General features: G+C 43.0%; 97 protein-coding genes, 1 tRNA gene and 1 rRNA gene. 43 read left to right on the top strand and 56 right to left on the bottom strand.

Annotated elements, in window-relative coordinates; translation table 11 throughout:
• Nucleotides 1-1,170, top strand: a 1,170-nt coding sequence (locus QW087_05855) for an SdrD B-like domain-containing protein (protein ID MEM2944244.1), incomplete at its 5' end; no start/stop codon positions are given.
• 311 nt (nucleotides 1,171-1,481) lie between these two features.
• Here the strand turns inward: QW087_05855 and rrf are convergent.
• The 3 genes from rrf to QW087_05840 form a co-directional block, all read right to left on the bottom strand.
• Nucleotides 1,482-1,602 (bottom strand): 5S ribosomal RNA (rrf, locus tag QW087_05850).
• A gap of 143 nt (nucleotides 1,603-1,745) precedes the next feature.
• Nucleotides 1,746-2,237: a DUF835 domain-containing protein gene (locus tag QW087_05845; protein ID MEM2944243.1), complete on the bottom strand. Its 492-nt coding sequence runs from the start codon at nucleotides 2,235-2,237 to the stop codon at nucleotides 1,746-1,748.
• A 194-nt stretch (nucleotides 2,238-2,431) separates the two neighbouring features.
• The gene (locus tag QW087_05840; protein MEM2944242.1) at nucleotides 2,432-3,166 is read right to left on the bottom strand and encodes a DUF92 domain-containing protein; all 735 of its coding nucleotides are present in this window, start codon (nucleotides 3,164-3,166) and stop codon (nucleotides 2,432-2,434) included.
• 732 nt (nucleotides 3,167-3,898) lie between these two features.
• Between QW087_05840 and QW087_05835 the strand changes: the two genes are divergently transcribed.
• A complete protein-coding gene (locus tag QW087_05835) occupies nucleotides 3,899-4,285 on the top strand; it encodes a hypothetical protein (protein MEM2944241.1) in 387 nt (128 codons plus the stop codon).
• 272 nt (nucleotides 4,286-4,557) lie between these two features.
• On the opposite strand, the gene QW087_05830 is transcribed toward QW087_05835, so the two are convergent.
• From QW087_05830 to QW087_05820, 3 genes are all read right to left on the bottom strand, one after another.
• Nucleotides 4,558-9,465 carry a PKD domain-containing protein gene (locus tag QW087_05830; protein ID MEM2944240.1) on the bottom strand — a complete coding sequence of 1,636 codons (4,908 nt, stop codon included), beginning with the start codon at nucleotides 9,463-9,465 and terminating at the stop codon, nucleotides 4,558-4,560.
• Between the two features lie 509 nt (nucleotides 9,466-9,974).
• Complete coding sequence (locus tag QW087_05825; GenBank protein MEM2944239.1) at nucleotides 9,975-10,262, bottom strand: hypothetical protein; 288 nt, start codon at nucleotides 10,260-10,262, stop codon at nucleotides 9,975-9,977.
• The gene (locus QW087_05820; GenBank protein MEM2944238.1) at nucleotides 10,243-10,812 is read right to left on the bottom strand and encodes an AAA family ATPase; all 570 of its coding nucleotides are present in this window, start codon (nucleotides 10,810-10,812) and stop codon (nucleotides 10,243-10,245) included. The genes QW087_05825 and QW087_05820 overlap by 20 nt, the downstream gene beginning before the upstream one ends.
• A gap of 471 nt (nucleotides 10,813-11,283) precedes the next feature.
• Between QW087_05820 and QW087_05815 the strand changes: the two genes are divergently transcribed.
• Nucleotides 11,284-11,682: a roadblock/LC7 domain-containing protein gene (locus QW087_05815; GenBank protein ID MEM2944237.1), complete on the top strand. Its 399-nt coding sequence runs from the start codon at nucleotides 11,284-11,286 to the stop codon at nucleotides 11,680-11,682.
• A 1-nt stretch (nucleotide 11,683) separates the two neighbouring features.
• Here QW087_05815 and pyrI read toward each other — a convergent pair whose 3' ends face one another.
• The 3 genes from pyrI to QW087_05800 form a co-directional block, all read right to left on the bottom strand.
• Nucleotides 11,684-12,142, bottom strand: a complete 459-nt coding sequence (gene pyrI, locus QW087_05810) for an aspartate carbamoyltransferase regulatory subunit (protein ID MEM2944236.1) — start codon at nucleotides 12,140-12,142, stop codon at nucleotides 11,684-11,686.
• Nucleotides 12,129-13,073, bottom strand: coding sequence for an aspartate carbamoyltransferase (pyrB, locus tag QW087_05805; protein ID MEM2944235.1), 945 nt, complete (start codon nucleotides 13,071-13,073; stop codon nucleotides 12,129-12,131). The genes pyrI and pyrB overlap by 14 nt, the downstream gene beginning before the upstream one ends.
• Nucleotides 13,074-13,173: 100 nt before the next feature.
• A complete protein-coding gene (locus tag QW087_05800) occupies nucleotides 13,174-13,524 on the bottom strand; it encodes a helix-turn-helix domain-containing protein (protein MEM2944234.1) in 351 nt (116 codons plus the stop codon).
• Between the two features lie 100 nt (nucleotides 13,525-13,624).
• Here QW087_05800 and QW087_05795 point away from each other — a divergent pair, with 100 nt between their 5' ends.
• The 7 genes from QW087_05795 (at nucleotide 13,625) to arcS (ending at nucleotide 17,604) form a co-directional block, all read left to right on the top strand.
• The gene (locus QW087_05795) at nucleotides 13,625-13,849 is read left to right on the top strand and encodes a sulfurtransferase TusA family protein (protein ID MEM2944233.1); all 225 of its coding nucleotides are present in this window, start codon (nucleotides 13,625-13,627) and stop codon (nucleotides 13,847-13,849) included.
• Between the two features lie 10 nt (nucleotides 13,850-13,859).
• Nucleotides 13,860-14,219 carry a DsrE family protein gene (locus tag QW087_05790; GenBank protein MEM2944232.1) on the top strand — a complete coding sequence of 120 codons (360 nt, stop codon included), beginning with the start codon at nucleotides 13,860-13,862 and terminating at the stop codon, nucleotides 14,217-14,219.
• A 5-nt stretch (nucleotides 14,220-14,224) separates the two neighbouring features.
• Nucleotides 14,225-14,665 carry a DsrE/DsrF/DrsH-like family protein gene (locus QW087_05785; protein MEM2944231.1) on the top strand — a complete coding sequence of 147 codons (441 nt, stop codon included), beginning with the start codon at nucleotides 14,225-14,227 and terminating at the stop codon, nucleotides 14,663-14,665.
• Between the two features lie 28 nt (nucleotides 14,666-14,693).
• Nucleotides 14,694-14,975 (top strand): sulfurtransferase complex subunit TusB, encoded by a 282-nt coding sequence (gene tusB / locus QW087_05780; protein MEM2944230.1) that lies wholly within the window; start codon nucleotides 14,694-14,696, stop codon nucleotides 14,973-14,975.
• A 15-nt stretch (nucleotides 14,976-14,990) separates the two neighbouring features.
• Nucleotides 14,991-15,350, top strand: a complete 360-nt coding sequence (locus QW087_05775; GenBank protein MEM2944229.1) for a DsrE family protein — start codon at nucleotides 14,991-14,993, stop codon at nucleotides 15,348-15,350.
• A 5-nt stretch (nucleotides 15,351-15,355) separates the two neighbouring features.
• A complete protein-coding gene (locus QW087_05770; GenBank protein ID MEM2944228.1) occupies nucleotides 15,356-15,715 on the top strand; it encodes a DsrE family protein in 360 nt (119 codons plus the stop codon).
• Between the two features lie 119 nt (nucleotides 15,716-15,834).
• On the top strand, nucleotides 15,835-17,604 hold the full coding sequence (gene arcS / locus QW087_05765; GenBank protein ID MEM2944227.1) for an archaeosine synthase subunit alpha: 1,770 nt from the start codon (nucleotides 15,835-15,837) through the stop codon (nucleotides 17,602-17,604).
• Nucleotides 17,605-18,026: 422 nt separating this feature from the next.
• On the opposite strand, the gene QW087_05760 is transcribed toward arcS, so the two are convergent.
• Both QW087_05760 and QW087_05755 read right to left on the bottom strand, forming a co-directional pair.
• Nucleotides 18,027-18,124, bottom strand: a tRNA-Gly gene (locus tag QW087_05760).
• Nucleotides 18,125-18,344: 220 nt separating this feature from the next.
• Complete coding sequence (locus QW087_05755; protein ID MEM2944226.1) at nucleotides 18,345-18,602, bottom strand: hypothetical protein; 258 nt, start codon at nucleotides 18,600-18,602, stop codon at nucleotides 18,345-18,347.
• A 258-nt stretch (nucleotides 18,603-18,860) separates the two neighbouring features.
• Here QW087_05755 and QW087_05750 point away from each other — a divergent pair, with 258 nt between their 5' ends.
• Complete coding sequence (locus QW087_05750; GenBank protein MEM2944225.1) at nucleotides 18,861-23,150, top strand: tetratricopeptide repeat protein; 4,290 nt, start codon at nucleotides 18,861-18,863, stop codon at nucleotides 23,148-23,150.
• 18 nt (nucleotides 23,151-23,168) lie between these two features.
• Here QW087_05750 and truD read toward each other — a convergent pair whose 3' ends face one another.
• From truD to QW087_05725, 5 genes are all read right to left on the bottom strand, one after another.
• A complete protein-coding gene (gene truD, locus QW087_05745) occupies nucleotides 23,169-24,473 on the bottom strand; it encodes a tRNA pseudouridine(13) synthase TruD (GenBank protein MEM2944224.1) in 1,305 nt (434 codons plus the stop codon).
• Nucleotides 24,474-24,477: 4 nt separating this feature from the next.
• The gene (locus QW087_05740; GenBank protein ID MEM2944223.1) at nucleotides 24,478-24,753 is read right to left on the bottom strand and encodes an RpoL/Rpb11 RNA polymerase subunit family protein; all 276 of its coding nucleotides are present in this window, start codon (nucleotides 24,751-24,753) and stop codon (nucleotides 24,478-24,480) included.
• 46 nt (nucleotides 24,754-24,799) lie between these two features.
• Entirely contained in the window at nucleotides 24,800-26,563 is a 1,764-nt protein-coding gene (locus tag QW087_05735; protein MEM2944222.1) for an ATP-dependent DNA ligase, read from the bottom strand.
• 111 nt (nucleotides 26,564-26,674) lie between these two features.
• The gene (locus QW087_05730; GenBank protein MEM2944221.1) at nucleotides 26,675-28,297 is read right to left on the bottom strand and encodes a helicase-related protein; all 1,623 of its coding nucleotides are present in this window, start codon (nucleotides 28,295-28,297) and stop codon (nucleotides 26,675-26,677) included.
• 81 nt (nucleotides 28,298-28,378) lie between these two features.
• Nucleotides 28,379-28,699: an iron-sulfur cluster assembly accessory protein gene (locus tag QW087_05725; GenBank protein ID MEM2944220.1), complete on the bottom strand. Its 321-nt coding sequence runs from the start codon at nucleotides 28,697-28,699 to the stop codon at nucleotides 28,379-28,381.
• Nucleotides 28,700-28,870: 171 nt separating this feature from the next.
• On the opposite strand from QW087_05725, the gene QW087_05720 reads away from it, so the two are divergent.
• The 13 genes from QW087_05720 to QW087_05660 all read left to right on the top strand — a co-directional run bounded on the left by QW087_05720 (nucleotide 28,871) and on the right by QW087_05660 (nucleotide 43,900).
• Nucleotides 28,871-29,407: a GNAT family N-acetyltransferase gene (locus QW087_05720; protein MEM2944219.1), complete on the top strand. Its 537-nt coding sequence runs from the start codon at nucleotides 28,871-28,873 to the stop codon at nucleotides 29,405-29,407.
• The gene (locus QW087_05715; GenBank protein ID MEM2944218.1) at nucleotides 29,388-30,245 is read left to right on the top strand and encodes a DUF2099 family protein; all 858 of its coding nucleotides are present in this window, start codon (nucleotides 29,388-29,390) and stop codon (nucleotides 30,243-30,245) included. The genes QW087_05720 and QW087_05715 overlap by 20 nt, the downstream gene beginning before the upstream one ends.
• 129 nt (nucleotides 30,246-30,374) lie before the next feature.
• On the top strand, nucleotides 30,375-31,661 hold the full coding sequence (gene larA / locus QW087_05710) for a nickel-dependent lactate racemase (GenBank protein ID MEM2944217.1): 1,287 nt from the start codon (nucleotides 30,375-30,377) through the stop codon (nucleotides 31,659-31,661).
• Nucleotides 31,658-31,963 (top strand): UxaA family hydrolase, encoded by a 306-nt coding sequence (locus QW087_05705; GenBank protein MEM2944216.1) that lies wholly within the window; start codon nucleotides 31,658-31,660, stop codon nucleotides 31,961-31,963. Before larA ends, QW087_05705 begins: the two co-directional genes overlap by 4 nt.
• A gap of 6 nt (nucleotides 31,964-31,969) precedes the next feature.
• Nucleotides 31,970-33,133 (top strand): UxaA family hydrolase, encoded by a 1,164-nt coding sequence (locus QW087_05700; protein MEM2944215.1) that lies wholly within the window; start codon nucleotides 31,970-31,972, stop codon nucleotides 33,131-33,133.
• Between the two features lie 378 nt (nucleotides 33,134-33,511).
• A complete protein-coding gene (locus QW087_05695) occupies nucleotides 33,512-35,827 on the top strand; it encodes an amino acid permease (protein MEM2944214.1) in 2,316 nt (771 codons plus the stop codon).
• 379 nt (nucleotides 35,828-36,206) lie between these two features.
• Nucleotides 36,207-36,911: a DUF429 domain-containing protein gene (locus QW087_05690; GenBank protein MEM2944213.1), complete on the top strand. Its 705-nt coding sequence runs from the start codon at nucleotides 36,207-36,209 to the stop codon at nucleotides 36,909-36,911.
• Nucleotides 36,908-37,657, top strand: a complete 750-nt coding sequence (locus tag QW087_05685; protein MEM2944212.1) for a hypothetical protein — start codon at nucleotides 36,908-36,910, stop codon at nucleotides 37,655-37,657. The genes QW087_05690 and QW087_05685 overlap by 4 nt, the downstream gene beginning before the upstream one ends.
• Nucleotides 37,654-38,634, top strand: a complete 981-nt coding sequence (locus tag QW087_05680; protein MEM2944211.1) for an HD domain-containing protein — start codon at nucleotides 37,654-37,656, stop codon at nucleotides 38,632-38,634. The genes QW087_05685 and QW087_05680 overlap by 4 nt, the downstream gene beginning before the upstream one ends.
• A gap of 632 nt (nucleotides 38,635-39,266) precedes the next feature.
• Complete coding sequence (locus QW087_05675; GenBank protein ID MEM2944210.1) at nucleotides 39,267-39,812, top strand: NTPase; 546 nt, start codon at nucleotides 39,267-39,269, stop codon at nucleotides 39,810-39,812.
• Nucleotides 39,813-39,819: 7 nt separating this feature from the next.
• Nucleotides 39,820-40,758 carry a DUF72 domain-containing protein gene (locus QW087_05670; protein MEM2944209.1) on the top strand — a complete coding sequence of 313 codons (939 nt, stop codon included), beginning with the start codon at nucleotides 39,820-39,822 and terminating at the stop codon, nucleotides 40,756-40,758.
• 44 nt (nucleotides 40,759-40,802) lie between these two features.
• The gene (locus QW087_05665) at nucleotides 40,803-42,902 is read left to right on the top strand and encodes an acetate--CoA ligase family protein (GenBank protein ID MEM2944208.1); all 2,100 of its coding nucleotides are present in this window, start codon (nucleotides 40,803-40,805) and stop codon (nucleotides 42,900-42,902) included.
• Entirely contained in the window at nucleotides 42,899-43,900 is a 1,002-nt protein-coding gene (locus QW087_05660) for a DRTGG domain-containing protein (GenBank protein MEM2944207.1), read from the top strand. Before QW087_05665 ends, QW087_05660 begins: the two co-directional genes overlap by 4 nt.
• 35 nt (nucleotides 43,901-43,935) lie before the next feature.
• Here the strand turns inward: QW087_05660 and QW087_05655 are convergent, their stop codons facing one another.
• From QW087_05655 to QW087_05635, 5 genes are all read right to left on the bottom strand, one after another.
• Complete coding sequence (locus QW087_05655; GenBank protein MEM2944206.1) at nucleotides 43,936-46,332, bottom strand: SMC family ATPase; 2,397 nt, start codon at nucleotides 46,330-46,332, stop codon at nucleotides 43,936-43,938.
• Nucleotides 46,333-46,346: 14 nt separating this feature from the next.
• Entirely contained in the window at nucleotides 46,347-47,468 is a 1,122-nt protein-coding gene (locus tag QW087_05650; protein MEM2944205.1) for a metallophosphoesterase, read from the bottom strand.
• Between the two features lie 58 nt (nucleotides 47,469-47,526).
• On the bottom strand, nucleotides 47,527-49,308 hold the full coding sequence (locus tag QW087_05645; GenBank protein ID MEM2944204.1) for a cation:proton antiporter: 1,782 nt from the start codon (nucleotides 49,306-49,308) through the stop codon (nucleotides 47,527-47,529).
• Nucleotides 49,309-49,341: 33 nt separating this feature from the next.
• Nucleotides 49,342-50,898 (bottom strand): ATP-binding protein, encoded by a 1,557-nt coding sequence (locus QW087_05640; protein ID MEM2944203.1) that lies wholly within the window; start codon nucleotides 50,896-50,898, stop codon nucleotides 49,342-49,344.
• 109 nt (nucleotides 50,899-51,007) lie between these two features.
• A complete protein-coding gene (locus QW087_05635) occupies nucleotides 51,008-51,223 on the bottom strand; it encodes a hypothetical protein (protein ID MEM2944202.1) in 216 nt (71 codons plus the stop codon).
• A 126-nt stretch (nucleotides 51,224-51,349) separates the two neighbouring features.
• On the opposite strand from QW087_05635, the gene QW087_05630 reads away from it, so the two are divergent.
• On the top strand, nucleotides 51,350-52,282 hold the full coding sequence (locus tag QW087_05630; GenBank protein ID MEM2944201.1) for a hypothetical protein: 933 nt from the start codon (nucleotides 51,350-51,352) through the stop codon (nucleotides 52,280-52,282).
• A gap of 34 nt (nucleotides 52,283-52,316) precedes the next feature.
• Here the strand turns inward: QW087_05630 and dph5 are convergent, their stop codons facing one another.
• Nucleotides 52,317-53,120: a diphthine synthase gene (gene dph5, locus QW087_05625; protein ID MEM2944200.1), complete on the bottom strand. Its 804-nt coding sequence runs from the start codon at nucleotides 53,118-53,120 to the stop codon at nucleotides 52,317-52,319.
• A 9-nt stretch (nucleotides 53,121-53,129) separates the two neighbouring features.
• On the opposite strand from dph5, the gene QW087_05620 reads away from it, so the two are divergent.
• The gene (locus QW087_05620; GenBank protein ID MEM2944199.1) at nucleotides 53,130-54,161 is read left to right on the top strand and encodes a class I SAM-dependent methyltransferase family protein; all 1,032 of its coding nucleotides are present in this window, start codon (nucleotides 53,130-53,132) and stop codon (nucleotides 54,159-54,161) included.
• Here QW087_05620 and dcd read toward each other — a convergent pair.
• Together dcd and hypF are read right to left on the bottom strand one after the other, a co-directional pair.
• Nucleotides 54,129-54,629, bottom strand: a complete 501-nt coding sequence (gene dcd, locus QW087_05615; GenBank protein MEM2944198.1) for a dCTP deaminase — start codon at nucleotides 54,627-54,629, stop codon at nucleotides 54,129-54,131. The genes QW087_05620 and dcd overlap by 33 nt on opposite strands.
• A gap of 312 nt (nucleotides 54,630-54,941) precedes the next feature.
• Entirely contained in the window at nucleotides 54,942-57,131 is a 2,190-nt protein-coding gene (gene hypF / locus QW087_05610; GenBank protein ID MEM2944197.1) for a carbamoyltransferase HypF, read from the bottom strand.
• A gap of 921 nt (nucleotides 57,132-58,052) precedes the next feature.
• Between hypF and QW087_05605 the strand changes: the two genes are divergently transcribed.
• On the top strand, nucleotides 58,053-58,586 hold the full coding sequence (locus tag QW087_05605; protein MEM2944196.1) for a flavin reductase family protein: 534 nt from the start codon (nucleotides 58,053-58,055) through the stop codon (nucleotides 58,584-58,586).
• Between the two features lie 81 nt (nucleotides 58,587-58,667).
• Here the strand turns inward: QW087_05605 and QW087_05600 are convergent, their stop codons facing one another.
• Nucleotides 58,668-59,456 carry an S-methyl-5'-thioadenosine phosphorylase gene (locus QW087_05600; GenBank protein MEM2944195.1) on the bottom strand — a complete coding sequence of 263 codons (789 nt, stop codon included), beginning with the start codon at nucleotides 59,454-59,456 and terminating at the stop codon, nucleotides 58,668-58,670.
• A gap of 299 nt (nucleotides 59,457-59,755) precedes the next feature.
• Here QW087_05600 and QW087_05595 point away from each other — a divergent pair, with 299 nt between their 5' ends.
• Complete coding sequence (locus tag QW087_05595; GenBank protein ID MEM2944194.1) at nucleotides 59,756-60,277, top strand: flavin reductase family protein; 522 nt, start codon at nucleotides 59,756-59,758, stop codon at nucleotides 60,275-60,277.
• 1 nt (nucleotide 60,278) lies between these two features.
• A complete protein-coding gene (locus tag QW087_05590) occupies nucleotides 60,279-61,352 on the top strand; it encodes a pyridoxal phosphate-dependent aminotransferase (protein ID MEM2944193.1) in 1,074 nt (357 codons plus the stop codon).
• Here QW087_05590 and pheA read toward each other — a convergent pair whose 3' ends face one another.
• The 11 genes from pheA to QW087_05535 form a co-directional block, all read right to left on the bottom strand.
• The gene (pheA, locus tag QW087_05585) at nucleotides 61,353-62,201 is read right to left on the bottom strand and encodes a prephenate dehydratase (GenBank protein MEM2944192.1); all 849 of its coding nucleotides are present in this window, start codon (nucleotides 62,199-62,201) and stop codon (nucleotides 61,353-61,355) included.
• Nucleotides 62,194-63,570: an aspartate kinase gene (locus QW087_05580; GenBank protein ID MEM2944191.1), complete on the bottom strand. Its 1,377-nt coding sequence runs from the start codon at nucleotides 63,568-63,570 to the stop codon at nucleotides 62,194-62,196. The genes pheA and QW087_05580 overlap by 8 nt, the downstream gene beginning before the upstream one ends.
• A complete protein-coding gene (locus QW087_05575; protein ID MEM2944190.1) occupies nucleotides 63,567-64,226 on the bottom strand; it encodes a histidinol phosphate phosphatase domain-containing protein in 660 nt (219 codons plus the stop codon). Before QW087_05575 ends, QW087_05580 begins: the two co-directional genes overlap by 4 nt.
• Nucleotides 64,223-64,828, bottom strand: coding sequence for a bifunctional phosphoribosyl-AMP cyclohydrolase/phosphoribosyl-ATP diphosphatase HisIE (gene hisIE / locus QW087_05570; protein MEM2944189.1), 606 nt, complete (start codon nucleotides 64,826-64,828; stop codon nucleotides 64,223-64,225). Before hisIE ends, QW087_05575 begins: the two co-directional genes overlap by 4 nt.
• Nucleotides 64,825-65,583, bottom strand: coding sequence for an imidazole glycerol phosphate synthase subunit HisF (gene hisF / locus QW087_05565; protein MEM2944188.1), 759 nt, complete (start codon nucleotides 65,581-65,583; stop codon nucleotides 64,825-64,827). Before hisF ends, hisIE begins: the two co-directional genes overlap by 4 nt.
• A complete protein-coding gene (locus tag QW087_05560; GenBank protein MEM2944187.1) occupies nucleotides 65,580-66,134 on the bottom strand; it encodes an imidazoleglycerol-phosphate dehydratase in 555 nt (184 codons plus the stop codon). Before QW087_05560 ends, hisF begins: the two co-directional genes overlap by 4 nt.
• The gene (locus QW087_05555; protein ID MEM2944186.1) at nucleotides 66,106-66,840 is read right to left on the bottom strand and encodes a 1-(5-phosphoribosyl)-5-[(5-phosphoribosylamino)methylideneamino] imidazole-4-carboxamide isomerase; all 735 of its coding nucleotides are present in this window, start codon (nucleotides 66,838-66,840) and stop codon (nucleotides 66,106-66,108) included. Before QW087_05555 ends, QW087_05560 begins: the two co-directional genes overlap by 29 nt.
• A complete protein-coding gene (hisH, locus tag QW087_05550) occupies nucleotides 66,818-67,435 on the bottom strand; it encodes an imidazole glycerol phosphate synthase subunit HisH (protein MEM2944185.1) in 618 nt (205 codons plus the stop codon). The genes QW087_05555 and hisH overlap by 23 nt, the downstream gene beginning before the upstream one ends.
• Nucleotides 67,426-68,475, bottom strand: a complete 1,050-nt coding sequence (hisC, locus tag QW087_05545; protein ID MEM2944184.1) for a histidinol-phosphate transaminase — start codon at nucleotides 68,473-68,475, stop codon at nucleotides 67,426-67,428. The genes hisH and hisC overlap by 10 nt, the downstream gene beginning before the upstream one ends.
• A 9-nt stretch (nucleotides 68,476-68,484) precedes the next feature.
• A complete protein-coding gene (hisG, locus tag QW087_05540) occupies nucleotides 68,485-69,348 on the bottom strand; it encodes an ATP phosphoribosyltransferase (protein ID MEM2944183.1) in 864 nt (287 codons plus the stop codon).
• Nucleotides 69,349-69,527: 179 nt separating this feature from the next.
• Nucleotides 69,528-70,352 carry a winged helix-turn-helix domain-containing protein gene (locus QW087_05535; GenBank protein ID MEM2944182.1) on the bottom strand — a complete coding sequence of 275 codons (825 nt, stop codon included), beginning with the start codon at nucleotides 70,350-70,352 and terminating at the stop codon, nucleotides 69,528-69,530.
• A 68-nt stretch (nucleotides 70,353-70,420) separates the two neighbouring features.
• Here QW087_05535 and QW087_05530 point away from each other — a divergent pair, with 68 nt between their 5' ends.
• Entirely contained in the window at nucleotides 70,421-70,831 is a 411-nt protein-coding gene (locus QW087_05530) for a hypothetical protein (GenBank protein ID MEM2944181.1), read from the top strand.
• Between the two features lie 123 nt (nucleotides 70,832-70,954).
• On the opposite strand, the gene QW087_05525 is transcribed toward QW087_05530, so the two are convergent.
• The 12 genes from QW087_05525 to QW087_05470 all read right to left on the bottom strand — a co-directional run bounded on the left by QW087_05525 (nucleotide 70,955) and on the right by QW087_05470 (nucleotide 82,767).
• Nucleotides 70,955-71,698: a UPF0280 family protein gene (locus tag QW087_05525; protein ID MEM2944180.1), complete on the bottom strand. Its 744-nt coding sequence runs from the start codon at nucleotides 71,696-71,698 to the stop codon at nucleotides 70,955-70,957.
• Entirely contained in the window at nucleotides 71,692-72,105 is a 414-nt protein-coding gene (locus QW087_05520) for a 4Fe-4S binding protein (protein ID MEM2944179.1), read from the bottom strand. Before QW087_05520 ends, QW087_05525 begins: the two co-directional genes overlap by 7 nt.
• Nucleotides 72,102-73,262: a homocysteine biosynthesis protein gene (locus QW087_05515; GenBank protein ID MEM2944178.1), complete on the bottom strand. Its 1,161-nt coding sequence runs from the start codon at nucleotides 73,260-73,262 to the stop codon at nucleotides 72,102-72,104. The genes QW087_05520 and QW087_05515 overlap by 4 nt, the downstream gene beginning before the upstream one ends.
• 67 nt (nucleotides 73,263-73,329) lie before the next feature.
• Nucleotides 73,330-74,397: an aspartate-semialdehyde dehydrogenase gene (asd, locus tag QW087_05510; GenBank protein MEM2944177.1), complete on the bottom strand. Its 1,068-nt coding sequence runs from the start codon at nucleotides 74,395-74,397 to the stop codon at nucleotides 73,330-73,332.
• Complete coding sequence (locus QW087_05505) at nucleotides 74,398-75,477, bottom strand: bifunctional chorismate mutase/prephenate dehydrogenase (protein MEM2944176.1); 1,080 nt, start codon at nucleotides 75,475-75,477, stop codon at nucleotides 74,398-74,400.
• Complete coding sequence (gene aroC / locus QW087_05500) at nucleotides 75,470-76,546, bottom strand: chorismate synthase (GenBank protein ID MEM2944175.1); 1,077 nt, start codon at nucleotides 76,544-76,546, stop codon at nucleotides 75,470-75,472. The genes QW087_05505 and aroC overlap by 8 nt, the downstream gene beginning before the upstream one ends.
• Nucleotides 76,543-77,811, bottom strand: a complete 1,269-nt coding sequence (gene aroA / locus QW087_05495; GenBank protein ID MEM2944174.1) for a 3-phosphoshikimate 1-carboxyvinyltransferase — start codon at nucleotides 77,809-77,811, stop codon at nucleotides 76,543-76,545. The genes aroC and aroA overlap by 4 nt, the downstream gene beginning before the upstream one ends.
• Nucleotides 77,812-77,826: 15 nt before the next feature.
• The gene (locus tag QW087_05490) at nucleotides 77,827-78,738 is read right to left on the bottom strand and encodes a shikimate kinase (GenBank protein MEM2944173.1); all 912 of its coding nucleotides are present in this window, start codon (nucleotides 78,736-78,738) and stop codon (nucleotides 77,827-77,829) included.
• A complete protein-coding gene (aroE, locus tag QW087_05485) occupies nucleotides 78,675-80,141 on the bottom strand; it encodes a shikimate dehydrogenase (GenBank protein ID MEM2944172.1) in 1,467 nt (488 codons plus the stop codon). Before aroE ends, QW087_05490 begins: the two co-directional genes overlap by 64 nt.
• Nucleotides 80,141-81,184, bottom strand: a complete 1,044-nt coding sequence (locus QW087_05480) for a 3-dehydroquinate synthase II (protein MEM2944171.1) — start codon at nucleotides 81,182-81,184, stop codon at nucleotides 80,141-80,143. The genes aroE and QW087_05480 overlap by 1 nt, the downstream gene beginning before the upstream one ends.
• A gap of 4 nt (nucleotides 81,185-81,188) precedes the next feature.
• Complete coding sequence (locus QW087_05475) at nucleotides 81,189-81,980, bottom strand: 2-amino-3,7-dideoxy-D-threo-hept-6-ulosonate synthase (GenBank protein MEM2944170.1); 792 nt, start codon at nucleotides 81,978-81,980, stop codon at nucleotides 81,189-81,191.
• A 475-nt stretch (nucleotides 81,981-82,455) separates the two neighbouring features.
• On the bottom strand, nucleotides 82,456-82,767 hold the full coding sequence (locus QW087_05470) for a hypothetical protein (GenBank protein ID MEM2944169.1): 312 nt from the start codon (nucleotides 82,765-82,767) through the stop codon (nucleotides 82,456-82,458).
• A 347-nt stretch (nucleotides 82,768-83,114) separates the two neighbouring features.
• Between QW087_05470 and QW087_05465 the strand changes: the two genes are divergently transcribed.
• A complete protein-coding gene (locus QW087_05465; protein MEM2944168.1) occupies nucleotides 83,115-83,615 on the top strand; it encodes a regulator of amino acid metabolism, contains ACT domain protein in 501 nt (166 codons plus the stop codon).
• A gap of 56 nt (nucleotides 83,616-83,671) precedes the next feature.
• Nucleotides 83,672-84,508, top strand: coding sequence for a DMT family transporter (locus QW087_05460; GenBank protein ID MEM2944167.1), 837 nt, complete (start codon nucleotides 83,672-83,674; stop codon nucleotides 84,506-84,508).
• Here QW087_05460 and carB read toward each other — a convergent pair.
• Nucleotides 84,468-87,707: a carbamoyl-phosphate synthase large subunit gene (gene carB, locus QW087_05455; protein MEM2944166.1), complete on the bottom strand. Its 3,240-nt coding sequence runs from the start codon at nucleotides 87,705-87,707 to the stop codon at nucleotides 84,468-84,470. The two genes, QW087_05460 and carB, sit on opposite strands and share 41 nt — an antisense overlap.
• Nucleotides 87,704-88,789, bottom strand: coding sequence for a glutamine-hydrolyzing carbamoyl-phosphate synthase small subunit (carA, locus tag QW087_05450; protein MEM2944165.1), 1,086 nt, complete (start codon nucleotides 88,787-88,789; stop codon nucleotides 87,704-87,706). The genes carB and carA overlap by 4 nt, the downstream gene beginning before the upstream one ends.
• A 423-nt stretch (nucleotides 88,790-89,212) precedes the next feature.
• Here carA and QW087_05445 point away from each other — a divergent pair, with 423 nt between their 5' ends.
• From QW087_05445 to QW087_05425, 5 genes are all read left to right on the top strand, one after another.
• Nucleotides 89,213-90,250 (top strand): mRNA surveillance protein pelota, encoded by a 1,038-nt coding sequence (locus QW087_05445; GenBank protein ID MEM2944164.1) that lies wholly within the window; start codon nucleotides 89,213-89,215, stop codon nucleotides 90,248-90,250.
• A gap of 423 nt (nucleotides 90,251-90,673) precedes the next feature.
• A complete protein-coding gene (gene nifV, locus QW087_05440; GenBank protein MEM2944163.1) occupies nucleotides 90,674-91,855 on the top strand; it encodes a homocitrate synthase in 1,182 nt (393 codons plus the stop codon).
• A 4-nt stretch (nucleotides 91,856-91,859) separates the two neighbouring features.
• Nucleotides 91,860-93,113 carry a 3-isopropylmalate dehydratase large subunit gene (locus tag QW087_05435; GenBank protein ID MEM2944162.1) on the top strand — a complete coding sequence of 418 codons (1,254 nt, stop codon included), beginning with the start codon at nucleotides 91,860-91,862 and terminating at the stop codon, nucleotides 93,111-93,113.
• The gene (locus tag QW087_05430) at nucleotides 93,110-93,622 is read left to right on the top strand and encodes a 3-isopropylmalate dehydratase small subunit (protein ID MEM2944161.1); all 513 of its coding nucleotides are present in this window, start codon (nucleotides 93,110-93,112) and stop codon (nucleotides 93,620-93,622) included. The genes QW087_05435 and QW087_05430 overlap by 4 nt, the downstream gene beginning before the upstream one ends.
• Nucleotides 93,609-94,622: an isocitrate/isopropylmalate dehydrogenase family protein gene (locus QW087_05425; protein MEM2944160.1), complete on the top strand. Its 1,014-nt coding sequence runs from the start codon at nucleotides 93,609-93,611 to the stop codon at nucleotides 94,620-94,622. The genes QW087_05430 and QW087_05425 overlap by 14 nt, the downstream gene beginning before the upstream one ends.
• Before the next feature lie 328 nt (nucleotides 94,623-94,950).
• Here QW087_05425 and QW087_05420 read toward each other — a convergent pair whose 3' ends face one another.
• Together QW087_05420 and QW087_05415 are read right to left on the bottom strand one after the other, a co-directional pair.
• Nucleotides 94,951-95,454, bottom strand: coding sequence for a rubrerythrin family protein (locus QW087_05420; protein ID MEM2944159.1), 504 nt, complete (start codon nucleotides 95,452-95,454; stop codon nucleotides 94,951-94,953).
• A gap of 519 nt (nucleotides 95,455-95,973) precedes the next feature.
• Nucleotides 95,974-96,978: a phosphate uptake regulator PhoU gene (locus tag QW087_05415; protein ID MEM2944158.1), complete on the bottom strand. Its 1,005-nt coding sequence runs from the start codon at nucleotides 96,976-96,978 to the stop codon at nucleotides 95,974-95,976.
• A gap of 321 nt (nucleotides 96,979-97,299) precedes the next feature.
• On the opposite strand from QW087_05415, the gene QW087_05410 reads away from it, so the two are divergent.
• The 5 genes from QW087_05410 (at nucleotide 97,300) to phoU (ending at nucleotide 101,500) form a co-directional block, all read left to right on the top strand.
• On the top strand, nucleotides 97,300-98,199 hold the full coding sequence (locus tag QW087_05410; protein ID MEM2944157.1) for a PstS family phosphate ABC transporter substrate-binding protein: 900 nt from the start codon (nucleotides 97,300-97,302) through the stop codon (nucleotides 98,197-98,199).
• 77 nt (nucleotides 98,200-98,276) lie between these two features.
• Nucleotides 98,277-99,203: a phosphate ABC transporter permease subunit PstC gene (gene pstC, locus QW087_05405; protein ID MEM2944156.1), complete on the top strand. Its 927-nt coding sequence runs from the start codon at nucleotides 98,277-98,279 to the stop codon at nucleotides 99,201-99,203.
• Nucleotides 99,200-100,051: a phosphate ABC transporter permease PstA gene (gene pstA, locus QW087_05400; protein MEM2944155.1), complete on the top strand. Its 852-nt coding sequence runs from the start codon at nucleotides 99,200-99,202 to the stop codon at nucleotides 100,049-100,051. Before pstC ends, pstA begins: the two co-directional genes overlap by 4 nt.
• A 2-nt stretch (nucleotides 100,052-100,053) precedes the next feature.
• Complete coding sequence (pstB, locus tag QW087_05395) at nucleotides 100,054-100,809, top strand: phosphate ABC transporter ATP-binding protein PstB (GenBank protein ID MEM2944154.1); 756 nt, start codon at nucleotides 100,054-100,056, stop codon at nucleotides 100,807-100,809.
• 1 nt (nucleotide 100,810) lies between these two features.
• Nucleotides 100,811-101,500 (top strand): phosphate signaling complex protein PhoU, encoded by a 690-nt coding sequence (phoU, locus tag QW087_05390; protein ID MEM2944153.1) that lies wholly within the window; start codon nucleotides 100,811-100,813, stop codon nucleotides 101,498-101,500.
• Between the two features lie 85 nt (nucleotides 101,501-101,585).
• Here the strand turns inward: phoU and QW087_05385 are convergent, their stop codons facing one another.
• The 4 genes from QW087_05385 to QW087_05370 form a co-directional block, all read right to left on the bottom strand.
• Complete coding sequence (locus QW087_05385; GenBank protein MEM2944152.1) at nucleotides 101,586-101,768, bottom strand: hypothetical protein; 183 nt, start codon at nucleotides 101,766-101,768, stop codon at nucleotides 101,586-101,588.
• 537 nt (nucleotides 101,769-102,305) lie between these two features.
• Nucleotides 102,306-102,797: an AmiS/UreI family transporter gene (locus tag QW087_05380; GenBank protein ID MEM2944151.1), complete on the bottom strand. Its 492-nt coding sequence runs from the start codon at nucleotides 102,795-102,797 to the stop codon at nucleotides 102,306-102,308.
• A 146-nt stretch (nucleotides 102,798-102,943) separates the two neighbouring features.
• Nucleotides 102,944-103,087, bottom strand: coding sequence for a hypothetical protein (locus QW087_05375; protein ID MEM2944150.1), 144 nt, complete (start codon nucleotides 103,085-103,087; stop codon nucleotides 102,944-102,946).
• A gap of 609 nt (nucleotides 103,088-103,696) precedes the next feature.
• On the bottom strand, nucleotides 103,697-104,125 hold the full coding sequence (locus QW087_05370; protein ID MEM2944149.1) for a hypothetical protein: 429 nt from the start codon (nucleotides 104,123-104,125) through the stop codon (nucleotides 103,697-103,699).
• 905 nt (nucleotides 104,126-105,030) lie between these two features.
• On the opposite strand from QW087_05370, the gene QW087_05365 reads away from it, so the two are divergent.
• A partial coding sequence (locus QW087_05365; GenBank protein MEM2944148.1) for a hypothetical protein occupies nucleotides 105,031-105,393 on the top strand: 363 nt, incomplete at its 3' end.

The following is a 105,393-nucleotide window of genomic DNA, read 5'->3' as shown; positions in this document are numbered from 1 at the left end:
ACCGTCAAGGAAGTCCTGCCTGCTGGCTGGTACAGCGATGAACCGATGCAGCAGACTGTCGTCCTCGACGAGTCTGGTGAGTGCGTGAAGATCAGCTTCACGAACATCCAGTACGGTAAGATCTGCGTGCAGAAACTCGAGTACGAAGTCGGACCTGTTCCTGGCATCACCATCGAACTCTACAACGAGAGTATGGTGAAGATCGCGTGGGCTGTGACGAACGAGACGGGTTGGGTGTGCTTCGAGAATCTTAAGCTGGGCACATACACCGTCAAGGAAGTCCTGCCTGCTGGCTGGTACAGCGATGAACCGATGCAGCAGACTGTCGTCCTCGACGAGTCTGGTGAGTGCGTGAAGATCAGCTTCACGAACATCCAGTACGGTAAGATCTGCGGATACAAATTCTTCGATGCGAACATAAATGGCATATTTGATGTAGAAAATGAGACCGGCATACCGAATTGGCGTATTGAATTGCGAGACGTCAATGGAAGTCTAATAGCGTGGACCTATACAGATGAAACGGGATACTATTGCTTCTGCAATTTGACGCTTGGCATTTACAATGTTACAGAAATAATGGAATGCGGGTGGATCAACATCACATCCACGTTCTATGTGGTTATCGGTAACGTCTCTGGATTTGAGTTGGCAGTGAACTTTGGAAACGTCGTTTGCGGACCACCAGGGCATACTATTGGCTTCTGGAAGAATAACATAATCAAGAATGTTAACGGATGGACTAAAGGAATTCAAGTATCGATGGATCAGCTAAAGCAGTTCATCTTTAACATAGATGCAAAATACGGTGGCGACTTCGACTTCTTGAATCTAACAGATGCAGACATTTGGGAGAATATCACCAATGCAGATCTATTGAAGGCATACAATATATTGAGCATTCCAGATGCATCCAACCCGATGCTTAAAGCGCAAGCTCAAATACTATCTTTGCTACTCACAGAACAGCTTTACGGCGAAGACTATTCAAACGCATGGGTCTACCTACCAGATCTAGGTGTAGGAACAGATCCCTGGTTTGGCCACATGTCCGATGCGATAGCATTTATATTGGATCTATACAGCGATGGTTACTACACAGCAGCCCAGAAACTTGCAGACTATCTGAACAATTTGCCTGAAAGTTGCGTATGGAAAGAATATCTCTAAAACTGAACCACAAAACCGCAAAAATCTTTAAAGGGGGAAATCCCCCTAATTTTAAATATTTTTTATTTTTTTATTTAGAAACGATTCCTATTAACTTTCTCTTCTCCTAGAGGAAATCGTATCCCTAAGGTTCTTCCAATCCTTCCTTGAAAATTCTTTCGAAATAGCTATTCCGCTTGAGATATGCCCAATGCACTTGTGGCGACTCAAGCTGCTATATTCGGGAAACACGTCCAAGATGGATTTAAGATCAAAATCATTAAAAATTTGCATCAAAATCCTTAATTAGCAACTGCCAGATGTTTGCGAATGGCTGACAGCGATCCCTGCTTCCCGTGGGCTCGCGCACCACAGTACAACAGGGAACGCTGGCGGGCTTAACTTCCGGGTTCGGATGAGACCGGGTGTATCCCCGCCGCTATGGCCGTCATACCATTCGCGTTGTTTCGCTTAAACAAGGATGCTCTATATATAATTTATTAGAATAAGTACTTGTGATTCAATTCTCAAACCATAATCTATGTTTTAAGTCTAATCGATTCATAGCTTCTCATGAGTTTATAATCTGGTAAAGATCATTTGAGAAGGACCATATCATCTCTTTCTAGCGATACGGCACATTTTTCCATAAGTGCAATTTCTCTTGCGGAGAACGCACGTGGATCGATCTGGAAAATGACAATTCCCTTGTTAATTGCTACAATCTCGTATAATTGATTGAGGAATCTGAGTATTTTTTGAAAATCGTTCTGCATTATGAGGTATTCTATCCCTTCAAGAAACACTAATGCATTTTTGCTATTCGATATAAATTTGCCAATCTTATCATAAAGAATGGTTAGATTCTGAGGATTTATGCTTCTTGTTCCAACCATTTGGGAAACCCAAATTATATTCTCCCCTTCCTCTTCAATCCCAAAGTCGTGTTTGAGTATGTCGGGATGGGTCCTAGCGATACATAAAATATCAAACCCGCATGTCCGCGCATTTCTGCAGAGATCGAAGAGTCTGCTCGCAGTTTCGCACTTCAGCATGTAAATATTTCCTCTTGAAATCCTAATCTGCATCGTACCTCCCCACCGTGATCAATTAATTCAATTCATTTTATACAATTAATTAGCGAAAAGAGAAGATGTTGTGTATAATTTTTTCGAAATAATTCTACTCTTCGATCATTTGAGAGCAAGCAATTATCAATCCCGCTTTTTCTAGTATATCTTAATTTTTGATAAGTATCGAGAAATTTTAACATTGAACAATCTCAGTAAAATAATGTTGTAATAATAGCGCCAATCGCGGCCCCAACGAACATCGAAATGATATTTGTGGTCAGTTTCGACACATAGCCGCGATCTTCTAAGGTTGCCCCTATTAGGCTATCAACCATGCACCCAATAATCCCTGAAAAAAAAGGGACGAGAATTAGCCAATTTGCTGACTCGTAGGATATGATTGAAATCCATCCGATAACTGATGAAAGTACAGCAGCGAGAATTGCACAAAGAGTGCCAAAAAGCGATATTCCACCGTTCGTTCCTGGTCTAACCTTTTTGAAATTTGTGATCAGGTATGTTTTATCGCTTAAAACCCCGAGCTCGCTTGCCGTCGTATCCGCAGCTGCGACACTCACAGCAGAGATGTACGCAATTTCTCCTACGAACTCATCCTGCGTGCCTGTAAAATAAGCAAGGAGTGCGACCACGGTTGGAACCAGTCCGTTCGCAAGAACATTTCGATAAGTTCTTTCTCCCTTTTCCCCTTCCTGTAATCCCCTTTCGATTTTGACTCGCAGTTTGAATCGTGTAACTATGAATCCAGCGAACACAAAAAAAATCAGCGTAAGTAACCAAGAAAGTGATCCAAACCATCCGATAAGAATTCCAATGATCATGGATGCCGCGCTGCCACTTGCCGACAACAATTGGAATTTGTATGCTAATAGAGATAGAACGCAACAAAGCAGTAAGATTACTGCGAAAGTCTCAATAGGAGACACACTGGTAGATAAGTGTTGCATGTTATCAACCTTATGGGATCATGAGCTAATCGCGTAATTCGATGGTCGTTAAACAAGAGGACGCAGTGAGGGTAAAGCAGCGATGAGATATTAAATAAACAATCGATTTTGTCTTCTTGCAATAACGTAAGATAAAATTAATTCTGTTAGAATGCAAAGATCCACTACACATAAATTCGGACAAGCAGGAATTGCAGGGGATGAAGCTGGGTGACTTTTGTCAGGCATAACCAGCAAGGACATGATTAGCAATAGAAATACGCCTTTTGTTGATGCAATTTAATTGATCAATAGACGGAGTCTTCGAAAATCTTCCTATAAATGGTATTTCAATCCCGCAAAATCTCGATGTGAACTAGTATTTCCCAAGATCCACCAATTTTATGCGATCGGGAGTGTAGAATCGAGGCTGCTTTAAAATCGAGAGGCTTAAAGTGCACTGACGTCTGATGCTAAAAAAAGAATGTTCAAATCGTTCAGAATATATATCTAAGTGGTGCGCGTATGCATCGTACATCTAGACATCGTCTAGCGGAGTTCGAAAAACTCGCCGCACCAAAAGACAAAATGTCTTAACACTTTCAATTTTGAAGCATATTCTCTGACCAAGCCATGGATGCATTCAATTAAATCGATGTTCAACGAAGAAAGGTACTTATAGAGTTTGCACTTGTAGCCTGCCAAAAAATTCTCGAGAAGGAAGTGTGCAAATTGCAGAATAGCGGGATCGCAAAAGCTAGTATTTTAATAGGAATTCTTTGGATTCTCCAATCCGCTGCTAGGTTGATGTTTGGAGTTCTTGGTATAACTGATGGCATGAACCAGTTTCTGGATAATCCCATCTCAGAAGCATTTTCTATTTTTCTCCTTGTGATATTTATGTTTCTCGGTATTGTCGGTATGATTGCGGCTGTCGGTTTACTAATGAGACGAAAATGGGGATTTTGGGGAATACTTAGTGTTTGTCTTTTGACAATCGCTTTCGATTTATGGGGGTTAACAATCCAGTTTACAGCTGCCATAGGACTCATTGTCCCGATAGTATCAATATTATTCTTTATGATCTGGAAATCTCGATTAAGCACCATCCTGAAATGATGTTTTACGTAGACTAAACAGAAGAATCACAAAAATGCTCCTTTAAATCTTGCAGGTACGTATAATTCGATTAATGATCATGCGATTTCAATATTTGCTGCAATCCAATTTTTTGAAAATCTTTTTACAGGTAGTCACGAAAAGTGGAACCTATTTGTCCAAAGCATTGGGAATTGTGAATTAACTGGATCATTAGGACTATTCCTGTCAATAGTTCAAAAGATCATTTATTCACCAATTCAATCAAAAATACCTCTCGGTCATCAATGACTTCAATGATTCTGATTTTCTGCTCCCTTATCAGAGTTTTCAACCTCCATATGATTTGTATGGTTAGATTCGAGAATATCTCTAACAACTTTTTCGAGGTCCGATATCTCCGCGGGTTTCAACTCCGATCCGCATCCAGGACATCGCTCAAGACCGACAGGGATTTCTTTACCGCAAATCGGACAATCGATGAGATCGACATTTTCTAGTTTCTTGATTTTTTTTAGAATTCTCAGCTTGTTAATAGGCACGCGGAACTCTTTCTCAAAGATAGGTCTCGCCTTTTCTTTTATCCCTCTAACCTTCTCGAGATCTCCATCCCATCGCTCTAAGACTTTGCCGTAATCTTTCTCTATTTCTTCAAGAACTCCCAGCATTCTTTGAATGATTCTTGGATTATACTTTCCATGCAGTACTGCAGCGAGATAAATATTCTTGCCTTTCTCAACGATAATTTTCTTTTCTCCAAAATCGAGACGTTTCAATGCCGTTTCTTTCTCGTCTTTGAAGGAAGTCTTAACGAAATCCTGGATTGCAACGAGCATGCTGCTCAGCACGTCATCATCCATTCCTGGCTTCAGTCGCCTCGTATCATGGGCGATGAGGCACCCATCTTCATATATGATGAAAATCTCCTCAACGAGAGTGGAGAAACGTCTCATGTATACATAAATACCACCAATTACAAACCCTGAAACACTTAGAGCTGCAATCCAGAGCTCGCTCTGGAACCTATTTTCAAGTACCTCCAGTTCCAATTCGTCTGTTGAAAATCTATTGCCACTTGTATCTGTAGCCTCAATCCAGAAGACGATAGTCACACTACTGTTCTGAGATCTAATTTGTCCTTCCCAGACATTTTCCGTATCGCTCTTTTTTAGCATAGCAACTGAATATGTAATGTTGTTGATTTTGTAAACCAGAGTCGCGTTCGCAACGCCAACATTGTCGGATATCGTTGCTAAAATAACTATTGGCTTTCCAATAATGGCACTACGAACATTGATATTTCCAATTGTCGGCATCGTCCTATCAATAATGACCAACTGGGTGATACTATCTATCGCGCCATCATCATCTTTGACCTGCAGTGTGACACTAAAATTACCATCTTCAGCAAAGTTGTGATACACAATAGGCGTGGCGCTCCACTCTGTCCAATTGCTTCCGTCATCGAAGTTCCATCTGTACATCAGTAATGGCATATCGCTTGGTGTATCTTCGCATAGGCTTGCATCGAAACAAAGCTCTCCGCTCTGCACCAATCGATAGGAAAATCTGGCGACAGGTTTCATGTTTTCAACAATAATTGTGATACTTTCTTCAGAAAATGAATCTGAATCCCAGACTCTTGCCGCAATGACATAGGTTCCTTTCTTGGAAAAGGCATGAGATGTCACGTTGGCTACTGTGATCTCATCCGCCTTAAAATCGCCTGTAAAGTCATAGTTCCAATGATATCTAAGATTCTTTGCCCCTTCCCATCCTGGTACAACAATTACTTCGAATGCTACCTGACTATCTTCAATCGTCTTGCCCCCTGACACATCTGCGCGCAATGCAATAATTGTGGGTTTGGTGTCTAACACAATTATTTGCTTTACTGACGAATTGAGTGATCCATCACCGTCTGTAACTGTCAACCTCACTGAAAAAGTGCCGTTATTGGCATAATAGTGTTGAGGGTTTCTTTCGGAGGAAAAGGTACCATCGCCAAAATCCCAAAGCCACGCAATGACCCCATCGTGGGCGGTGGAGTAGTCGGTGAAACTAATGACATCTCCTTCTAGTGGCGTAATAGGTTCAAAGGAGAATGATACTATTGGCATAGAATCCTGAACTTCGATATCGATTGAAAATGAAGATTGGCTTCCATCAGAATCTTGAACAGTCAGTTTGACGGTAAAAGTTCCATTTTGAACAAACACGTGTACTGGATTCTTATCATTGCTTGTTGTACCATCTCCAAACTCCCAGAACCATTGGACAATCGCATCAGGATATGAGGTTGAAAGATCCGTGAAGGTGACAGAAGTTTTTTCCAGAGGTTTCAAAGAACTTACCATAAACATTGCCGAGGGAGCGAGGTCATGTACGACGATCTCTTGGGAGTATGTGCTCTTTGAACCATCGATATCAGTGACTGTAAGATTGATTTTGTACAATCCATCTTTAATAAAAACATGCGATACTGAAGTTTCGTTGTTCTTCAAAATCGTTCCATCACCAAATTCCCACACTCTAGAAACGATCGCATCAGGGTATGAAATTGAGGAGTCGTTGAATAAAACGTCCTGCCCTTCATAGATTATTATAGGGGAAACTGTAAAGTGAGCGGTTGGTTCTGCATCATCTATTTCTATTGTTAAATTGTGATAATCCGTAAGACCCCCTCTATCAGTTACCCTCAATGTAACTATATAAGACCCATTTTTCACGTAAATGTGACTTGAGAATACTCCATATGAATGATGGCCATCTCCAAAAAACCATGTGTAATTGAGTGATGCAACGTCTGAGAACGAATCAGAAGTTCCAATACCCTCAAACTGAACCTCTTTCCCCTCTACCAAAGGTAGTGGTGTAATGCAATTTGCCACCGCTCTTGGCGGCAGATTCTTTTGATAATAGATTGAAATTGCAGCAGATACTGGGTTGGATACGATAAGATCTTTTCTTTGATCTTGATTGAGATCCGCTGCTATTACATCACCGAGACCTGAACCCACTGAAAATGACCAAATTCTCGTAATTTTATAACTTGCGTCAAAAGTGAATAATTCTATAGTTCCGATTCTGCTTGAAATAGTTGCAATTTCATCTTTTCCATCATCATTGAGATCGCCGTTCGTTGCCGCCAATATTCCATTTTCGATGAGTTTCGTATACTTTGATCCCGGCCCATCGGAGAATCCTTTAGGTATTCCAGCCTTCTGGACATACACTATCAAATTAGAATCAGATAGTGCAACAAAAATATCAATCAACGCGTCTCCATTAATATTGCCTGTACCAAGTGAAACAGCATTGGAAGAACCCGGTGCGAGAACATTACGATCTTTACCAGAGAATGGTGTCAATCCAATATCCTGATAGAATATCTCAATGCTCTTGCCACTCATATTGTAAAATGCCACATCTATCAAGGTAGATCCTGGATTAAAGTGCCCCGTCGCAACAAATTCAAAATCGGCATTTTGAATTTCAATTGTAATTGAGTTGGTTATGTTGAAATATGGATAGGTACCAGAATTATAGAAGATCTGAAATCCACCTTCACATGCAACGACGATGTCAAGGGTCATGTCGTTTGAAATATAATCTATTGACAATCCTCTTGGCCGACTAAGGTTGGATTGCAAAGTTACAGACGCAATCTGATTTTCAAAGAAATTCTCCCCTCCAAAGAAAACAGTTATAATATTCGCTTCTTGATCAGAAATTACCAAATCATCACAGTGATCTCCGTTAAAATCTGCTGATCCAAAATATGCTGGCGTTGGTCCCACATCTATTGATCCGATTATCCCACTACCAATCTTTCTAAACAAGATTCGATTGTCTGAAGAAAGTGTGCCTACTTCAACCTCGCCATCGCCATCAAAATCTCCAAAAACCATTTTGGTTGGCAAAATTTCTTGATCAAAGAATAGATGATCATCGGCATTGCTCAAAATTTTTTCTTGCTTGCCAAAGTAAATTGTCACCGATCCATTCAACGCTGAAGCATTTGCTGAGACGACTAAGTCTGCTAGACCGTCCGCATCAATGTCTTGCGCGACCAATCTCAACGGTTGGTTATTAACTGGAAAAGATCGATCTGGCATCAGTCCAAATGAAGGCCCGATCCTCGTGACATAAACCTCCACTCGTCCGCTGATTGTGGAAATGACTAAGTCTGGAACTCCATCACCGTTGAGATCGGCCATAGCGAAAGATGTCGGGTCTTGAAGAGAATCCTTTATCACGTATTCGACAAATTTTTGAGTTTTAGTGTCATAATCAAAGATCGTAATTTTTCCAGATCCTTGAGAAAGTACCGCCAATTCCTTTGGAGCATCAGCATCTAATTGTACGAACTGAATTTTGACTGGTTTGTTTATCGATTCTGTTCCTATTGTTTGCATATGATCCCATTTTGGTACACCGACACTCTCATTTCCATTGAACAAAACCAGTATGCTAGACGACGTGTCTGCTACTGCAATTTCTTGATATCCGTCATTATTCAAGTCTGCGCAATCCACGAGAGTTGGTTTGTAAGCTCCATAAATATCGAGCCTAACATAGTTCTCCATTATGAAATCCTCACCACTTCTTAAATGGGGAACAAAAGTGGAATTAGGGATCAGAGTTTGATTAAAGCTTACATAAATGAAATCATTTTTATTGTTCCGGTCGAAATCAGCAATCACCACGTGGTATGGATCAGGTCGCGCGTCTTTTAAAATTGCTGGGTAAAAATTTGTCTTTTGATATAATATGTATGCCTTTTTTGTTGTTGCAGAAGTCAACAATATATCATCCTTCAAATCTCCGTCGAGATCTCCAACGTCCATTCCAGTTGGAATGAAATCGAGTTGAATCGTAACGTTTGGACTCATTGAAAATTGTCTATTTGGCAACTGGTAGAAAATTTCGAGAACTCGATAATCTCTGCTTACTACCACCAAGTCCATGTAACTATCATTGTTAAAATCACCACACTCAACGAAGGCAGGGTCGCTCTTCGATCTCAAGGTAATCGCGGATTTTTCGAATATTATTGCTTCAGCTGGCTCATCTATATTATCGCATAATTGCTTATTTCCCGTAGGAATCCCTATATGTCCTAAAAAAATGGTTGATGTGACCAGCGGGGCTGCAATCATTAATATAACTATGATTACAGTCCACCGGAAAATGCCCATTTGACCCCCTGGTGTTGTGATAAAGTTATATTGGTTCCTATATATTTCTTTTCATATGGAGGAAGATTTTGTGAGATCGCAAATAAGGTTACAATTATGTGTTTGAATAATTCAAGACATCTGTGAATCTTAAGCAATAACTCTAGAAGGAAAAATAGCATGAGGTTTTTTGTTGATCAAAGCCATTGAAATGAGGTATTTCGAGTCAATATGGATGCAAGAAGCTTCTTAATAAAATCAAACTAGACAATGGTTTTTAACTGCCTCAATTGAAAGAATTGATCTAATGGAATTACGCCATCGATAGGCCACACAATATGTATAAGACATTGAAACAATCCTACGTTAATTGGGGGTTATCCTTGTTGAATAATTATGCAAACATGAAAACCATATATCAGGGTGCGCCAACAGATACTAACAATGAATTGATGAGTTCTAATCTGCACAATATATCATAATGTAATATATTATTTACCATAATATATTTTACTCGTAGTCGCTCTTGATCAATCATTCTCTTCTCTAATTTTACCATCAATCAATGAGAAAACCATATTCGCGATGCTCTCGGCCATGTGTTTGTCAAATGAAGGATGAACTAGCAAACGACCATTCGTGTAAATTGTGACCTCAGTTTTCAAAATGTGTGCGATAAGCATAACACCTTGATTCTCGGTTTCAATCCCATGTTCTTCTAGAATATGGGCTACTTTGCCGAGATCTAGTCTGCACTTCTCTTGGGGTATTATCGAATAAGCGTTGCCTGCGCATAATTTAACAGCCTTGATTTTCATATCCATTGATCTCTTTTAACAGCTTTCGAACCTGCTCTTTAAACTCTTCTAAGGAACCCTCGTTAACGATCATGTAATCGGCAAGAGCAATGAGGTTCCCGAGTCCCCACCCCAATTCTCTTGAATCTCTCTCTTTGAACTCTTCAAAGTTTGTTGGCGCATCTGAACGGTTCCGTCTTCTCAAACGCTCGTACCGTGTTTTTGCCGAAGAATGTATAGCTACCACTACAGCGTCATCATCGAATGCATTTTTGAATACCATCAGCTCCTTTTCGCCGCGGCATCCATCTATAACGGTCCTCTTGCTCTTTATCAGCGGAATTGTGCGCTTTGCCCATATATCATAACCCAACCTCACTCTTTCTGAATGGGCAAACCCTCCAATGCCCTGATCATCGAGAGGTATTTGTTTCTTTACAGCCTCAATCCTAACCACATCCCCCATTCTCACCACATCATACCCAAGCTCTCTTGAGACTTTTACGAATTCTTCTTTACCCGCACCTGGCATTCCTGTTACGATGATTATTTTCACATTTTCACCGCTCACTTTTAGGTTTCCTTCATACTTTACCTTTTATATTTGTTAGTTGCGATGGAACATGAAAAGACTAAGTACGGAAAGCAGGAGATCAGAACAAGATGCAGTCGAGAAAGACTGTCGAATAAACAATATCTGATTAATTGGATACTTATCCCATTGATCATGTTTATGAAAAATCTATCCAGGACTGAGATTACGAATAGCTATATGTTGACTTTAAATCAATATCGAAAGTTCAAACGGAAAATTCTCTACTTCCAGATGCTGCATCGAGTACCGAGTATAATATAATAATCGATAACTTCCAAATTTGCAGCGAGAATCAATGAACACACATATCTCGCTATCCCATTTGACAGCGAAGTAGTGTTTCATCCGAGCTTGAATCGTAATCACAAATAATTAAATGAATAATCCGCCATTCTTATATTGTTTGAAGTCTGGAATCTATGATTGAACGATCAAAAGTTCGTCCAGGTGGTTTCCTTGACTACTGGTGGATCATTGGAAGAGGTATTTGATAATATTGTGCGGGAGGAAATCGCAGAATCGCCTTATATTGAGAATGTTTTCCTCATATCCAAAACCGGCTTGATGATAGCGGGTAAGAGCCGCGCTTCAAGTTATTCAGAAACCTTCTCTGCTATGGCCGCGGTTATGTATTCCTCAGCTGAATCAGCGAGATCGGTCAACTCTAAAGAAAAACTCGATTATCTCAAAGTAGTTTTTGAGAATACAAAGATCTTCATAAAAGAGCTCAATGCAGCTTTACTCCTCGTAGCTATTGTTAATCGTGAGGTAGATGATCTGAAAGCAATTAATGATATGCAAAAGATCATGATACGTATTAAGGAAAATTTCGTCTGGTTGAGATAGTTCAAATAATGTGATCCGAAATGTTCTCGAGAATTCTATCACAGTAAATGCAGCGGAGTATCGGTGGATCTTTACATTCCACAGCGAATTCTGGCTCAACAGGTTCAGAGAGATTTGTTATACAATTGGGATTACCACATCTCACGATCCCCCTTACAACATCTGGGAGTTTAACCTTGTATTTCTCTGCTACATTGAAATCCCTTATTATGTTGATCGTGGCCCTCGGAGAAATAAGTGCAATCTTGTCTACTTCACTTGGATCGAGCTCTCTGTCCTCAACCTTCACAACGTCTTTCCAGCCTGCCTTTTTTGAGGGCACGTGCATGAGCACACTCACAGTCGAATGTATTTTCTCACCGTCAACACCGATGATCCTCAGTACCTTCAGCGCCATTCCACATTCTATATGATCGATTACAGTTCCATTTCTTATTGGAGTCACCCTAAAGTCCTTCATCTAAATTACCTCCCAGTAGCAGAATAAGAATTGCCATCCTTATGGGGACGCCATTGAATGCTTGATGGAAATATCTTGCATGGGCAGTGTTGTCGACCTCAGGAGCTATCTCATCAACGCGCGGCAAAGGATGCATGATGATAAGATCCTTTTTTGCTTCTCTTAAAACCGATTTATCAATTCTGTAAGAACCAGCAACTTTGAGATACTCGCTAGGATCTGGAAAACGTTCGCGCTGAATTCTTGTAACGTAGAGGACATCTGCTACAGGGATAACCTCCTCTAGTTTTGACGTGACCTTTGGCCTCTGGCCAAGGCGCTCTACTTCTTTGAGCGTCTCCTTTGGCATCTGAAGATTGTGAGGGGCTACAAAGTAGAGGTTTGCGCCAAAAAGTGCAAGTGCCTCTGCAAGAGAATGAGCAGTCCTTCCATATTTCAGATCGCCCACAAGTACAACATTCATGCCCTCGATTCTACCCTTTTCTCTCCTGATCGTGAAAAGGTCAAGAATGGTCTGTGTGGGATGTTGCCCAGCTCCGTCTCCGCCGTTGATAACAGGTTTCGATGAAAAGTGCGCTGCCAATCTCGCGGCACCCTCATGCGGATGCCGTAATACAATGATATCCGCATAGGACTCTACCATGCGGATTGTATCAGCAAGGGTCTCTCCCTTCGCCACAGAGGTCATCATCGGAAATGAGACATCGAGTACACTTCCTCCCAACCTTACCATGGCGCTCTCAAATGAGAGTCTCGTTCGCGTGGAAGGCTCAAAGAACAAATTGGCAAGAATGCGTCCTTCCAGAGCTCTTGTTCTCTTCTCACCTTTTGCATATGGAATTAATTTTTCTGCAAGGTTCATAATCTCTTCAATGCCTTCTTTTGACAGATCCCTTATCGAAACAATGTCAGAATTCCTAAAGGAACTCATATTCTCATTTCAGAATAATCAGGATTCCTATATTACAGCTTCGCCATAGCTCCGATTTGGTGGAGATTGCGTAAGGGAATCGCAGAGAATTCCAGCGTTCTCAATCAAATTTTGAAATCGCGTCTAGTATCTGAGAGTACCAACTATTGACACACTCTTCCAGTTTCCTTTTTAATTCCTTACGGTCGATTGCTGTGTACAGATGATAATACCCACCTCTTTCAATCGCCTTGGTCTCTCTATAGCACATTCCACATGCGACGAGTTTTTGCAAAGCTCTATAAACCGTGCTTCTTTCCTTTCCAAGGGCGGCCGCTAAGCTGTTGGCATTCGAGGCACCTTGTTCTGATAATTTCTTATAAACTAATAATTCAAAGTCGTTGAGGTTGAAGGCACACTTAATGACATCCTGGCAACTTGATGCTTTTGTCAGAATTTTTTCTGGGATCATATCCATTCTCGACCTTTGTTGGAAAAGTTTATAAGCAATGGGTTATATATACTTGTTGCACAACCGTGCAAAACCGGTGATCTATTATGGAGGACCACATATGAAAACCGAGGTATTAGACTGTAGGGGACTCATGTGCCCGATGCCGATTGTTAAGCTGGCGAAGAAAATAAAAGAAGTAGAGTCTGGAACAATCATTGAATTGGTTGCCGATGACGTCGGGTCAAAGGAAGATGTGCCTGCTTGGTGTAAGAGAACTGGTAACGAGCTTATCGATATGAAAGAGGAGAATGGAGTTTACAAATATTTAATCAAGAAGAAATGAGGTGATTTGGTTGGAAAAATTGTTGATTATTGCGACACACGCCGAGGACAACCCTGAGAAGGCGACACTTGCCTTCGTTGTTGCCGTCACGGCCGTTGCCTCGGAAATGCAGCCAGTTGTTGCATTGCAGTCAATGGGAGTTTATCTTGCAAAGAAGGGATACGCAAAGATGGTCTGCGAGTCTAGCTTTCCGCCAATCGATGAACTGATCGATTCCTACTTAAGCAGCGGTGGCAGACTCTTAGTATGTTCTCCGTGCATGAAAAAACGTGGAATAGCACCAGAGGATTTAATTGAAGGAGCTGTCGTCGTAAATGCACCGACTTTAGTTAAGGAAATCAGCGAAGCTAAGGCAGTATTGGTGTATTGATTTGAGTGGAAAAATTTGTAGTGGAGGTGATTAATTTGGCAGATACAAAGAAATTAACGATGGTTGTCTCTGAAAATACATTTGACAAAGCAATGATGTCTGTGATTTTGGCAAGTACGGCGGCAAGTATGGGCATGGAAGTTCATGTTTTTTATACGTTCTTTGGTTTGAATTTGCTGAAGAAGAATGCAGATCCGAAGCTCCCTGGTATCTTCAGACTCTTTACTGGCGTCTTCAAGAAGCGCATGGCAAAAGTGGGTTTACAGGGATTTTCAGATCAACTTAAAATGGCGATTGAGCTAGGTGCAAATATATACGCTTGTAGCACAACAATGGAACTCATGCAAGTAAAACAGGAAGACCTCATAGGCGGAGTTAAGATCCTCGGAGCTGCGGCATTCTTGAACATCGCTGCTGACTCGGACATACAGCTTTTCATAGGATAGTGATGCAATGCGCTCCATTTTGTTTATTATGCTGAAATCACCAGGCGAATATCACTCGCTGGATCATATGAAGAAAATAGCCAGTAATTCAAAGAAAGCCGCGATTCTTTTCGAAGATTCCGTGTATTTTGCAATTGATAAACGACGCAGAGAAGAGCTCCGAGAAATTGTCGATAAGGTCTTCGTTATGCGGGATGATCTCCTTGCTAGAGGAATTGATTTGGGATCTGATCAAGCATACGAAATAATTGACTATCCGAGAGCAGTAGACCTCATAATGGAGGAGTACGACCAGACAATCACAGTGTAGATGGGGGATCATCAGATGTCCAAGGTATTAACAATTCAAATAAGATCTGGAACAATGATGAACATGGATGCAAATGTCATGGTCAAGATCGCTAGAGTGGCGGTTGAAAAAGGTTATCGTGTAAATATTTTCGGATACGGCGAAGGTATAATGACTATCAAGGAAGGTCAGGATCCTAAAAGATTCCCTAATATCGGAAATATTCTCAAAGATCTGGCAAAGAAGGGTGTGACTATTGCCGTTTGCGAAACGTGCTCGGCTGCTCGCGGTGTCAAACGAGGCGAGGAAATCGTGGGCTCGAAGATAGGAAGTCTGACAAATGATCTCTCCAAATTCGTTGCTGAAAGTGACAGAATGATCACACTGGCCAGGTGATAACGATGGCGGATAGCATTCTTGTGTTGGTTACTAAGCCACCTTATGGGACTGAAGACGCATTTGCAGGTCTACGTCTCGCGCTTGCCATGCTCGCGAGCGGTACGGTTGGCAAGACTACCGTGCTGCTGATCGGAGATGGAACTCTGAATGCGGTTGCGTCACAAAAAGCTGAAGCAATCGAAATGCCATCTAACGTCGAGGCTATACAAGATATATTGGATTTTGATGCGCCTGTGTATTGCGTGCATGAGGATCTCGCTGAACGCGTAGGCGAAGTGGCAACGATTGAGGGAGTCAAAATGGTTAATTGGGAGGAGGCGCGCTCGATCCTATCGGAGCACCAGCTTGTTACGACATTCTAGATTTTCGCATGCGTATTAATGCCTCTTCGTGATTTTCTAATTTTTTATAAAATATAGTCTGATAATAATTCTTAACCGGAACAGATTCCTTAAATTGTCATCATGACCATCCCGTCACTATGATTGAAACTATCGAGAGGAGTGGACCAGCAAGGATCGTCAATTGGTCAAGTGATAATCTTTCTTGCGAGTTACCGGAGGTTTTATTTTATGAGTCGAAGGAAGTTGCTGTCCCTGAATATTTTCATCTTATCATAAAATTGGAAGAAGGGAGACGCAAGATCATTGATAATAAATCGGGGACTATTCTTGAACTGCCTCCGCTAGGAAAAATCCAGCCTCCTCTTTCGTGGTTAATGAATCAATTCAATTTTTTCATGGAAATGAATGAAGACGCCGTATCCATACGTGCCCCTCCAGAGAGCTTCAGAAATCTTTGCGGGAAAATCGAAGAATGTGATCAAGAGATCGTCATTTTGGACGGTGCATTCGAAATCAGGAGAAATCCAAGGCAACTCATTAGGTCTCTTTCTCTCTTGAAGGAAATGGCCGGTCCAAACAAGTTGATATATTTGCCAGCCATTATGGAACCAAGCAATTTGGCGCTATTGGTTTATCTTGGTGCCGACCTGTTTGACACTTCTTTTGTAACTTACATGAGTCGGATGGAAATGATATGCCTTCCTGAAGGTAATATACATGCATCGAAAGCTAAGTCATTCATTGGCGAGAGGAATTTCAAATCAATCCTGGAATTCAACTTAAAGTCCATTTGGAGAGAGTTGCAACTCGTCAAGCTTATGATCATGGAGGGAAGAATGAGAGAATTCGTTGAATTTCGAGCGGCTGCCAATGCATCTACAATGTCTGCACTGAGAATTCTTGATCATGAATACTATGAGTACCAAGAAAAATACATGCCAATTTCAGGCTCTAAACTTTCATGCATCACTAAGGAATCGCTTTTCAGACCTGATGTAGTAAGGTATCGACGGCGGCTCACTCAACGATATGAAAAACCATCAACCAAGAAATTTTTACTCTTGCTTCCTTGTTCAGCAAGGAAACCATATTCCCGCTCTAAGACTCATAGAATTCTTGAGAGCGTAATAACAAGCGTTGAGAATTGGAGGGCAATTCATCAGGTAATTGTGACGTCGCCACTCGGTCTTGTGCCAAGAGAACTAGAGTTGTTCTATCCAGCTGCACACTACGACGTGCCTGTAACAGGAAGATGGGATCTGGATGAAAGATCGATTGTCATCGAATTGCTTGATTCGTTGTCATTAGGTAAGTATGAGGTGATTATCTGCCATCTTGATCGCAATATGGATTTCATCACAAAACACGTCGATTGTATTTCAACTTCAAATGGAGAACCGCTTTCCCATGAGTCACTTAGCAATCTGAGAAAGGAACTGCAGAATCTATGCTCATCAGTATCGCATATCACCAAGGAGGAAGACGAGATGGCAGAGATGGAATCAATAGCGAGATTTCAATTCGGAAAGGGAGCTGAGATTCTTCTTCAGGGATGCAGGGTTTTTGGAAAATATCCTTATTTGAAAATTCTCGAGGGGGATGAGCAGGTTGCAATGCTTACCCCTGAACGCGGAATGTATTCTTTGACATTGCACGGTGCGAGAAAAATCATGGCTTTGCGAACCAATTGGGTAGAAATTGAGGAATTTCAATTGCGAGGAAATCTTTTTGCAGCAGGGGTTCGAGACGCAGACAAAACTCTTCGAATTGGGGACGAAGCAATTGTCGTGAGAGGGGAGGACGTTATCGCAGTAGGAACCGCATCAATGAGCGGCGAAGAAATGATCCGCAGCAAGCGAGGGGAAGCCGTAAGGGTTAGGCACATAGCGCAAGAACGCGATGATTGATATCAGCATAGTGAAGACATCTTTTATAACAAGATTCATTAACCTTCTAGAGATGGTCACAGATTATTTTCTCCGAAGCACTTTCGGATAACCCTCTCCGATGCGTACTTAAAACCCCATCCCCTTACAATTTATCGGAGACTTCGGTAGGCTTGTGATGGACACGGAAGTGAAGAACCTTAGCTGGCAGAGAAGTCTGTGAGAGATGTTGAAAGTCTCGCAATCTTTTGTTCTTGATCACGATGAAATCGAACCATCCCTCAGTGGGGGAGAAAGGCCTCCTTCCCCCACTGCTCATATTTATCAATGAATTCTTTACGGATAGAATAATATTAGCTGTTAATTGTAAAATCACACTGCCATTCTTCTTGGAAAGCCTATCAGAAAATTCCCCGATTTCTTGAGATTCAAGACTTTATGAGTGCAGGTGCCGGGATTTGAACCCGGGCCGTTGGCTTTCTACAGCCAGAAATTCTGGCTATGGAAGGCCAAAATCCTAACCAGACTAGATCACACCTGCAACTGCTCCGCGTGGTTATATGCATTTCTCCTTAACAACGATCGATTTTAAATCTTTAACGGTTTCCTTCTGGCCAGCCAGTGAATACAATCTATGGGAGTCTTCTGTACGTTTTCAAATCATTGAGAATTAGATTTCAACAATCTTCTTCAAAAAGGGTACATTATTGATGGTGATGCATTGATTTGAAGGGGTGATGTTATCACCCCTTCGCAGGAGATCATGGCGTGGCGAGGATGGCATCTTCAAAGTTAAGTTCTTCGATTGAGCGGTTTTCTATAGCATGTTCCTTTGTGAAGATCGCCTCTGCGAAAGGAAGTAATTCATCGATGAATTTCCAGATGTCATCTGCATCTTCACCCGCTTCCTCGATTCCTCTTGCAATCCTTTTGAGGTCTCCTATCGTATGTTTTTGCATCCAGTCAACGACGAACGGATCAAATTCCAGCGCCAAATTCTTCTCACGATCTTCATTCAAGTGCGCATCCCATCCCTTAAGTTATTTGTTTGCTGTCTGACGATAGTCAGACAAATTATAACATATTGTCTCACATATTTAAAGATTATCCTAGAAAGATGATACACTTCGATCATGGATGCATGCGCTAAAAATTCTGCGAAATCTTTCGCCTATGATACCGGAATTGATTTCTTGCAAATTTTTGCATTTAGTTGCTTTTCACTGGTAAAAAGCTTTTTGAAGTCAGATAGTTATTAATGTAACGCTGGTGATGGGATGGGATACTTTCAGTCTTTCTTCGACCCTGAATTGAAAGTGTTGAAAAGAGCAAAGAAGTTTATCGAAGATGCTGACCTTCAAATCACGAATAACAATATAGAAATAGCCAAATCAAACTTGCACAGGGCAAGAGACTTACTCGTCGATCAACTGCCAAATGTGAAAAAAAACACAAAGGAATTCTCGTTAACTTTGGTGTTATTAGCTGATCACTACAATCAACTCGGCATTCCTGATGAGGCTGTGAAAATTGCTGATAGAGCATCTTCGCTGTCACCTGGGCTTGCAGAACCACATATTGCCAAAGCTGAATCGCTTGCCGCCATAGGATCTACGGAAGAAGCCATTGCAGTTCTCGATAAATTCCTGCTCGCATATCCTGAAAATGAAGCAGTATTGATCGAAAAAGCCAAGCTTCTTGAGAAAGCTGGTCTGATGTCTGACGCGATCCAGTGCTACAAAAGGGTTGTTGAGAACAATCCAAATGATGTTCAACAATACGATGTCCTCATCGAGAAAGATGCCAATAAAACCCTATGGATAAGGAAAAAAGGAGAAGCGCTTATTAGAACTGGCAAGACGGAAGACGCACTGAAGCTTTTCGAAGACGCGCTTGCACTTTCACCTGGTGAATTGGATACCCTCATTGCGAAAGGAAATGCTCTTGTAATTCTTAAGCGGCACGAGGAGGCCGTTAAGGTTTATGAAGAAGCTTTACTCAAGGATCCCAGAAATTTCACGGCGCATCTGAACAAAGCAAGAGCACACAGAGAAAGGGGCGAAATGGAAGATTCATTGAAGCATTATAGAGAAGCGCTCAGATCAAATCCAACTCATAAGGGTACCTGGTTCGAAGTTGGGGCAATGCTAGCACAACTGGATAAATATGAGGAGGCACTAAAATCATATGACCGGGTCTTAGAAATCGATGCAAATGATATTACAGCACTGGAAGAGAAGTGTAACATTCTGAAGAAGCTAGGCAGACATTCTGAAATTATAGCTTGTTGCGATAAATTGATCGAGGCAAAACCAGATGAAATTCGATGGCTTGCTGCCAAGGCCGACGCTCAAATGGGATTGGGAAAAGTCGAAGAGGCGCTCACAACGATTGAAACGTCGCTAGGACACTTTCCAAAAAACCTGGAGCTTATGGCTCGTAAAAGAATCGCATTCTATGCACTAAATAAGTATGATGAACTTACGGTTGTTTGCAACGAAATTCTAAGACTCGATCCTGATAATGTCGAAGCTCTGCACGATCTGGGGTTCGCACTCTATAAAACGGGGCGTTTCGCTGAAGCAGTGAAAGTTCTTGAAAAGGCAGGAAAACTCCAGCCAGACAAGGAAAGTACCTTCGTTATTTTGAAGGAATGCTATAAGAGGTTAGGAAGAGACAAGGAAGTTCTTGAAGCGTCTTCTAATATAATCAAAATCAATCCAAAAAATAAGGCCGCTCTTATCGACAAGGCTATTGCCCTCGATAGGCTTAATAAGAAAATCGATGCCATTGAAATATATAAGAAAGTTCTGGAGATAGATCCATCCGATGAGGAAGCGCTTAAGAATATTTCAATCGATTTTCTTGCACTGAAGAGGTTTGAAGATGCGCTCGAATGGTCGTCTTCCGCACTCGCCTATTATCCGAAAAATGCAATCCTTTGGCGTGTCAGAGGAGACAGTCTTTTTGCACTTAAGAGATTTGAAGATGCGACGGAGGCATTTGCAAAAGGTGTAGAAATCGAGCCAGATAATAGCAAGCTTTGGTATTCGAGAGGACTTTCGCTCGAAAGTGCCAGGAGATTCGAAGAAGCACTTGCTTGTTATGAAAAGGCGCTTTCTCTCGATCCGAACGACAAGAATACATGGATAAGCAAGGGCGTAACTCTTGAATGGCTCGAGAGGTATTCAGAAGCGCTTGCATCGTACGATGTTGCCGTTGAGATGGACAAGGATAATAGATTTGTGCATATCAGGAGGGGTTATGTGCTTTCGAAGCTCGGCAGACACGACGAAGCCGTGGCAGCCTTCGATCGAGCGCTTGACATCATGCCAAAGGATGTCGAAACACTGGATGCAAAAAAACACTCTTTGAAGGCACTGGGCAATTTCAGGGAGATTATTGATACATGCGATCTGATTATCAAATTGGATTCAAAGAATAGGAATGCCTGGCTTGATAGGGGCATTGCTGCGCACAAAATTGGAAATCTCGATGAAGCGATTAGGTCATTCGATAGGGCACTTGAGATTGATCCTTACGATTCAGTGGTGCTCGAACATAAGAAGGCTGCAGTGGTAGAGACAGGCGACGCAAATGAAATCATAAAAGTTACAAACAGAATACTTCAGGTTAATCCTAAAAACAAGCTCGCATGGATTGACAGGGGGAACGCGCTTGAGAAAATTGGTCGCCTAGAAGAAGCGGCAGAAAGTTATGACAGAGCAATTCAAATCGACCGCACTGATAAGATCCCCTTTTACCACAAAGGTCTTGTGCTCACCGAACTCGGTCGATATAGAGAAGCAGTAGAGGCTTTTGATCACGCCTATAGGCTTGATCCAAGCGATCCATATGCACTTGACAATAAGGGCAGGGCGCTGCTCTTAATGCACAATTTTGTGGACGCTTTGAAGGCATTTGAACAATGCACGAAGATTTCACCGACGATATCCCAGTTTCATACAGATAGAGGCCGGGCGCTTGCATCTCTTGATAGAATAGGAGAAGCTGTTGAGGCATTTGACCGTGCTATTCAGCTCGATCCGTCGGATGCACAGGCTTGGAAGTACAAGGCAGGTGTCTTATTCAAAATGGGGGAGTATGAGGAAGCCGCTGCCTGCTATGGCAAAGCGATAGAGCTCGGCGTTGAAGATGCGGCAGTTTATAGATTCAGAGGTAAGGCTTTGGAGAAATTGGGGCGGTTTGAGGAGGCGCTTGAGAGTTATAAGAAATCAATAGCGATCGATGCTGGTGAACCTTCTGTGTGGCTGAATCTTGCAAATATACAATTCAAACTAGGGGATCTCGAAAGCACAGTGGCAAGTATTGAGCGATCACTTGAGCTCGACTCAAATAACAAGGACGCATGGCTAATAAGAGCTGAGGCCATGCGAAAATCTGACAATTTCGACGAAGCTGTTCGATCGTACGATAAAGTTATCGGTCTCGATCCAAAGGAGAAGGCGGCTTGGGCCGGAAAGGGAATGGTCTTGCTACGCCTCAATCGTTACGAGCAAGCGAAGCGTGCGTTCGAAAAGGCGCTCGAGATCGACCGGGATTATTCGCCTGCAATTGATGGCCTGAAATCGGCTGAGGAAATGCTCAAAGAGCAGGAGGTTGCCGCATACGCGGGGAGACTCTTGGAATATGAATATCATGTCGGGAAGAGGGTGACCAGAGAAGACGCTTTTCGTGAAGCTGGAATTCCATTTTCGTATCTTGATGATGTTGTGAAATACCTAGATCGGAAGGAAACGGTCAATGTGAACGCACTCACCGATCAGGAATTTGATGAGTACGAGAGGCTTTCGCGGCTTGTGATTCTTGCCGCTTACCGCAATCCAAATATCGGGCGATACGGAATGCGACTTTGCGACGTATACATGCATCTGCCAGAAAAGAATATTCAAAAGGCAAAGAAGATCATGGCGTATATTGAATCAGTCAACAATATGGACTTTTCATCTGCTAGAGCAGACGAGCGCGCTGAACGGTTCTTAAAGGCTGCTTTGAACTTGCCAGAAGACCAACGATCAGCTTTAGGTCTAATGGAGAATCTCGGGCTCGGGATTTACAATGCGAGAAAGCTCGTGGCGATCATGCGTTCGTTGAGATCGGAAACATATAAGGCGCCAGCTGTAAAAGTCAAGGAATTCCCCGAGGAGCCGCATCTCGTGGACATTGAGAGAAAGGAAAAGCAGAAGTCGCTCGAAACGAAGAGTGAAGTTGCTTATAAGCCCCCAACTCGTGAAGAATATGAAATTCACCGCCGCCCAGGAAAGCAGCAGAAAGAAACTGAAACGGAAGAACTAGAAGACCTCAGGGGTCGCCGATGCCTCTTCCATGGAAATGTCGCGGCCAGCAGATGCTTATCCTGTGGCACCTTGCTCTGTACTGATTGCTTAAGTAAATCGAATTACTGTCCGCGCTGTGGCTCTCCGATTTCGAAAAAGAGCTCGAAGATTGAGGAACCAAGGGAACCTGGTAAACCATCCGATTCCACCAGCGCTGCAAAAGGCAGCAGTGAGGAGGACAAGAGCTCCAGGGACTGGTCAAGACTGTGACGGGCTGCTTATTATATCTCAATAGGCCATCACATCAGTCTTCATGATTTCCCTTAGAAGTGCAGTTGCATAGCAGCCGCGGTGGAGTGCAAACGATATGAAGACTTCGTTATCTTTGACATTATACTCCAGATTCTTGATCGATGCAAGTATCTCTCTTCTACTACCTTTTGAGCTACACTGTGGAGCCTCGGGAACGATAAAATCTTCTTTGCTCACGCCTTCGCTCAGGATTATCTCCTTCTCTATTTCTCCCATTTCACCTTCGGCAAACTCGCTTTCAGATCCGAAAAGCACACCACTAATGAACGCTTTCTTTTCACGGACTTTCCTCTCGACAAGATCTATGTTTTCCCTAGTGACAAGGATATGGCGTTCATGATCCGGCAATCCTCTTTCATCAGCTGGCAGAATGATGTCTCCGATGACTGGTTTGTTAAGGTCCAAACCCCTTTTTATGCGCTCACTAAGGATCCTGTTAAAAAGATACGACTGGTACGCGTGCACAAACATCATCTGAAGATTTGCCGGTAAAGAACGTATTGCTCCAACATAGTCATTTGGATGTTTAACAAGGTGTGCAATTACCGTCCTTTCAAACATGAGTTTTTTTGGAAAGGTCTTCAAAGCTCTTTCAAAATCCCAAGTTTCGTTGAGTTCCCTGCGAACTTCTTTTGTCTGTTCACTTTCATATTCTGTCGGGGATGCCGTGTACGTCAAAACGGCACTTTTGAAATCTCCTTTTATGATATATCTGCCCACGTAATGTGTGACGGGTCGCACTGCACCGAATCGCTGGACACCAAAAAAATTTGGAAAACCGCCTGCCTCGTTGAGAATTGAAATCGTATTATCGAGTAAACGCAGGAGTTCTTCATCGGTGTGTAGGCACTCTCTTATTCTTATTCTGAAAGTGTTCCCGATGAGATCCCCTATCAAAATCGGTTTTCTTGAACGATAGGCATCCGAAATGATTACCTGATGAAGATTGATTGATAACACTGCCTCCAATGGCGCTTCAAATGACATGAGCTGAGTTGTAATAGCCCTTTTATCTTTGGTTCCTGCGAATCCGATTTTATTTCTGCTTATTCTTAACGCTCTTGATAACTGTCTAACGAGCCTATTCATTTCCCAATTCGTTGACGTAACCTTAGCAATTGTATACGCTCCACGATCATCTCTTTCAGGAAAAATAGGAATTTCTTCAACAACGAAATCTTCTGGAAATTTTCTCAGTCGCCCCCCAATTCCTGGGGTTTTCGTAAGAAAAACCTCTATCCCGAGCTCCTTTTCCCTCGGGCCACTTGGGGTGTAGTCCATAATTTCATTTCATTTCCTTTTCGAGTTTTTCCCTGGCTTCTTTAAATTGATTTGCAAGTGATTTCGAAACGCGTTTAAGAGCTGTCTGAGGCTTACCATTCTTGACCTTCACATAAAGGACAGGAAAATCAAGTTCGGGGTGCCCTGCTGTAAATTTGACCTCAGCAACTCCCTCATCCATAAGAAGTTCGCTGACAAGCGGAGAAATTAACGTCATATCAGCGTCCTTGACGCGAACCTTAATGGAATCTTTGTCTTTTTCAATAAGTTCAAGTTCCATGCACCGACCTATCCTCCACGTTTTTATAAATTTTTTGATAGTAACCTCATTCTTCTATCTTCTTCAACTGGCGTTTGTACATATTCAAGAGTTCATCGCTTGTAGTTGCTTCTCTTGCGTTCTTGTCAAACCTCATTCTGCCTGTAAATCTTGGAAATCTGATCGCTAGACCAGCATCCCTTTTAATTTTCGAGTAAGAGCATGTGTGCGTAGGACTCAGCGTAATCTCCGATCCCAGAACTTCAAGTACTACGGCGGGCTCGAACCAGTAATCAGCCTCGAGATTGGACCAGACCCTAGGGTGAATTCCCTGTAATTTATACGGTGCGAGCATCGATGGCAAACCTGCAAGCATATCATCGTCAAATCCGCTTCCAAGTTTGCAGACAGTCTCAAATCGGTCCTCCTTATCATTATAAGTCGCCATGAGTAGTGCCCCGTACGTCCCCTTTCTCCTCCCCCTTCCTGCAAAAGCTCCAACAACGACAAGATCAACAGTGTCTGACATTTCGGATCTGTATTCCTTCTTATATTTGATCCACAAAAAACCACGAGCGCCTGCTCTATATACAGAATCCTCCCCTATCGATTTCGCCATTAGTCCTTCACAACCGTCCTTGAGAGCCTCCTCAAAAAACCGCTCAATCTCATCTACTTTGCTTAGGATTTTTATTTCTGAAAGTTGAACGTTCTCAGACGGCCTTATGCATCTCTCGAGCGCTTTTCGTCTTTCAAGAAAGTTCTTTTCAGTTAGATCAATTCCATCCAAATACAGGCAGTCGAAAAGGAATGTCCTCACAGGGTAATCTTCAATGGCTATAGACAAATCGTATTTTCTTCCCCTCCTGTGCGACACTTCCTGGAAGGGAAGCATCTCTCCCGTATTTATGTCTACTGGAACGCACTCGCCCTCGAGAATTGCATCTTTGGAAACAAACGCCTCCCGAAGAGCGCTCACTACATCTGGAAACTGTTCAGTTAGGTCCTCAAGGCGACGTGAAAAAAGTCTGATCTTTTTTTCGCAATCGATATGTGCCTGAACGCGAACGCCGTCGTATTTGTATTCAAAGGCACACAGGCCACCCATTTTTTCAAGGATTTCTTGCGGCGAGGACAACCGTTCTGCTAGCATAGCTCTTATTGGATTGCCAACAGATACGCTGATTCTCTTCACAGCTTCGATACCTTCTTTACACAACACCTCCCCAACAAGCCCCAGATCAGATGTTATATTGAAAGCCCTTTCGATGGTTTCTCTATCTTCTTTTCTGGCAAAAGCTTGAGAAAGTGCATCCAAAACCGTCATGTCCGCCACGCCGAGCCTCATTTTTCCTGTGACGGTTCTAGCTATGTACTTTGCTTCGACTGGACTTGCATCATGAAGAATATCGGCAAGCATTCTGATTTTCAGATCTTGAGAACCGCTTCCTTGGGCTTCGGCGATTTTTCTGAGATTCTCATACACCCTTTCAAGTGTGAGGGGCTCAGAAAAGAGAGTTTTCTGCTTTTTGCCTTCAAATATCTTGAGGGCAACCACACCAGGATCGCCTTCTTTGATGTAAAGATCCTGGATTGTCTGCTCCTTGATACCTGATGTAAACGCAATTGACTTCAGCAAAAGCTTATCTGCCATACCTAATTTCAATGGATAGAAATCTGGAAATATCTGCCCCTGGGTAAGATAAATTATTCTTTTAAGCAGTCTGCAGTCGGCCTTTGCAAAGAATTCGCTCAAAATGTCAGTCATCTCAAGTCTACTGGTCGTTGCCTCCAGTGCTCCGTAGACCTTGACGAGTTCACTGTATAGCACAATTTCTCAATAAGAATCGAAGTATATTAAGTTATGAATTTTCGCATCTACCCGATCCATTTCCTTAAATTGTGAATAAGCAGATCATCTAAAATTACCAGATTTTTTTAGTCATTTGAAATCTAAAAGCGTTCTTTGCTCTTTGTTTTCCTGACTTTTTTTACGCGTCACAGAATCCTTATCAAGACTTTTTCCCACTTTTTCATCTTGTGTAGTGTTTTCCAGTTCCCTGCTCAACTGAAATAGCCTTCGCCTCATCACCTTCTCTTTTCTCTGGCTTGCAAAGAAATAAGCATCATCTTTAGTGCCGCGGGTTTTCAGAATGACAACTCTTCCAGGTCTTCTACGCCCCGTTCTACCTCTCCGCTGGATGCTCCTGATTTCAGAAGGAACAGGCTCATAGAATACCACCAAGTCTGTTGAGGCAACATCTAATCCCTCTTCTCCAACCGATGTAGCTACAATGACATTAATCTCTCCATTTCTGAATTTCTCCAGAACTTCGACTTGTTCCTTTTGTTTAAGTCCCCTTTCGTCTCCCCTCTCTGCCTGTCCGATGAGCTTTGCCACCCTAGCCCCCTCAATCGAAGAAATCTTGCTAGCGACGAGATCGCATGTGTCTCGGTAATGTGTAAACACTATAACCCGCGACTCCGGATGTGCTATAATCTGATTTGATACGATGCTCATGACCCTTGAGAGTTTTGGATGTTCCATTTTTATTTTTCTTAGGTATTCTTCGATTCTCTCAAATAGTTCCGATTTGACCAATGATTTAGAAGACTTCGAGGCACCTTCGGACATCGCTTCATTCTTCATTCGCTCAAGATAATTTGCAAGCGCTGACATTCCCTGCGTTTCTGCAAGCTCAAGCGCATAATTTATCTTGAGAGCCATCGCCTGCAAACTTAAACCCTTATAAAGTTGGCTTCGTTTTTCCCCTGAATTGAGTCGGCTCTGGATATCATTACCAATCTCCAAGAGGTACTTTTTCGTTACTGGCCTCTTTGGATCGATCAATCCCAGAGATACGAGATCTTGAACGCACGAATCGAACTTTGATCGCAGCAGATCAGCCAACCTCTTCATTTCTTGGGGAATTTCGACTTCTACGATTTGGAGATCGACTTCTTGTACATAAGGCGCTACGTCAGAATCACTTTCAGAACGCACCTCGACCTTCTGTATTCCTAGATTTCGGCATACTTGTTCGATCTTACTCGTACTGCTACCAGGTGAGGCAGTCATCCCCATGACAAGCCGGCCTAGTTCTTTGAATTCCTCCGCAATTTTAACATAAGGATAATTTCCAACGGCTCTGTGAGCTTCGTCAAAGATTATAAGAGATACGTTCTTCAGGCTGATTCTTTCGTATTTCAGATCGTTCGCTATGACCTGAGGGGTTGAAACGACGACGTCGTTTTCAATCCATTGTACCTCACGTTCTGACGGATCGACTTCACCGGTGAGGCACGTGATTTTCTTTTGCAAAAGATTTTCACGGAGGAAAGATGCGTGCTGCTCCACTAAAGGTTTCGTGGGGGCAAGAAATAGAACTTTTCCACCCTTCATTAGTAAAATGTCTGCGATAACTCGTAGTGCTATAACTGTTTTGCCCATTCCAGTAGGAAGAACGATGAGGGTCGAACCACTTAAGCATGCCTTTGATAACTTTGCCTGGTATATTCTATCCTCGATGGCATTCGGTCTAATCAGGGGGTGCTGTACAAACACGCAATCAAATCGGTCAAATAATTAAAGAAAGTTTTGGAAGGGATAATAAAACTGTTAACTTCTTGGTTATCCTGAAACAAATTAGTGGCAACCGCCACCGCAGGAATCGCATCCGTTAATATTTGGGTTGTGAATAATCAAACCGGAACCCTGGGGTGTTTCTATGTAATCGATCTTGCAGCCCTCGAGTAATTCCTGCGTTTCTTCATCGTAATAGAAAGAAAATCCTTCCTGCTTGTCCTCGACATCTCCTTCTTCTTTCTTTTCTTGAAAGGCCATGCCAAATTGGGGTCCTGAGCATCCGATACCAGCAATGTAAATTCTGATGCCATATCCCTTTTTGTCATTCTTCTCGATAAGATCATTTATGAACTTGTTCGCTTCTTCAGTGATGTATACCATATATATTGCACCTTTCAACTTTGACAAACATGCGACTATTTAATACCTTTCCCTTATGGATGATCGATAGTGCTATCGTTGAGACAAGAAGATAAGTGATCAACTGTTCTCCGACATCGATTCGATCAAGGAGAAAGGGTTAAGTTCCTCGATTTATGTTCCGAATTACGCATGATATTTGGGAGATTTCCTCAATTTTCATTTCGAATATGCAAAAACCAGGATCTACCTATTCTTGCAAAAATTAGCAGGGAAAACATGGCACACATTGTCCGATCAGCATGGGGGATCGAGTGGAAGGATGAATTTTTGCTGGACACTCTGCTTGATCACGATGCCTATACTGAAATTTTAGAAATAGATGGAGAAATCGTCGGTTATTTTTGTATCTTCATAGATAAATCAAGAGTCTTTATTGCGTCAATCCAGGTCGCTCGGCATTATCGTCACTGTGGGTGCGGCTCGGCTATGATAAAAAGGATTGAAACCATTGCATCGTGTTCAGGATGTGAGAGAATCGAACTCTGGGTTCAGGTGAATAATGAAAATGCCATTGGTTTCTATGAACACATGGGATTCAAAATTGTGGCCAGGCAAAGGAATAACCTATTGATGAGGAAATATGTCAAACAGCACGGAAGGAGTAAGCTCTTCAAGGGTTCGCTGCAGAATAATGGAAGGATGTTAGATGGGAGAACATTGGCTTGAAATGGCAAAAGCTCTCGTACTCATCAAAGACGGTAATATTACCGTGTTGAGCGACCCATTGATCAAGAAGTGTCCTTTAAGAAAAGAGCTCTATGGATGCGAGATTGAAACTAGAGAATCTGTAGAAATGGTTCTGCGGAAACATATGGAAGAATATGGGATGTACGGTCCTTCTAGAATTCTCGAGTCGAAAGAAAAGCCTGTTTCATTTGGTGCCTCAGAAATTTTAATGGATGGCATGGCTGAAGGTCTCATCGATTCTGCTGTTGTAGTATGTGAAGGTGCTGGCACGGTCATCGTGACAAAACCAGAGATTCTTCAAGCCTTAGGCGCTCATATGACGGGCCTTCTCAAGACTGATCCAATTCCTGAGATAATGACTCAATTGAAGAAAAAGGGCTGCATTGTCGATGAGCGCTGCAGAATTGATCAAGTCCAGGGTTTTATTAAAGCCGTTGAACTCGGATTTCGAAAGATCGCTGTGACGATCACGGGGCAAAAGGCAGAAGATGCGAGAAGGCTAAGAGAGATCGGAGAGACTTCTGGAACCCAGCCAATAATTCTTGCAGTTCACAATACGGGGATAACAGAGGAGCAAGCTTCTTTACTTGGGCATTTTGCAGATATCGTATGGGGGTGTGCCTCAAAAAATGTAAGGGAAATCGTTGGAAGAGAGGCTAAGTTGCAGATTGGTGTCGCCATACCCGTCTTTGCTGTGACATCTATAGGTAAGAAGCTCGTACTTAATCGTGCTTACCATTTTGAAGACAAACTCGTTATTCATCGAGCTAAGTTGCCCTATGAGATTGAAGATCGTAAGCCGGAACCGCTTTTGTGATTATTTGTGATTAATAAAATGGAATAGTATTCCTTGCATTATCTGGATATATTCTTATTTTAGGTAGGACAAACCGAAGCATATTGAGCAAGTTCTAATATTTCCTTCGTCCATTGATGAGCGAGCGTAATGAATATTGGCTTCAGATACGGCAATAATAAAATTTTTGCAGAAGTGCCTGAGGAAAATATTCTATGGGAAATATTTCCAAGTGATCTTCCACCATTAGCTGATGAGCGACAAGCCATTAGAAATTCAATTGCGAATCCGATAGGCACTATGACATTATCTTCACTTGTCAAGCCAGGAATGAAGGTTGTTATCATCTCTGACGACTTTACTCGCTCCACACCAAGGAAGAAAATTCTGCCAGCATTACTCTCAGAATTAAACGAAGCAGGTGTGCGAGATGAAGAAATTACGGTACTTATTGGATTGGGTACTCACCGCTACATGACGCAGGCAGAAATCAAGAGAGATTTCGGAGAAGATGTTGTATCAAGAGTGAAGGTTTTTAATCATGAATGGATGAATCCTGAGAATCTTGTTTTCATCGGTACGACGGAAAATGGCACGCCTGTGACGATCAACAAAATTGCGTATAAGGCCGATTTCTTGATAGGGATTGGTAGCATAGTTCCTCATTGCTGGGCTGGATACTCAGGAGGCTCAAAGATCGTCCAACCTGGAATATGCGGACCTGAGACCACTGCCGCAACACACCATTTGATTTTTGACGATGATAAAAAGGTCCTCGAATATGCAGGCCAGCGGGGGAATAAAGTGATGCAAGAGATGAGGGCAGTTGCCAAGAAGGCAAAGTTGCGGTTCATTGTAAATTCTGTTTTTAATAGCAAGGGTCAAGTTGTGAGAGTTGTCGCTGGTGATCCTGTTGATGCTCACGAGGCCGGAATCGGGGATTCCGAGCATATCTTTGTGCGAGAGGTAAACAATAAAGTCGATATAGCGATCGTCGAAGCATTTCCAGCAGATCTCGATATGTGGCAGGCAACCAAACCCCTTTCGTATGTCAGAAGGGTGGTTAATGACGGAGGAACGGTCATTTTTATCACCGCAGCACCTGATGGAATTTCGCCGACTCATCCGTTTCTTGCTGAGAAAGGACGATACTCCTACGAGGAGCTTAAAGAAATGGCGGCTATGGGTCTTGTAAATGACAGAGTGGCGTGCTCTCTACTTATGCTTATAAAAAAGGGCGTTGAAGGGATCGATGTAATCGTCGTCTCGGACGGGCTTACAGAGGAAATGGCGTCGAAAATGGCAATGCATCATGCAAAGTCAATAAGCGATGCCCTCAATAGCGCTCTTGAGAAACATGGAAGAAACGCTACTATAGGCGTTATACATCATGGCGGAGATGTCTTGCCGGTTCTGAAGCGGAGTGTGGGAAAATGAATGCGAAGGCGATAAAGATTGATGAGAAAGATAACGTGGCCACTGCAATTGCTGAGATTAAAAAAGGGGAGATAGTTATAGTCAAAGGTAAGGTTGAGGAACAGATTAAGGTAATCCAGGATATTCCTTTTGGCCACAAGTTTGCGACGTCATTGATTGAAAAGGGAGCGAATGTTGTCAAATACGGCGAAGTCATCGGAAAAGCAACCTCTATGATACAGGTAGGGGAGCATGTTCATGTCCACAACATAGAAAGTCTGAGAGGGCGAGGAGACCTTGTTCGCGGAGTTCTCGAGGGTTGAGAGCGCATGAGAGATGACTTTTTTCTGGGCTTTGAGAGAAACAAATGCGCCGGCACTAGGAATTACGTCGCTATTCTACCATCAGTGGTATGTGCCAATGAGGTTGCGAGGATAATTGAAGAAAGAGTTGATGGGACCAGAGCGTTCCTCCATCATCAGGGCTGCATACAGATGGGAAGGGATCTGGAACAAACATTTAGGTCACTTCTTGGTTTTGGGCTAAATCCGAATTGTCATTCAGTACTCGTTATTGGTTTGGGATGCGAGGCGATTGATGCCGAGAAACTTGCCAATGAGATAGCGAAGAGCGGCAAACCTGTTGACCTGATTAAAATTCAGGATATGGGAGGGACTCTTAGGAGCGTGGACAAAGGCATAAAGATTGCAAGAGAATTCGTAGAAATCGCATCACAACAGCATCGGAAGCAAATCCCAGTTTCAGAGTTGACGATTGGAGTAAAGTGTGGAGCCTCAGATACGACCTCGGGTATAGCATCAAATCCCGCAACGGGAGTTGCAGCTGATATGATCATAGAAAGAGGCGGACGTGTAATTTTCGGGGAGACAACAGAAGTAATTGGGGCAGAGCACGTTTTGGCAAGAAGAGCTTTGACAAGTGACGTTGCTGAGAGACTTTACAAAGCCGTTGAGCGTATCGAAATGGAAGGCAAAAAAATGGGGGTTGATTTGAGAGGTTCTCAGCCAACGCCTGGAAATATAAAGGGCGGACTTTCTAGCATCGAGGAAAAGTCGCTAGGCGCAATTCGTAAAGCAGGTACTTCTCCCCTGGTAAGCGTAATTGAGTATGCTGGACGACCGAATGATAAGGGACTTATTTTTATGGACTCACCTGGGCGTGAGGTAGAAGTTGTCTCGGGATTTATGGCTTCTGGTGCACAGGTGATCGTTTTTTCAACAGGACTCGGCGCTCCGTTCGGTCTTCCTGTCGTGCCAGTGATCAAGGTGACGGGCAATCCCAAAACAGCAAAATTTCGACAGGATGATATTGACTTGGACGTGTCAAACATAATCAATGGCGAAGAAACGATCGAAAATGCAGGCAAAAGAATATATGATGAAATTATCGCCGTGGCGTCAGGCAAACTCGTGAAGTCTGAAATTCTTGGATATCGTTTCGTGGATATCTGGAGGATTGGGCCAACTTTGTGATATCTATCTGGTAATTTTCTCGAGTCCTAGGTTGATCTTTTGAAAAGAAACACCAGTGCAACGATCCTTATGAAATCATCAGCTGGATTTTGTTTCATATCTAGCCGCTCCACACAGTTCCCATCGGGTTCAATTGATTATGATTTCTCCATTCTGGTCGTCGATCTGGTTAGTGTTAAAACAAACATCTTAAAGGTTCTAGGCAAACCTTTCCGATCAGCCGATGGGGGGGCGGGCTACTTACGTCAAAGGATTCGGTTGACAATTGCATCATCAAGTTAATATTTGAATGTTAAAATGAGAAAAATATTCCTAGCATTGGTTCAATTCATGTAAGGAAATGCTTATTTTCATTTATCTCATAACTGTGCGCCAAGCATGGATGAATTTTCTGGTAATAGTCTGCAAAGTGTTGAAATAACTTTGCGGAGAGACCTCGGACTACTAGAGGTGTTAATGATCGGCATAGGGCCGAATATAGGCTCCACAATCTTCGTATTAGTCGGTATTGCCATCGGTATTGCAGGACCTGCCATCATTTTGGCGCTGGTGCTCAACTTTATTATTACATTGTTAACAGCAATGTCGTACGCTGAGTTATCAAGCGCCTTCCCAGAAACGGGTGGGGGATATCTTTGGATCAAGGAAGCCTTGTTCCCTCCCTTTGGATTTCTCGGAGGATGGATGTCCTGGGTGGGTCATTGCATTGCATGTGCGGTTTACGCCTTAGGTTTCGGTCTGGGAGTAGGCGCACTTTTTTCTCAGTACAATATCCATTTTGGCATTTCACAAGAAATGGTTTCTAAGTTGTTCGCCGTTGGCATCTCAATTTTCTTTATTCTCTTAAATTACCGTGGGGTCAAAGGAGCTGGCAGGTCTGAGGTGATCATTTCAGTAATGCTTATTGGAATTATCCTGGTTTACATTCTTTTCTGCTTTATTGCGCTAGCAAATGGTAATGGTGCGATAAATGCATTTGAGCCATTTGTTCCTATGGGATACATGAGTATTGCCACATCAATGGGATTTACTTTTATGATATTCGAGGGTTACGAGATTGTGGCCCAGACTGGGGAGGAAACAAAAAACCCTGAAAAGACTGTTCCTCGGGCCATGTTTCTTTGCATTTCAATCAGCACCGCCCTTTTCCTTATAATAACTGCTCTAACCCTGGCTGTCATAGGATGGGAGCCTGTAGCTGAGATGGCTGCGGCAGGTAGAGGCCAAGATGCCCTCGTTGTTGCTGCTCAGAGGGTGGTTCCATTTGTCGGTGGTGCTATCATATCCGTTGGCATTGTGATCGGCTCGATTGCTGCAGTCAACTCGGTGATTTTTTCGGCTTCAAGGGTTTCATTTGCAATGGGACGTGATGGAAACCTACCAACTATCTTTGGTAAACTTAGCGCAAAGAATCATACCCCTTCCATTGCAATCTTCTTTAGCGGGAGCATCATCATCTTCGCCTCAGCTCTGTTACCAATTGAGCGAGTTGCGGCAGTCGCGGATATACTGATTCTCTTGCTTTTCATTCTCGTAAATATATCGGCATTAGTTCTGAGATGGAAAAGACCAGATGCTAAGCGACATTTTCTCATTCCGCTCTTTCCAGTAATTCCATTGATCGCAATTGGTGCAAAAGTGTTTCTTGCCGCCTCCTTATTTAGATTTGAACCCCTTGCATGGTATATTGCGCTCGCCATAATTTATGCAGGTCTCTTCATCCATTACTTTGCCAAGGGAAGAAAGGAAATCGAGAAAATAGAGTTGCCAGAAAGAATACCACTAACACCTGATGAATTAAGGAAATTTAGAATACTCATACCTCTTGAAGATCCAAAAAATATTGGTTTGATAGATTTGGGATGCATAGTGGCGTCGAAGAACCAGGGAGAAATTCTTCTAATGAATATCGTAGAAATACCCACAACTGTTCCGCTGGACGCAATCGATAAGAAGCTCATAGATGGAAGAAGAAAAATGCTCGAAAAGGTCAAAGTTTATTCAGAGCTCAGAGGCGTGCCCACAAGAGCGGTTGTCTCAGTATCCCACGACGTTGTAACAGCCATTATCGATACTGCCCAAGAAGAAGCCGCCGATATGATAATACTTGGATGGAAGGGTTATTCGCGAACAAAGAAAAGAATATTCGGCAGGAAGATGGATGATATACTCAGACGTACCCCGTGTGATGTAATTATAATGAGAGACGAAGAAAAACTGAGACCAGAAAATATCCTTATTCTTTCTGGAGGGCTCTGGCATGTGAGTAAGGCGACAGAAATTGCTGCCGAGATTGCAAGAATAGAAGGTGCCAGGATAACGATTCTTAATGTTATCGTCGATGAAAAATATCGATTAAAGGCTCTTGATTACTCAAGGCGACTGATGAAGATTGTGGAACGTGCTGGTGTTCCCGTGATCACTAAAGAAATCAGACCCGAGACCATTGTTGGGGGCGTCGTAGCTGAATCGATGGATTATGATCTTCTAGTAATAGGGGTTACTGCTGGCAAACGGTGGAAGAAGTTCATCTTTGGTCCTACACATGACAAGATTGTGCAAAATGTCAAATGTCCTGCGATCATATACGAGCGTGTTGCGAGGAAGCAGGAACCTGGGATCGGTGGACAAGTTTCTGACAGGATCGACTCCGATCAATTGAAGTCTAGTGCTACCGATAATGAAGATATCTGAAGGACTATATTATCTGGAATCTGCAATTTCCTGGAGATAATTTTTCATGAGATCTCTGTTGTAGCTTATTGGGAATGTTTTTTGATTCGGAAAATTGAGGGATTTCTCATAATACAGTCTCGCAAATTTTGCCGATTTAACCAATACTTAAGCATGCAAATATAGATACTGTCTGCAAGACCAGGATCAGGGAAATTAAAATGTTTTATTGAGAAATGTTCAGGGATGTAAAAATAAGTAGTCATTAATCCCATGGCCATACTTATACGGTTTTTTAGAATACACTTTGCTTTTCTCGCCAGATTAAAGGCTTTAATGGTATGCGAAAACAGGGAGAAAATTACATTAATGGTATAGCTGGTCCGATATAGGTATTGCAATGAAGTTTATCGGCATCGATTTAGGGTGGAAGATGAATCCTCCTCGAACCAATGGAACGGCTGTTTGCATGATGAATTTGAATGGGGAAGTTGAAGATATCGAATTGCTGACAACGGACGAGGATATTCTTGAAAGGCTGATTTTGAACGAGGATGCTTGGGTTGGAATTGACGCCCCATTGATGATGCCTGATGAGGGGCGACTACGAAAATGTGAAAGAATCCTCTTTTCAAGAGGTATTCGTCTACTTCCAACAAATCGTCAATTTTCAATCAAGCGATTCGGAGGATGCCGTGGTGAGCGGCTCGTTGCGAAATTGAACTTACTTGGTTTTGAATTAAGAAATTGTCATCATCCAAAAGGAAAGGCGATTTTTGAAGTATACCCATATGGGATTCTTTACGCAATTACAAACGGCAACGTCCCTCGATACAAAAAAGGCCGGAAGGAAGTACGTCGCAAGGGCATTTTGGAAGTATTAGATGGTATAATAAGCTGGGAACATTCGATTAGAATACCAAAAGGACTGAAAGAATCTATTTTATCGGATCAGAATCTCGCGGCCGCGGGAGATATGATCGATGCACTCCTTTGTGCAGTATGCGTGTATTCGCACTGGATTTATATTGGAATGCGAACTGAATGTTTAGGTGAAGAATCGGATGGTCTTATCTTGTTGCCAATCATGGAGGGAAATCGTTGAATGAAGAACATGATAGCAAGCTGAAATCTATTTCCGAATCAGTTGCAGAGAATTACGGGGTAAAGCTGATCCATGCTGAGTTTTCTCCTTTCAAAGAACTAAAAGCTAAATGGAAAAGGAATGGAACAGCGATTGAATTGTGCATATCGGACTACTTGCAGTGGGCAGATGAAGAGGTCCTTACTGAGTTTATTCATGCAGTAATGAGAAGGATCATCTATGGTAGAGACTCCAACCTATATGGAGATGCTCTCAAGAAATGGATCACTACAGAAGAATTTGCAAAAAGGAATAGACCAATTTACCTGTCACGGAGCAAAAATCTGAAACTTTCTCCGAGCGGTTCGGTATATAATCTTGAAGATATTCGTGACCAACTGATATCTAAAGGTCTCATCCAAGATTCTTCAAATGCATTTATTACATGGACCATCAATGGAAACAGAAGTCGTGTAGGGTACTGCAGCCTAATCATGAAGGTGATAGCGATAAGTTCGACTCTTGACTCGCACGCAATTCCCGTAACAGTGCCATCATATGTGTTGTATCATGAGCTCTTACATCTCGAGCTTGGCAAGCACAATCTCACATCGGGACATGATAACGAATTCAGAATGCTCGAGAGAAAGTTTCCCAACTGGATAGAGGCTAAAGAATTGTTGAAAAAGTTATCAAAGCGAAACTCTGGACAAGCAGAAAGATCTTTTCGAAAGGATTTTAGACGCGTGAGAGATGATGAATCATGAATTCTACCTCTTCAAAGAAACGCTTTATCAAGAATCTTGTCGCTGGAGAAGAAATTGACGAACTTTTTTCTATAAAGTACAAAAAGCCACCCCGAAAATACGCGCGTGGTTATATGTTTGAGTTGCGCATTTGCGATAAGACCGGTCAGATTAATGCAAAGTACTGGGGAGGAGCGGACGAAGAGTCAGTTCAAAGACTTTACGAGAGTCTGAAAGAGGGCGATGTAATTAGAATTAAGGGAACAGTTGCAGAGTACAACAACGTTCTTGAAATTGGGGTTAGTGCTGATAAAGGACATTCTATCAATTTGATCCCAGATGGAGAATACAATGTCCGAGATTTCGTTGCAGTTAGCGATAAAGATCTTGATCAGATGATTTCTAGTCTAAATGCGATGATAAGAAAAGTGGATAATGTTCACCTCCGATCGCTTCTTGTTCACTTCTTTTCCGACGAATCGTTTGTTGAGAAATTTAAGCATTCACCAGCATCGATGTCTATTCACGGATTTTGGATAGGCGGACTGCTCGAGCACACGCTTCGCGTAACACAGCTCTGCGAGTTCCTATCAAGGTTATTTCCAACCCTAGATCGTGATTTGCTCATTGCCGGTGCAATTCTACATGATGTGGGAAAAATTGAAGAATATACCATCTCAACGAGTATCGAAGAAACGGATGACGGAATGTTCAGGGGACATTTGGTAATAGGAGAAGAAATGATCTCAAGGGCATGTGATTCAATCACCGAGTTTCCCCGCTCTCTGAAACTCAAGATTTGCCATATTATTTTGAGCCATCACGGAAAGCCTGAATTTGGATCTCCAAAGATTCCCGTTTTTCCTGAAGCAGTTGCTGTCAGTTTAGCAGATGACGTGGAGTGCAAAATAGAGCAGTATCTCAGAGCAAGGGAAGAAGCATCAACAGATAACGATTGGTTCTGGAGTAAGAGGTTGGGATCAGTCTATCTGCGCTAATCCTTCTCTAATTCGAAATAATAAGAACACTTTGGCAGTCCCTTGAGTTGATCTGGGTGCCATGGGAATGCTTCACAAAACGAAGGTCTCTTTGAATAAATTGTGCATGTCCACACGTTATCAATTAGTGCCAGAAACTGGCATTGTCCGTTCTCTGGTAATCCATTATTTAAATAGAAATTTCTGGCCTCTTCATCAATTTCGAAGCGCGGTTTGCAGCAATCTCCACACCGATTGCATTCACCCTTTCTAATAAACCTGACCAACGTTAAATGAATGGAATTCTTCGATGATTAACATTTCGAGGATCATTTAGGCATCTCAATCGATTATCATAAATTCCAAAATCTTTGTTCCCCAGCCTTAACAAATTGGGTCATCGCAGGGAATCACCCAACTCACCACATTGACCCAGGCTGGGGATTGTAGAGTACCGGGGTTGGTCCCCAGTCATGACCCGATGTCACATCGGAGTTCCTGGAGCGACCCATTATTATCGGTACCCGTATGCCTGAGAATATCAGAGACATCTCAGGCAATTGATATTAATCTGTGTTCACTATATAAACTTAGATGTCTTCTTCCAAAAATGCGCACAACAACCGGTTTCTCTCCAAAGTAGGAGGCAAAAAATGGGTCTTGCAAAGAATATCCTGATCACTGGCATACCAGGAGTGGGAAAAACAACAGTAATTAAGAAAGTCGTGGAGAAACTCGGGGAAAGATGCGGAGGATTTTACACTGAGGAGATCAGATCTGAAGGAATCAGAGTGGGGTTTAAAATCGTGTCGCTCGATGGTAAAACAGGAGTTTTGGCTAGCATTTCGCTAAGCGGCGCTCCAAAAGTCGGAAAATATGGTGTGAATCTGCAGGAAATCAACAATATAGCGGTAACATCAATTGCCGAAGCGATAAGGTCTGAGAAGATTGTGGTAATCGATGAAATTGGAAAAATGGAAGTCTTGTCGCCGCTGTTCAGATCACTCGTAGTATTGGCCCTTGACTCACAAAATGTCGTCATAGCAACGGTATCTGAAAAAGGCAAAGAGGATTTCTTTGATGAGATCAAGATGAGGTCTGATGTAGAGCTTTATGTAGCAACCTTTGAAAATCGCGACATACTTCCAAATATCATCTTGAACCGATTGAGAAACTTTTTATCGGGAGATGAACAATAGAAACACGATGAGTGTACTCATAGGATGCAGTGGCTGGTCATACGACGATTGGATTGGGCGTTTCTACCCTCTTTATCTCGCAAAAAAGAAAGAAGAGTGGTTGCGATATTATGCGCAGTTTTTTAAGACCGTCGAGATAAACAGCACCTTCTACAGACCGCCGAGCGAATTTCTTGTAAGATCATGGATTTCAAAAGGACTGTTATTCGGAGAATTCGAATTTTCGGTCAAAATTCCGCGAGTCGTCACTCACGAATCATTGGTTCAAGGAGATTGCGAAGCTGCCATCAATCAAGCGCTTTCGTTCGAAAGAATTTGTCTTTCTCCACTTGAAGAGAAGGGTCTTCTTGGAGCTGCGCTTTTACAACTCTCACCTCATTTCAAGTATTCTGATAGCTCGCTTAGAATGCTTTCATCACTTCTCTATTCACTCTCGTGTGACAAGTTCAAGTACGCAATCGAATTCCGTCATAATTCATGGCTTGATGGAATTCGAGAGCATGTAATTGAAGATGTTGTAGATATTCTGAGGGAGCATAAGGTCGCTATTGTGGTGGTTGATGGGCCCGGATTTCCCTTCATAGATGAACTGACATCAAATCATGTTTACATTCGATTTCATGGTCGTAATTACGACATTTGGTTCAGTGAAGAAAGGGAGGATGATCCTCGAATAAATCGATACGATTATTTGTATAGCTTGGATCAACTAAGACCCTGGCAAGAAAGAATCGGAAGAATGAAAAATGCTGCAGCAGAGGTTAGGGTTTATTTCAATAATCACGGTAGTGCAAAAGCAGTGAAGAATGCTCTTCAAATGATGGATCTCCTTTCGATACCTCATCGCCAAAAGGATGTACAGGTTCAGAGTCAGATGAAACTCGGCAGATATGGTTCGATTCTCGTATCGAGTGATTCAGAATTGAAACATAATCTAGAAATATAGGTATCTAATTCGGCGTAGGCAAAATCGACGCAGGGAGATTTGAAATGAAAACGTTGTTTGAACCAAAATCCATAGCGGTCGTCGGTGCCGCGAGAGAAGAAACAAAGGTTGGGCACGTTGTTGTCAAAAATCTTATAGCTTCAGGTTTCGAAGGAAGAATCTACCCTGTTAATCCGAAGGCAGATGTAATCTTGGGACTCAAATGTTATGCATCCTTGACTGCTATACCAGATGAAATCGACCTTGCGATTGTCGTTGTTCCGAATGTACTAGTACCAAAAATCATGGAAGAGGCAGGCCATAAGGGTGTTAAGTCTGCCATCATTATAACTTCGGGATTCAAAGAAAGCGGAAAAGAAGGGGCTGAACTCGAGAGAAAAGTGGGAGAGATCGGCAGGAAGTATGGTATCAACATTCTTGGCCCGAACTGCCTCGGACTGATCAACACTCATCACAATATGAATGCGACGTTTACAAGAAATTATCCAAAAGAAGGGACAATTTCCATAATGTCGCAATCTGGTGCAATCTGCACGACAATTTTAGACTGGGCTTCACAAAACAGAATCGGCTTTGCAAAATTCATCAGTGTTGGTAACAAAGTTGACATCGATGAAGCTGATCTGCTTGCGTATCTCCGAAATGATGACTACACAAAAGCCATCGCGATGTACATTGAGGGAACGGATCGTGGCACTGAGTTCATGCGTCAAGCATCGCTTACAACTAGAAGCAAGCCTATCATCGCTTTAAAAGCGGGAAGAACTAGCTCCGGTGCGAAAGCGGCTTCATCACACACCGGAGCGCTTTCTGGTAGCGATGCAGTATATGATGCAGCGATGGATCAAGCTGGCATCGTTCGCGTCAAGACAATTGACCAGCTATTTGATTTGCTGCTGGTCTTTTCGAATATGCCGCTGCCAACAGGTGATAAGGTTGCGATCGTAACGAACGCAGGAGGACTAGGCGTAATGGCTGCCGATGCTGCAGCTGATCACGGTCTGACGCTCGCCTCATTTTCCCCCGAAACTATTTCAAAGTTGAAAAGCAGATTGCCTGAGCAGGCAAATTTCTACAATCCTGTTGATGTCATAGGCGATGCTGATGCGGCAAGATATGAATTTGCAATTAAGACTGTAATGGAAGATGAAAATGTATCATGTATTGCAGTGATGCTCGCTCCCACCGATCTCGTCGATATCCCTGCGACTGCAAAAATCATAGCTTCATTTGCTGGAAAGACGAAGATCCCCATTGTTACAGCTTTTGTTGGTGGAAAGGATTGTGAGGCTGGCATTAAGATACTGAGCGAAGCGGGGATTCCTAATTACGAATCGCCTGATAGGGCAATGTTCGCACTTAGCGGAATGGTTAGATATGCACGTATTAAAAATATCAGGGTAGAGAGTGGACCTGTGTTGATCAAAGGCGATACAAAGAAGGTAAGAGAACTGCTCGATCGCGTGGTAGCAGAAGGGAGGACCTCACTCAGTGAAGAAGAAGGCAAAGAAATCTTCCGAGCTTATGGAATACCAGTGCCTGGCGAGGGAATTGCTAAAACACCAGAAGAGGCTGTTGAAATTGCAAACAGACTTGGATACCCTGTTGTGATGAAAATTGTATCTCCGGATATCTTTCACAAGACAGATGTCGGCGGAGTTTCCATCAATATAAAGTCACCTGATGAAGTACGCAAGCAGTTCGATATCATACTATCTCGAACTAGAAGCATAGCACCAAGGGCACGAATAATAGGCATATCAATTCAGCAGATGATTACTGGCCGTGAGGTCATCGTTGGCATGGTCAGGGATCCGCAGTTCGGTCCAGTAATTACATTTGGTCTTGGAGGGATATTTGTCGAGATACTGAAGGACGTATCTCAAAGAATCGCACCGTTGACTCCATCTGATGTCAATACCATGATTCAATCGATCAAGGCTTTTCCGATACTCACGGGCGCAAGGGGAAAGAAGCCTGCCGATATCGAATCACTTAAAGATGTCGTATTTAGGGTTGCCCAGATAGCACTGGACTTCCCTGAAATCTCCGAGCTGGAGATCAACCCAGTAATCGTAGGGGATGAAGGAAAAGGTTGTGGCGCTGTAGATGCGCTCGTTACAATTAGGAGGGAGAGTAGGTGAAAGCGATTTATTTAGGAGCTGTGGTAGAGAGAGCAGGCAAAACAATGGTGTCGCTTGGACTTGCCAAGAACTGTCCAGGCAGGGTGGGATATTTCAAACCGTTCAAGGAAGACGTAATATCCGTTGATGATCGGCTTGTTGACATGGATGCGCATTTAATGAAAAAAGCTTTGAATTTGGGACAGGACGAAGAAGCATTATCACCGATTCGATATGATCTCTTCAAACCCGCATTGATGGATAAACTTCTCAGCGCATATGAACGGGTGAAATGCGAATGTGATTATATGTTAATAGAGGGAGCAAGGATCATTCAAACAGGATATTTACACGATGTATCAGGTCTTGCGTTCTCTGAGGCGGTCGGTGCCGATGTAGTGCTTGTTTCGACTTCGCAGCCGCAAGCAATTGAATCCGTAGGGTTGCTGAAGCGTCTCATGGAATCATATGAAGTCAATTTCAGAGGTGTCATTCTTAATAAGACGGACGATCCGGCATATGAAGCTCTCCTTGCCGAGAAGGGGATTCCAGTTCTCGGATCAATCCCTACTCTCCGCGAATTGAAATATTATCGGGTTAAAGAAGTTGCAGATGCGCTTGGTGCAGACGTCATCGTTGGCGAACAAGGCCTCGACAAAATCGTTGAAGAAGTTATGATCGGTGCGATGCGGCCCGAAACCGCTATCAAGTATTTGAGGCGTGTTGCAAGGAAGGCTGTAATTACTGGAGGTGACAGATCCGATATACAAATTGCAGCATTGTCAACGGATACTTCCTGTTTGATCCTCACAGGTGGTCTTTATCCGGAAAAAACTGTAATTGCAAAGGCCTATGAGGAGCAAATTCCGGTTCTGCTTGTTCGTTACGACACGGCAACCACGGCTGAAATGGTCGAACATTTGATTGCTAGAATCGCTCCTGACGATCAAAGGAAGATCGATTTAATCACCAAAGCCGTTAGGGAACACGTTGATCTCAGTAAGATCTGGGAAAAATAAAGAAAAATCTACGAAACAGATACACGTGAGTGAAATCAGGCCATAATACTGATTTCGCTCGTTCCGTCTTCTTTTTCTATTACATTGATTACATGAGTCATAAATTCTCTTATGTCCTCAATATGTGTGATCAATATGATTTGATTGAATTGCTTCGACAACTGATTTAGTGTTCTCATGATATTTCGCTTTCTGACCTGATCCTGTGAGCCAAAAATCTCATCGAGTATGAGAAAATTGACGCTACTGCCAGCCCTCTCTGCGATTACTCTAGAAATTGCCAATCTTAGGCAAAGATTTGCAAGGTCGGCTTCGCCTCCAGAAAATCTCGAGATAGGATATCGTTCTCCGCCATCGAAGATATATATTTCGTATTTTTCATCAAGCTCCATGCCGGCAAATTTCGAGTCTGTCAACTCGTTAAATAGGGATGATGAAATTTCAGATAAAGTGGGAACTATTCTTGCCATTACGTTTTCCTTAAAGGCTTTCATTACATTGCCCAGCGCTGAAAGCTGTTCCAGTTTCTTTGTTCCGATGAGAAGATTTTCCTCCTGTGACTTTATCTCTTCAATCTGCTGCTCAATAGTTTTGATCTGAAATTCCATCAGCTTTATATCACCCTCCTTTTCCTTTACGTCTATCTCAACTTCTTGCTTCATCCTCAGCGCTGAATCGTAACTGTCGTAGACTGCTTTCGCTTCGCTCTCATTATAACAAAGGGAATCGATTTGCTCTTGGATCTTATCGAGCGATTCTCTTTCAATTCTCAAGCGCTCATTGATTTCCGTCAGGTCTTTTTCAGCCTCTGGAAGACGCCTAAGCTGCGCAGCTAATTCTATATAGCGATGTTTTTCTCCCTCCAGATTCCTTATTCTATTCTTGATTTGCTCGTATTCCGCCTCATTAAACGAGATTTCTCCAAGTGTTTCCAATTTTCTTTTCAGCTCATCCCTATCCAAAATGCATTTTCTCAATTCATCCTGAAGATGCTCAATGTCTGCGGAGATCTTTATTTCTTCTTTTTGCTTCCTCAGCAGATCAATTCTCCTCTTTTCCAGCACTTCTTTTCGCTCTTCTTCTTTTCTAATGATAATTCTATTGTTTTCTATCTCACCTTCCTTCTCTCTAATGAGTTGCTCAAGCTGCTCTATTTCTCTTTGAAGTTTATCGAGGAGCAAAACCTGTTGCTCGCCCAGGGGTCTTTCGCACATTGGACACAGCCCCTCAGGCCCAAGATTTGCAATCTCCTTTCGTTTTCTCTTTGCTTCTTCGATGTTCTCTAATTCTCTTTTAATGTCAGATATTAAGATATTCGCGTTAGACTTTGCATCGTTAATTTTTTTCTCAACTTCTGAAATTGTTCTTTCCACGATTTGAATCCGGCTCTCAATGTCTTTGTATGCAGCTAGTCGTTTTCTTCTATCCTCAATCTCTGCCTGAATTGTATTCATCTTCTGACTAACCTTATCAAGCTGGGTTTTCGTACTCTTGGATTCTGCAAATGCCTGTTGAATTCTATCAAGCTCTTCTCGCTTCTTTTCTAATTCGATGCATGAAAGGTAGATTGGTTCAAGCCCTCTGAGCTCCTCAGAGATCTTGCGAAGTTTTCTGATTTCGTCCTCAAGCTCTTTCCTTTTGCGATCGAAGGAGGCCAGCCTTTCCTTTTTTTCAATACAACGTTGATTTAGCTGTATAAACAACTGCTCTTTACTTTTCATCGCTTCTCTCTGAGCTCTTGCTGATCGAAACAACTCCTCCTGGCTGGCTAATTTTTCCATTAAGGATTCATATTTTAGTTTTTCTTCATTTAGCCTCATACCCATCGATTTCAGCTCGTCGTTCAATTTATCTATTTTCTTTTTCCCGTCTGTCTCTAACAGATGAGCCGACATAATTTCCAGTTCACGTCTAGTCGAGTCAACATCTTTGCTTATTGCACTAACTACGCTGTCCAGCACATCGATTTCGAGCATCCTGAGGATGAGTTTCTTTCTTTCGCTCGGCTGCAGTTCCGACAAGGCAGCAAGATCCTTTTGTCTCGCAAAAACTGATATGAAAAACGCCTTATAATCCATACCAAGTATCCTTGTGAGCTCATCTGTGACAATTCTATCGCCTTTCGCAAGTGGCTTGTTGTTGACTATCAGCTTCGCATCAACTTTGAGATCTCGACCTTTCATTGACCGTTCGAGTTTGTAAAAATCGCCAGCTATCTCGAACTCAAGAAAAACTCGACATTCTTCATTCGGTCCAGCATTTGCTCTGAGTACGCCCTCTTTCGTCGTTCTGACAATCGGTGCTTCATTACCATAAATTGCCCAGGCGATGGCCTCTATAAGACTTGACTTTCCTACTCCATTTGGACCAATGATTCCAATGACACCGTCAGGAAATTCAATGGCACAGTGTTTGAACTTCCTGTAGTTCACTAATTCCATATATCTCAATCTGATTGTTCCATCCCCCTATGGAGATAGCCAAGTCCTAACTCCTTAATTGACTCCTTGCTAACACCCTCCAATGGATACCGTTCTAAGAACGAAATGAATTCTTCGTGGAGAGAACGGACAACAGCGGTTGGTTGCTGCACCGCTACATTCTCCTGGATGAGATCATATTTCAAATCGAAAACGAGGGCAGATCTGGTCATTTCTCTAATCCAGCCAAAGTCCAAAGCTTTGTAAAGTGAACTACGCAAGTTCTTGATCTTCAATCTGACTATCTTTCCTTCTATCGGTTGCGACTCGACAATTCTTTCGATCTCCTCTTTTAGTGTAATCGAATCCATCCGCATTGCGTCGATGACTGGTAGGTCAATCATTTCCCTCGTTGGAATCTCTATGAATTTTCTCTTGCATTCGCCAAGATCCAAAACAATGAATCCTTTCCTCTGATTTGCCTCTGCGAATGATAGCCTTTCCGTTGAACCTGCATAGAATGCATTGTTTATGACCTCACAAAAGCCATGGTAATGACCAAGTGCTATGTAGTCAAATTCTCTCTTCAGATATGAGGACTGGATGACCGTCTCATTGAATTCATCCATACGAAAAACTCCTAATCCTATCACGCCCACATGCATCATCATTATGTTGTATTTTGCACCCTTGTCCAATTCTATCTTTTCAATATTTCTTCTCATGAGATCATTTTCGCAGTGAGGAATTGCATGAATGGCGACGTCGCCAATCTGAACTTTCTCGTAAGACCCCTTATAAACAGGCACGATTCCCTTTATGTGTTCAAATATTCTGAAAACGCTTCCAGTTTCCTGAAGCCGTGGGGTTGAATGATTCCCAGCAATAACAATAATAGGAATTCCCTGCTCAGTAACGCGTAGCATCTGTTCAATTGCAAAAGAAAGCGCTCTGTTTGTTGGCCGAACAGAATCGAACAAATCACCTGAATGGAGAACAAGATCGGGTTTTATTTTGAGGATTTCATCTATAACGCGCCTAAATGCATTGAAAACATCGATCTCTCTTTGGTTGAGGCTAGTTTCCTCGTCCACCTTTGAATAAGCTGTGTAACCGAGATGAGTGTCTGAGATATGTGCGATTTTCACTTTGATTCAACCTCCACAGCATTTTTTCCCGTATACCAGATTGAAAAAGCGGCTTTTCCTATTTTATTCTTCTGGAATCCTCTCTTTCATCCATTATACCTTTTGAAAGCAAAACTGACATTTTCTGATGAACGGACTTCAATGTACTTCTGAAAACGAGGGCAACACCGATACCAACAAAAATCACTACGAGAGGTGAAATGTATGGCATATTTGGCGGAATTGGGACGATGGAAAGTAGGTATACAAATGAGACTATGACGATGAAGATCGTGAATAAATTCATGAAAACTTTCTCGATCATCTTCTTTCCTATACTGTTGTAGCTTCCAGTTTCCAAAACGATATGTACAGCAACCCCAACGATTGCCCTGATGCGCCTTACTATGCTGTAAATAGGAGGAATAAGAAGAATGACAGTTATACTGCTCACCAGCAGCAACGGGAGAAATGGTGATACGCCCGACAGGTCGTGCATCAAACCAGTGTAGTTGTACAGATAATTTGCGGCTGCTGTGACGACGAATATAATGGTCATATCTATGAAAATCCATTTGATGTCTTTCATGATACTCTTTCTGAGATCGTTAGAGGAAGCAATTTTTTCCCTCATGGCAGCGCGCAATCTTTCAATGAGGCTCAACGCCGCTTTGACAGATCTTGGTGTGCGCTTCTCAAAGATATCAACAATCGTATCCGACTTCGCTACGCTAAGAGGGTACACAAGTGCTGTTATGAGCGCTATGCTGATAACTGTTGAGTAGAAGAATTCACCTGCGGCACCGGTATCAACCGCCATCTTGGCAATGATAAATGAGAATTCTCCCATCACAATCATGTTTAACCCAGCATGAAAAGATGTGCGAATGTCTAGATTTGCAACGTAGCTTGCAAAGCTTACGCTTATCGCTTTCCCAATCATGAAGATCGTTGCAATAAATATTGCAACTAGCAAATTCTCTACGAGGTAGGCAGGGACGATGAGCATGCCAATTGAGACGAAGAAAATTGCGACAAACATTTCTTTTATAGGTGTTATTTTCAAAATGACTCTTTCTACATAGTCAGATTGCGATATTATTGCCCCCATGAGAAATGCACCGATTGCAACGCTCAATCCGATAACTATTGAAATGAGCGACATTGCAAAGCACATGCCTAGCGACACGAGAAGCAAAGTCTCATCAGAATGTTTCTTAGCAATCCAATCGATAATCCTTGGAATTGTTGCCGCTCCAAGAATGATGCCGACAAGAGCAAAGATGATGATGCTCAAAATCATTGTCATAATAGCTTCTACATTCACATGCTGGCCACTCGTAGTAGGAGCCGCCAGTGTCAGTATCATGACCGCCACAAAATCTTCGACAATAAGTATCCCTATTACCGCCTCAGTCGAACCATCCTCCAGCTTACCTAGATCAGAAAGAACTTTAATGATAATGGCGGTGCTACTAATCGACATTACCGCACCTAGAAATATTGCCTCTGAATGTGACCAGCCAAGGAAATTTCCGAGGGTGTATCCAAGCGACATCATAATGAGGATTTCAATTGAACCGGCGATAACGGAAAAAAGACCAATCTTGCGAAGTTTTTTAAGGCTGAAATCTAGACCAATCGAGAACATCAACAGAATAACACCAAGGCTCGCCATCAGATTGACGGATTCGACATTTTGCACAACTCCGATTGAGGGAGTATGCGGCCCAAGTAGTATACCAGCGACCAAATAGCCAATTACTGCTGGTAGCTTAAGTTTTGAGAATAAGACAGCGCACGTTCCGGCTACTATCAGTACCAGCGCGATATCAGAGAGTAGCGCACTTTCAGATGTCATTTACCACCTTGGGATCTTCTTCTTTTTATCAGATTAGTAGAATCTGAATTCAAAATGCTCTTTCGCCATATTCTCTTTGTTTGATTTCGTGCCCGCTTCATTGTGTGTAGACTGACTTATGAAATCCTCATAGAGATGTATTTTGACAGGAATTGCAAAGGGTGTGAAGGGCGAGGCGATAATTGCTTCACCAGGCATGAGCATCTGTATTTCGTTCTCAACTTGCGAAATGTCCTGCTTTGCGGAGCTCCTGAGTATTTCTCGATCCCTCTTATCAGCAAGACCTAGTATAAATAATGTATTGAACTGGCTGATAATTTCAGGATCGATGAGTTTTGGCTGTTGAGATATCGCGCATAACCCAACCTTAAACTTCCTCCCCTCTCTTGCGATCTGCGCAAATATTGACCCCCTCGCCTGAGAAAGGACTCTTTGTGCTTCCTCCATAGCGATTAAAATGGGCGGAATCCGTTCAAACTCCTCTTTGTTTCCATATAATAATTTATGTCTTTCAAAAACTGCTCTTGAGATAACAGTTGACACTAACAACTCTTCTGCCTCATAAAGGTTCGAAGTATCAACCAAAACAACCTTAGCATTGTGAAGACATTCGATGATGTGTTTTGTAATCGAGAGCTTTGGATCAGAGGTTATCAGGTTAAATCTGAAAATACTCTCAAGCCGTCTTTTGATAACGCTAATCGTTCCTTCATGGAATTTGTTTTCCATATCCCGGCATATCCTTTCGACATCCCTAGTATTGAGTTCTTGAAGCCAGTTTTCTCCGTAGACAAATTGTGCAGCTTGCAGACACTCTATCTGAGCTTGACTAAATTCGTACAAATTCTGAAGATCTGAGATCTCAATTTCCCTAGCAGATAATCGAAGCGTTGAATGCGGTCCATCTAGTTGGCGACAGCTGAATACTTCAAGAGCGTCCTGCATGTTCGCATGTTTAAGACCCTTTTTTCCGACTTCGCCACCATCGTAATATTCTCCGTGTGGATCGAAAATAAGGAAACCATATCGGCGAAGCTTCATGCAGGAAAGCGCGAGATCCTTCATCAAATTACTTTTACCCATGCCAGTTGTTGCAAAAATACCAATATGATGGGGAAATGCAAGACCAGAAATCCCTACTGGGAAGTCAAGTACTTTATCACCGGATCTTAGTTTTCCAACCTCTATATCTCCCAAAAACCTACGCAAAAATCCGTAATCTGCCTCGTTTGCTCGTCTTACTTTTGAAAAATGCGAGGGTATCGATTTTGTCTTTTTGAACGAATTCTCTGAGAAGTATCCCAATGGCATGCAGACACCAATTCTGTAAAGTCGATTCTGTAATTCGTCAAAATTCTGGATTTCACCTGAAAAGTCTCTCCTGAGCATTCCTCCAGCTTCTCTTATGAGCCAGTCGTCTCTATCGGCATCAGCGCCATACTCAATGTCTGTAACTCTAATGAAATATCTTATTCCATTGTTCTCCTCATCGACTACCAGCAATTCACCGACCTGCAGATTCTCACTAGATCTCGTTCGAAATCTAATTTCCATAACTCTAGTGCCCACAATTCTACCGATATGTGTCACGGACTCTCCACCTTCCAGCCGATTTTCCATGATGTGAAGATGATTTGAGAAACGCCGATAATGCTAATACCCACCTAATAAGAAAGATTTTCTAATGTGTTTAAGAAAGTTACGGATCAGAAATAATCTCAATTTTCTTGAGCGTTGAGACGATGCTTGCGAGTCTCGCTGCGTTTACGTACACTTTGTATTCACACATCATTCCACTTATCGGACAGTTATTACAATTTAGGCTCGGTAGGAATTTCTCATCGAAACCGTAAACATCGAAAAAGCAACCGAAGGGTCTAGCTTCAGTGTTTTTATCATTTTGTTGGTATACCATGTAGCGTCATTTTGGAAATACATGGTATTTAAAAATATGTCCGTAAAGCTCGAAGATCGCGTTTGATGGATTGTTAATCTCTCTCTTGGAAATCTTCATGTGTAAAGATGACATCACTCTCCCGGGTTGACGGCTCGTATGTCTCTGCCCATCGATCCAGATTCCTATACATTTAAACGTCCGATCGCTAAGATCATCGGTATAGGTGGGGCAGGATGCAATGTAATTCATAATGCTCCACTGGAGAGCATAGCAATCTGCACAATGAATGATCATTTGAGGCCCATTGCGTGCAGAAAATGTATTAAAATCAGCAAAAATGACCTTGAAATCTTAAAGAGTTCTGACTTGAGAGTGGTTCCAGGTTTGCATTATGAATTGAAATCCGCGATTTCCGATATGTTGGGGGAAAGCAACATAATCTATATTTGTGCAGGTTTAGGAGGCGAAACGGGAACGATTGTTGCTCCAGTAGTCAGCTCATTGTGCAAGAAATTTTCAGATCTTATTATAATGGCCTTGGCCTTTCCCTTTTCAGTCGAAGGCAAAGACCGTCATCAACTTGCTATGAAAGGCCTCGTCAGTGCTAGTCAAACGGCGGATCTCATAATAATCTATGAAAACGACCGATTACTGAGGGTTGTACCATACATGTCGTTGCATGATGCTCTAGAGTATATCAATGAAGCGATGATGATGCCATTATTGGATTTAGTAGCATCCACTACTGTACGCGATCTTTGTGATATCAGAAACATGTTTTCATCCTCGAAGTATGCGGTCATGTGTTCAGGAAAGATCTCGCCAGTTAAAATGTTGGACGATTTATATCTGATTCTCAAAAATCCTTGGGGAAAATACTTGTACGATTCTGTCGATGTTGCACTCCTGATCATTTCAGCGAAGATTTTTGATAACCTCGCAGTAAACACAATCCTTGAAGAAACCAAAAGAATTTTTTCGCGAGCGGAGGTAAAATTTTATTACCATGATGACAAGAATCTCGATGATGCTTTGAGAGTCACAGTCCTGCTCGGCAGTTCTAAATATCCCCCTTAATTCTATTTAGCTCACTAATTTTCCTACTTCATTTTCACATCATTTGTAAATCATTAAGAATCTCCTTTGGAGCATCAGCAAAGGCAATAAGCGCACGAGCCTCCATGAAGTGAAGTTTTCCAGGTAGTACAAGAGTATGCAGCGGTGGGCCCATGTCTTCTTGAACTATGATCTGAGGGTATGAAGCAAGAATTTTCTCGCTTCGGGAGCCGATTCTGGCTAAGGCGCAAATGAGAGTCTTATCATTGATCAATCCTTTGCCGATTTTTTTCTCCGCGTCGATCAGCCACCATACCCCTTCTGCTGCGGTCATGTATTTATTTTCTTCTTCCTTGATATCAAGCAGGATTAAAGTGTGTAATCCTAGTTTTCTATTTTCCAAAATGTGCTCATACGGACTCGAAGGACTGTAATTTCTTTCTCTGAACGGCAATGATACAGTGCGTCCAAATTTGTAGTGTTGTAGTCCAAGCGCTGAAGCGCATGCCGTATGTATGGAAACGCCGTGGATAATCTTCGTGGAAATACCCTTTTCGACAGCACGAAGTCTAAGATCGACGTGAGTTGTTGCGGCCATAGGATCTCCTGCTGTCAAGAAGCATACGCTTCGCTTCTTTGCAAGCTCTATGATTTCATCGCCAGATTCGACTTCTTCGCGTGAAACTATAGAAATATTCTTACCTACCATTTTAGAAAACTGAGTGATATCCAAATCGATTACTTTTGATGTGTAGAATTCAGCTATTGCCAAATCAGCATTCCTAATAGCCTCAACCGCTCGGAGAGTGAGGCCGTCTAGATCGGCCAATCCTAAACCAACAAATATCAATTCTCCCATTAAATCACCGTGCTTTCATGGTGTATTCGTGTTCATACTAGTGAAGCGGAGTGTATCCGTAAAAAGCTTTTACGATTTGGTGTGTTGGACAGAACTCTAAGAGTTGTGAGGGTGGGGGACATGGTAATTTTTCCTCTCACTCCCGAGAAACTCGACAAAATCCCAGTGGATCTGAGAGACAGAATCGACAGATTCGATTTTGATGAAAGGGAAGGAAGAAAAGGTGATTATAGGAAGTATCTTACATTCCATGAATCCTTGATATCACTTCTTCCAAGATCGTTTGATATCATTGGTGATATTGCGGTCATAAAGCTCCCCAGCGAACTACTGAGGTACAGAACGGAAATTGGCGAGGCGATGATGAGAGCACACCCAAACGTTAAGTCTGTTGTTCTTGACAGAGGCATTAAGGGCGGTATGAGGATAATGGATCTCGAGATCATCGCCGGAGAAGAACGGACCGAGACAGTTCATACCGAGTATGGACTGAGGTTCATGCTCGATCTGCGTAAGGCGTATTTCAATCCCAGACTTGCGACCGAAAGGAAAAGAATTGCGACACTTACAAATCCAAAAGAGATCGTCATTGATATGTTTGCTGGGGTGGGTCCCTATTCTATAGCGATTGGAAAGTTTGCGAAACCAAGGACGTTATATGCAATCGATATCAATCCAGATGCAATCCATTACCTTATGAAAAATGTTGCTCTTAACGCCATCAGTAAAGTTGTGCCTATCTGTGAAGATGCAAGAAAAGCCATCAGAGATCTTCCTATGGCTGATAGGATTGTCATGAATCTCCCTCATTCTGCAATGGAATTCATATCAGACGCATTATCGAAACTTGAACTCATGGGAACACTTCATACTTATTTCATTGCTGAACGAATTGAGAACAATAAGACCGCTGAGGCGATACTTAATAAATGCCATCATGACGGATATCGAACCGAGATTCTTCGCTGCGAGGAATTAAAAACCTATTCCCCTTCCATGAGTGTCTTTTCACTGGACATCCGGCTTCTTGACTGGTTGTAGTGTTATCCCTCTTTGTCCCTGATAGTGTCCACTTCTTCTTTCGTAACTCATCATTGCTGGCTTCGTCATTCTCTCGAACACAATTTGTGCAAACCTCGATCCTTGCGGAATCTCGATCGAATTCGATGACGCATTGAAGCATGTAAAAGTTAAAGTTCCGTGGAACCCCGCATCAACTTTTCCAAAAGCAGCAATAATACCTTTTCTAATCCAAGTCGTTCTTAACCATAGTTGGGCACATATGTCGTTGGGAAGATGCACCGCTTCGAGAGTAGACACATAGAACATCGTGCCTTGTGGTACAATAAATTGCCGCTCATAGTCCATTTGAGATTTCGTCGGAATATTGATTTCTGAAATTCTGAGATCATAACCATTTGGCGTCAAGCTTTCTACTGAGAAATTCTCAATCTTTAATTTTTCACAGGATATTAATTCTAAAATGTCCTCATCAGATAATATGCTCATGAAACTTCATTGATTCCAACTTTATTATTATTTATCGGGATACCTCTTGATTCGCTGGAAACATTCTTGACATCGAATTGTAAACCTTTTGTATTTCTTAAACCAAATTACTTCCCCTTCGTGCATTTTGCCGATTGACTTCAACGTTCCTTTCAGTTTCTAGGCATAAATGATTTATGAAAATACCGGCAATTGAACTCTTGGCTTCACTTTTTTGATCGACTTCATATTAATTAAAAAGTTTCGTTTCCGCGAAAAGTTGCATATACTCCAATTCTCATTTGAAATGGGAGCTTCCCTTAGGCTGGTCGCTTACTCCCTTACTTTGTGAGATGCAATGATACACTGTCCTGCTGATATTCCTCCATCTCCGTTTGGTATCGTATTATGGCACACAAATTCAAATCCTTTTGATTCGACAAGTTCCTTTACTAAAGAAGAAATTGTATAATTGTACGAAACGCCCCCAGTAATCCCTATTTTATTAACACCGTATTCTCTCGCACCCTCTACTGCGATTTCAACGAGACTTTCCAAAAGAGCATATACAAAGCTGAAAATCCTATCATTGGCCTTACCTTTCGAAATAATGAGCTGCTTAAATAGTGGTACTGATTTTACTATATTCCCGTCCCTCTCCGCGTGAAAATCAAATTCTCTCTTTCCAGCTTCCAGGATTCTCTCCAATTTAATCGCAGGCTCGCCTTCATATGTTCTCGCAGAGCAAATTCCAAAGAAACATGAGAGCGCGTCAAGTATTCTTCCAAAGCTGGTTGTTCGGGGCGCTGACTTCAGCGCTTTTCTCAGTATATCAATTTCTTTCGTATTGAAAAAAGGACTTTCCAGATTGGATAATTCGCATAATGCAAATACAATTCTTCTGGGATCTCTTACGGCAGCATCGCCACCAATCAACGGTATTTCTTCGAGATGTCCTAGTCTTTCATATTCTGAGGGGGTAGAAAAGATGACTTCACCACCCCACGAATTTCCGTCCTCTCCATATCCTGTGCCGTCGAGGGTCAGAGCTACGATCTGGTCAAGAGCTGCGTCTGCGAGAAGAGAAACTGCGTGGGCGTGATGGTGCTGGATCTCGAAAATCTGGGCGCCAATAGTATTCGCTATGTCTTTTCCAAGCTTCCGCGTTGAATACCGCGGATGTTTGTCTATGCCTATGGCTTCTACTCTATCAACTCCGAGCAATCTCTTCTGGAATTCAATAGCAGACTCGAGAAACTCAAGGGTACCAAATGAATTTCCATCTCCTATGTACTGTGTTTGATAAACTCTATCTTGAAATGCCAACGATCCGCTGATATTCTCCTGTGCTCCTAGCCCAATTGCCGTACCCTTTATAGGATAGCTTATATACGTGGGGATAAAACCCCGCGATTTTCGAATAAAGAATATCTTATCGTTGAATGTCCTAAGAACGGAGTCATCACAACGATTAATGATTTGTCGGTTGTGTAGCAGGTAGCAATCAGCTCTTAATGAGAATACGTCATCGTCGTTGAGGATCATAGGTTCGCCAGGTGCGTTTGCGGATGTCATAACAAGAGCATCCTCCTCTAGGAAAGAGAAAAGAATATGATGCATTCCGGTGTAGGGAAGATAAGCACCAATATTTCCGAGACCTGGTGCAATGATCTCATTAATATCGACGTCCTTTTTTTTCACCAGAACGATCGGTCTATTCCGTGATGTCAGCAACTGTTCCTCCAATGATGTTGGCTCAGCAAGTTTCTTGACTGCATTGAGATCTTTAAACATTACCGCAAAAGGCTTTTCCTTCCGATGATACCATTCACGCAGTCTTGGTAGCGTTTCTAGAGTGCAGCATATATGCATTCCACCCCAACTTTTTGCCACGCCAATGGCACCCTTATGGAGTCTTTCTGCAAATTCTCTTATCGGGTTATTGTAAACAAACTTTTTATCTTCATTAACGAAAAAATATTGAGGGCCACAGACTGGACAGGCAATAGTTTGATGATGAAATCTTCTGTTTTTAGGATTTTCATATTCTTCTCGGCAGTCCTTGCACATTGGGAACGATGCCATAGAAGTGTTTACTCTGTCGTAAGGCGTCTCTGTTGTCACTGTGAATCTAGCCCCGCACACCGTACAATTAGTGAAAGGGTAGAGATAGCGCCTATTATCCTTTTCGAAAATTTCTTTAAGACACTCATCACAAACTCCAGTGTCGACAGGAATTGAAATGCCAGTATGTCCCTCTGTGCTAGCTCTTATCTCGAATCCCAAAGGTAATTTCTCTTCCTGTTCGAGGCTTTCTATAATTTCGATCGATTCAATGCGTGATATCGGCGGAAGCTGCTTCTTCAATTCTTCTATCAACTTCACGCCGTCTTTGTTGACCTCTATGGCAACGTGAGACCCATTATTCTGGACATAGCCTCTTATTCCTAGAGCATTTGCGATCCTGTATATAGTTGGTCTGAAACCGACACCTTGCACGATCCCGCGTATGATGATGCGCATCTGATTCAGATCAACACGCAGGAAGCACATATTATAAACAATTATCGGAACCTCATCGTTCTCTTAATATGGGGAAAAAAATCCTCATTTATATTTTATAATCGCATGCATGGTACAAAAAAGTCTCATCTTTATTTTGACACATTGTCACAAAGAATATCATTTAACATGCTCAGAGACGAGGTAATCATATGAATTAAAGTGTTGAAACTGCAACATTCTTTTGTTACCAGGAAGTTCCAAACATTCTGATAGCAAAGTGCGTAATAATGCATAAAATTGATGAGTCTATGCTTTTTTCTGTGCGAATTTTTTCTCATAAATCTATCTGAAAAGGAATCTAAATATCTCGAAATGCTGGATGTTATAAATGTCGCGCCTTATGATTTAATGTATAACATCGTGGTACAAGTGGTGTGAATGAAATAAAATTTTGCCACGCTTGGATTAAGGAATTGCTACAAAAGTAATCTTGAAGATATTCTTTAGGCAGGACCTACCTAGATTGGACTCGTCGTTTGCAAGGTTGATGCAGATGCAATGATGGGGGAGTGTCAAGAGCATATCTGGGATAACTAGCGAGTTGGCTAATTCAAATGAAGATATTGGGGAATTCCCGAAGTTACAAAATGAATTGCCTTACGGAGCGGTATGCATAGCGTTGTAAAGACTGGAAACTCCGGTCGGTTGTTCGATTTGTTCGCTACCGATGAATATCTTGAACTGGCCAGAGATTAGTAAAGTGGCTCATTTTGTTATCAATCAAATGAAATTATGAAGTTGTCTTAAATCATGTTTATTTCCAAGCCGGTTCTATCTTAATTATGCATTATATTGAAGTTTTGAGAAAACATTTTAGATAAAAAGCGGCCGAGTGGGAACATATATATTCCAAAAGGTCAAATCATATTCTCGAATTATATGATTTCAAATGAAAACAAGATCAGTAGAGGTGCGCTCGAAACGATGAGCATGCTTCCACCATCACCGGTCGCCCTGGTTGTCGTTGGCGAAGTTAATCCAGATATTATTACCGTCGGAATGGTTAATCTATTTTCTCAAAGACCGCCGATAATTGGAATCGGAGTAACGGCAGCACGCTACAGTTATAAACTTCTCGAAGAAAACGATGATTTCTCGGTAAATTTTCCAACACAGGAGATTCTCAGTAGGGTCATCTGCTGTGGCTCGATATCAGGAAGCAAAGTAAATAAGTTCGAGAAATGCGGACTTACTCCTCTTCCTGGTTCTAGAATTAAGTCTCCTAAGATCAAAGAATGCATTCTTAATGTGGAATGCAAGAAGATTGATTCTATGGAAAAGGGAGATCACATATGGTTTTTCGGACAAATCGTTCATGGTGACGCACCTGCTTCATATGATCAGAAATTCGCATTACTACACAGGGACGGTTTATTCTGGTCGATTGGGGAAGAACTAGAAATTTCTAAATAAAATATTAAGAAGCATATCAGGCATTTAGCCTCTGTAGGCGCTCATCTGTTTATGACAGCCAATCCGCACCCGATACTTTTTTTAGGCACCTGCTTCTTCTAACACATGGGAGCAGGTACATTTTGTCCTCTGCTCGGGTATTTTGGGAAGCGCTCCAGTTATAAGTTTCCTAATCTTATCAATGTTCTCTTCCATCGTTTTAAGTACAGTCCTAGTATCAACTGGCCTATCTGCCCAAACGTCGTAATCGGTGATCATCGCCAGGCTAACATAGCACATTTCCATTTCTCTAGCAAGCTGGCATTCTGGAACCAATGTCATTCCAATTATATCGGCGAAATTTCGAAACATCCTGCTCTCAGCTCTAGTAGAAAAGCGAGGCCCCTCTATGCACACGTATGTGCCACTGGATTTGAACGATATTCCCTGCTCGTGCGCTTCTGCAGTAAATATTTGTCGCAATTCCTGGCAAAAAGGATCAGCTGAACTTATGTGAATCGTCTTCCCACCATCATAGAATGTGTATTCTCTTTTCTTTGTAAAATCGATGAATTGATCAACGATTACGATCTCCCCTGGTCTGTAATCCTCTCTGAGGGAGCCTACGGCGCAAGGTGATATAACTCTCTCAACGCCAAGTTCTTTCAAAGCCCAAATATTCGCACGATAGTTGACTTTGTGAGGCGGGTAAATGTGCCCTTTCCCATGCCTGGAAAGAAAAGCGACTCTAATTCCAGATAAATCACCGATCAGAATTTCATCCGAAGGAGCACCGTAAGGTGTGCCCATTTTGAGACTTTTAGTGATTTCGAAAAGGTTTTCCTCATAAACGCCCGTTCCACCAATGATGGCAATTTTCGCCTCGTTCATCTTGATCACCATTATGAATTGAATTATTGGCATGAAATTCAAGATGATTAATATTATGATCAATTGCCACGAATTTTCACTTTATTTATCCCTTCCAAGTGGTAGTTCCAACCTCAAATGAGGTGATTTAAAACGTCGGGCTCTCCGCATATGCTCGTCGGCCATTGCAACAATGTACAGCCAGTTTTCGCATGATTCAAGCATAATCCAGATTCCGATCTATATTAGCCTGCTTGAGTATTAAACGATGAAAGCCTTTTTGAAGCAGAAATGTGATTTTTCATCGGAGGTATAGTTGGATGCATGAAAAAATTGAATTAAGTACGGGCGATGCGATAAAGGCATTTCCGGCTTTTCCCGTTGCCCTAGTGGCGGTTGGCGACGGTGAGAGGAACATCATCACTGTGGGAATTGTCCACGCCATGTCTCTCAAGCCCCCTATAGTCGGAATCGGTATTATGCCCAGCAGGCACAGTCATAGATTGCTAAAGGAATGCGAGAGTTTTTCTGTCAATATTCCTGGCAAAGATCTCATCAAAGAAGTGATGTATTGTGGTACGAAGTCTGGAAAGGATGTTGATAAATTTAAGGAAACGGGACTCACCCCCCTCAAAGGTAAGAAAATATCAGCGCCTTGCATTGGTGAGTGTCTTGTTAACATCGAGTGTAAGAAGTCGGGATCCTTTGACATAGGAGATAGGACCTGGTTTTTCGGCGAAGTCGTGCACGCAGAGGCGTCTAAGGAGTACACGCGAGACAAAGGTCTTTTATACTGGGGCGGCGAGTTTAGGCTGCCTGGTGAAGTGATTTGGAGGAGGTAGTTTGAATCTTCCTCCTTTAGATCTGGAGGAGTGGCTAATTCGATGCAGAGGGGCAAGAATTGATCTCGATCGAAGCGGCTCCCCCCCTCCCTATGGAGACGGCTTCAATCCTTCCATAGATATTTTGATGGAGGAGGATTATGAAATTGAGGAAAAGCTCATCGATACTATTGCCAGTGTGTACAGATTTGAGAGGGAAAGGATTGCATTAACATTTGGTGTCCAGCATGCTAACTATCTGGTCTTTAGTACCCTCTTCAGTTCGAAAGAACTCATAGGCGTGGAAATTCCTACATATATGCCAATTAGAGCGGTTGCCGCCTCATTCGCACGGATTGTCGACTTGATAAGAGCGACACCTAGCGATTTTCGCATGGAATCCGACAAAATTATACAATGCGCAAAGGAGGGAGCTCGAGCCATAGTTCTGACAAATCTTCACAATCCCAGCGGGAAGGCGCTTGGCAGCGACGAATTGAAATTTCTTCTTGAGATCGCGGCTCGACAGGGTATACGCATCATTTGTGACGAAATTTACAGAGAGATGCATTATTCGAAACCACCTCCTTCTATTGCGGAATTAGAATACGACGCGGTATCAACATACGGCCTTACAAAGCTCTATGGTCTCGGTGATTTGAGGTTAGGCTGGGTTGTGGGACCGCATGAACTTATTTCGAAGATCAACCTTCTTCGGCTTTATATGTGCTACCGGCTGCCTCGCAGATCTGTTGCGATCGCCATCGATGCAATCAGGAAAAGGGAATGGTTCCGAGATAGGATGATATCACTCGCGCAGAAAAATCTTAGAACCCTGAAGGAATGGCTCGAGAGGGAAACTAGAGTTGAAGCAACACTGCCAGACGGCGGATTCATGATTTTGTTGAAACTACCGCCTAAAATTGACGATTTGAAGTTCAGCGAGCAACTACTCCACAATTATTCCACTGCAGTATGTCCTGGTCGATACTTTGGGGCTGAAGGCCATATCAGAGTGACATTTAGCTGCGATCGAGAGACTCTTGCTGCAGGACTTGAGAATATCTCGAAGTTGCTGGATTTTTTGCGTTGTTAACTACTCGGTTGGTACCTCAGCTCTCTTGTACGATCCGAGCACTTTAAGGAATGAAGCCCGCCTCATGAGTTCCGTCAACGCAGATTTAACATTCTGGTCATCGAAGTGCCCTTCAATATCCACATAGAAGACATATTCCCACGGTTTATCTCTTCTAGGTCGCGATTCCAGCTTTAGCATATTTACGTTATGATCTGCAAAGGCGCCGAGACAATAATGAAGGGCTCCAGGCACATTCTTCGTAGCAAACACAAGTGACGTTTTGTCCCCAGAGGGATTCAATGTAGCGGTCTTCTCGATGATGAAGAATCTCGTATAGTTGTTATGGCTATTTTGAATACCTTCTTTTAGGATCTTCATTCCGTATTCTTCAGCAGCCCTCGCGCTTGCAATAGCAGCCTCTTCCTTCAACCCGCGCTTTTTTACGATCTCAACGCTGCCCGCCGTATCGAAAGATGGAATCTTCTCCCAATGAGGAAAGCGAGCAAGAAAGCTTCTACATTGGCCAAGGGCTTGGGGGTGGCTATAAACTCTTTGCACGTCTTCAATGCTAGCATCTGGATGACCGATGAGGCAGTGGCGAATCAACAGGATGATTTCCCCAACGATTGTGAGATCGTTTTCCAGCAGAAGGTCGTTGACCTTCGTAACGCTCCCTTCGATCGAGTTCTCAACGGGAACAACTCCGTGGCTTGCCTCTCCTTTATTAACAGCTTCGAAAACGTCTTCGAACTCAGGGCACGGTAGGGTCTTTATGCCCTCCCCAAAAAACTTATACACGGCATCTTCGCTGTATGCACCTTTAATACCCTGGAACGCAACCTTCTTTCTCGTGCTCCTGCTATTCATGTTTCCCTCCGAAAAATTCTTCATGAATCGCTCTTATCGTCTTCTGAAGATCTTTTGTGTCGACTGTGAAGTGGTATGCAACCATTGAAGCACCAGCGGAAATCATTCCGATGCTCACACCCTCCTTCGATACAGCAGTGAAAACTCTCGCAGCGATTCCCTTTCGGTAACCTAGTCCCTCACCAACAACGCAGAGCAGCGCGATATCATCAGTTGTTTCGATATGATCTACAAGTCCCGGTTCGAGATGTTCGAGGGCTTTTTCTGCTCGACCTAGCGATTTTTTATCCACAAGCATAGCAATGCAGGTTTGAGATGTCGCGATCGAAAATATATTCACGCCCGCCTCGCTCAATTTTTGAGAAATGCTCGAAAGAATTCCAAACTTGTGTGCAGCTCCAGCACCGTAGACTTTTATGACAGCCATATCCTTCATGTAAGATATGCTCTTTATAGTTCCAGCTCTTTCAATACCGCTTGGTCTGATGGTCGTCCCCTCTTTTTCTGGCTTGAATACGTTTCTTACTTTAATAACGATATTCTTCTCACGTGCCGGTTCAACAGTTCTTGGGTGCAGCACCTTGGCGCCAAAATATGATAACTCAGCAGCTTCGTCGTAGGAAAGATTTTCTATCATCACAGCGTCCGGGACAAATTTTGGATCAACGCTCATAAAACCATCAACATCTTTCCAGATTTCGAGCGTTTTGGCACCGATTACATTTGCCACAACGCTAGCACTGTAATCGCTACCATTTCTTCCGAAAACGGCGACATGGCCTTCTTTGGTCCTGCCAAAGAAACCCGTTATAATCGGTACCTCTTGCTTCCCAATCATCTCCATAAGTTTTGGTGCTGCGCTCTTTTGCGTCTCATGCAAATCAGCAATGGAGTTTCCGTACGGGCCTACGGCAATTATCCCAAGCTCGTCGGCATCAACGGGCACAGCATTTAATCCCATATCTTGAAGCATTGCCGAAACAAGGATGACTGAAAAGCGCTCGCCAAAGCTTTGTACCAGATCCATCGAGCGGGGCGTTAACTCCTCCAAGTAATTGATGCCGTACAACACCTTCTCAAGTTTTGCTATTTTTTCGAGAAGAAGACTTATCGCTCTTTGCTTCACGTCAACGGCTCGAGCGACTCCACCAAGAATTGCCAAATGCCTTTCCTTCAGTTGATTTATGAAACCCTCAATTTCTTCGTCTCTTCTCGTCTGCGAGACAAAAGATACAATGGCATCAGTGATGCCCTGTATTGCACTAACTACAACGGCCTTTGGTTCTGGATCTCCGACGATAATTTTGCCCACTCCTAACATAGATTTTGCATCAGCAAGCGAGCTTCCCCCGAACTTCATGACTTTCATCGCCAACCCAGCCTCCTGATAAGCAGAGAAGGAATCTCTCTTACCGCCTTTTCAGCCTCTTGTCTCTCGAGCCCTGCACCCATTGCGACCAAAATCGCCCTCTCCTCGTCAATCAGGTCGTTTGCGTAGTGCGCATCTGTATTCACAACCACCTTAGCTCCCACTTCTTTCGCAACCTTTGCCACATGACCATTTGTCAATGCATGCGCACTTCGAGACGTGAGTTCAAGCACAATTTCATTGTCTTTCGCCATTTGCGCTTCTTCGACTGTGATCAGTCCGGGATGGGCAAGGACGTCTACCTCAGGGTTGTTTACAGCCACTCTGTTCGTGCCAGGTTCAACTGGTTCACTTATTGTCTCTCCGTGAACAACGATGAGCTGTGCTCCGAGCCTCCTTGCTTCTACGACGGCAACATCTATTTTTGATGCTGGTATGTGTGTAAGTTCCACGCCAAGTATCAGTTCAATGTCCCATTCTGAAGCCAAACGGCAGTCCCTTCTGACTTCGTTGATAACCCTTTCCATTGTAGAGAGAGAAACGTGATCTGTGACAGCAAGCGCACTGTGACCCTTGGCCACAGCACGCCTGGCAAGCTCGATCGGTAGCAACTCACCATCGCTCAGGAGGGTGTGGGTATGCAAATCGATCCTCATTTTCTGCGCTCCGAAAGGATCTTATACACATCGCCAATCGGCAATTCGATCTTTTCAAGCAAAACCATTAAGTGATAAATGAGATCTGCGGTCTCCCACGCTTCCTGTGAGCGGTCGCCACCCTTTGCAGCAATGATGAGTTCAGCCGCCTCCTCAACGACTTTCTTGAATAGCTTGTTCTCATCTTCAAGTAATTTGCAGGTGTAGCTCCCCTCCTTTGGGTTCATCTTTCTGTCGTGGATCACTCTTCTTAGTTCCGGGATGATGGAGGCAGTCTCCGAAAGATCTCCGTAAAGAACTTCTTCGAAGCACGATGGTCTATTGAGATGACAAGCATTCCCTGTCTGGCGTACTCGAACGAGGAGGGTATCAGAGTCGCAATCAAGTTGTATCGAGACGATATCCTGAACGTTTCCCGAGGTTTCACCCTTCATCCATAGCTTCTTCCTTGACCGGCTGTAGAAATGAGTCTTGCCAGTTTCAAACATTCTCTTGCAAGCTTCTTCATTTGCGTAGGCCATCATGAGCACTTCATTCGTTTCTGCGTCTTGGACGATTACAGGAATAAGTCCGTTCTCATCGAATTTCAACTTGGAAATCATCTTACAGTAATCCCCCTGTCTCTGAGGTACTCTTTCACCTGGCCTACAGTGTAGATCCCATAGTGAAATACTGAAGCGGCAAGGGCTGCATCTGCGCCGGTCTGCGAAAAAACCTCGTAGAAATGCTCCAATTTGCCGCAGCCTCCAGAAGCAATCACTGGGATATTGACGGCGTCACTTACAGCTGCCGTTAAATCAATGTCATAGCCAGTCTGTGTTCCATCGGCATCCATGCTGGTCAGCAGGATTTCACCCGCTCCCAGATCTTCGACTTTCATTGCCCATTCAACAGCATCGATATCTGTCCGCTTACTTCCTCCATGTGTATATACCAGCCATGAATCTCCCTCTTTTTTTGCGTCGATCGCAACTACAACGCACTGCCGTCCAAAGTCCTCGGCGCATCTCGTTACGGTATCTGGTTTTTCTACTGCAACCGTATTGATTGAAACCTTATCGGCACCAGCAAGTAGTGCCTTTCGCATATCTGCAGAACTCCTAATTCCGCCACCGACAGTCAGCGGAACGAACACCTTCTCCGCTGTTTTCTTGACAACATCGAGAAGAGTCTTTCTACCTTTTACACTTGCTGATATATCGAGGAAAACTATTTCATCAGCACCCTGTTTCTCATACTCGGATGCTAGATCTGGCGGATTGCCTACACCACATAAGTTTTGAAATTTTACACCTTTGACAACGCCTTCTTCTGTTACATCAAGACAAGGGATTATCCTTTTTGCCAACAGTCTCACTCCCTCCTGGTTTGGACCTCGCCTTTAGTCGTAAGAGATTCTTTCCGCTTCTGCAAAGCTGATCTGAGTGCCATGCCGAGCGCCTTAAAGCCTGCTTCGACGATGTGGTGGTTGTCAAAGCCCCTATGAACTAATACATGTAGCGTCATTCCTGATGCCATAGCAAAGCTCCTAAAAAAGTGGCGATACAAGTCATCTGGACATTCTATATCTGCATATGCGCGGTCGATTAAGTCAACACTTACAGTAACAAGTGCATCGTCCATGGGAACAGTTGCGCTCGAAATCCTTTCAATTGGTTCATTTCCTATTGCTTCTCTGAGACCCATTCCCAGCGTTATCGCTGTGTCTTCGACGAGATGATGTTCATTATCCCCAACAATGTTGGTCTCAATATCGATTGATGAATACTTTGAAAGTGTTTCCAGCATGTGTTGAAGAAATTGATTTTTGCATTCTACCTTTGATTTACCAGACCCATCTATCTTGATCAATATTTCAACGTCTGTCTCCTTCGTTTTCCTACTCATTCTTGCTTCCCTGATCCTCATCAATTCTCCCCCATATCTCTTCTGGGATGATACCACCAGTATAGATTGCCATGCCAACCACCGCGCCATGGGCTCCCAGACTTTCGATCAATCGGATATCTTCGACGTCCTTAATACCGCCGGCCACATAAACAGGATGCGGACATCGCAGAATAAATTCTTTGGTCTTCAGGACATCAATTCCCGAGGTTCTCCCCTCAATATCTACATTTGTATAAAGCACCCCTGCGAGCGGTAGCACTGAAATTTCGCTAAACAAGCGATCAATTGATACTCCTGTCGGTTCCCTCCAACCTTTTACAAGCACTTTTCCGTATTTGATATCAATTGCCAACATGATCTTATTTGGATATCGATTTACCATTCTGCTGAGCCAATCGCGATCAAGGATTCCTCTTGTCCCAACGATAATTCGCGCCGCGCCAGCGGCTATCAAATTCCTGATTAGTTCTTCAGAGCGCACCCCACCACCGACTTGGACGGGAATTGATGTGTTTTTCAAGATTTCTTTTATGATCTGGAAATTAGTCCCTTTTTCCATTGCAGCGTCTAAATCGATGAGATGAAGAGCAGGGGCACCCTTCTTTTCCCAACTCTTAGCCACAGCTACAGGATCAGGTAGCATTACCCGCTCGGTTCCCGGTACACCCCCAACAAGCTGGACAACATTTCCTCCCATGAGATCAATGGCTGGAATGACGATCAAGGCAGTCCTCCGCAAACTTGATAAAGTTCGATAAGAATTTCAAACCAGATGCACTACTCTTTTCAGGGTGAAACTGCGTCCCATATGTGTTCTTTTTTTTGATAAGAGATGGAAATTCACCATAATATTGCGTCGTGCACGATACAACTTCTTCTCGGGGTTTGGCGCGGAAAGAGTGCGCGAAATAGAAGTATCTTGATTCTACGCCGTCGAGAAGCGGATCTTTTCCCAACACACTATTCCATCCCATGTGAGGTATTTTTCCGCCGTCGAGTCTGACAACTCTCCCCTTTATGAAACTTAAACCAGGAACCGAGCCCTCCTCGCTTCCTTCAAAGAGTATCTGCATGCCGATGCAAATGCCTAGGCAAGGTGTTCCATCTTTCAAACGATCAACGATTTCTTCTGAATAAGTGGAAAGTTTCTGCATTGTTCTGCCAAACGCTCCTACACCAGGGAACACTATGCACTCTGCATCGAGCAAGTTTCGTGGATCTCTAATAATGGAAACTCTGGCACCGGCAATTTCAAGTGCTTTGCGGATACTATGAAGGTTTCCAGCGCCGTAATCGATAATGGCTATTTCTATCGACACTGAATGAGAACCTCCTTGAGTTTCTCGAGAAGCTGTTGGTTTATTTCTCTCGGTCCTATGGTGATTCTCACGCAATTTTCGAGCCGCCTTATCTTTCCAAAGTCTCTGATGAGGATTCCTTTTGCGGCAAGGGTTGAAACAAGAATTTCAGAGGATATCGGGGATCTCGCAAGAAGAAAATTCGTGTCGGATCTGTACACCTCAAACCCCAAGTCTTTCAATCCTTCTGAAAGAAAACTCCTTTCCTTTCGGACAGCCTCAACCGTCCTCCTCACGAAATCCTGTCGCTTTAGCGCCTCGATTGCCGTCTTTTCGCTTATGATATTGAGGCTCAATGGCGTTTTAGCCCTCAGCAGCACATTTGCTAATTCGAAATCGGCGGCTGCGTATCCGATTCGCAAACCCGCCAACCCATAGGCTTTCGAAAATGTTCTCGTGACGATCAGATTACTGTACTTGCGGACGAATTCTATAAACGACTGATCAGAAAACTCAGCATATGCTTCGTCCACGATGACAGGTCGGTCAACTCCTTCTATTATTGCCCTGACATCTTCCATTCGGAAACTATTACCAGTTGGGTTATTTGGGGTGCTTAGTAAAACTAACTTGCCTTCTGTTGAGTTTATGGCGTCTGGATCGAGTTGAAATTCCTCGTCGAGATCGACGCTAACGATGGAACCGCCGTTAACCTTTACGAAGAACGGATGCAAAGCATATGTGGGATGAGGCATGACGACTTTATCGCCTGCCTCAAGTAATGCCTTCATGCATACATCCAAAACCTCATCTGACCCATTTCCAGCAACAAAATTGCTCATTTCTAGCCCGTAGAATTGAGCAAGGGCACGTCTCAAGTCATCTGAATACGTCGTGGGATAATTGTTGAGGTCGGAAGCCGTAAGATTATTTAAAACGTCATCAACCACTGGATTTGAACCAAATAAATTGGCATTATTGTCCATTCTAAATGCTTTGACGGTGGGACTGTAGTAAAGGCTCACATCTCGTAAGGTGGACTTAATCCACTTCTCAATCACGATACTCACCTATGGAACCATTCTGTCTATGGGAACTATGAGGATGCCTGTCGCACCAAGCGCCTTGAGTCTTAAGACGGCATCATTGACTCTGTCCTTGTCGACAACCACATGGACAGCAACTATATCCTCTCGCCCCATGATATTCATTACAGTTGGGCCGGCGATGCCGGGAAGAAATTTCCTAATTTCATCAAGAGCGTCAATAGGAACGTCTGCCATGAGATATTTCTTGTTCTCGGCATCAGAAACGCTTCTGAGAGAGGACGTCAATTCTTCAAGTTCTCTTCCTTTCTCACTTAAGCTTTCTCTATTTGCCACAAGTACAGCATTTGATTCAACTATGGTGGAGATCTCCTTCAGCCTGTGAGTTTTCAATGTGGATCCCGTTGAAACGAGATCAACAATGAGATCTGCAACACCGATATATGGGGTGATCTCCGTGGCACCTGAGACTATTGAAATATTGACTTTCTTTCCAATACTGGAAAAGAATTGCTTTGTGAGATTTGGAAACGATGTAGCAACGGTCGATTCTTCTTTGATGTCAGCGATGGAATTGATGTTAGCAGCTTCAGGCACCGCTACTACAAGCCTGCAATATCCATAATTAAGATTGGCAAGCGTAACGACATCGAGTCCAGACTCAAAGACAAGATCCTTTCCAGTAATACCTGCATCAACAGCTCCCTGATAAACAAATCTCACGATGTCCTGCGCTCTGAGGAACATGATTTCAAGTCCCTTTTCTTTAACTGAGGCAAAGAGCCGTCGATCTGATCCGTCTTCTATCTCAATTCCAGCCTGTTTCATGATTTGAATCGATCGCTCGCTCAATCGCCCCTTATTTGGGAGAGCAATGCGCAGTGCCATATGTTCACCCTTAGCAATCATCCCACAACGTTCAATCAGTATTTAACGATAAGCGCTTGATCAATTTATTTTGGCAGATGATGACAAATTGGCGTATAGGGAACAATCATTTCGAAAATCGTAAATTGTGAATTTTTCAAATATCGGTTAGCTTAATCAGGCATCGCTTTCTGCATTTCTTATTTACCATCTATGGTTGCTTGCATGTCCCCTTTGAAGATATTCTGTTTCGCATCGACTTCCGCACAAGACTCGCCGATATTTGCTATTTCGATTAGCTGTCCGATCCCCCGAAGTGCAGCAATGCCTTTGCGCTTTAATGAGTACATATGTGTCTTCCTATCCACCTCTATAAATCCAGCATTCTTAAGCAGTCTCAGATGGAACTGTAGATGCCCAGTACGCAAGCCAAGTTCGCGGCTTATTTCCGAGAAACTCCTTTCACCAGACGAAAGATATCTCAAAATTTGGATTCGCCAGGCATTAGATAGGGGGCTGAGCAATTTCTCAGCCTGTTCTGGAGAAAAGTCCATTGAAACGCTGGGTGAAAACTTTCTATTCTCAGGTTTATCTGCCTTGAATCTAAACTTGAAGGTGTCAAATATCAACATGTGACAACGAATTTTCTGCAAAACTTCCAAGACGAATTTTGAGCACTTTGGATCGAGGCATGGGGAACGAGATCCAGATATTGTGTCTTCTAGTTCTTTCAAAAGAATCAAAGCAGTATCAGTTTCATCTTGGCTAAAAAGCCTTATGACATCTTCCATCACTTCTTGAATTTTGCCAATACATTCGCCTTTTTTAGTGCAACTTGAGGAACTATCAAATCTGCACATTTCTGTTTCCAAGAGCTTTTCGCTCTCTTTTCTCAATGTATCTCGAATTTGTTCAATGAATGTGCTTTTGAAATCATCATATCTAATATTAAGGACCGTTTCATTCAATCGTTCAATTTCTCTTTTCAAATTTGCCAATTCATTAATCAGTTGTTCGCTTTTCATTCGTATAAATTTGTATTACATCATAATACTTATATATTGCGAATCAAACTATACAAATCGGTGGAAATATGATAAAGATTCCTGATGAGATCATGAAAATTATTAATGATCCTGGTACAGCAAAAATATTGGGAACAAAGGATGCGGAAGGTAACGTGCATATCGTCCATGTGGGTAGCCTCGTAGCACCTTCGCAGGACAGCCTTGCCGTTGGAGCAGTTCTTATGCAGAAGACAAGCAAGAATCTCGGGGAAATGAAGGCGAAGAACGAATTGGCCTCTATGCTTCTCGTAAGCGGCATGAAGTCATTTGAGATAAAGGCGAGGGTAAAGGACTATCAGACATCTGGTCCCCTGGTTGACGCCATGAATAAGAATCTGGCAAGGTTGAATCTCAAGGCGAGAGGTGTATGGGTTTTCGAGCCAGTTGAGATTTGGAACCAGAGTGCATCCATGGAAGCGGGGAAGCGGATTGTCTAAGAGCTTCCTATATTCTCCCCCATTCTCTTTTTTTATTGGCCAACTTTCCCGCCTAGACGCAGCTCAAAGCGCCGCAGAGGATTCGCCTAATAATTTGGTCTGGTTTTCCGATTGGCATTCAAATTATTGCCTAGATTGCGATGGGAATGTGATCTTTGATATGCTATCTTTAGAAAATTCTGATCTTATCAGCTTGGGAATTGTCCCTTTCATTGCAACTTTTCCGTTTACGATGACTAATGCCCCTTCTACACCATCTATTGAGCACACCCTTTCAATGGCGTTTTTAATGATGTTCTCATCATCAGATGTCACAAGATTCCCTAATAAAGTCGCGCAGGCATCGGCCAATGTTACATTTTTCGAAATAACCACAGCAGCATCTGATATTCCAAATGATATTGAGTGTCCTATGTTGCCCGATGATGTGCAGATGCCAAAAATCCCTTCACGTGGCTCGCATCTGAAGCCGATCTTTTCCACGAGATCATCACCGGTGTATATGCCAATATCTGTTCTTCTGCTGAGTTTCATTGCAATGTCGCCACCGTTGTCTACTATCGCATGATCAGCCCCAGCATCCACCATTTTCTCAACAGCACTTTCAGCGATCGCGCCGGCCACAGCTGCCATGGGTCCTACACCTGCCAATTTCGCAGCCGTGCACATTCTCTTAATAATGAAAGGAGCCGATGGTAAAGGATCGTAGGGTTCAATTGTCAGCAAGAAAAATGGATCGCGAGATGCGTACCTGAGTATTTCTTCCCTTGATTCGAAAATAGCAGATTCGGCCAAACCGATGAATCGTTCCTCAGCGATTATGTTAACCGCAGTCTCGCCAACTTCGAAATGTTTTCGTATTACCATATGCGCAACTTCATGGCCCTCGGTGGGCAAGTGTCAATGCACAGGCCGCAAGCAATGCACTTGGCCGCTTTAAAAGACACTTTCCAACTCATTCCATCAATTTCAAATGCGTCGGCAGGACAAATGGATAGGCAAGCCCCACAGTGTGTGCAACGATCTTCGTCTCTATTCACATATTCGTTCAATTCCTTTACTTCCACGCCCGCGCTTTTCAGGAAGCCAACTCCTTTGCTCACCTGAGAAGGTTTGCCGTCGACTTCGATCAATAGCCTTCCGCCGCGCTCACTAACCTCAGCCCTCAAGATGTTTACCATTAGATCAAATTCCTTTACCATTTTGTAAGTGATCGGCTCGTTCACAATCGATGGCGTGAAGCTCAATAAAAACTTCTTTTTTACCAGAGTCATACCTCCTCTTTAGACCTGATATCCAGCGGCTTGAATGCTCGTTCGCTTGGCAAACCATGAACTGGGCGGGTCAGGAGGAATTCACCCTCTTCAATCATGGTCTTAAGCTTCTCTGCGATGATTCTAGCTTTATAATAGCTTGATAAGGATGATGTTTTCACTTTCTTGCCATAAAGCTCGATAAATCCACTGCGAAGTTCAGCGTAACTTACTTCTTTCAGAGGATTTCTACTCCGGGATTGAAGGGAATAATCTAGGACGGGCGCAAAAAGTTCTTTGTCGCTGAGTGAAGCATACTTCATTACCTCAGAATCAAGTATTGGTATTGGCACGCCAATACCAACGGCAAGCGAAACACCGTATCTGTGGAAATAGAGCGCTCTAACAAACTCTGTTGACATTTCCTTCATATCTCCTATCACTGCCAGAGTTCTCGCCGCCCTGGTTGGAACCCCGTTTCTAGTCGGAACCGCCGTATTGTACTGAGTTCCTTCCCATGCTACAAATCCCTTAGCTCCCCCAATGAAAATCCTTGAACCTATTCCTATTGTCCTACAGCAGGGATCTTTTAGAAGGGGAGACAATTGACCTGAGCTGCTATATGTCGCATTTCCATAGTTCGGGAGAAGCTTCCCCATATAGGTAAATAATGTCGTATCAGATGAATTGGTGGCAACTGCATAATTCTGATATGCGTTTCTTGGATTGAACAAATAAGCTTGATTGATCGTTTTCAATGAAATATAAGTGTCAATGCTGCGACGTGGGTAGCAGTCTGTGCCGTATGCGGTGGCCCTTAAGTGAACTGGTTTCCCCGCAATTAGCTCTTCTATAACATGTGCACCGCCATAGTCAAGATCTCCGTTCTCCTTCAGCTCAGTTGCGCCTATGTAAGCATCAACTGCCGCAAGACCTGTGTAGGCCGGGACATCATTAAGCCATACCTTTTGCATTTTTATGGGCGGTTCCGAGTGGCCAAAGTTAAGGAAAGCGCCTGAGGAGCACATAGCTCCAAACGTGCCAGTCGTCACAACATCAACTTCCTTCGTTGCACTTTCCAAACCTTGACTCTCAACAACTTTGATGACTTCTTCAGCGGTCATCACCACTACATCGCCGCGCTTGATCTTCTCATTGATTTCTTCATACGTTCTCAACGTTCAACCTCCGCTGACATACCCGAATAGGTCGATGATAACTATCGTTAAATTTATACCTTTTCTCTTAGCGCTCCAGCAGGTTCCGAACGTATGCAAGTTCCGCATTTGATACAGATCCGCCAGCACCACCTCTTATTGTATTATGCGAAAGAATGAACATTTTGTAGTAATTATTCTTTCTTCTTATTCTTCCTACCGTCACAGCCATTCCTTTTGCTCTGGATGGTTCGCCGGCATATACATCCATCAGAGGTTGCGGTCTGTCTTGTCCCATCTGTACGATAATAGGTGCAATAGGAACTGTTGGTAGGTTCAGACGCTGAGCTTCGCTTTTAAAATTGATAAGTACTTCTGTAAATTCATCAATTGTTGGATTTTCTTTGAGCCGCAGAGTTACGGACTCAAGATGTCCGTCAATAACAGGTACGCGAACGCAGTTCGCGAGCACCTCAAAATTCGCAAATTCAACGCCGTTAGAAGACAGCCTGCCCAGGAGTTTCAATATCTCCGACTCCATTTTTTCCTCCTCGTTTTTGATAAATGGGATCACATTACTCAAAATATCTAGAGAAGGAACACCTGGATATCCTGCGCCAGAAACTGCTTGATATGTTGAGACAACAACAAGATCGATCCCAAATGCGTCATTTATCGCTTTGAGAGGGATTGCAAGCCCTGTCGTTGAGCAATTGGGATTAGTTACGATGAAGCCTCCATTCTTATACGTCTCTTGGAATTGAATCAGATCCAGATGATCGGGGTTTACCTCTGGAATCAGAAGTGGCACGTCTTTCCTCATCCTGTGAGATGCGGCATTTGAAAAAACTGCCACACCCTTTGATGCCAAAGACGCTTCATATTCTTTTGCGATATCGCTCGGTAAACCGCTGAATGCAACTCTTACTTCATTGGCAATTCTGTCGGTATCGATCTGCTCAACAACCATTTCAAGAGTCTCGGTTCTGAACGTGCAGTCTTTCAATTTTAGCACATCACCCAGTTTCTTACCCTCGGATCTTTCAGATGCGTACAATCCTTTTATTTCAAAGAAAGGATGTTTCTCAAGCAATTGAATAAAACGCTGTCCTATCATTCCTGTGGCACCGAGTATGGCTACTTCTATTTTGCCCAATTATTCACCTCCCTCTAGGTATTTCAGATTGCTCTGCATTATATCAATAAAGCCAGTTGAATCTTCATTTTCGCCGGCTTTCCTTATCTCTTCCATTGCACTAATAAGCTGCCTAACTGCAATTCCGTTGTAAGGATTGCAGTGCTGTATTTCGTAATACAAGTTCGCGTCTTCGCTAGCAACATCACTAGATGTACTCAATTGTCGGCTGAAGGTTGTAGATGCAACTTCCTTTAGGCTCTTCATATCATATCCACTTCGAGCAAGCGCTCTGAGAAATGCGATGTTTAAGGCATGAGTCATCCCGAGAACATAAGCCATCATCCTGTCGTGATCATCTATTGACATCCTGATGATTCTAGCAGTCGATCCTTCAAAAAGATCAACAGTGGCATCGACTGCTTCCTTGCATCCACAATCGCACACAATGATATTCCTCTCGTGAAATGATGGTACGAAAGGTCCAAACATCGGATGCACGCTACAGACCTTGTGTCCATCCTTTGCGGCGTTCTTGAGGAGATCGACAAAGGAATTTTTTATTGAGGAAATGTCAAATACGACACCCTTTGGCGTCGAAGAAATCGTTTCCTCTAAAATGCCTCGAACAGATGAAATTGGCGTCGCCACAATAATGAAATCCATTACCCGAACAGCTTCTTTGAAATTCATCACGTTTGGAAATCTCGACGACTTAGATCTATCGAAGACGAAGACTTCATGTCCTTTCTTGGCAAAATAGTTGCATAGGAGACCACCCATCTTCCCAGCACCACCAACTATAAGTAGTTTCATACTTTCTTTGGATTTCTTCAGTTTGTACTGAGCTTCCAAAGTCTCACTGATCAAGATAGAAGCAATATTTCGTGCAGAAATTTCACTCATTCCAATTTCCTGTAATTTATTCACATATCTTCCCACTACTTTACTCTCCACATCAAGATCACGCATCGGCAAATTGCCTTTGATCTTTGCTTTGCCTACCTCTTTTCCGATCTCTATTCTTTCCGCTATGAGCCTAATAATGCCCTGATCAATCTCCTCAATTCTTTTCCTTAGAGATGATATTTCCTCACACAACGAAACCACCACGCATGCACAAGTCTGCTAGAACTATGGCCGTTGCTGCCTCAACCACGACCACCGCTCTTGGAACAATGCATGGATCATGTCTCCCTTCAATTCTTAGTGAGGTGTTTTCAAGTTTGACTAAATCCACGCTTTGCTGGATTTTCGCTATCGACGATGTAGGTTTAAATGCAACTCTAAATGTTATTGGTGTTCCAATCGCAATCCCACCAAGGATACCGCCAGAATTATTCGAAAGTGTGATTATCTTTCCGTCCTTAATGGCGAAATGGTCATTATGTTCGGATCCTCTCATCGAACTTGATCTGAAACCAGAACCAAATTCAATGCCCTTCACAGCAGGTATCGAAAAAATCATTTTTGCAAGCTCGCCTTCGACAGTATCAAAAAAAGGCTCACCAGTGCCAACAGGGACGCCGATTGCCATGCATTTGATTATTCCTCCTACACTGTCTCCCTCGGCCTTCGCATCCAAGATCTCCTTTTCCATAGCTCCGATAAGCGCGGGATTAGCGGTCCTTATGTGATTTGTCATCCTCGTGTTCATTATATGTTCAAAAGAATGTTCCACCTCATCGACGATTTTTCCTATAGACTGAGTGTACGCGGCGATTTCCACACCTATGCGTTTGAGAAGGGCCTTTGCTATCGCCCCTGCCGCGACTATAGGAGCGGTCATCCTACCAGAGAACTGTCCACCGCCCCTTAAATCGTGAAACCTACCGTATTTCATGAGAGCGGAGAAATCCGCGTGACCTGGTCGCGGGATTCTCCTGAATATTTCATATTTGGAACTATCAATGTCCTTGTTCCACATGATTAAAGTAATTGGTGCACCTGTTGTGAAAGAATCAAGAATGCCTGAAAGAACATCAACTTGGTCTTCCTCATTCCGTGCAGTTCCAACCTCACCAATTGGTTTTCTCAAGTCTATTTCTTTTTGGATATAATCTCTTTCGATTTTTAAGCCGGCTGGGCACCCGTCAATAACACATCCTACACACGGTCCATGACTGGAGCCAAAGAGCGTTAGTCTAAAATGCGTCCCTATTGTATTCATTCAATCAACTCCATTTGAGCACCGAGAGCGCGCATGTCGTTCAAGAATGAAGGGTACGATACCTCGTAACACTTTCCATCGGTGATAATTGTCTCCCCCTCTGCGACTAGACCAGCAACTGCTGCTGCCATGAGAATCCGATGGTCGCCTTGAGAATCAATAACAGTTCCTTTCAATCTATTTGGGCCTCTGATAATACACCCATCTTTCCTTTCCTCAATATCAGCTCCCATAGATCTTAAGAATGATGTTGTCGTGCTTATTCTATCGCTTTCCTTCAACCTCACGTGTTCTGCATTATAAAGCTTGGATTCACCCTCAGAAACTGTTGCTAAAACAGATACTATTGGGAATAAATCTGGCGAGTCCGATAAATCGATATTCGTGCCACGGAGGTCGTTTGCTGAGACTGTTACTTCAGACCCCCGTCTCTCCACACATGCCCCGAACTGTTCCAGAATGTCTAGAATCACTTTGTCTCCTTGGCGATCTTGAGGGTCAAGACCCCTGATTGTTACTCTTCCAGCTATAGCGCCTGCAACGAGAGGAAATGCGGCGGAAGAATAATCGCCGGGAATTTCGTATTCACATGCAATATATTCTTGATTTCCAGGCACATGAAATCCGTCAGACAACTCTTTGCATTCAGCTCCAAATCTCTTCATCATCTCTATGGTAATTTCAACGTAGGGGCGAGATTTCAGTGGCGTTGTGAGTATTATTTTCGTGTCAACCTCCTTTACTGGTGAGGAAATGAGCAGTGATGAGATAAATTGAGAACTCACGTCGCCTCTAATGTGCGCAATTCCTCCTCTGTTGGGTCCCCTGATGACAAGTGGCGCGCGACCATCGCCTTTGGTTGATACGCAATAAACGCCCATTTCCGTAAGTGCATCGATCAATGGCTGCATGGGCCTTCGCCGAATCGATTCATCACCAGTCAATATCGTGATGCAAGGAAGAAGTGAAGCGACGCCGGCGATCAATCTAATGGTCGTCCCCGAATTCTCAACGTCTATAACATCATCTGGACAGACGAATTCTCCACCACGTATCTCGCAAATATCTCCTCTTACATCTACCTCAGCACCGAGCAGCCGAATTGCATTCAGTGTTGCAATCGTGTCCCCGCTGAATAACACCTTTCTCAGTATGGATCTGCCATCTGCAAGTTGTGCAAGAACCATCGCCCTATGTGTATAGCTCTTTGAAGGTGATGATGGAAGTGTGCCATCAATTGAAGACTGCTTAACCCGTAGCTTCATGATTATATTCTCCCTCTATGCTGTATTTATTCCATTATAAATGTTCGTCACGATGAACTTCACATCGTCGAACCCGCAAAGGAATTCATCAAGATCTTCCTCATCAACTAGTGCGACGATTGCAGGTCCCGTGCCCGAAATACCTGAGCACTTCGCCCCTCTGCATAGCGCTCTTACGGCAATGTCCTGATCTAATCCAAGGGCAGCTCCATAAGCCAAGCCGTTGAGAATCATCGCAGAATAATAGTCACCAGAAATAGCACGTTCAAAAGCTATTTCAACCATACTTCTTATAGAAATAATTCTTTCCATAGGGAGTTTGTTCTTTCTAATCTGGAAATTTGGAACATAGATCAGGACCTTGAGACTATCTGGCAGCGTGTCCCTTTTGATGATTCTTTCCGCTATATTATCAGTTAGCGCAATACCACCGAAATAGGATGCACATGCGTCATCAAAAGCACCTGTAATCGATACACCCGCTTTTTTCGCGCACCGGGTTCCTATTTTAATCGCATCGATACTGTCACATTTTATTCTAAGCGCATCCAGGGTTGCCATAATAACAGCATTCGCTGCAGCGCTACTACTTTTCAGTCCTCTGGATATTGGAATCTCCGATTTGGTGCTTATTCTCGCCCCAAATCCTTCATCTGGAAAATACGTATTGATGACTTCCCTTGCGCACATCTTGATTAGCGTTGTATCCTCATTCTCGAATCCTTCAATTCTCGCGAGAAACTGCCCATCCGTAGTAATTTCAACATCGGCCCATGTCCTTAGCCCAATTCCAAATGCTCCGCCCTTACCTGTCGCAATTGCATTGACAATAGTTGCTGCACCATGGGCAGTTCCGTGCCCCCTCATTTTAACGCCTCCATCGCTGACTTCAACATGACGTCCCGAGGCGGACTCCTTCCAGTCCAAATCTCAAAGGCTTTTTCTGCTTGGGATATAAGCATTTCCAAACCTGATGCAATTTTGGCACCGCGAGCCTCGGCTTCGGAAAGAAATCTTGTTTTGGGCGGATTATAAATCACGTCGAACACGAATTGATCCTTGGAAAAAATTTCTGGGTCAATAAGATCTTCATCTGGAAATCCTTTCATACCTAGAGGCGTGCAGTTGACAATTATTTCGAATTTGTGACGCCTTACATCATCTAGCCGAATGAGGTTAATATCTCCTCCCAAATCATCAACCAGCTGCATTGCCCTTTCCTGACTTCTGTTTATTAAATAAACCTCTGCACCCTTTCTCAGGAGAAATGTGCAGCATGCCCTAGCCGCACCACCAGCGCCAAGAACCAGTGCACTCTTGCCGTGAGGATCTATATTGTTGACTTCGAAAGTTGATTCAACTCCATGAAGGTCGGTGTTGTATCCAGTGAGCACACCGTTTTCATTAGCAATTGTATTCACAGCACCAGTGCAATCTGCACTTTCGTCAAGTTTATCAAGAAAAGCCATGATTTCTGTTTTATGCGGTATGGTAACATTGATGCCTCGAATATCGACATCAATGATCAAGTTCACAAAATCCTCGAGTTCATTTGCTTTCGCTGGGAATCTTAGATATATGCCAGGGATATGAAGGGCCTTAAACGCCGTATTGTGAAGCAGTGGAGATATCGTGTGTGATAGCGGATAACCTGTTATTCCAGTGATTATCGGGGCATCTCCAAGGAATCTCAGGGAATCAATATCCAGCTGCCCGGGAGCTATCTCTCTTCCTTTTTCAGCTGATGCGTAAGTAAATGCGCATCCAAGCTTCTTTGAAAGAATTCTGGTCAATATTCCAAGTTCTCCCATACCAATAATCACGAAGTCGTTTCCAGTTTCCCTAAAACCATCCGCTGCTTCAAAGATCGCATGTAGGTCACGGATTGAATTCACCATGAATGCGGCCTTTGCAATGTCAGCTTTCGAGGAGTTTCTAATCAAAGTTTCTATTATAGACGAGGTGCTTGGTGTGCTTTCAAAATCGTGAGTTGAACAAATGATTTTTATCTCTTCAGCGATGGGTGCTAGTTTGTCAAGAATTTTGGAATCTGACTCTATGTCGATTATGTTGAATCCAGATCTGATTGCCTTCCTGAAGAATTCCAATCTTTCATGATCCGTTCCAGAGAATTTCCCACCCTGCCTTGCAAGCCGCACTGTTGCAATTTTCGCCACTCGAATATCTTTGAATCCTTCGAGGTCCTTGGGTAGTGCATCCATCATATCGAATCTAATCTCTATAACGTCCGGAGACTTCGAGAGAACATTTCTCGCCATTTCAATAGCGCTTTCAAGACTCTTTTCTGCAATAGTAACACAGATCTTCATCATCTCTCCACAATAGTTTCGTTAATCGCGTGGCCAAAATGCCTTCCACCTTCTTCAAGTCTCACCAAAACTTTTTGCCCTTCTATCAATTCCGCTACTGAGATAGAACCATCAGGGGTGCAGAGCCTGATTGTTTCAGCATTCTGCAAGATAGCTGTATACTTTTCATCGTTAGCTGCCACTTCGATTAAGATCAATGGGCGTCTCTCAATCTTCGCCCTGCCAACAATTACACTCCTACAATTGCCACTTGAATCCACCGCGAGTACTTCATCGCCGCTTGAAATTTCAGAAAGGTATCTAGTTTTGCCATCTGGGCAGAGAATGTAAGAATGGACGGCTCCGGCATTAACTCTAAAAGGTCGTGAAGCAACGTATTGGCTTTCCATGCTTTCTGACTGCACCAAAAAGAGACACGCCGACTGGGATCCTATCAACATGCCTTCGCCAACTCGGAGAATCGAACAGGTATCTACACATACGCGATCTCCTAATGACAATGGTACGACCCTATTGATAGGAACAGGAGTGAGATTAATCTTTGGTAATTCCCTTGAAACAGTCTCTGCAAAGTCTTTCAGATTCTTAGGCTTCTTCGGTTCAATAACAATTCCATTAACACCTACCTCAAGAGTTTGAGTAAATAAGCGGGCGTCATCGGGACTTGACGTAGCTGCAAGAAGCCTTGTTCTAGATTTTTGAAACTCAGCAATCAGATTTTCCAGAGGAATAATTTTCCAGTCGAGCGCTTTGACTATGAGAAAGTCAACACGGTCTTTCCATTCACTCGCCCTTTTCAGGTCTTCTGCGTCCTTAATAATTACTAGGTGACCTACCAGAGATCCCTCGAAAAAAATCTGATCTCCCTTCAGAATAAAAGCATCAAATCTTCCGAGCTTTCTAAAATTCTCATCTTCGGCTCGGATAAGAATATCCACAAATCCACTTTCAAGGGCCGTTGTGACTATTCTCTTTCTTTCTTCTTGAGATGAAAGTTCTGTAGCTGAGACCCAAATGATTTTTCCGCTTGTGTTGTTCTTCATCAGATCACTTCAGCATCCTCATTGCTTCCTCTACGCTTGCATTTTCCAAGACGATTTTCGAAATCGCTCTTGTGATTCCAACGACGTTCCTGTGTTGGAAGACGTTTCTGCCGATCGAAACCCCTTTCCCACCAGCTTCAATTGAATCCTTCACCATCTGCAAAAGTCTTTCATCTGAATCCATTTTTGGTCCGCCCGCAATTACGACAGGAGCTAAAGATCCCTTTACAACTTCTCTGAACGAGTCGATGTCACCGGTATAATTCGTTTTGACTACATCCGCGCCAAGTTCGGTTGCCACCCTTGCACAGTGTTTAACCAGATCAACATCAAATGAATCCTTGATGTTCTTTCCGCGCGGGTAGATCATGACGAGGAGTGGCATTCCCCATTCATTGCATTTTCTAGCAACCTCGCCAAAATCCTTCAACATTTGGGATTCTGTATTTGAACCGAGATTCACATGAATTGAAACAGCATCGGCACCGAGTTTGATTGCCTCTTCAACCGTTGTTACCATGACCTTTTCGTTTGGATCGGTTCCTAGACTTGTGCTCGCGGACAAATGAATTATCAAACCAATGTCCCTGCCAAAAGAGCGATGGCCATACTGGACGATGCCTTTGTGAAGCACAACAGCGGTAGCGCCGCCTTCGGCTACCATGTCGATCGTCTTTTTCATATCAACTAAGCCGTCAATAGGGCCGAGTGATATACCGTGATCCATAGGGACAATCACTGCCCTTCCGGTTTTCCTATCCATAATGCGTTCCATGCGGATGCTTTTTCCGAGCACACCATCACCTCAGGTTGGCGTGACAATACTTGACACGCATATAAGATTTTCTGTACATTCAAAACGCTTTCGACAAGAATAAGGGTACTTTGTCTGATCTTTCTTCAAGAGTCTTCCCCGTCTGATGCCTGAATCCTTTTTCAAGTTGAAGTAAGAGGATCTGTGTTAGCTTTGGATCACTGCTTTGTAAGGTTAATTGCATTGGTGCCAGATTCGATGATCGTTCCGCTGATTTTTCACCGCGTTGAGGATGTAGTAAATGAAAATTCCATCGCGATGTCTAGCCACTTTGGAGATCCAGGTTTATCATACCAAATTGTCATATTATTTCCTTCAATTATGCCCGTAAAGTGAAAATAGTGTGATGTCGGCGGTATAGGAATGTTTGTTGAATATTCCCAGGATTTTGGAACGATATGGAGAGTCCCGCTAGCAGACTCTACATCCCGATCGATCTAAATCGCAATTGATCCCGTTACTTCAGCTGTTCTGGTACCTTATTCGGATATCTTAAGTTCATAATATGTGCAATTAAATGTACTTTCCCCGTTCCTTCCAAATCTCTTGCTAGCGTTAGATTCCATAATTTGATACCCATGATATCCGTTCCGATTGGAACGAGAGGAACTACGCATGTATCAACAATAATGCCACCGATAATCTTAGAGATTTTCTGGAATTCGAAGGGCCCCTTTCTGGTCATCAACAATTGGCTTATCATTCTGCCCGTAAGCTCCCTCTGATCGTTGTCTAAATGATCAATATCAATCGTATTCTGAATTATCATCGAATTATTTTTATTAAAGTTTATTTAAATATTCAAAAAATTCATGATTTTATTCTCATTATATATTTTGCCAATTTATGGCTAGTTCCTTACTTCACATTCTTAAAATACCGCGTATTGTACTCGATGATCATGGAAGCATATCATATTATAAGAGCGCTTATTCTCCTAAAAATATGCTATCTTCCCCCAAATTTTCCTATTAAAATGCTTTCAAAACGAATACTGAGAGAATATTGTTATAGACTTGCGAAAGAAAGCGAAGCGACGTAATGTGGTGCCCAAAATTGAGCATAAATGACCATAATTGAAAGCTTTTTATGTAAGTTCGCAGTTCATTTCCTTATATGTGGGGTTCACTCGCGAAATTTTTTGGCCGATTTCCTTCGCAAGCAAAGGTTGCAAGACTTCTTCTTGAGCACGGTTTACGTGTCTCGGACGACTCTGTATTTTGTGGGAATATTGAGCTTGCGGATATTGCGATTGCCCGTGCTGCAGGGGTTGATAGACGTATTGTTCGTTCGGCTGTCGAAACGATAATGTCGAATCCTGAGCTCCTTGATGTGTATTCTCGCTTGAAGCCAACAGCAATGTTAAAAGAAGTTGCGCCCAAGATGGGCTGGAGTGCTATCGAAATCATCCCTGTTGACCCCCGAATGCCAGGCATCTTGGCCGAAGTAGCGACGGTCATTGCAAGCGCAGGCATAAGCATTCGTCAGGCGATTGTCGATGATCCTGAACTCTCAGAAGAACCAAGACTTTACGTTATCACCGAGAGCGCAGTTCCTCCTGAACTGATCCCAAAGATCAAAACGTGTAAAGGCGTCCGCAGCATTCTCATTCATTAGGGGGCAATTAGATAGACGCGGAGGTTCGTCAGGGAATTCGACCTCATATCGCCTCAATGATCGCAATTGTTGGCATCTCTTTCTCATCGATTTTTATCAGGTGGAGCGATGCACCTGCAATCGTAATCGCGGCTTACCGAATGGGATTTAGTTCGCTGATCCTTCTTCCATTTGTAGTATTTTTCGAGAGGAAAGAGCTGCAGAGGATTGATGTGAGATCTCTTGTTGTCCTTTCACTCGTTGGCCTAACCCTTTCCCTCCATTTCCTCTTCTTTATAAGTGCTGTGCAGCAAACAACTGTGGCAAGCGCCGTTATTCTTGTGACTTCTCACCCTTTGATTGTGTGCCTATTGTCAGCATTGCTCTTTCGTGAGAAAACTCTGCATTCCCTCCCGGGCGTGCTACTTGGTTTCATAGGGGTAATCTTCATATACGCAGAAGACTACGGAAATTCTAACAGCGTTGGCAATGCGCTCGCATTCCTTGGTGCGGTTGCTGCAGCAGCCTACATAATTTTAGGTCGGATAATCAGGCAGAAAATGAGCTTGCTTTCGTACGTTTTTCTCGTTTACTTCTTCTCCTCACTATTTCTATTTCTGCTGTGTCTCGTATTCCAGCAACCGCTGTGGCCTTATCCAATTGCTGAGTACTACATCTTTGTGGCTCTTGCAATCGTCTCGACCATTTTTGGACATACCTTATTTAACTATTCAATTAAATACTTGCCAGCTACTTACATAAGCGTATCATTTCTGGGAGAGCCAATCGGAGCCTCGATTCTCGCAGCTTTGTTGCTTGATGAATCCCCAACCCTTTCCGTTGTAATTGGCGGCGCAATGATACTGAGTGGAATCATGTTTGTGGCATTGAAATCAAGAAGTTTGAGTTCGTAGAATGATAAGTTTTGAGCTCATTGACTTCGATTTTCCCTTTTCGGGCCCACTTGATTGCGCCGACAATTGCCTTAGCTCCCTGAATAGTTGTCATGAAAGGTATCTCAAGTTCAACAGCCAATCTTCTCATCATGTAGCCGTCTCTTCTCGCTCCAGAGCTCTCTGTTGGAGTGTTTATAATGAGGTTGATTTCGCCCTTCCTCATCAGACTTAGCGCGTCTGGGGCCGTTTTTTCGCTAATCCTGTATACCGTTGTTGTCGAAATCCCATGATTTCGCAGGAATGTTGAAGTTCCCTTTGTTGCATAAATGGTAAATCCCATTTCCGAGAGCTCCTTTGCAATGGGCAAGACCGCTTCTTTGTCGCTATCGCTGACGGTGATGTACACGCTGCCGTTGAGTGGCAATTTGTACCCAGCAGCGGTGTATGCTTTGTGGCATGCTTCCTCTAGAGTCTCACCTATTCCCATAACTTCTCCTGTGCTCTTCATTTCTGGCCCCAGTATGCTGTCTACGCCAGGCAATTTCAAAAATGGAAATACCGACGCTTTGACAGCCACATGGTTGAAGTGGGCGACACCTATCAGCCCTATGTCCCTCAGTTTCTTACCTAACATGATCTTCGTTGCGATTTTGGCCAAGGGGATACCTATCGCTTTTGATACAAATGGGACGGTTCTGCTTGCTCTCGGATTCGCCTCGAGCATGTAAACTTCATCATCCTTGACAGCGAGCTGGAGGTTCATTAACCCTTTGATCTGCAGAGCACTCGCCACCTTTTCGGTGATTTCGATAATTTCATCAATGACTTTTTTTGAAAGCGTTTGCGGAGGAAGTACCATTGTTGCATCTCCCGAATGAACACCCGCCTCTTCTATATGCTCGAGAATGCCTCCGATGAAAACATCCTCGCCATCAGAAATGGCATCTACATCAATCTCAATCGCGTGGGACAAATACTTGTCCACGAGTATGGGATGTTTTCTCGATACCTTTACCGCCGATAACACGTACATTTCAAGCTCCTTTTCGTTGTAAACTATCTCCATGGCCCGACCGCCAAGCACGTAACTAGGTCTTACAAGCACTGGGAAACCTATCTTCTTCGCGATATCCTTTACTTCCTCAAAAGAATATCCAGTGCCAGATAGCGGTTGCTTGATACCGAGTCGATCCATCAATGCGGAGAAAAGCTTACGATCTTCAGCAACATCCATCATCTCAGGTGCCGTTCCTAAGATCCTCGTTTTTTTGCCCTGGAGCGCTTTTTGAAGCGGAACTGCAAGGTTCACAGCAGTCTGCCCACCAAATTGCAGGATGACGCCATCGGCATCTTCTTTCTCGATAACGTTCAAAACGTCTTCAAGAGTAAGAGGTTCAAAATAAAGCCTGTTTGAAATGTCGTAATCAGTGCTCACTGTCTCAGGATTGTTATTAATGATGACGGCATCGACATCTTCCTCTTGCAATGCCATAACACCATGGACGCAACAATAATCGAACTCAATCCCCTGTCCAATGCGAATCGGCCCGCCACCAACAATTACAACTTTTCGTTTATTGCTTGGCCTTGCTTCACATTCACTTTCATAAGTTGAATAAAAGTATGGCGTTGTAGCTTCGAATTCTGCTGCACATGTGTCGACCATCTTATACGTCGGCAATATGCCCATTGAAATTCTTAACGATCTGATTGCCTCAGGTGATGTATTCCTCATTTGTGCAATGCTTTCGTCTAGAAATCCCATTTTCTTCGCTTTCATTAGAAGTTCGTGTGTTAGTTCAGGTGCATTGCGAAGTACATTTTCCATTTCAACAATGTTTCGGATTTTCTTGATGAAGAAGATATCCCATTTTGTGAGATCAGCGATCTTCTCGAGCATCATTCCTCGCCTGATCGCTTCTGCAATGGCGAATAATCTTTTGTCGGTCGGATTGGCAAGCTCGTCCTCGAGCTCCCCATCGCTCCACTGCTCAGGCTCCAAGCCAATTTTATCGATTTCTAGGGATCTCACAGCTTTCATGATAGCCTCTTCAATAGTTCTCCCGATTGCCATGACCTCTCCAGTACTCTTCATTTGCGTACCGATTCTTCTATCAACAGTACGGAATTTATCGAACGGCCACCGCGGAATTTTCAAAACGACATAATCAATCGAAGGTTCAAACGCAGCATAGGTCTTTCCAGTTATTCTATTTGTTATCTCATCAAGAGTCTTACCAACCGCGATTTTGGCAGCGACTCTTGCAATAGGATATCCTGTAGCCTTTGAGGCTAGAGCAGATGATCGCGAAACTCGCGGGTTAACTTCGATCACTCTGTACTCTTTGTTATCGGGATTAAATGCAAACTGGATGTTGCAACCGCCTTCTATCCCAAGTGCCCTAATGATCTTTATTGCTGCAGTTCTTAACCGTTGATGGTCGGTGTCTCTCAATGTCAGGGCAGGAGCTACTACTATGCTTTCACCTGTGTGTATGCCCATGGGATCGAGGTTTTCCATGCTGCATATCGTGATGCAGTTATCGTTGCGATCCCTCATGACCTCGTATTCGTACTCTTTCCAGCCGAGGACGCTCTCTTCGATAAGCACTTGGTGTATCCTTGAATAGATAAGCCCCCTTCCCGCGATTGATTCGAGTTCCTCCTCATTTCTCGCGATGCCGCTTCCTGTTCCTCCTAGAGTATATGCTGGCCTTACGAGAACTGGATAGCCAAGCTCTTGAGCAGCCCTTTTCGCATCTTCCACACTTGTAACAGCAACGCTTTTAGGGACAGGCTCCCCAATTTTTTTCATAGTTTCTTTGAACAGGTCTCTATCCTCAGAAAGTGCTATTGCCAGCGGTTGCGTTCCAAGAAGTTTAATTCCAAGTCTGTCGAGCGTTCCATTTTCTGCGAGCTCAGAGCAAATATTTAGCGCCGTCTGGCCCCCCATCCCAGAAAGTATCCCATCAACACACTCTTTTTCCGCTATTCTCGCCACTATCTCGGCGTTTAGCGGCTCGATATAAACGTAATCAGCCGTTTCGAAATCCGTCTGGATCGTCGCAGGATTGGAGTTCACAAGTACGGTTTTGAAGCCTTCTTCCCTCAACGACCTGCAAGCTTGCGAGCCCGAAAAGTCAAACTCCGCTGCCTGCCCTATTACGATTGGCCCTGAGCCGATGACCATAATCTTCTTGAGCTCCCTGTTCATCATTCTGTGTCCTCCAGCATGGCAGCAAATTCGTCGAAAAGGAAACTTGTATCTCTCGGTCCGGGCGACGCTTCTGGGTGGTATTGTACGGATATAATTGGGAGCTCATCATGCCTCGCACCCTCCACGGTCCCATCGTTCACATTGAACTGGTCTGGTTTGAAGCCATTGTCGATTAGAGAATCCACTTCAACGGCATATCCGTGATTTTGAGAAGTAACATAGACCTTATTACTAAATTTCACAGGTTGGTTTGCCCCTCTGTGCCCGAATTTCATTTTATATGTTCTTGCTCCGAAAGCAAGCGCTAGAATTTGAAATCCAAGGCAGATACCCATTATAGGATACTCTTCTTTAATTCTCTGCACGGTTTTCACAATGGTTTCCTTTATTTCTGGATGGGCCGGATTTCCAGGCCCATTAGAAATGAAAATTCCATCAATATCGTTGTCTTTGAAGAAATCGACTGGCGTATCATAGGGGATCCTTACAACCGTGAATCGTTCTTTCAATGCCCTTAAAATTGCCTCTTTACATCCGCAGTCAAATAAAGCAACCGTCTTTGCCTCCTTTTTTTTGTTCTCGTACCTGATTATCTTTTTCGTTGTTGCCTGGGCTACGAGATTCTTCTCCGCTGGAAAAGGCATTGATCTTACCTTTTCTGTGATTTCCTCGACATCGTCATCACATGAAATTGCGCCCCGCATTGTTCCATGTTTTCGAATTTTGATGATGAGCGACCTTGTATCAACGCCAGAAATGCCCGGAATATTGTGGTTATATAGAAAACTCTCAAGAGTCCTTCCAGAATACATAGGCGTCGGCTCATGGCAGTAATCTCTTACCACGAAACCTTCCACTTGAACTCTATCTGATTCAAAGTCCTCTTGATTTATGCCGTAGTTTCCTATGGTGGGGAAAGACATGACTAGAATTTGTCCTATATAGGAAGGATCGGTAAGGCTCTCCTGATATCCTGTCATCCCAGTGTTAAAAACTACTTCACCAAAAACCGTCTTTCTAAAGCCAAAGCCAACACCCTCGACCACAGTTCCATCTTCGAGGATGAGGCGAGAGGTATGCATCAGAAAGTCAAGGTATCGCTAATTCCTACTTAATCTTTGTCATCACTTATTGGACAATATTTTGAAAAATTGTTAGCATTTGAACTTCAGGAGCAATCCTTGCGAGGGATTTGATATCGTTAGTTATCTAAGATCGGTGATGCATGCTTCTCAACTGATCGTATCTATCATGACTTTCTTCAAAACTATTGTTTCTATGCGGGATTTGGAATTAGGAACACCTCACAGAAATTGTGATGATCAAAACAAGCCTGGTTGACATCTAGAGAATCTCGAATTAAAGCCATCGAATTAATGCTTGATATACACATTGACCATCAAATCTGCAATTTTAAACACCGAGAATACTTCGACAAAATGACTTTGAGCTTGATATCGTGCCTTTTACATTGATATATTTTAAATCCATATCCTAGAGGGATCATGAAAATTCTGCATCAAGATAAGAAAAATGGTGTAGTTAAACTACAAATTGACTCCACTGATGATCTATGGCATCTTTACAATATTATTCAGCCTGGTGATAGGATCATTGGCACCACTTTCAGGCGGGAAGAAATGAAGTCAGATAAACTCAGATCAGAACGAGGGGAGAAGAAAAGAATGACGTTGAAGATTATTGTCGAGAAGATGGAATTCCATGAGACCGAGTCCCGATTAAGAGTTCTCGGGACAATCAGTGAAGGTCCCCAGGATTTGGGCTCTTACCATACATTCAACTTAGAGGAAGGCGATACTATCACAATCATCAAAGATGAATGGCCTCGATCTGCTCTGGAAAGACTTCAGAGGGCAGTTGAAGACACAACACGTCCCCAACTGCTTTTCGTCGTCATTGATTATGATGAGGCATTTATTGCGATGCTGGCGCAATTTGGAATCAAGGAAATTGCAAAAATATACAAGCAATCAGGCGGAAAGATGTACGCCCAGGAGGAAACAGAAGACTTCTACGGTGAAGTTATTGAGAAGATTAGGCAAGTTCATAGCGGCGATATGCCTCTCGTGATTCTCGGTCCAGGATTTGCCAAAGAAGCTTTACTTGCCGAAGGGAAGCGACGGGCACCTGATATTTTTTCAAAAGCTTTTTTGTTTCATACAGGCCAATCTGGGCTTCAAGGTATTCACGAAATTATGAAAAAAGGATTGGGATCAGAAGTTCTCAAAGATTCAAGGGTGGCAGAGGAAACAAAGCTTGTTGAAGAGGTTCTAATGGAAATAGCAAGAGATGGCAAGGTTGCATATGGTCCCAAGCAGGTTGAAGAAGCAGTGCTTGCGGGAGCGGTTCGCGTACTTTTGATTCTCGATTCCATTTTAAGAGAAAAGAAGGTAGAAGTTCTCATAAGCAAAGTTGAGCAATCAAAGGGTACAGTAGTCATCGTAAGCGATCGTCATGAAGCTGGAAAGAAACTTGAAGCTCTCGGGGGCATGGCCGCGCTCTTGCGGTACAAGTTAAATTAGAAAAAGTTGTAAAAAATAAATAGAACAAAGTGACTGATTTCGATTGGCTTATTGTTTTCTAGCATCTGTAAATTATCAATAGATTCACCGATTCTTACGAGCGATTTTCAGCAATATTATTATATCTTGCTCGCCTGAAGTGAAAAATACTAAGATCTCATACAAAAAACGGCTTGCATCGTGAAGGATGATGCAGTGGAAAAGGAGTTGCTGAAATCCAAAACAAGCCTTTTCATTTCACGAAACTGAAGTGTGCAATATGTCTGAAAAACGACGCCTTTATTGAATGAATGTCCGATAGCTTTCGAATCAAGTAAATACATGACTAATAATGCGCAACAATTATTTACACGTCGTGCATTCGAGGCACAATCTCTCGGTATTTCCCCTATAGAGATTAAAAAAGCATGAGAGGCAGCGAAGATGAAGAAAGATGTGGAATTGGTGATTTCCAAATTAAGCAAAAGTCCAATCAACATATGCGATACGACTCTAAGGGATGGAGAGCAGGCCGCAGGCATCGTCTTCGCCAATCTAGAAAAGATTAGGATTGCTAAACTGCTCGATGAAATTGGTGTTCAGCAGATTGAGGCAGGTATCCCAGCAATGGGAGGAGACGAGAAGAAGACGGTTAAGAAGATCGCCAATCTCGGTCTCAATGCATCGATACTCGGTTGGAACCGTGCAAACTTAGAAGATATTTCTCATAGCATCGATTGCGATGTAGACGCTGTTGCGATCTCGATGTCCTCCTCGGATATTCACATTGAGCATAAGCTAAGGAAAACGAGAGAATGGGTGATCGAACGTCTCGTTGAGTCTATTGAGTATGCGAAATCTCACGGTTTGTATATTTCAGCAAATGCAGAGGACGCTTCCCGAGCTGATAAGGAGTTTCTGATTCAGTTTGCCAAGGCTGCTGAGGAGGCAGGGGCTCATCGCATGAGGTATTGCGACACCCTCGGCATTCTTGAGCCCCGCGGTACTTTTGAAGCGATAGCCTCTCTGCTAAACGAGGTGGATTTAGAGATCGAAATGCACACGCACAACGACTTCGGAATGGCAACCGCTAATGCCATTGCGGGGGTTCAGGCCGGTGCAACGTTCGTGAGCACCACCGTGCTCGGTATAGGGGAAAGAACAGGAAACGCAGCTCTTGAAGAGATCGTCATGGCAGCCAAGCACCTTCTTAAAATTGATATGGGTATCGAAACACACAGATTCCGAGAAATCGCAGAGTATGTAGCTCGTGCAGCTGGCAGAAATATACCTGAATGGAAACCTATAGTGGGATCGAACTGTTTCGCACATGAAGCTGGGATTCACACGGATGGCGTGATGAAATTTCTAAGCAATTATGAACCTTATTCACCAGAAGAAGTTGGTATGACTAGAAAAATCGTCATTGGAAAGCATTCTGGGAGACATACAATCATTCAGATTCTCAAATCTAAAGGTATTGAAATCGATGAAAAAATGGCAGCCGACATTTTGGACATTGTCAGAGCAACTTCGATAGGTCTAAAACGAAGTCTCTCGGAAAATGAACTTTTGTATATTTATCAGGATTATAAGGCAGGATTATTCGATGGGGATCAGAGGTGAAGTAATGGGAACGATTTCGGAGAACATAATCTCAAATCACGTTGGCAAATGCGTGGAGGCTGGCGATATAGTCATAGTGCCAGTCGATTTCGTAATGAGCCAAGATGGAACCACAGGGTTGACAATTCAAGCTTTCGAGAAGATGGGTGGCAAATCCATTTATGCTCCGAATAAGTACGCAATTGTCATCGATCACAACGCGCCTTCACCGGTAGAGGGCGTATCGAATATTCATAAGGAGATGAGACGGTTTGCATATCAACACAATGCTATTCTATACGATGTCGGCGAAGGTGTGTGCCATCAGCTTGTCCCAGAAAAAGGCCATGCATTGCCAGGTAGCATCGTAATCGGTGCGGATTCACACACATGCACATATGGCGCGCTCAATGCTTTTGCGACAGGTATGGGCTCTACAGACGTGGCAGCAGCGTTGATCAGCGGGAGAACGTGGCTTAAGGTACCAGCAACAATAAAACTCGTTTACGACGGTGTATTGCAGTCTGGTGTATTCTCAAAGGATGTGGCGCTCCATATGGTAGGCTCTCTCACTGCGGATGGTGCCACCTATAAAGCCCTGGAGATCTACGGTGAAGTAATTGATACACTTTCCGTAGAGGCCCGAATGACAATTTCTAATATGGCTGTCGAGACTGGTGCGAAAGTTGGTCTGATGCGTTGTGATGAGAAAGTTAAGACTTACTTAAAAAGTCGTACCTCCGAGAAAATTGAAGGCGTAGTGGCATCAGACGACGCTGTTTACGAACAGATCATCACTGAAGATCTTTCGAATCTTTCTCCACAAGTTTCCAAGCCTCATCGGGTTGACCAGGTAGTTCCTGTTGAGAAAGTAAAGGGAATAGAAATTGATGAGGTATTTATTGGAACTTGCACTAATGGAAGACTTGAAGACCTGAAAATCGCTGCTGAGATTCTGGATGGTAATAAAGTATCGAAGCGCACTAGGCTGATAGTCGCTCCTGCTTCAAGGGAGATTTATCTGGCTGCGCTCGAAGAGGGAATTCTCGCAAAGATCGTGAGGGCAGGCGGTGTGATTCTCACACCAGGATGCGGTCCCTGCGTTGGTACAGGTGGAGGAATACCAGCTGACGGAGAAGTTGTGCTGTCAACGGCTAATCGGAATTTCAAAGGTCGCATGGGCAATTCAAAAGCATTCATTTACTTGGCAAGTCCTGCGACGGCTGCCTATTCAGCGATTAATGGGTCGATTTCTGATCCAAGAGAGGTGTTTCAATGAACCAGCTTCGAGGTAGAGCACATAAATTTGGCGACGATGTGAATACTGATTATATAATTTCAGGTAAGTATAAGTTCAAAACTCTTGACATAAATGAAATGGCAAAACACGTCATGGAAGATCTGCGCCCGAATTTCTACAATGAAATCGAACATGGCGATTTCATCGTAGCTGGTAGAAACTTTGGTTGTGGCTCGAGCAGAGAACAAGCACCGCTCGTATTACAAGCTGCGGGCATCGGTGCAGTATTAGCTGAGTCATTCGCAAGGGTTTTTTATCGCAATTGCATTAACGTCGGATTGCCAGCATTGGAATGTGACACCTCAGCCATTGAAGAAGGAGAGGAGCTGCAAATCGATTTGAAAAGGGGGTTGATCAACATTGTTGGGAAGGGAAAAGTCCTCAAGGCAAAACCTCTTCCTGGCGTCATGGTCAGAATCCTCGAGGATGGAGGGCTAGTCGAGCATTTCAAGAAGCATGGTGGCTTCATGATCGATGAAGAGGGATGATATGAGAAAGGTCGTGCTCGTTCCTGGTGATGGGATTGGTCCAGAAATAACGCATGCTGCGGTCAAAGTGGTTGAAGCTTCTGGTGCTAGTATTCAATGGGAACCAGTTGAGGTCGGCGCAAAAGTTGTAAAAGAAATCGGTCGACCCATACCGCCGAAATTCTTTGAAGAGGCAATTGAAACAGGTGTGATCCTGAAAGGTCCTGTGACAACGCCAGTTGGAACGGGATTTAGAAGCGTTAACGTAACGATGAGACAACGCCTCAACCTTTTCGCAAATGTGAGGATTGTTAAATCGATTCCTGGGGTTAGGGCGTTGTATAATAATGTAGATATGATCATCGTTAGAGAAAACAGCGAGGGGCTATACACAGGGGAAGAGAGAGAAACGAGTTACGGTGCCGTTGAAAGCATCAAACTTACGTCAGAGGAAGCTAGCAGGCGGATTGCTAAATTCGCTTTTGATTATGCCGTGGCAAACGATAGAAAGGAAATCACCGCAGTGCACAAAGCAAACATATTGAAGAAGGGTGATGGACTATTCTTAAGATGCGTTGCCGAAGTGGCATCTTCTTATCCTCGTATTAAATTCAGGGACATGCTTGTAGATAACGCTGCATTTCAACTTGTTACTAATCCAATGCAATTTGATATGATTGTCACACAGAATCTGTACGGAGACATTCTTTCGGAACTCTGTGGAGGTCTCATAGGCGGACTTGCGCTCATGCCTGGGGCTAATTTTGGAGAGAACATCGGTATGTTTGAAGCCGCACACGGCAGTGCACCCGATCTTGCTGGTAAGGGCATCGCGAATCCTGCAGGTCTGATCCTATCGGCTGCCTGGATGTTGGAGTATATTGGCATGAAAAACGAAGCTCGAAAGGTCAAGAGTGCTGTATATAGAGTCCTCGGCGAAGGGAAAGTGTTAACGCAGGATATGGGGGGTAACGCGACAACCCAGCAATTCACAGATGCGGTGATTGCTGAGATGGGTTAGACAGATACTCCAAATGTTTTCTGGAAACTAGAGATCTTGCATCCCCTTACTTTTCAAAACACCTTTTTTATTGGATCAATTGTTGTACGAAAAAAGTCTTTTTCGATAATGAATTTTAAGAGACATTCATTAACAATCAAATCGCAAATCACAAAAGTTGACAAATAAAATAGAAAATTCATGTTTTTTATTTTCACCAGACAGTCCATCATTTTTTGATTTGACTTTTTTACTGTCGTACTCTTCGCTATTCTATGATCATTTAGTTATGCTGATAGGAACCCATATCTGATCTCATGCCATAGTAAATGAAATAGGATTACCAATACTAGAATTCTACAAACTTATCTCTGATAGCTCCGCAAACTGGGCAGCGCTCGGGAACCACGTCTTCGCTCGTATATCCACACAGAGAACATATGTAGACTCTTCCAATTCGTATGTCCTCGCCGGCATCAACTGATTGTTTTGCAGCCTGATACATACCTGTGTGTATTTTCTCTGCAGCCAGAGCCCAGTTCATGGTTCTTTGAGCAACCCTATCCTCTTGGAGTTTTGCAACAGCAAGAAAGGCAGGGTACATTTCTTCGATTTCATAGTTTTCTCCATCAATTCCAGTCTGCAAATTTCCCGAAGTTTCGTGGATAAGACCCAGGGCTTCCAGGTGATTTCTTGCATGTACCTCCTCTGCGAACGCAATAGCGCGAAACAACCTCGCGACATTTGGAAATCCTTCACTTTCGGCCCTCTCTGCAAAGATGAGATACTTCATGTGAGCTTGGCTTTCACCGGCAAAGGCCACCCTTAAATTATCTTCAGTCATTCTTTTCATAATTTTCGCCTCGACTGATTAATAGCTGTACATGTCCATCAAATAATTTTCCATTGTTTTATGATCGTTGGCAACGGTGTATAGCGGAACTTTGGAACTTCTGCAGTTAGTGATTAGCTGATGTGCGGCTTCAAATACATTTTTGATTGTTGGAGAAGTTGGGAATAACACTGAAATTTAGGTCATGCAAGATTCACGCATACAACTCATGTTCGTTCAGATTGCACCGTCTCGAATGTTTGAGAATCTCAACAATTGCGATGTCGCATCTCGATCGTTTATGCTGTGGTCTCCAACTTTTTCTGTGAATATTTCGCGCTGAATTGATCACCGTGTTTAATACCAGCATTATCGTCAAAGGAATTCAGTGATCGGAGTTGTGATTTTTAAGTGATCTCAATACTACCAGAAATAATACGCAGTTACTGCAAATTGCAATTCGAAAATTGCGAAGTCATCATTGTCCCGATTAATAATATTCAGCTTAATAATATAATTACTCATAATAAAATGATATGGTTAGCCCCAACTTCTGATAGCAGCATTAATCGCAATCTCCGCAATGTCCATAGAATACATACCGATTCTTGCGATACTATCTGTGATTGTTGTTTTAACGACCAATACGATTGGTGTGGAGTCTTTAACATTAGCGCGCAATTTTTCAGCCCGTGTCACAAAAAGTTTTCCCTTATCTATGACATCATTGGCCTTCAGCACATTCTTAGAAAATAATGCGTCAATTGCACAGTCCAATAATGATGAAGATATATCGCTTATCTCGCTGATATCGTCGATATTTAGAGAAGAAATATTGGCTTCTTTCAGAAGCAGAGTGTTTCCCGCTATCTTTTCTGCATGATCACCGATTCGCTCGATGCCGCGTGCAGTTACTACGTAATCCATGCCGTCAAATACGTCGATGCCCATTTTGTCGGCAAGATAACGGTCTCGCAAAATCAGATTATACTGTTTAACAACCATCCAATACAATCTATCAATTTCTCGATCACGTTCAATAACATCCATTGCAAGGTCATAATCACCGTCTTTTAATGATTTAATCGCATCTGCATGCATAGATTTTGCGAGAAGGTGCATTCGTCTTATGCATTTCTGCTGAGGCAACTCCATAGGATCAGAAAGATCATGAAGAACGATCGAGTTACTCGTTTCTTCGATGACTTCAGGTCCTATGACCATTTGAGAGAATTCCTTTACAGTTCTCTTTAGATTGAGATCGAGACGATCCTTGCTCCTGATCTCAATGACATTTGATCCAGCTATGTAAGCAGCGATGAGCTTTCTGATGAGATGCTCCTCATCTTCCTTTTCAACTTGGATCGTTTTCTTGATCAATTCATCTTCATCGCTATGGATCGGCGAAATCCTCAAGGTGCCATCATTCATGACTTGGACTGTGACGGGATCGCCTGGCTTGAGACGATGTTCGGAGATCCACGAGCTCGGTAAGGATACAATCATAGTTGATTTGCCTGTTTTTTGTATCTTTCTAATATTCATTGATGTCTCCTCCTGCTGGCATTTAAAACCACATTTTCGTATATTTCATCCCATGACTCAACCTCTACGAGACCCTGCATGATTCTTTATCAATTTGTATATACAAAAAGAGACATATATATACATATATTGAGTCATTCCGAGACCATATAATATTTGTGCAATCTATAAGGCGGATTATTTTTTTGATCTATTTGTGCGACAATTGAGCGCTGGTAGCGGGGACGAAACTCTTGGATGCTCTTGCGCGGATTTCTGTGATATCTCAGGAATTCAAAATGCAGCGCTCATTATGGTCGTAGAAAATCAGGGAGTGATTGGATGGAGAGGAAAGCACTGGTTGCAATTTCAGTGGTACTGATTCTGGCGGTGGCCGGAATCGCAGCCGCCCTGTTTATAGGTGGTGGTGAGAAACCAATTACAATCAACCAAAAAGGATCCGATACGATGCTAGAACTTTGCCAAGTTTGGGCCGAAGAATTTCATGGCGAGTATGAGAGCATATCTGTTATAGTCTCGGGGGGAGGTAGTGGGACTGGTATAACCGCTCTTATATCAGGTACTGTTGATGTTGCACAAGCTTCAAGGCAAATGAAACAAAGCGAAATCGACCAAGCAATTGCGGCAGGCATTACACCTGTCGAGTTTCGCGTCGCAATTGATGGAATTGCCATCATCGTGCACACATCGAATCCTATCGAGGTCCTGACCTTGGATCAGCTGAGAGGGATATATAATGGAACCTATGTCAATTGGAAAGACCTCGGCGGTCTAGATATGCCGATTGTGGCATATGGTCGGCAAAGCACTTCTGGCACCTATATGTATTTCCAGGAAACTGTGCTGAAGAATGAAAATTACACAACTAATATGCAGCAAATGGCGGGAAACTCTGCAATTGTCCAGGCCATCATGAATGATGAGGGCGGTATTGGATATGTTGGTATCGGATATGCAGCAAAAGCAAGCGGAATTAAAATACTAAATCTGAGTAAAGACATGCCATCACTGAGCTATTCGCCGCTGGATAAAGACGCAGTTATTGACGGCGACTATGTCCTTTCTAGATATCTATACCTTTACACGGCCGGTACACCGACAGGGGCACTTAGAGAGTACTTGCTCTGGATTCTTACCGATGGTCAGCCAATTGCAGAAGAAATTGGATTCTATGCTTTACCTGACCAGATCATTGAAGAGGAGCTGGAGAAACTAGAATGAATCTCGCCAAAGTATTTCTATCTCTCAACGGGAAAAAGTACGCGGAAAGGCTAAAGATGCTTCATTAGGGGAGATCTTTGAAAGCTGGCAATAAAGAAGAAATATTGCTGCAAGAAAGACGAAGAATGAGCATCAAAACAGATACGTTCATCAAAATCGTGCTCCTTTGCGTTTCGCTAGTGACCGTTTTTGCCCTCTTTGCAGTCTTTTTTTTCATTTTTTCAGAGGCTCTTCCTGCTTTTACGAGTATTGGATTTGTCGAATTTCTTAGTGGTCACATATGGAATCCTACTTCACCTACAAATCCTTCATATGGTATTCTTCCACTGCTTTGCGGGACTTTCCTAGTAAGTTTGGGAGCATCGATTATAGCCATACCCATTGGAATCGGCTGCACTATATATTTGGCTGAGCTAGCACATCCGAAAATTAAATCCATTCTCAAACCGGCTATAGAAATCTTAGCAGGCATTCCTTCGGTCGTTTATGGTTTCTTCGCGCTAATTATTTTATCAGATTGGATAGTTGCAGTTTTCAACAATACTTACCGCTTAAATGCGCTCAATGGCGCAATTATGCTAGCTGTAATGATGATCCCCATAATGGTTAGCCTTTCCGAAGAAGCCATAAACTCTGTGCCACAGGATTTGAGGGAAGCCGCTTATGCCCTCGGAGCAACGAAATGGGAGACGCTGAGAGGGGTAATAATACCCGCGGCTCTTTCAGGAATTGCCGCTGCAATTATGCTTTCAATCGGTAGGGCCGTCGGTGAGACTATGACGGTACTTATGGCATGCGGAAATACCCCCGTCATCACTTGGGACATGCTTTCGTCAGTCCAGACAATGACAGCAGCGATTGCAATAGAAATGGGGGAGGTCAATTTCAACAGTCTTCACTACCATGCTCTCTTCGGTGTTGGCGCCGTGCTTTTTGTCATTACCTTTGCAATTAACATAATCGCAGATATCGTGCTCGCAAAATTCGCGGAGGCGTACCATTGAACAGGCGTTTGAAGGAAAAATTATATTTTTCTCTATTCAGAGCATGCGGTGCGCTGGTCGTTATAGCCTTGGGCATTTTGTTGGCTTATATTATTATGGGGGGTATTGGAACTATTAGTTTAGAATTCCTGACGCAGTTTCCTAAGAAGGGCATGACGGAAGGGGGAATCTTCCCAGCAATTGTAGGAACAATTTACCTCTGTATTATTGTTATTTTATTTTCCGTTCCCGTTGGTGTATTGTCGGCTATTTATTTTGTTGAATACGAAAGGAACAACTTATTCAAGAAAATCTTGCGAGTTGTCGTGCATAATCTTGCTGGAGTGCCCTCGATTGTTTATGGTTTATTAGGTCTTGGATTATTTGTAATGGCGCTAGATTTTGGATTTAGTCTAATTGCAGCCGGTCTTACTGTAGGATTGCTTGTGCTTCCGCTGATAATATCCGCAACACGAGAAGCACTCCTAGCCGTTCCGAACTCAGTCAGGGAGGCAAGCATTGCCCTCGGTGCTACCAAATGGCAGACGGTCAGACATCATGTCGTTCCTTACGCGATGTCTGGCATTCTCACCGGAATAATACTGTCGCTTTCTCGTGCTGCAGGAGAAACGGCACCAATCCTTATGACTGGCGCAGCATATTATATGAGGCATCTTCCCGACTCTATTTTTTCCCAATTCATGGCGTTGCCGTTTCATCTTTACACCGTTGCAACTCAGTCATCAGATCTGATGGCAACAAGACCCATACAATACGGAACGGCGTTTGTTCTTCTGATACTTGTTATTGGGATGAATTTGATGGCGATAATCCTAAGGAGAAGATTCAGGAAAAAATATAGGTGGTAAGCTTGGCACATGAGATTGTAGTTGAGAATCTTGTGGTATCCTTTGGAAGCTGCAAAGTGCTCAAGGGTATTTCAATGAACATCCAAAGGAATGAGATCACAGCAATAATCGGTCCATCTGGTTGCGGGAAAACGACATTCATTAGGAGCCTTAATAGAATGAATGATATCATCCCAGGATGCAAAGTAAGTGGACACGTATGGATAGATGGCTTCGATATTTACGGGAAAGGTGTTGATGTTGTCGAGGTGAGAAAAAAAATAGGAATGGTCTTTCAAAAACCAAACCCTTTCCCAAAATCGATCTACGAGAATATTGCATTTGCCCCCCGTATTCACGGCGTCAAAAAGAAGAGCGATTTGGATGCGTTGGTTGAATGGAGTCTTAAGAGGGCTGCGTTATGGGATGAAGTTAAGGACAGGCTTAACAAACCAGCATACGACCTGTCTGGCGGTCAGCAGCAGCGATTGTGCATTGCTAGGGCTCTAGCTGTCAAACCTGAGGTTATCCTTTTTGATGAGCCCTGCTCGGCTCTAGATCCAATCGCCACCGCGAAAATAGAGGATTTATTGGTAGATCTAAAAAGAGATTATACGGTAGTAATCGTAACGCATAATATGCAGCAAGCGGCAAGGGTATCTGATACGACCGCGTTTTTCTATATGGGAGAACTCATCGAAATGGATGAAACAAGAAAGCTGTTTGAAAAGCCTAAGAAGCAGTTGACTGAACAATATATCACTGGGAGGTTTGGTTAAATTGGCGAGAACTGTTTTGAGCGATGAATTAGCGAAACTCAATGATGAAGTAGCTGGGATGGGAAATTTAGCGAAGGAGGCTATTGAGAAAGCTGTGAGGGCGATTGTAAATGAGGAATTTTCGTTAAAAGATGATGTGGAAAGACTTGATGGAGTCATTTACGAATGTGATATGAAGATCGAAAAGCATTGCATCGATCTCATCGCGCTCCATACGCCTGTTGCGAGTGATCTGAGAACAGTTTCCACCTGCTTGAAAATGATTACAGATCTTAATAGAATTGGCAGGTACGCGAAGGACATTGCAGAAGTGATTGATTTCCTCAAGGGCCAAAAATACTTCAAGAAGCTTGTAAGTATTCCTCACATGGCGTCTCTTGTCATCTCTATGGTAGACGATGCCGTAAAATCATTTACCGACAGGGATTTGCAGAGAGCACTCAATCTGTTCAAGATGGATGATGAGGTTGATGCACTATATGAGAGTATTTTCCGAGAGGTTCTGACATATATGATGGAGGATCCGAAGAAAGTGCCCATGGGAATGCGTTTCATACTCATTGCAAGGTACCTAGAAAGGATTGCAGATCATGCCTGCAACATCGGAGAACGTGTGAACTACATGATCACGGGCGAAAGGCTCGATCGTGCGAGATTAGGCAAGAAACAGAGTAGCCTTGATATTGCTTAGTAATTTGCAGAATCGCAACACACCGCATAATAGTATCCTGGTTTTTCCGAGAACATTCTCCCAACTCATTATTTGGAATAATATTCTAGGAAGCACTCGAGAGATCTATCGTAAGTGCGTTCGATTTCCTTAGGGAATAAACAGCCCGGAAGCTCCCGATTTTGCCAGTGATATCGAATGCATTCGCAACAGAGTCCCTTTCGACTGCAAGGTTCGTAAGTACATGTACATTTCTTTTTATTATCATTAATGCGACATATTCGTTCATTCATAGTAGCCTCACTTAATCTCATTATCAATTTGTTTGTCAATAAATATTTGATCACCATCAAAATAAGTTTTGTGAGATCATGACTGCAGCTTTTTCTTAAGAGTTCTGACCCGCTTATGCGACTGATAGCTTTTATTTTCTAATGTGCATCGATGAAAAGGTTTCTTTCTGAAGAAACTTTTTATTCGGATTGAGAAAAGATTGCACATGTATTCAGTATGGCATAAATGGTCTCATTAATTTACTTTAGCTTAGCGTTTCTCACACCATTGTTGAATATTCAACAATCTTCTACAACTTTTTGCTAGAAATAGAACATGTTTGCCGATATAGCTATCCCCCAGATGCTCAAATTCTAGATTTCTTTGATTCTCAATGCTATCTAACTCGACAGACAATTATGATTCTTGCTCGTTTCCTAGCGTTACAATCGAGATCGTCCTTTAAACTTAGAAAAAATGAAAAGGAGTTTTGTGTGACTATGCGCCCCAGTTTCCTCAACTGTTTCAAACCTCATAATCTGGTCCCAGGAAGTTAAAAGCCAAACCAACCAAGCAACCAACCCAAGGCACTAATCCACACAACGATCGCAGCAATCCACGTGATGACTATTGTCAATTTCATGAATTGCGTTTTCTGTATTCCCATGACTACCCAGAACATAAACCATGCGAGTCCCCAAAGCACCCAATTGACGCCGAGAATGTACATTTTTGCATCCCATACATAATATGCGAACGGTATGACATTGATTGCAACGAACAGACAATACCATCCAAGAGATCTGTTGTCTGTAGCACCTGTATACCAGTTGTAACCAAGCATCCAGTACGTAAATGCAAAAAGAAGCACCTGTGCCATGGCTAAAGGACTACCAAGGGCCAGCCAATTGTAGAAACCAACAGCAGTCGCCAAAAATGCAACAACAAATATGAAAATTGATGCGCCCTTTTGATCAGCGTACCCCATTAGCACGAGAAGTGCGACTACAAGAACTCCACCAATATATAGTGCCGGTAATCCCAAAAGTAGCTCACCTATCTGATCACCCCCCCTCTTTCAAACAAGAGTAAGATCAAAAGAGAACCAAATCTGAGAAGGATTAAATATATTTGCTTCCAGATCCCCGTTGAAATACGGTTTTTTGGAAATGATTCAAGCCTTTTTAAAAATCACCTCACCAAGAATCTTCCAAGTATTGCCTCAACAGCTGCACCACCGGCCCCGGCTGCTGCTACTGCAATCGTCGCTGACATTAATTGATCATGCGGAATCGCTCTTTTGCGCTTCTGATAGTTCTTCAATCCGAGCTTCATTTATTGCAGCCATCGCATAGATGTATACGACATCGCTGGTCAGACCTAATTCTTTTACGCTTCTTGTTGAAGCTCTTACCGTAAGGTACTGTTCTAGAATTTCCCCTTTATTTCCCCTGCAAATCACCTATCCGCTTATTTGCGATCCACCATCATCATTCGGTGAAGACCCGGTTAAATGGACAAATTCGCCTCCAATCTCGACTTTGAAATTCATCGGCGGAAGACGGTGGGTTGGTTTTCATTTCAAAAAAATGTTAATATATATTCCGCGTTTGTAGCCTATGACTGGTCTGTCCATGGAGCCCGTGGCTATTTGTAACCCTTTGCGCTCCATATGATACAGCTGATTTATAATTACTTGCTTTTTCTATCTATCATCGTCCTTTATTGCGTAGACCAGCTTTCCATCTTTGTCGTTCTTATAGATAAGATGAACCCTTTTCTGTGAATCAATTAATATTGCCGGCTCTGAATAGTCTCAAAACTAATGGCTGTTATCAATTGTCTCAACCATACATTCATCATTAACAATAGTGGTGTAAATCACATTACTATTACACGTACCATGAGTAGAATATGTTATGTGAGGAATATCCTCTTGATCGATTATGATTGACGGTCCGTATATTGTGGTGCCCTGACGTAGGTATCTATCGTAGAGATACCGGTCTCGTAGTAGTTAACCCAAATTATCAAAACGACCACACTCCTGTTTTCGCCGGTCACTGCATGCGATCTGGTGAAGATTTCCATTGCACGACCATAAGAAGTTGTTGACATGAATGGATAATGACTCTTTGCGCTGAATTCTTTGAAGTTCCGATTAAGAAAGGGATCATCGGTGCGTGAGTTTCGAATAACTATTCCCACTTCAAAGTATGGTTCTATTATTTGAGAGTAAGCAATATATGGGAATCCAGAAGAATCGATAGCGATGGAGCAGGGATTGGCGTAGTTTGTATGTCCTTCAACCTTTTTAATGTTCCAAACAGATCTCACTTCATGCGGGTAATATAGCGAAAGGCACGTCCTCATCGCAAGAAAAGAACTCAAAGTGTGGCCTTACGCCTGAATCAAGCGTCATCGAGGTTTCATAGATCTCTTGATTACTGTCAATACTTTCGAAATTCTATGAGTTGCCTGAACCAACAGCATGAATTAAATCTTGTTCCTGAGAAATTCATCTGTAAATGTGAGAAAGATGTAGTGTAATTATCACTTTCGATGACCATCGTGTGTTCTCCATCACGTGCTGGGAGGGCAGGGTCGATCCTTTCCCAACAATCTACACAAAATCTTCTGAGCTTGCGGTTCCAGATATCAAGAGAAGCATGACAGATAATAAGAAAAAAACAATAACATAAATCGTCAATGTACGCTTTCCCCGCTTTATGTAAGGCCGCTCGATTCTGGCTTATTCTTGCAGCAAATGTCCAACGGTATTTCCTCCCTCGCAAGACGCAAGAAGGATTTCCCTCAAAATTCTGAGACGTCCCTTTATCCTTTCAAAACTATGGCGAGGAAACAAATATTGATCCTTTGTACCGCTGCGAGAATGTGCGATTCACATGTTAATCATAATTATTCCTTTTGGGCTCATGGATGAGATGATTGGGCGGTTGTCTAAGATTCTTGTTTTCATGTCATGAGAAAAAGCCAGCACAACAACATACATGAGTAACCGCCAACGGCATTCTTGAGAAATCTCACGGGGAGATGTTCCGAAGTTTCAAGGACGTAGAATTGACAAGCTCAAAAATACAAGATCATGGCAAACTTGAATATGGAATAATTGTCATGATTAATTGTCTATGTTCCTTTCATGCGAATGCAAATAGATTCTATTTTGCTCATTTTGATCATATTGATTCGAAACTGCAATAATTTTTGTTTTACCTATAGATAGAATTATCTCGCAATTAGCCAAATATCGAGTTTGCATGGTCGAGATGACAGTTCCGACAGGATCGACGTTGGTCGTAGACGGACCTGCATCTGTTGTAGTGCGAGAGGGTGCCGCAGAGTGCTTTGGCGCTCTCATCAAAAAAGGGACAAAAGCGGTTGTGAGAAAAGATAAGAGGATGCCATTCTTTGCAGTTGGGTCTTTCTCGGCATCGATCAATTTAGGAAATGGATCGTCTTATGATGTGCTATCGAAAGATACCATTCCCGCATCGTGGAAAGCGTGCGTCGAGAAGATCTCATCGACTAAACCTAAATCCGTTATCGTCATCGGAAACACCGATTCGGGAAAATCAAGCCTAAGCCTCTATATCGCGAACCGATGCATCAGGTCTAATTTT

The sequence above is a fragment of the Methanomassiliicoccales archaeon genome (genome assembly GCA_038850735.1).
Taxonomy (GTDB): Archaea; Thermoplasmatota; Thermoplasmata; order Methanomassiliicoccales; family JACIVX01; genus JACIVX01.
The sequence above is the reverse complement of the archived record's forward strand: the minus strand, read 5'-3'. Positions and strand labels throughout refer to the sequence as shown.

Bases quoted from the DNA above. Each gene is read 5' to 3' on its own strand.
- tusB (MEM2944230.1), top strand. From the start codon at position 14,694: ATGCTGAAATCACCAGGCGAATATCACTCGCTGGATCATATGAAGAAA.
- QW087_05770 (MEM2944228.1), top strand. From the start codon at position 15,356: ATGGCGGATAGCATTCTTGTGTTGGTTACTAAGCCACCTTATGGGACT.
- QW087_05600 (MEM2944195.1), bottom strand. From the start codon at position 59,456: ATGAACGAGGCGAAAATTGCCATCATTGGTGGAACGGGCGTTTATGAG.
- dcd (MEM2944198.1), bottom strand. From the start codon at position 54,629: ATGAGCATATTATCTGATGAGGACATTTTAGAATTAATATCCTGTGAA.
- QW087_05445 (MEM2944164.1), top strand. From the start codon at position 89,213: ATGAAAATTCTGCATCAAGATAAGAAAAATGGTGTAGTTAAACTACAA.
- QW087_05670 (MEM2944209.1), top strand. From the start codon at position 39,820: ATGAGTGTACTCATAGGATGCAGTGGCTGGTCATACGACGATTGGATT.
- QW087_05595 (MEM2944194.1), top strand. From the start codon at position 59,756: ATGCATGAAAAAATTGAATTAAGTACGGGCGATGCGATAAAGGCATTT.
- QW087_05580 (MEM2944191.1), bottom strand. From the start codon at position 63,570: ATGAAAGTCATGAAGTTCGGGGGAAGCTCGCTTGCTGATGCAAAATCT.
- QW087_05525 (MEM2944180.1), bottom strand. From the start codon at position 71,698: ATGGTAATACGAAAACATTTCGAAGTTGGCGAGACTGCGGTTAACATA.
- aroC (MEM2944175.1), bottom strand. From the start codon at position 76,546: ATGAATACAATAGGGACGCATTTTAGACTAACGCTCTTTGGCTCCAGT.
- aroA (MEM2944174.1), bottom strand. From the start codon at position 77,811: ATGAAGCTACGGGTTAAGCAGTCTTCAATTGATGGCACACTTCCATCA.
- QW087_05830 (MEM2944240.1), bottom strand. From the start codon at position 9,465: ATGGGCATTTTCCGGTGGACTGTAATCATAGTTATATTAATGATTGCA.
- QW087_05415 (MEM2944158.1), bottom strand. From the start codon at position 96,978: ATGAATATTAGAAAGATACAAAAAACAGGCAAATCAACTATGATTGTA.
- QW087_05520 (MEM2944179.1), bottom strand. From the start codon at position 72,105: ATGACTCTGGTAAAAAAGAAGTTTTTATTGAGCTTCACGCCATCGATT.
- QW087_05645 (MEM2944204.1), bottom strand. From the start codon at position 49,308: ATGACATCTGAAAGTGCGCTACTCTCTGATATCGCGCTGGTACTGATA.
- pyrB (MEM2944235.1), bottom strand. From the start codon at position 13,073: ATGAGTTCCTTTAGGAATTCTGACATTGTTTCGATAAGGGATCTGTCA.
- QW087_05750 (MEM2944225.1), top strand. From the start codon at position 18,861: ATGGGATACTTTCAGTCTTTCTTCGACCCTGAATTGAAAGTGTTGAAA.
- QW087_05700 (MEM2944215.1), top strand. From the start codon at position 31,970: ATGAGAGATGACTTTTTTCTGGGCTTTGAGAGAAACAAATGCGCCGGC.
- QW087_05800 (MEM2944234.1), bottom strand. From the start codon at position 13,524: ATGATCCCAGAAAAAATTCTGACAAAAGCATCAAGTTGCCAGGATGTC.
- QW087_05845 (MEM2944243.1), bottom strand. From the start codon at position 2,237: ATGCAGATTAGGATTTCAAGAGGAAATATTTACATGCTGAAGTGCGAA.
- QW087_05530 (MEM2944181.1), top strand. From the start codon at position 70,421: ATGATAAAGATTCCTGATGAGATCATGAAAATTATTAATGATCCTGGT.
- QW087_05385 (MEM2944152.1), bottom strand. From the start codon at position 101,768: ATGAACGAATATGTCGCATTAATGATAATAAAAAGAAATGTACATGTA.
- pheA (MEM2944192.1), bottom strand. From the start codon at position 62,201: ATGAATAGCAGGAGCACGAGAAAGAAGGTTGCGTTCCAGGGTATTAAA.
- QW087_05775 (MEM2944229.1), top strand. From the start codon at position 14,991: ATGTCCAAGGTATTAACAATTCAAATAAGATCTGGAACAATGATGAAC.
- pyrI (MEM2944236.1), bottom strand. From the start codon at position 12,142: ATGAAGGACTTTAGGGTGACTCCAATAAGAAATGGAACTGTAATCGAT.
- QW087_05470 (MEM2944169.1), bottom strand. From the start codon at position 82,767: ATGATAATTCAGAATACGATTGATATTGATCATTTAGACAACGATCAG.
- QW087_05420 (MEM2944159.1), bottom strand. From the start codon at position 95,454: ATGAAAAGAATGACTGAAGATAATTTAAGGGTGGCCTTTGCCGGTGAA.
- QW087_05635 (MEM2944202.1), bottom strand. From the start codon at position 51,223: ATGGTATACCAACAAAATGATAAAAACACTGAAGCTAGACCCTTCGGT.
- QW087_05410 (MEM2944157.1), top strand. From the start codon at position 97,300: ATGGAGAGGAAAGCACTGGTTGCAATTTCAGTGGTACTGATTCTGGCG.
- QW087_05430 (MEM2944161.1), top strand. From the start codon at position 93,110: ATGAACCAGCTTCGAGGTAGAGCACATAAATTTGGCGACGATGTGAAT.
- arcS (MEM2944227.1), top strand. From the start codon at position 15,835: ATGATTGAAACTATCGAGAGGAGTGGACCAGCAAGGATCGTCAATTGG.
- aroE (MEM2944172.1), bottom strand. From the start codon at position 80,141: ATGAAGATCTGTGTTACTATTGCAGAAAAGAGTCTTGAAAGCGCTATT.
- nifV (MEM2944163.1), top strand. From the start codon at position 90,674: ATGAAGAAAGATGTGGAATTGGTGATTTCCAAATTAAGCAAAAGTCCA.
- QW087_05695 (MEM2944214.1), top strand. From the start codon at position 33,512: ATGGATGAATTTTCTGGTAATAGTCTGCAAAGTGTTGAAATAACTTTG.
- QW087_05460 (MEM2944167.1), top strand. From the start codon at position 83,672: ATGATCGCAATTGTTGGCATCTCTTTCTCATCGATTTTTATCAGGTGG.
- QW087_05465 (MEM2944168.1), top strand. From the start codon at position 83,115: ATGTGGGGTTCACTCGCGAAATTTTTTGGCCGATTTCCTTCGCAAGCA.
- QW087_05425 (MEM2944160.1), top strand. From the start codon at position 93,609: ATGAAGAGGGATGATATGAGAAAGGTCGTGCTCGTTCCTGGTGATGGG.
- QW087_05675 (MEM2944210.1), top strand. From the start codon at position 39,267: ATGGGTCTTGCAAAGAATATCCTGATCACTGGCATACCAGGAGTGGGA.
- hypF (MEM2944197.1), bottom strand. From the start codon at position 57,131: ATGCGCATCATCATACGCGGGATCGTGCAAGGTGTCGGTTTCAGACCA.
- larA (MEM2944217.1), top strand. From the start codon at position 30,375: ATGAATATTGGCTTCAGATACGGCAATAATAAAATTTTTGCAGAAGTG.
- QW087_05715 (MEM2944218.1), top strand. From the start codon at position 29,388: ATGGGAGAACATTGGCTTGAAATGGCAAAAGCTCTCGTACTCATCAAA.
- truD (MEM2944224.1), bottom strand. From the start codon at position 24,473: ATGGACTACACCCCAAGTGGCCCGAGGGAAAAGGAGCTCGGGATAGAG.
- QW087_05705 (MEM2944216.1), top strand. From the start codon at position 31,658: ATGAATGCGAAGGCGATAAAGATTGATGAGAAAGATAACGTGGCCACT.
- dph5 (MEM2944200.1), bottom strand. From the start codon at position 53,120: ATGGGAGAATTGATATTTGTTGGTTTAGGATTGGCCGATCTAGACGGC.
- QW087_05795 (MEM2944233.1), top strand. From the start codon at position 13,625: ATGAAAACCGAGGTATTAGACTGTAGGGGACTCATGTGCCCGATGCCG.
- QW087_05375 (MEM2944150.1), bottom strand. From the start codon at position 103,087: ATGAAGCTCGGATTGAAGAACTATCAGAAGCGCAAAAGAGCGATTCCG.
- QW087_05825 (MEM2944239.1), bottom strand. From the start codon at position 10,262: ATGAAAATCAAGGCTGTTAAATTATGCGCAGGCAACGCTTATTCGATA.
- hisG (MEM2944183.1), bottom strand. From the start codon at position 69,348: ATGGCACTGCGCATTGCTCTCCCAAATAAGGGGCGATTGAGCGAGCGA.
- carA (MEM2944165.1), bottom strand. From the start codon at position 88,789: ATGCATACCTCTCGCCTCATCCTCGAAGATGGAACTGTGGTCGAGGGT.
- carB (MEM2944166.1), bottom strand. From the start codon at position 87,707: ATGATGAACAGGGAGCTCAAGAAGATTATGGTCATCGGCTCAGGGCCA.
- QW087_05480 (MEM2944171.1), bottom strand. From the start codon at position 81,184: ATGAAGAACAACACAAGCGGAAAAATCATTTGGGTCTCAGCTACAGAA.
- QW087_05560 (MEM2944187.1), bottom strand. From the start codon at position 66,134: ATGAGGATCAGGGAAGCAAGAATGAGTAGGAAAACGAAGGAGACAGAC.
- QW087_05435 (MEM2944162.1), top strand. From the start codon at position 91,860: ATGGGAACGATTTCGGAGAACATAATCTCAAATCACGTTGGCAAATGC.
- QW087_05740 (MEM2944223.1), bottom strand. From the start codon at position 24,753: ATGGAACTTGAACTTATTGAAAAAGACAAAGATTCCATTAAGGTTCGC.
- QW087_05665 (MEM2944208.1), top strand. From the start codon at position 40,803: ATGAAAACGTTGTTTGAACCAAAATCCATAGCGGTCGTCGGTGCCGCG.
- QW087_05370 (MEM2944149.1), bottom strand. From the start codon at position 104,125: ATGAGGACGTGCCTTTCGCTATATTACCCGCATGAAGTGAGATCTGTT.
- QW087_05575 (MEM2944190.1), bottom strand. From the start codon at position 64,226: ATGAGGATCGATTTGCATACCCACACCCTCCTGAGCGATGGTGAGTTG.
- QW087_05725 (MEM2944220.1), bottom strand. From the start codon at position 28,699: ATGGTATACATCACTGAAGAAGCGAACAAGTTCATAAATGATCTTATC.
- QW087_05535 (MEM2944182.1), bottom strand. From the start codon at position 70,352: ATGAAAAGCGAACAACTGATTAATGAATTGGCAAATTTGAAAAGAGAA.
- hisIE (MEM2944189.1), bottom strand. From the start codon at position 64,828: ATGATTTCCAAGTTGAAATTCGATGAGAACGGACTTATTCCTGTAATC.
- QW087_05680 (MEM2944211.1), top strand. From the start codon at position 37,654: ATGAATTCTACCTCTTCAAAGAAACGCTTTATCAAGAATCTTGTCGCT.
- QW087_05690 (MEM2944213.1), top strand. From the start codon at position 36,207: ATGAAGTTTATCGGCATCGATTTAGGGTGGAAGATGAATCCTCCTCGA.
- QW087_05605 (MEM2944196.1), top strand. From the start codon at position 58,053: ATGATTTCAAATGAAAACAAGATCAGTAGAGGTGCGCTCGAAACGATG.
- QW087_05720 (MEM2944219.1), top strand. From the start codon at position 28,871: ATGATATTTGGGAGATTTCCTCAATTTTCATTTCGAATATGCAAAAAC.